The organism is Sphingomonas trueperi, assembly GCF_011927635.1.
Classification (GTDB): Bacteria; Pseudomonadota; Alphaproteobacteria; order Sphingomonadales; family Sphingomonadaceae; genus Sphingomonas; species Sphingomonas trueperi.
This window is the reverse complement of the sequence record NZ_JAATJB010000004.1, coordinates 111,463-223,920: the sequence shown is the minus strand read 5'-3', so window position 1 is coordinate 223,920 and position 112,458 is coordinate 111,463. Positions and strand designations below refer to the sequence as shown.

Here is a 112,458-nt window from a genome sequence, read left to right as displayed (position 1 = left end):
GGTGGAGGGCGCGCTCGACACCAGCCAGGACATCAACCCCTCCAAGCAGATCGAGCAGGCCGAACTCCGCCTCTACCAGGTTGCCGAGCAGGGCGATTCGGAAGCCGGCGTGAAGTCCTTCACCCGCGCCGCGACGCTCGCGGTCAAGCAGGCCGAGAAGGCGATGAACTCGGGCGGCGGCATCTCGGGCATCACCACGGGCCTCAGCGACCTCAACGCCTCGACCGGCGGTTTCAACCGATCGGACCTGCTGATCCTCGCCGGCCGCCCGGGCATGGGCAAGACCTCGCTCGCGACCAACATCGCGTTCAATGCCGCCAAGCGCTGGATGGACGATCTCGACGCGGGCATCGCCGAGGAGAAGTCGATCGGCGCGCCGGTGGCGTTCTTCAGCCTCGAAATGTCGGCCGACCAGCTGGCGATGCGTATCCTGTCCGAGCAGGCCGAGGTCGTCTCGGAAAAGCTGCGTACCGGCCAGCTGAGCAATGCCGAGTTCCAGAAGTTCGCGCGCGCCGCGGGCGATCTGGAGCGGCTGCCGCTCTATATCGACGACACGCCCGGCCTCACCATCGCGGCGCTGCGCACCCGCGCGCGGCGGCTCAAGCGCCAGCACAAGATCGGCATGGTGATCGTCGACTATCTCCAGCTGCTCACCGGATCGGCCAAGGCCTCGGGCGATGGGCGCGTGCAGGAAATCTCGGAGATCTCGCGCGGCCTCAAGACGCTGGCCAAGGAACTGCATGTGCCGGTGCTGGCGCTCTCCCAGCTGAGCCGCGCGGTGGAAAGCCGCGAGGACAAGCGCCCGCAGCTCTCCGACCTTCGCGAATCCGGCTCGATCGAGCAGGACGCCGATATCGTGCTGTTCGTGTATCGCGACGAATATTATCACGACTTCAAGGCGCCGACGAAGATCCCCGACGGCACCGAGACCGCCGAGGAGCGCATGGCCTATGAGGAATGGCAGGCGCGCCAGCTGGAAGTGGCGAACAAGGCGACGGTGATCATCGCCAAGCAGCGCCATGGTGCCACGGGCTCGGTGCATATGCGCTTCGACCGGCAGTTCACCAAGTTCAGCGATCTGGCGCCGGAGGGGTATTGAGGGGAGGGGCAGGCGGCTGAGCCTCCTGCCTAGCCCTTCCCCTTCAGGGGATGGGTTGGAGTGGGGGACATCGCTTGCGATGGGCAGCTTTTCCGCACTTTAAACCGGTTCAGTCTGGTGGCGACTCGATAAAATCTGGCGGTAGTTGTCGAAGGAACTCTGTAACACTCTCCTTTATTCTGTCATGAATTTTCCACAAATCGGCTAATAGCCTTTCTGTGTTGAGGTGCTCGAGAATCTCTTTGATTTGGGGCTTATAGTGAAAATTTGACTGTCGAACTGATCTAAGTTCTGACATAAGCATCTTGGCGAAGCTTATGTAGTCTTCATCTCCGAATTTAATCCTTACAATTCCTTCGCACGTTACCCAGAGTCCGGACAACCAAAAGGTGTAGTAAGCCCAGAAGCGGTCTCATTCGTTTGTAACTGCTTCAGTGAAGCCGCCGTTCTCTCGAATTAGATCTTCAAGGTGAACACGCATGATGTTGCACCGGAAGAAATAGCGGCAAATTTCAACGCCATTCCTCAACTCTTTGAAGCTGGGCCTCTCATTCATCCCGCTTCGATAGCACGATTTCCACATATCGGAAGAGATGCGGACGACGTTGCAGGAAGAGCCCCCGATGCCGCCTTAAGGAATATCGGCGCGAGATCTCTTTGGCTGAAGCACCGCGGGAAGCTTATGCAGCTGCGACCTCTTAGTTAAACACTCGTCCCCACAACCCGCCCGATCCCAGCGGTCAGCGCCATCGCCAGCGCGCCCCAGAACACCACACGCACCACCGGCTTGCGCGGCCTGGCCCCGCCGGTGATCGCGCCCAGCGCGCCGAGCAGGGCAAGGAACAGGATCGAACCCGCCGCTTCCCCCATCGCCATCCAGCGCATCGGCAGCAGCGCGGCGAGCAGTAGTGGCAGCGCCGCACCCGCCGTAAAAGTTGCCGCCGAGGTGAGCGCGGCGACCACCGGCCGCGCGGTCGTCATCTCGGTGATGTGGAGCTCGTCACGGGCATGCGCCTCCAGCGCGTCGTGCGCCATCATCTGCTCGGCCACCGTGCGCGCGGTGCCGGCATCGACGCCGCGGCCGACATAGATGGCGGTCAGCTCGGCCAGCTCGGCCTCGGGCGTGGTGGCGAGTTCCTGCCGCTCGCGGGCGAGGTCGGCGCGTTCGGTATCGGCCTGCGAGCTGACCGAGACATACTCCCCCGCCGCCATCGACATCGCGCCCGCCACCAGCCCCGCCACGCCCGCGACCAGCAGCGCGGGCCGCCCGGCCCCCGAGGCGGCGACGCCCAGGATCAGGCTGGCGGTGGAGACGATGCCGTCATTCGCCCCCAGCACGGCGGCGCGCAGCCAGCCGATCCGGGATACGAGATGCTGTTCGCGGTGCGGGCGCATGAAGTTCCTCCGATGGTGGTGGCGCGAGAATGGCCGGGGGTGTGCCGTACGGCAATGGGGGCGTCGCCATGGCTGCGGGCAGGGCGATCGGATCCGCCTTCGTGCGCGTCGCGGCGGTTGCGCTCGTCGGGCCAACCCCGCTAAGGTTCGCGCTCCGTTCCCCTTTCGCCGAGCCGCATGTCGCACGCCCTGCACCTCTACACGATCCCGCCGCACCGGGCCTTTGCCGATGCGCTGGCGATCGGGCTGATCCGCCGCTTCGGCAGCGATCCGCTGCGGCTGGCGCGCGGCGTGGTGCTGCTGCCCAACAACCGCGCCAAGCGGGCGATGCAGGACGCGTTCGTGCGCGAGAGCGGCGGCGGGCTGCTGCTCCCCCGGCTGGTCGCGATCGGCGATCCCGAGCTCGACGAAGCGGTGTTCGAGACGGTCGACGATGCCGAACCGGTGCCGCCCGCGGTCGATCCGCTCCAGCGGCGGATGATCCTCGCGCGGCTGCTCCAGGGGCATGACGCCCGCCTGGACGCCGCCGAGGCGGTGCGGCTGGCCGGCGACCTCGGCACCACGCTCGACCAGCTGCTGGTCGAGGAAGTCTCGCCCCGGCGGCTGCGCGACCTGCAACTGGGGCCCGAGCTTTCGGCGCATTGGGAGCGCTCGCTCGCGCTGTTCGAGATCGTGCTGACCCGCTGGCCCGAGGAGCTGTCGGCACTGGGCCGCGTCGACCTGCCCGAGCGGCGGCGGCGGCTGCTCGATCGCGTCTCGGCGCGGTGGAAGGCGGCGGCGCCGTCGGGCTTCGTCTGCGCCGCGGGGATCACCACAGCGGCGCCCGCGATCGCGCGGCTGTTGCGGGTGGTCGCCGGGCTGCCCGAGGGGATGGTGGTCCTGCCTGCGCTCGCCACCGCGATGGGCGACGACGAGTGGGAGTCGCTAGGGCCGCACAGGCCGGACCCCGGTACCGGGCGCCGCCGCCGCGCGCTCGAGACGCACCCGCAATTCCATCTCAAGCTGCTGCTCGACCGGATGGGCGTGGCGCGCGGCGAGTTCCAGCAATGGCGCGTCGCCAGCGAGCTCGACGCGCCGCCCGCGCGCAGCAAGGCGATCGCCTCGGCGATGCAGCCGCCCGAGCTCACCCATCGCTGGACCGACCTGCCCGCCGGCGAGCGGCGGCTGGACGGCGTCCGCGCGCTCGAGCTCGCGACCCCCGCCGAGGAGGCCCAGGTGATCGCGCTGGCACTGCGCGAGGCGCTGGAGACGCCGGCGCGTACCGCTGCGCTGGTCACCCCCGATCGCGCGCTGGCGCGGCGGGTGGCGGCGCATTGCGCGCGCTGGGGTATCGCGGTCGACGATTCCGCCGGCCAGCCGCTGTCGCTCACCCCGCCGGGCACGCTGTTGCTGGCGCTGGCCGATGCGGCGGCGCAGGCCTTCGCGCCGATGCCGCTGCTGACCTTGCTCAAGCACCCGCTGGTGCAGCCGAGCGACCGTGCCGCCTGGCTGGATGGCGCGCGAGCGCTCGACCTCGCGCTGCGCGGCCCGCGCCCGGCGCCGGGGCTGGCGGGCATCGACGCGCACCTCGCCGAGCAGGGCGGGCGGGAAGGGGCGCTGCGCCGCACCGCCGCGCGCTGGTGGGAGACGGCGCGGCCGCTGCTCGCGCCGTTGGAGGCAGTGTTCGCCGGCGGCGCGCAGCCGCTCGCCGGGCTGGTCGCCGCACTGCGCGAGGCCGCGCAGGCCCTGGGCGGTGACATGCTGTGGAGCCGCGAGGATGGCCGCGCCGCCGCGCTGCTGCTGGACGATCTGGAGCGCGAGGCCGCGCACGGGCCGGCGCTGGCCGAGCCCGACAGCCTCGCGCCGATGCTCCGGACGCTGATGGACGAGGTCGCGGTGCGGCCGCCGCAGGGCGGGCATCCGCGGCTCGCCATTCTCGGCCTGATCGAGGCGCGGCTGCACAGCGCCGACCTGATGATCCTGGGCGGGCTCAACGAAGGCGTCTGGCCGGGACTGCCCGCGCCAGACCCCTGGCTGGCGCCGCGCATCCGCGCCGAGCTGGGGCTGCCCGGGCTGGAGCGGCGGATCGGCGTATCGGCGCACGATCTCGCGATCGGGCTGGGCGCGCGACAAGTACTGCTCACCCGCGCCCGTCGCGATGCGAGTGCGCCGACCATCGCCTCGCGCTTCTGGTTGCGGCTGGAGGCGCTGTCGGGCGGGCTGGAGCGGGCAGGGGACCTCGCCGCGTGGATGGCGGCGATCGACGCACCGGGGGCGTTCGCGCCGGTCGCGCGGCCGGAGCCGTCGCCGCCGGCAAAGGACCGGCCCAAGGTCATCTCGGTCACCGAAGTCGATCGCCTCAAGGCGGACCCTTACGCCTTCTACGCGCGACGGATGCTGCGGCTGATGCCGCTCGATCCGGTCGATGCCGATCCCAGCGCGGCGTGGCGGGGAACGGCGGTACACGATGTGCTGCAGCGCTGGTTCGAGGAGGATGACTGCCGCCCGGACCTGCTTCGCGCCCGCGCCGAGGCGATGCTCGCCGACACGCGCACCCACCCGCTGATCCGTGCGCTGTGGCAGCCGCGGCTGATCGAGGCGATCGACTGGATCGCCGGCGAGCTGGTCGAGCAGGGCCTGAAGGGGCGCACGGTGCTGGCAGTCGAGCGGGATGGCTCGATCGACTTCGCGGGCGTGACGCTGCGCGGCAAGTTCGACCGGGTCGACCGGCTGGAGGGCGGCGCGCTCGCGATCGTCGACTACAAGACCGGCCAGCCGCCGAGCACGCGCGCGGTAAAGGCCGGGTTCAGCCTGCAGCTCGGGCTGCTGGGGCTGATCGCCGAGCGGGGCGGGTTCGAAGGCATTGAGGGCGCCGCTCGGGCGTTTGAATATTGGTCGCTGGCGCGCAACCCGAGGAGCGGCGGATTCGGCTATGTCGACTCGCCGGTCGATCCGAAGAAGCGCGAGCCGGTGCCGGCAGAGGATTTCGTCAGCATCGCCGCCGAGCATTTCGCGACGGCCGCGGGCGAGTGGCTGACCGGGGAGCGCCCGTTCACCGCCAAGCTGGTGCCGGAATATGCGCCCTATGCGGAATATGACCAGCTGATGCGCCGGGATGAATGGTATGGGCGTGAGTAACGGTATCCCCAATTCCTCCCCGGTGCGGGGAGGGGGACTGCGCGCCGCAGGCGCGTGGTGGAGGGGCCGCGCCGACAGGCGCGGGGACGGGCTCGGATCGAGGGTACACCGCCGCGTGCGCGGCGGCCGCCCCACCATTTGCTGCGCAAATGGTCCCCCTCCCCGTACCGGGGAGGAATTTGTGGTGTCCCAGCGATGAGCCGCAGTCCCGCCAAGCTCCACCCGCTGAAGGGCAACCAGAAGCGCGCCAGCGATCCGACGCGGCATATCTGGCTGTCGGCCTCGGCCGGCACCGGCAAGACCCAGGTGCTCGCCGCGCGGGTGTGGCGGCTGCTGCTCGCGGGCACCGATCCCTCGGCGATCCTGTGCCTTACCTTCACCAAGGCCGGTGCGGCCGAGATGTCCGAGCGGATCACCGGTCGGCTCGCCTATTGGGTGCGCGCCAAGGACGAGGAGCTTACCGCCGATCTTGCCGCGCTGGGCGAGAGCATCGGCCCCGAAAGCCGTGCCGCCGCCCGCACGCTGTTCGCCAAGGTGCTCGATGCGCCCGGCGGCGGCATCCGCATCCAGACGATCCACAGCTTCTGCCAGTCGCTGCTGTCCGCCTTCCCGATCGAGGCGGGGCTGGTGCCCGGCTTCCGCCCGCTGGAAGCGCGCGAGGAGGCGGTGCTGGCGCGCGAAACGCTTGCCGAGATGCTGGTCGAGGCGCGGCGGGAGGGTCGCGAGGGCGTGATCGACGCAATCGGCGCGCTCAGCCTGCGGCTCGGGGAGGGCGGGGCGGAAGGCTTCCTCCAGGAATGCGCGCGCGCGGGCGAGGCACTGGAAGGGCTGCCCAGCGGCATCCAGCCCTGGCTGCGCCGGGCCTTCGATCTGCCTGCGGGGGACATTGCGGAATCGCTCGCAACGAGCTGCTGCGACGACGGGTTCGATGTGCGAACGCTACGCGCTATCGCATCGGCGAACGCCGCCTGGGGCACCGCGCGCGGGCTGGAGCGGGCTGACGTGATCGCCGCCTGGCTGGCGCGTTCGCCGGAGGAGCGTGCGGAAACGCTGGCCGATCTTCACCTCGTCTGGGCCACCGCCAAGGGCGATCCGCGCAGCTTCGCCAAGGGGCAGGCGCCGCAGGACCCGGACTATGCCGAGGCGGCGATGCGGCTCCATGGCCGCTGCGGCGAACTGCTCGCGATGCGGGTGCGCGCCGCCTATGTCGATCTGCTCGCCCGGGGGCTGGAGGCGGGACGCGCGTATGCCCGCGCCTATACCGCTGCCAAGCGCCGGCTCGGCGCGGTCGACTTCGACGATCTGATCGGCCGCACCATCGCGTTGCTCCGCCAGGAGGGCATGGGCGAATGGGTGCGCTTCAAGCTCGACCAGGTCACCGAGCATGTGCTGATCGACGAGGCGCAGGACACCAATCCGCGGCAATGGGCGATCGTCTCGGCGATGGCCGACGAGTTCTTCGCGGGCGAGGGCGCGCGCGGCGACCGGCTGCGCACGCTGTTCACCGTGGGCGATTACAAGCAGGCGATCTTCGGCTTCCAGGGCACCGACCCGATCTTCTTCCAGGCGGCGTTCGAGCGGTTCAAGCGACTGGCCAACTTCCGTCCGGATTACGAGGTGGAAGCACGGGAGCTGGAATCGCTCTCGCTGACTCACAGCTTCCGCTCGACCCGTCCGGTGCTCGAGTTCGTCGATACCGCGTTGGGCCTGCTGCCCGAGCCGGGCATGGGCCCCATGAGCGACAGCGAGCCGCATGCGAGTGAAGTGCCCGGTCCCGGCACGGTGACCCTGTGGCCGCCGGTGATCGGGGGCGGCAGCGAGGCCGACGAAGAAGAGTGGATCGGCGACGCCACCCGCGCGCTCGCCGCCCGCATCGCCCGGCAGATCAAGGGATGGGTGGGCAATCTGCCGCTTTCCGCCAAGGGGCGGATGCTTGCCCCCGGCGACGTGATGGTGCTGGTCAAGCGGCGCGGCGAGCTCGCCTCGCTGATCGTCGCGCGGCTCTACGCCGAGGGGGTGCCGGTGGCGGGCGTCGATCGGCTGCGCTTGAACGCCCCGCTGGCGGTGCAGGATCTGCTCGCCGCGATCCGCTTCGCACTCCAGCCCGAGGACGATCTGTCGCTGGCGGCGCTGCTCGTCTCCCCGCTGATCGGCTGGACCCAGGAAGAGCTGATGGCGGCGGCGGTGCGCGAGCGGGGCGGGCTCTGGCGGCACCTGCGCGAACGCCAGTCGGCCGAGAAGCTGGCGCCGCTCTACGATCTGCTGCGCCGCGCCGACCTCGCCACGCCCTATCGCTTCCTGGAGGAGATTCTGTCCGGGCCGATGCAGGGGCGGCGCAAGCTGCTGCTGCGGCTCGGCGAGGAGGCGCGCGATCCGATCGAGGAACTGCTCAACGCCGCGCTCACCTTCGAGACGCGGGCGACGCCATCGCTCCAGCGCTTCCTCGACTGGTTCGATCGCGGCGATGTCGAGATCGTCCGCGATGCGGCGCAGCCGCAGCCGGCGGTGCGGGTGATGACCGCGCATGGTTCGAAGGGCCTCCAGGCGCCCCTGGTGATCCTGGCAGACGCGACCGTGGACCCGACGCGCAGCCCGCGCGGCGTGCTCAAATGGGCGCCCGAGGAAGATCAGGACGCCTTCCCGATCTTTCGTCCCCGCAGTGCTGAACGCGACGGCATCCTGGCCGAGGCCTTGGAGAAGGCCGATGCGCGCGAGCTGCAGGAACATTGGCGGTTGTTCTACGTCGCCGCGACGCGCGCCGAGGAGCGACTGGTGATCGCCGGAGCGCTCGGTCCCCAGGCCAAGGGCGAACCGCCCAAGGCAAGCTGGTATGCCGCCAGCGTCGCCGCGCTCGATGCGCTGGGCGTGCCGATGGACGAAGCCGGGGTGCGGGAGTTCCACGGCGTGGTCCCGCAGGCGCCCGTGCGGCCGGTCGCAGCGCCGGCGGTCATGACAGTTGCGCCCGCGCCGGTCCTGCCCGACTGGCTCCACACGCGTGCGCCGGAGGAAGCCCGGCCGCCGCGGCCGCTGGCGCCGTCGTCGCTGGGCGAAGACCGCGTGGCCGATCCGCCGCCGGGTCCCGCGATGCGTGCGGCCGCGGAGCGCGGGCGGCTGCTCCACGCGCTGTTCGAGCGGCTGCCCGGCGTCGCTCCGGAGGCGCGGCGGTCGGCGGCCGATCGCTGGCTGGCGGGGGCAGGGGGGCTCGCCGATGCGGCCGAGCGTGCCGCGCTGATCGATGCGGCCCTGGCGGTCACCGAAGATCCGCGCTTCGCCGAGCTGTTCGGGCCCGATGCGCTGGGCGAGGCGCCGATCGCCGCGGTCGTGGCGGACGGCGTGGTCGTCTCGGGCACGGTCGACCGGCTGGTGGTGACGCCCGAGCGGGTACGGGTGGTCGACTTCAAGACCGGTCGCCGTGCGCCGGCGTCGCTCGCCGACGTGCCGCCCTATCACCTCCGCCAGATGGCGGCCTATGTCGCGGCGCTGCGGGTGATCTTCCCCGAGCGCGCCGTGGAGGCGGCTTTGCTCTATTCCGCCGGTCCGGTGCTCTATGCATTGCCCGAGGCCCTTCTCGACGAGCACAAGCCGGGCTACGCGGGGTAGGAGCAAAGCTTGGGGCTCTGCGCTTGAGCAACGGGCCCGGCGACCATAGATAGCCGACCAACACGAAGTTCAGGAGATACCGACATGGCCACTGTGGCGACGACCGACGCCAATTTCGAAACCGACGTGCTGCAGGCGGACAAGCCCGTCCTCGTCGATTTCTGGGCCGAATGGTGCGGCCCGTGCCGCATGATCGCCCCGGCGCTCGAAGAACTCGCCGAGGAGCTGGCGGACCAGGTGCAGATCGTGAAGATCAACATCGACGACAATCCCGATGCACCGACCAAGTACGGCGTGCGCGGCATCCCGACGATGATCCTGTTCAAGAACGGCCAGCAGGCCGCCACCCAGGTCGGCGCGCTGCCGAAGAGTGCGATCAAGCAGTGGATCGAACGCGAGATCTGATCGCGTCACGCGTTCTCCCCTCCCGTCCGCGAGAGGGGAGGAGCGTTTTTCAGCCGAACAGCAATTCGGTAGCGCGGCGGCCCAGTTCGGGTGTCGAGGCCGCGATCAGCCCCACACCCTTGCCGTCGCCGCGATAGGGCGTACCGTTCCAATGGGCGACATAGCCGCCCGCCTCCCCGAGGAAGACGACCCCGGGGGCATGATCCCAGATCAGCGTGCGCCGGAACACCGCGACGTCGTTCTGCCCCAGCGCCAACCGGGGGTAGTTCTCCGCCGCGCAGCGCGGCATCGCCCAAAGCTCGAAATCCTGCTCGAACCGGCGCATCCGCTCGGCATGCTCGGCCTCGGACTGGGCGACCTTCGACACCGCGGCATGAGGGCGCGGGCCGTCGCTCTGTCGGGCTTGGACCTGCGTGCCATTGACGAACGCGCCGCCGCCCAGCGCCGCATGACACATCCGTTCGGCGACCGGATCGTAGATCCAGCCCGCCTGAATGACGCCCGCTTCGATCAGCGCGATCATGATGCCGAAGGGCGGCTCGCCCGCGGCGAAATTGCCGGTGCCGTCGATCGGATCGATGACCCAGGCGCGCGCCGCCATCGCCTGGTCGACGAGCGCCGGGTTCGCGGCACAGGCTTCCTCGCCGATGATCACTGCATCGGGGGCGATCGCGGCCAAGCCCTCGGTCAGCCGCTCTTCGGCCTCGCGATCGGCGATGGTGACCAGTTCGCCCGGCGTTTTCTCCAGCACCTCGTGCGCGGCGAGGTTGCGGAAGCGCGGGAGGACGACCGTCTCGGCGACGCGGCGGATCAGCGCGGAGACCGCGTCATGATGGGGATGCAAGCGGCTCAGCTCCGGTAATCGGCGTTGATCGAGATATAGCCATGGGTGAGGTCGCAGGTCCAAACCGTGGCGCGGCCCTCACCGAGACCCAGATCGACGCCGATTTCGATTTCCTGGCCCTTGAGATGCGCGGCGACCGGCGCCTCGTCATAGCCGTCTACCGCCAGACCGTCGCGGGCCACCTGGGTGGTGCCGAAGCGGATGGCGAGCTTGTCGCGCTCGGCGGGCTCACCGGCCTTGCCCACCGCCATCACCACGCGGCCCCAATTGGCGTCCTCGCCGGCGATCGCGGTCTTGACCAGCGGCGAGTTGGCGATCGACATGGCGATGCGGTGCGCGCTGCGGTCGCTCTCGGCGCCCTCGACGGTGATTTCGATCAGCTTCTGCGCGCCTTCGCCGTCGCGGACGACGAGCAGGGCGAGCTGGCGGCAGAGATCGGCGAGCGCGGCGCGGAAGGCGTCGGCGCCGGCATCCTCGTCGCTGGTCAGCGGCGCATTGCCGGCCTTGCCGGTCGCGAAGGCGAGCACGGTGTCGCTGGTGGAAGTGTCGCCGTCCACGGTGATGCACGAGAAGGTCGCGCCATTGGCCTCGCTGAGCGCGCGCTGGAGGAACACCGGGTCCACCGCCGCATCGGTAAAGATGAAGCCGAGCATCGTCGCCATGTCCGGCGCGATCATGCCCGACCCCTTGATGATGCCGGCGAGCGTCACCGTGCGACCGTCGACCACCGCGGTGGTCACCGCGCCCTTGGCGAAGGTGTCGGTGGTCATGATCGTCGCGGCGGCGTCTTCCCAGGCGCAGGGTTCGGCCGTGTAGGCGGCATCGAGCCCGGCCTCGGCCTTCTCGATCGGCAGCGGCACGCCGATCACGCCGGTCGAGGAGACGAACACGTCGGAGGGATCGCAGCCGAGATGCTGGGCGGTGCGGGCGGCGATCGCCTCCACCGCCGCGCGGCCGCGATTGCCGGTAAAGGCGTTCGAGTTACCGGCATTCACCACCAGCGCACGCGCCTTGCCGAGAACCAGCGCCTTGCGGCACCACTCCACCTCGGGGGAGGGGCATTTGCTGCTGGTCAGCACGCCGGCGACGCTGGTGCCTTCGTCGAGGGTGACGAAGGTGAGATCGCAGCGGTCCCAGTTCTTGTACCGCGCGCGGGCAACGCGCAGGCTGACGCCGGGGATCGCGGGCAGAGCGGGGAAGGGCTGCGCGAGCGGGGAGGTGCTGGTGGACATGAAACCGCCTGTGATTAGGATGCGCGCGTGCTTCGTGCATGGGGGGAGAAAGATCAATGTTTTTGGTGATGGCGCTGCTGGCGGTGCAGGCGCAGGATAGTGCGAAGGGCCCGAAGCCGCCGACACCGTTGACGAACCCCAGCAGTTGGATAACCGACGATGATTATCCACCGTCTGCTAAACGGCAGCGGCATGAAGGCACCGTTGAGTTCCGGCTTAAGGTCGGTCCGGGCGGCGTCCCCATCGATTGCACGGTTACGCAATCTTCGAGTTTTGATGAATTGGACGAGCGGGCTTGTAGCCTGCTCGTCCGCCGCGCACGATTCTGGCCCGCACGCGATGCTGCAGGCAATGCGATGGCTTTCACTTACACGAACCGCTTCACGTGGCGCTTGGGCAGTGCGCCGCCCCATCGCAACGGTGTCGGTGGCGGCGTAGGCGCGGGAGCACCGATTCCGCCTGCCGAATTGCAGCTGACGGTGGCGAGGCTGCCATCCGACTATCGGCAGCCGGTGATAGCGGCGGTGTCGTTCGAGGCCAACCAGCGCGTGGTCGATTGTCGCATCCTGGAATCAAGCGGAAACAGTGCGATCGATCGTGCGGCATGCGGGCAATTGCTGTCGCTCGCCACGGCGCCATCGTCAAAAAGTGGCGCATTGGCCGCCAAGACTGCGGAGTACATCGTCTCATTCCGCACCGAAGCGCCGGCCAAGCCCTAGCTTTTGATTAGACGAACCGTGCGACGATCCCTATGTGTCGTGCGTTGCCGCCCGTCGGTTGCGACATCACCACCGTGTACCACAGGGTTTCGCTTGGAACTGCTGCTGCTTCTCACTGCGCTTTTCGCGAGCCTGACCGGCGTGTCGGGCGAGCGTGGCCTGCGTCCGATCCAGGGCGTGGCCGTGGTGCGCGTGGCCGAAGCGGCGCAGGCGGCGGTTGCCCCGTCGCGCCACATCGTCGCGGCTGCGGCGGCGCTCCCCGCGCTGGTGCGGGTCGTCACGATCCCGGTGTTCCATCTGGCCGCCACGCCGCGGCCTGCGCTTCGCCTCGCCTTCGAGCAGCGGCGCGAATAGCCTTTCCGGCCCGCGCGTCCGGGCCTTCTTCCTTTCGTCGCCGCGCGTCTGCGCGGTGCGCCCCGTGATGGCTCTGCCGCGTCCGGCAGCCGTCGCGCATCCCATCCAAACAGGTCAGGAATTCGCATGTTCGGCGGTATTGCCAAGTCGCTTTTCGGTTCGTCCAACGATCGCTACGTCAAGTCGCTCAACCCGATCGTCCAGAAGATCGCCAGCTTCGAGCCCGCGCTCCAGGCGATGAACGACGACACGCTGGCCCAGCAGACGATTCGGTTCCGCGAGCAGCTGGCCAATGGCGCCAAGCTCGACGACCTGCTGCCCGAGGCCTTCGCCACGGTACGCGAGGCGGCGCGGCGCGTGATCGGCCAGCGCCACTATGACGTGCAGATGATCGGCGGCATCGTGCTCCACCGCGGCGAGATCGCCGAGATGCGCACCGGCGAGGGCAAGACGCTGGTGGCGACGCTCGCCACCTATCTCAACGCGCTGCCGGGCGACGGCGTCCACGTCATCACCGTCAACGACTATCTCGCCCGCCGCGACGCGGAGTGGATGGCGCAGGTGTACGGCTTCCTCGGCCTCACCACCGGCGTGATCGTGCCCAACCTGACCGACCAGCAGCGCCGCGACGCCTATGCCGCGGACATCACCTACGGCACGAACAACGAGTTCGGCTTCGACTATCTGCGCGACAACATGAAATATGATCGCACGAGCATGGTGCAGCGTCCGTTCGCCTATGCGATCGTCGACGAGGTCGACTCGATCCTGATCGACGAGGCGCGCACCCCGCTGATCATCTCCGGCCCGACCGACGACCGCTCCGAGCTCTACATGAAGGTCGATGCGGTGGTGAAGCAGCTCGATCCCTCGACCTATGAGAAGGACGAGAAGCAGCGCACGATCGTGCTCACCGAGGAAGGCACCGAGACGGTCGAGCGGCTGCTCGAGGATGCCGGTGTGCTGGTCGGCGCCAATCTCTACGACTTCGAGAACACCCAGGTGGTGCACCACCTGAACCAGGCGCTGCGCGCGAACGTGATGTTCAAGCGCGACACCGATTACATCGTCAAGGACGGCAAGATCGTCATCATCGACGAGTTCACCGGTCGCATGATGGACGGCCGGCGCTGGTCGGACGGCCTGCACCAGGCGGTGGAAGCCAAGGAAGGCGTCAACATCGAGCCCGAGAACCAGACGCTCGCCTCGATCACCTTCCAGAACTATTTCCGCATGTACCCGAAGCTGGGCGGCATGACCGGCACCGCGTCCACCGAAGCGGCCGAGTTCTATGACATCTACAAGATGAACGTCGTCACCATCCCGACCAACCTGCCGGTGCAGCGCGTCGACGAGGAGGACGTGTTCTACAAGTCGACCGAGGACAAGTTCGCCGGGATAGCCAAGACGATCAAGCAGCATGCCGAGCGCGGCCAGCCGGTGCTGGTCGGCACCGTCTCGATCGAGAAGTCGGAGCTGCTGTCCGAATTCCTCCACCGCGAGGGCGTGAAGCACGAGGTGCTCAACGCGCGCTTTCACGAGAGCGAGGCGCATATCGTCGCCCAGGCGGGCCGTCTCGGCATGGTGACCGTCTCGACCAACATGGCCGGCCGCGGCACCGACATCCAACTGGGCGGCAATGTCGAGTTCCGCGTCGCCGACGAGCTGCGCGACATGCCCGAGGGCCCCGAGCGCGACGCCGCGATCGAGCGGATCAAGGCCGAAGTCGCCGCCGAGAAAGAGCAGGTCAAGGCCGCCGGCGGGCTGTTCGTGCTCGGCACCGAGCGCCACGAAAGCCGCCGCATCGACAACCAGCTGCGCGGCCGCTCGGGCCGCCAGGGCGATCCGGGCCTCAGCCGCTTCTACCTCAGCCTGGACGACGACCTGCTGCGCATCTTCGGCTCGAACACCCTGTTCTCGCGGATGATGCGCTCCAGCCTGGAGGACGGCGAGGCGATGCCGCCGTCGCGCTGGCTGAGCAAGGCGATCGAGACCGCGCAGCGCAAGGTCGAGGCGCGCAACTATGACGTGCGCAAGCAGGTCGTCGAGTATGACGACGTGATGAACGATCAGCGCAAGGTGATCTACGAGCAGCGCGCCGACATCATGGATGCCGACACGGTCGGCCAGGTCGTCGAGGACATGCGCCACGAGACGGTCAATGCGATCGTCGGCGAGGCCTGCCCGCCGAACAGCTATCCCGAGCAGTGGAACGTCGCCGGGCTGAAGGAGCGCCTTGCCGACACGCTCAACCTCGACCTGCCGATCGACGACTGGGTGAAGGACGAGGAAGCGATCGATCCGGAGATGCTGGAGGAGCGCATCCGCGCGGCCGCAGACGCCGCGATCGCCGAGAAGGCGTCGGATCTCGAGCCGGAGACCTGGACCTCGATCGAGAAGTCGATCCTGCTTCAGAATCTCGACCATCACTGGAAGGAGCATCTCGCGATGCTCGACGCGTTGCGCCAGGTCGTCCACCTGCGCGCCTATGCGCAGAAGACGCCGATCAACGAATACAAGCACGAGGCGTTCTCGATGTTCCAGCGGATGCTCGACACGATCCGCGAGGACGTGACGCGCACCATGGCCTTCGCCCAGTTCCGCATGGCGCCCCCGCCCGAACTGCCCGAGCTGCCGGCGTTCCTGACCACCCACATCGATCCGCTGACCGGCATGGACAACACCAATGACTGGGACGGCGGCTCGGCCGGGCTGGTCACCACCCGCCTGCCACCGCTCGGCATCCCGCAGCCGGCGGGCGACGACTATGGCACCGATCCGTCGCAGTGGGAGGGCGTGGTCAGCCGCAACGCGCCGTGCCCGTGCGGTTCGGGGCTGAAGTACAAGCACTGCCACGGCCAGGTGGCGTAACGCTGCTGGTCCCCCTCGCGCTTGCGGGAGGGGGCGGGGGAAGAAGGCGCCACCGCCGCGGGCGTCATCCCGGCGAAAGCCGGGATCCAGTCGCCTCGCGGCGCCAGCTAGCGCCGAGCCGGAGACCCCACGAGCCGGAGACCCCAATGGATCCCGGCTTCCGCCGGGATGACGGCTGAGGGGGCTGCCCCCCCCATACACCAAAAGAAAAGGGCGGCGCCGGTGGTCCCGGCGCCGCCTTTTCTGTTTCTCCGCTGCCCGCGATCAGCGGGTCTGCGGCATCTGAATCTTCGGGCCCAGCCGTTCCTTCACCTCGCGCGCATCGAAGGCGCGGATGTTGTCGGCGGGCTTGGGGCCCTTGCCCATCACGATCTCGGCCATCGCCTCGTAGCGGTCGACGGTGCGGATATCGACGCTCCGGTCAAAGAAGGGATCGCCCCAGAAGGGATCCCAGCTGCGCCAGCCCCAACGTGGGCTGTAATAGCGCCAGTACGGGTTCCAATAGCCCCAGGGACCACCAAAGCCCGCACCGCCGACACCCGGCGTCGCATAGGTCTGCGTCTTCTTTTCCGTGTCGCGGTTGGCGAGCAGGAAATAGTCATAGCCGTTCTGCAGCGTCAGCTCGGCCGCGCGGTAAAGCAGATAGCGCTCCACCGTCTCGCGCGAGGTCAGGCTGTTGCCGGAAAAGCTCACCCGAAACCGATTGTCCTCGATCTGCTCGTCCGAATAGCCGTTGCGCACCGAGCCGCTCGCCGAAGCGGGCTGGTACGGCGTGGCGGTCATGCACGATGCGAGCGAGAGGCTGCCCGCGACCATCAGGCCGAGTGCTGCCAGCCGCCGGCCCTTCTGTGATGAAATTGGCATTGTTCCTCCGACACTTCCAAACAGTAAACGTCGCCGAATGCCCCTCGAACGCGCGAGCCGGCGAAACTCTCCCGCGCGTTCACGCGATGAGGCGTGGCATGCGCGCGATTGACGGTTGCTGAACGGCGGCTGTCAAGCCAGCCGATCGGGTACCTCGCGCGCATCGGCATCGAGGCTGGTCTGCGGCGCCATCGCTTCCCAAGGGAAGACGAACCAGTCCTTCTGCACCGCGCGGTCGATCGTCTCGGCGCCATATTCCACTCGCTGTGACGAACGGACATTGTCGAGCAGCACGGCGAAGCGCACCTGCTCGGCAACCGCCCCCTCGGCCGCGAGCGCCGCGCGCAACGCGCCGATGGTCTTGCCGCTGTCGTTGATGTCCTCGACGAACAGCAGCCGCTCGCCGTCGCGGGTTCGCTTGGCGAGCACCGCGACGAGCTCCTCGGCGAACTGGGCGATGCCGGTCGAATAGTCGATCGAGACGAGCGGCAGCGCGATGCGGTGCGACAGATACACTGCAGGCGTCAGCCCCCCGCGGCCGACGCCGACCAGCAGGGTGGGGGACCAGTCCGCCACTGCGCCCGCAATCGTGTGGACGCCGGCGACGAGCTGGTCATGGGTGAAATGGGTGAAGACGATGTCGCCCATCACGCCGCCTCCGCCACCCAGGCGTCGATCGCCGCAAGGTGCGTCGCCACGGCCTCGTCGGGCAGGAACGAGCCCAGGAAGCTGTTGCGCGCAAGCGTGGCCAGCTGCTGCTTGGTGAGGCCGCGGCCATAAGCGACGGCGCGATAATTCTCGCCGACATAGCCGCCGAAATAGGCGGGGTCGTCCGAGTTCACCGTGGCGCGCAGGCCGAGTTCGAGCATCCGGTCGATCGGATGCGCGTCGATCGTCTCGACGTTGCACAGCTTGACGTTGGACAGCGGGCAGACGGTGAGCGTCATGCCCGACCGCGCCAGCCGGGTGACCAGCGCGGGGTCGTCGAGGCTGCGATTGCCATGGTCGAGCCGGTCGACCTGCAGCAGGTCGAGCGCTTCATGGACATAGGCCGCCGGGCCTTCCTCGCCGGCATGGGCGACGCGCTTGAGGCCCTTTTCGGCGGCGGCGGCGAACACGCGGGCGAACTTCGACGGCGGATGGCCGAGCTCGGACGAATCCAGCCCCACGCCGGCGATGCGATCGAGCCAGGGCTCGGCCTCGGCCAGCGTCTTGAAGGCGTCTTCCTCGTCGAGATGGCGCAGGAAGCAGAGGATCAGCTGCGAGGTGATGCCGAAGCGCGTCTCGGCTTCGGCCATGCCCGCAAGCAGCCCCTTGACCACCGTGGCCATCGCGATGCCGCGATGCGTGTGGGTCTGCGGATCGAAGAAGATCTCGGCATGGCGGACGCCGTCGGCGGCGGAGCGCTCGAAATAGGCGAGCGCGAGGTCGCGGAAATCGGCCTCGGTGCGCAGCACGTCGGCGCCGGCATAATAGATGTCGAGAAAGTCCTGGAGGTTCGAGAACCGATAGGCGGCGCGCACCGCCTCGACGCTGTCATAGGGGATCGCCACGCCGTTGCGCCGGGCAAATTCGAACATCTGCTCGGGCTCGAGACTGCCTTCGATGTGGAGATGGAGTTCGGCCTTGGGCAGGCCGGCGATGAAAGCGTCCAAATTTTCCATCGCCCCAGCATCGCAGCGGCACCGGCGAGTCGCAAGCGCAACGCCCGGGAAGGGAGTTGCGTTTGGTGCACTTGCCCGCGCGGTCGCTATTTCGAGGTGCCCGTCGCGGTCGTTCGGGATTTCGCGACCGCAGCATCGAAGGGCGCGACGTTCAACCGCGTGATCCGGATTTGCCATCCTCGCGTGCGGCTAGATTGCCGGAAAACGCGCCTTTCGTGGGAGGTCCGCTCGATGCGCGCGACGAAAGCAACGCTTCGCCGCAGCGCGGTAGCGGGAGCCGCGACACCGCCCCCCGATGGCCATATCGAGTGGGATCCGAAGGCGGCGGACCCGAATCGCTTCGACCTTCTCGTCTCATCACGGAGGACCCCATGCTCCTGCTCATCGCTGCCGCCATCACCGTTGCGACACCCGCCCAATTGCAGTCGGCGGTGAAGACGGCGCGAGGGGGCGACGTCATCCTGTTGCAGCCCGGGCATTATGGCGTGGTGACGCTGAATGGCGCCCACTATGCTTCCTCGGTCAGGATTCGCAGCGCCAACCCCAGCCATCGAGCGTTCTTCAGCCGCCTGACGATCAACAATGCGCGAAACCTGACGCTGTCGGGGCTCGAGGTTTCCTACGCAGCCGCGCGCGGCGAGGGGAATATGCAGGCGATGATTCGCGTCAACAATGGATTCAACATCACGCTGGACGATCTCTACGTACATGGCGTGATCGACGGGAAGGTCGTCAACGACGTCAACGGCGTGGTGGCGCAGAACGTCGAGGGATTTCGCGTCACCAACTCGCGGTTCCGCGAGATCAATGCGGGCATCAAGACAGGACGTAGCGGCAACGTCCTGATCCAGAACAACGATATCGGCTTCATCGGCTCGGATGCGATCGAGATTCCCGGATCGAACGGCGTCTCGATCATTGCGAATACGCTTCACGATTTCCGCACCAATCCAACGATCCACCCCGACGGCGTGCAGTGCTGGACGACGCGCGAGACGTCCGGCTGCAAGAATGTCCGGATCCTGCGGAACCAGATCATCGGCAGCCCGGGCCACGAGCCGCAGGGCGTGTTCTTCGGGGACGAGGACCGCGTTCGCGGCTATGAGAATATCGAGATCAGCAACAACCGGTTCTACATGACCATGTGGCACGCGATCGCCCTGTACAGCGCCCCCAGGAATGTCGTCATTCGGTACAATCAGGTGATCGCCGGGCCGAACTTCACGCCCTGGATCCGGGTAGAGGCGCCAGCCACCGTCCAAGGCAATGTCGCGCCCGCCTATTACATCAACAGCGAGCAGCCTGCGCTGCCGCCGGGGAATCAGATCGGCGGCCTCTTCAAGAAGTGAACGGAAGTATCGGCGCGGCGCGGATCGCGGCGCTCGATCGGTCTTGAACAAGGGGGCGCAGGCAGCGGATCGGCGCTACTCGGTTTCCCGATTCCTTTCACGATGTCCCGCTGACGTTTTCGTCCCGCTGATGCTGCGTCGACAGTTCAAATAGTGCCGCCGGCACGTCCAGCGACTCCGCATTGTCCAATTTCGAACGCCCTCTACGCCGGTCGGAGCCGGATGCGTTGATGCCGAGACAATGGCTGAACGACGCATCGGGAGCGGCGAATGCCGTCCCGATGCGCGGTGTTCAGCGGCCTGGTATCAGAAGTTGAAGTTCGCGCCGGCGCTGAAGCTGCGGCCGACCAGCCCTGCATAATGCCAGGCGTTCAGGTAGTTCGGGTTGCTGGCATAGGCACCTGCCGCCAACGGCGCGCGGGCGTTGGTGAAGTTCTGCACGTTGAGGAAGAAGCGGAACTGGTCATTCACCTGTACCGCGGCATTGAGATCCGCGTAGATGAACGGGCGGATGTAGCACTGGTAGTTCTTGTCGCCACCCTGCACGATCGGCGCCTTGTTGTTGGCGCAGGACAGGTCGATCGTCCCGTTGACCGCCTTGATGGTGTCGGCAGCCACCTGCTTGATGCGACCCACATAATAGGTCGTCGCAGTGAGCGAAAACTTGCCGAACTCGACCGCGTTCTGCCAGTTGCCGCGGATGCGCGGGGTACCGCCGCCCGACGAGAGGTTGTACGGCCCGAGCGTACCCGCATATTTCTGCATCACGCCCTCGGGAGTGACGAGATCGAGGCGAAGCACCCGGGTGGCGTCGATGCGGCTGATCAGGCGGACGCTGTCCGCGAGCCGCAGGTCGACGGTAGCCTGCATGTCGATACCCGAGCTCACCTGATAGTTGGCGTTCACGTAGGGCACGTCGAGCACCAGCAGCCGGGGCAGGGCGGTCGGGTTTACCGGGTCGACGCCGTCGACGACGTTGCACTTGTAGCCCTGTCCGACCGCTGCGACGGCGGCGCAGCCGGCGGCGGCAGTGGTCTGGGCGTAATAGGCGTCGATTGCCTTCGCCTGCAGCGGCCCGCTGACGATGAGGTTCGACTTGCGGATATTGTAATAGTCGACCGTCATGTTGAGCCAGCGCGTCGGCTTGAGCATCGTGCCGACCGTGACGCTGCGCGAGACTTCCGGCAGGATGTCCGGATTGCCCGTGGAGGCTGCGCCAATGCTGTAGCTGCCCGAATAGGCAGCATTGTTCGGGTGCGCGGCGACGAAGCTCGCCGGCGGCGCGAAGGTCGTGAAGCCGGCGTAGCTGCTGGCGGGGTTATATTCCGCGAAGGTCGGTGCGCGGAAACCCTGCGAGTAGGTTGCGCGGAACGAGACCTGCTCGATCGGGCTGAACTTCGCGCCCACCTTGGGCGAGAAGTGGCTATAGCCCTGCGAATAATGGTCGTAGCGGCCCGACACGTTGAGATCGAAGGTCCGCGTGAACGGCGCGTCGATTTCGAAGAAGCCTGCCGTCACCGTCTGCCGGCCCTGTGCCGAAGAGGTGTTCAGCCCGTAATAGGCCAAGTCCGCATTTTGGTTGCGGTTCATCAGCGTCTCGCGACGGATCTGGAAGCCGCCGCCCACGTTGAGATCGCCGCCGGCCAGCGGCAGCAGCGACTTGAGCAGCGAGCCACCGATCGTCGCCACCGTCGAATAGGACGGCGTAGTGCGATCCGGCGAGACCTGGTTGCGCACGGCCGCCGTGTTCTGTTCCGGATTGACGAAGTTGTAGGCGCCGGTGTTGATCGCGTTCAGCAGCCCCTGAATGTTGATGAAGCCGCGCTGGGTGACGCTGAAGTTGTCCCGCGCATACACACCGTTCAGGCGGAACTTGAACCCGTTGCCCAAGTCGCCCGAGATGCCGGCCGAGGTGCGGAACACATCGACATAGCGGAAGCTGCCGGCAGGGATGTCGCCGAACAGGTAATAGACGCGCGCGGCACCATCGGCAGGGTTGCCGGCATAGGCGGCGGCATAGGGGTTGTTCGGATTCAGCTTGCGATCCGCCGCGCTGGCGCAGTTGACGCCCGACGCACAGATATAGACCGGCAGCACGATACCCGGATTGCTCGATGCGACTGCCGGGGAGCCGCCGAAGGGCTGGATCGCGCGGATGTTCGAGGGCGCGCCGGTGATCGTGACTTCGGAATGCGAGTAGCTGCCGGTGGCGAACGCTTCCCAGTTATCCGCGAGCCGCACGCTGAGGCGGCCGGTGGTCGAATAGCGCTGCTGCTTCGGCTGGATGATCGAATATTCGTCCGCCAGGTTGTGCGCGCAGCCGGTGCCGCTTGCTTCCTTGGTGTTCACCGTGAAGGTGCCGAAGGGGCAGGCGTTGGGGTTGAGCAGCTGGTACCGGGTGGTGGGATCGCCGACCTGGCCGGACAGCGGATTGTTGAGGTCGGTCTGCGAGACGCGGGTCACGACCGCCTGTGGGTTCGACGTCGTCAGCGAGTCGTCGTTGCGGTTGCGGTCGGTCAGGCCGCTCGGCCGCAGGTCGTTGGTGTTGAACGGATAGCCGCGCGAGTGGTTGGTGATGAACCCGTCATAGGTGTATTCACCGTTGATGTAGAAGTTCCAGCCCTTCTCGCGATAGTCGCCCACGCCGGCGGTCAGCGTCGCACGATAGCGCGAGCCGTCGCCCTTTTCGGTGGTGCCGGCCTGCACCGAGCCTTCGAGGCCCTTGAACTGCTTCTTGCTGATCAGGTTGACCACGCCGCCGATGGCGTCGGCGCCATAGGTGGAGGAGGCGCCGTCCTTCAGCACTTCGATGCGGTCGACGACGCTGAACGGGATCGAATTCAGGTCGACATAGGAATTGTGACCGTCGTCGTTGAGCGGGAAGTTCGCCGAGCGGAGACCGTCGATCAGCACTACGGTCGACGAAACGCCGAGACCGCGCAGCGACACCGCGGCACCGCCGGCCGAGAAGCCGTTCTTGAAGCCGGTCGAGATCGAGCCGGCGCTGTCGGCCGAGACCGAGCGGATCGCATCCTGCGCCGTCGTGATGTTCGCGCGCTGCAGCGTCGCCGCGCTCAGCACGGTTACCGGCGAGATCGAGCTGGCGTTCGAATCGCGGAACAGCGTGCCGGTGACGACGATGGGCGCCTGATCGGCCGGTGCGGCCTGATCCTGCGCATCGGGCGTGGCGGGGTCTTGCGTCGCTTCAACCGCGCTGGCGGCAGCGTCTGCCACCTGCACGGGCGCCGCAGTCTGCGCGTGTGCGGGTGCGGCGATCGCGGTCAGCAGCGCGGCGGTCGAAATGCCATACCGCAGGTTCAGAAGACGCGCGGAATCCATCAAAATCATTGAAGCTCTTCCCTCTTAGCGCAGCGACGACTTTTCGTCGTTTCGAGGCAGGCCGGGCCTGATGCTGCGGGGCGCGCGCTATCATCGGCGAAGTTAAGGAGGGTTTAAAAATATCGCTTGTGTAGCGGGTGTTTATCGAAGGTTCTGCTGGTAATTTTTCTTCCCACTTCGGCGCCGGATTCGCCTCGTCGGTGGCGAAAGATAAAAAGTAAATGAACGCTATAGTGGCGTGAAATGGGGCTGTCCGCAGGTGTAAGCACGGAATAGTTGTGCTTGGTTGGTTGCTATGATTGGTATTGCTTTGGATCGTTGTGCCGCCTGGCTGATTCTTGGGCTTCTCTGAGGGCGTATTTCCTGCAGGAGCGGTTCTCGCATGGCTGCGCTCAGGTGGGACCGTTCTTTCCTCGCAAGGTGCAAGGAGGTGCATGTATGGGCGCAGCGGCCCACGGCGTCGCCATGGCCCGTTAGCACCCGGCTAACGATATCTGCACATTGTCGATTAGGTCGCGCGGTTTAGCGTGCGAGAAACCATAAGTCTTCGGGAGGCGTGGTGATGTGTCAGGGGAGAGGCGCTCTTGCGGGGCGCCCGAATCGGATAGGCTAGGGGGTTCGCGATGGCGGCGCTGAGGACGGTGCCCGCGGCCGAGGTGCGGCTGGGGATGTTCATCCACGGTTTCGAGGGCTCGTGGTGGGAGCATCCCTTCTGGCGAACGCGCTTCCTGCTCACCGAGACGGAGGACCTGCAGAAGCTTCGTGCGTTCCGTGGCGGTGTGATCATCGATGTCGCGCGGTCGCAGGCGACGGCGTCGGATGGCGATACGCCGGCCATAGCGGTTCGCGACGGAAACGAAGCCGATGCGCCCGCGACGTGGTCCGCGGCCCGCGCGAAGCGACCGCTGCCAGAATCTCCTGCCGCCCGTTTCTCTGCCGATCAGGCAGAGGCCGCTGCGCTGGTCGCGGGGGCGCTCGATACCGTGCGCGGCACGTTCGATGACGTTCGGCTGGGACGGGCGGTCGCGCATGAGAAGGTCGCCGCGCTGGTCGACGACATCGCCGGCCAGCTCGATCGCAACGCCTCGGCGCTGCTTCGGGTGCTCCAGCTCAAGAGCAAGCACCAATATACCTATCTTCATTCGGTCGCTGTCTGCACGCTGATGGTCAACCTGGCGCGGCATCTCGCGATGGACGAGGAGGCCGTGCGCACGCTCGGGCTTGCCGGGCTGCTCCACGATGTCGGCAAGGTGGCGATCCCCGATGCGGTGCTCGACAAGCCCGGCCGCCTGTCGGCGGAGGAATTCGCGCTGGTACGCACCCATCCCGAGGAGGGCGTGGCGCTGCTGCGAGAAGACGGCGCCATGCCGGCGCTGGCGGTGGAGGTGTGCCTCCACCATCACGAGCGCTGGGACGGCAATGGCTATCCGCACGGGCTGAAGGCCGACGACATCAGCCTGCCGGCGCGGATGGGGGCGATCTGCGACGTCTATGACGCGCTGACGTCGCACCGCGCCTACAAGCGCGCATGGCTCCCAGCGCAGGCACTCGGCGCGATGTGGAGCTGGGACGGGCATTTCGATCGCGAATTGCTGTTCCAGTTCATGCGCAGCATCAACCTCTATCCGCCTGGCATGCTGGTACGGCTGGCCTCGGATCGGCTGGCCCTGGTGCTTGAAAACGGGGAGCGGGCGACACGAACGCGGCTGCTCGTCTTCCACTCCTTCGCCGAGGGGGCGGCGTTGCCTCCACGGACGTTGGTGCTGAGCGCGGGAACGGCCGACGACAAGGTCGTGGGATTCGTTCGGCCCGAAGAGGCGCCCAGCGCGATTCCGGCGCTGGACTTGTATCCGCCGGTCGCTGTAACAAATTAGGCATAATACCGGAACGGCGCGCGATTCCGGATCGTCTATAAGCAAGAACAGGAAGAGGGTCGCTTGAACGGAGTCGCAGTATAATGCGTGCATTGCATGAATTGCCGCCGGAACAGGTCGAAGGCCGGGGTGTCGATCCCGCCGCATCGGGCAGCCTGTTGATCATGGCCATGGGCAGCGTGCTGTTCTGGGCGAGCGTCGCGGTGTGGATCCTTCGCTGAGCGGCAGCAACTTCGCCTTGGTGCCGTGACAGCTTTTCCGCTGCGGCACGGCGTTGCAGATATGTCGCGCGACGCCATGTTGCTTCCGACGATGCCCTGTCTCTAGAAGCGGCGTCGAAGATTCGTCGGAAAGCAGAGCATGACCGCCACCCATTCTACCCGCATGTTGATCCTGGGCTCGGGCCCCGCCGGCCTTTCGGCTGCCATCTATGGCGCGCGCGCCGGCCTCGCCCCCATCGTCGTCCAGGGCATCCAGCCCGGTGGTCAGCTGATGACCACCACCGATGTCGAGAATTATCCCGGCTTTCGCGAAGTCATCCAGGGTCCTTGGCTGATGCAGGAGATGCAAGCCCAGGCCGAGCATGTCGGCGCCCAGATGATGTGGGACACGATCGTCGAGATCGACGTCAGCCAGCGCCCGTTCCGCCTCGTCGGCGACGGCGGCACCGTCTACACCGGCGACACGCTGGTGATCGCCACCGGTGCCCAGGCGCGCTGGCTCGGCCTCGATTCGGAAGAACTGCTCAAGGGCAAGGGCGTCAGTGCCTGCGCGACCTGCGACGGCTTCTTCTTCCGCGGCAAGAAGGTGGCGGTGATCGGTGGCGGCAACACCGCGGTCGAGGAAGCGCTCTACCTCACCAACCACAGCCATGACGTGACGCTGATCCACCGCCGCGATTCGCTGCGTGCCGAGAAGATCCTCCAGCAGCGCCTGTTCGCCAACGAGCGGATCACCATGGCGTGGAACAAGGAAGTCGTCCGCTTCATCGGCGGCGGCCAGCCCGAGGGCCTGGTCGCCATCGAGCTGAAGGACACCGTCACCGGGGAGCTGTCGATGCTCGAAGTCGACGGCGGCTTCGTCGCGATCGGCCACCACCCGGCAACCGAGCTGTTCCGCGGCCATATCGCGCTCGATGACGACGGTTATATCCAGGTCGAGAAGGGCACGACCAATACCAGCGTGCCCGGCGTGTTCGCCTGCGGCGACGTGATGGACAAGCATTACCGCCAGGCGATCACCGCTGCGGGCACCGGCTGCATGGCCGCGCTCGACGCCGAGCGCTTCCTGGCGGCGGCCGATTTCGAGACGGTTGCCCAGGCGGCCGAGTAACGAAGGGTCAGGGCGCTCGCTGCTCGGCGAGCGCCTCGATCACCCGCTCGTAGAGCCAGGCCTTGTCGGCGGTGCCGGCAAAGACATGGCTGGCGGTATCGAACTGCTTGCGGCGGACGCGGGTGCCGGCGGCGGCGTAGGCCGGCTTGTGCAGGAACTCGGCAAAGTCCGAAGCGATCTTGTCGCGGGTGGCGAGCAGCACGGTCATCGGCACTTCCGCCTCGGTGAATGCCGCGGCGAGCTCGCTGCCGAGGCTGCGATGCATGCCTGGACGCCGGACCGCGACGCGTCCGATCATCTGGCGCATCCAGCCTCGACCTGGCTCGGCTGCATCCTTCTCTTCGGGCGGGGGAGGCGGCCCGACAACCAGGGGATTGGCGAGCAGCAGCGCGTCGATCCGCGCCTGCGCGTGGAACAGCGCGAGCGCTGTCGCACCGTCGCCATTGCCGAACGCGACGACGCGGCGCAGCTTCGCCTCGCGCCGGAAGATGCCCGCGGCAGCGGCGATGTCCGCGGCGCTCTCCAGAAAGCCCCGGTTGGTCCCAGCCGAATCGCCGACGCCGCGGCGATCGAAGCGAAACACCGGATAGCCGGCCGCCGCGATGCGGTGGGCGAGCTGCGACATGCTGCGATGCGGGCCGCTGCGGATCTCGTTGCCACTCGACACGATCAGCAGGCCGGTAGCGCCCGAGGCGCTGTCGAGCGTACCGACCAGCATGTCGCCCAGGCAGGGAAAGCCGATCAGGCTTCGCACATGCGCACCCAGGCGGCGAGATCATCGGCGAGCAGCGTGGCGAGAACGAGGTCGTTGTCGGGTGTAGGCTCGCGCCACAGCGCGCGGCCGGGGACGAGGCGATCGGCCGGGCGGGTGTCGCCTTCCAGCCGCAGCGTGCGCGCCGGCTCGACATGGCAGTCGGGCAGCTCGTCCAGAAACGTATCGGGCAGGCGGTGCCCGCCATAGCCGGGCGCGTCGCCGGTGCGGTGGATGCGGCGCAGTGCGCGCAGCAGCGCGTCGCCGGGCTGTGGCGCGAAGTGCCAGCGGCGACGGATCACCACGCTGCCATCCAGCAGCGCGCCGCTGCGCAGCGCCATCGAATAGGCGCGCCCCCCGGCGGTGCGGGCCGCTGCGGCGAAGCCCGCGCGCAGATCGGAAATCGCGATACGCTCGCTCGGGATCAGGCTTTCGCCGGTGCCGGGAAGCTCGGGCAGGACGCCTGCGATGCCGTGGTTCTCGGCGAGCGACCGCAGGATCGTCGCGGCGAAGCCGCGCATGCGGTTCGCCTCCTCGAACAGCGGCAATGCCGCGATGACGACAGGGCCGCTGCCGGGACCGAAGCGCACCATCGCTTCGCGGCCGCCTGCCCAGTCATAGGGTTCGATCACCCCAATACCTTTTGTGCGGCAAAGCGGGTGAGCGTGCCGAAGCTCTCCAGCATCTCGCCGTCGACCTCGTCGTCCTCGATCAGGATGCCCAGCCGGTCCTCGATCTCGGTCAGCACACCGGCGACGGCGAGCGAATCCAGCTCGGGCAGGGCGCCGAACAGCGGCGTGGTCTCGTCGAACGCGGCGACGCGTTCGTCGCTCAACCCGAGCACGTCGCGCAGCACGCCGCGGACGGTGGTTTCGATGTCGAGCATGGCTTCAGGCCGCAATGGGGTTCCCCTGCAAGAAATTTGCGCTTCCGTAAGGCTTGGCGGCGGCGCTGCCAAGACTATGGGTGGTGCATGATCGCGCTCGATCCTGCCCCGCATCTTATAGACGCGCTGCCGCTGCGTGGCGCGCCGGACGCCGTTGCTTTGGAAGACAAGGCCGGCACGCTGACCTATGCCGAACTCGAGGCGGCGGTGGGCGGCATCGCGCATGCGCTCGCCACGCACGGCCTGCCCGCCGGCGAGCGGGTGGCGAGCTGGCTGCCCAAGACGCGCGCGGCGTGCCTCTTGCCGCTTGCCGGACCCCGCGCCGGGCTGGTCCATGTGCCGATCAACCCGGCGCTCAAGCGCGCGCAGGTCGCGCATATCCTGGCGGACAGCGGCGCGCGGTTGCTGATAACGCAGCAGGCGCGGCTGGCCGCGCTGGCGCCGGGGGACGTGCCCGCCGACTGCCGGATCGTCATCGAGGAGGATCTGGTCGGCACCGATCGGCTGCCGCCCACGAGCGGCCATCCCGATGCGCTGGCGGCGATCCTCTACACCTCGGGCTCGACCGGGCGGCCCAAGGGGGTGATGCTCAGCCATGCCAATCTCTGGCTCGGGGCGATCAGCGTCGCGCAGTATCTCAAGATCGCGCCCGGGGATCGCGTGCTGGGCGTGCTGCCGCTGAGCTTCGACTATGGCCAGAACCAGCTTTTCTCGACCTGGGCGGCAGGCGCGCGGGTGGTGCCGCTCGACTATCTGACGGCGCGTGACGTGGTGAAGGCGGTGGCGCGCTTCGGCATCACCACCCTGGCAGGCGTGCCGCCGCTGTGGGTGCAACTGCTCGAGGGCGAATGGCCGGGGGAGACCGCGGCATCGCTCCGACGGCTGACCAACTCGGGCGGGGCGCTCACGCGGCCGCTGGTGCAGGGGCTGCGCAGCCGCTTTCCCGCCGCCGACCTATACGCGATGTATGGCCTCACCGAGGCATTTCGTTCTACCTATCTCGATCCGTCGCTGGTCGACACGCACCCGGAATCGATCGGCCGCGCCATTCCCTTCGCCGAAATCCTGATCGTCGATGCCGAGGGGCGTCGCGCGCAGCAGGGCGAGCTCGTCCATGCCGGGCCGCTGGTGGCCAAGGGCTATTGGCGCGATCCGGAGCGCACGGCGCTGCGCTTCCGTCCGGCGCCGAGCTTCGCCGAGCACCAGGGTGTGGCGGTATGGTCCGGCGACACCGTGGCCGAGGATGCCGACGGGCTGCTCCGCTTCGTCGGCCGCGACGACGAGATGATCAAATCCTCCGGCAACCGCATCAGCCCGACCGAGATCGAGGAGGCGGTGGTCGCCGGCGGCGAGACCAGCGAGGCGGTGGCGTTCGGGGTTCCCGATCCGCGGCTCGGCCAGGCGATCCTGGTCGTCGCGCGCGGCGACGGCAGCCGCGAAGAGGATCTGCGCGCGCGGTTGCGGCGGGAGCTTCCCAGCTTCCAGCAACCGGCGCGCTATGTCTGGCGGGAAAGCCTGCCGCGCAACGCCAATGGCAAGCTCGATCGGTCCGGGCTGAAGACGGAGATCCTATGAACGCCAAGCCCACCGGGCCCATCCCCGCCGACTATGCCGGGCAGCCGATGCTGCAGGTGGCCGGCCGCAGCGCCGGCGACTGGGCGGCGGCAGGCACGCCGCTCTATCTGTACGATGCCAGCGCGGTGCAGGCGCGGATTGCCCGCTTCCGCGCCGCGATGCCGGAGCGGATCGCGCTGCACTATGCGATCAAGGCCAATCCCTTGCCCTCGCTGATCGCCGCCATTGCGCCCCAAGTCGATGGGATCGACGTCGCCTCGGCGGGGGAGATGGACAAGGCGCTGGCGCCGATGGACGCCGCGGCGGTCAGCTTCGCCGGGCCCGGCAAGCGCGACGCGGAGCTGGACGCGGCGATCCGGGCGGGGGTGACGCTCAACCTGGAGTCCGAAGGCGAGGCAGAACGCGCGCTGGCGATCGGCGAGCGGCTGGGCACCACGCCGCGGCTGGCGGTGCGGGTGAACCCGGATTTCGAGCTGCGCGGCTCCGGCATGAAGATGGGCGGCCGCGCCTCGCCCTTCGGGATCGACGCCGCACGCGTGCCCGCGCTCGTCCGGCGGCTGATCGCGGCGGGCGCGGCCTGGCGCGGCTTCCATATCTATGCCGGCTCGCAGGCGCTTTCGGCCGAGGCGGTGATCGAGACGCAGGCCGCAACCATCGGCCTTGCCGCGCGGCTGGCGGACGAAGCGGGCGCGCTGCCGCCGCTGGTCAATCTCGGCGGCGGCTTCGGCATCCCCTATTTTCCCGGCGACCTGCCGCTCGACGTCGAGGCGGTCGGCGCGGCGCTGGCGGGCGAGCTGGACCGGCTCGATACCCAGTACGCGATCGAGCTCGGCCGCTGGCTGGTCGGCGAAGCGGGAATCTATCTGGCGCGGGTGATCGACCGGAAGGAGAGCCAGGGGGAGACTTTCGTCGTCGTCGACGGCGGTCTCCACCACCATCTCGCTGCGACCGGCAATTTCGGCACGGTCGTGCGGCGCAACTATCCGGTGGCCGTCGCCCACCGGATGCAGGACGCGCCCGAGGAAGTGGTGACCGTGGTCGGCCCGCTCTGCACCCCGCTCGACCGGCTGGCGGACCGCGTCGCGCTGCCCCGCACGCAAGTGGGCGACCTGATCGCGATCTTCGCATCGGGGGCCTATGGCGCCAGCGCCAGCCCGCAGGGGTTCCTCGGCCACCCGCCGGTCCGCGAGGTTTTGGCAGGAGTCTGACGCCTAACGCTAAATTTACGCGTCCTGCGCCATAGGTCGCCGTCCGGCACGGGCGCGCGACACGCCGCCTCGCTGCCGCTTGGAGGCACGGCAATGGCGGTTTCGTTCGGGAGGAAGGCGGCGGCGACGCTGGCGCTGATGGCGCAGCTATCGGCGTGCGGCGGCGGTGGACCGCGCCCCGAGCTGCCCGCCGCAGGCTTCGTCGGCGGCAAGGAAGCACCCAGCGACGAATATGTCATCGGCCCGCTCGACCAGCTCAGCATCTTCGTCTGGCGCAATCCCGAGATCTCGACCAAGGTCCAGGTGCGCCCCGACGGCCGCATCACCACGCCGCTGATCAACGACATGCCGGCGGTGGGCAAGACTCCCGCGATGCTTGCCGACGACCTGAAGCTCGCGCTCAGCGAATATATCAAGGACCCGATCGTCTCGGTGATCGTCGAGAATTTCTCGGGGACGTTCAGCCAGCAGATCCGCGTGGTCGGCGCGACCGAGAAGCCGGCGTCGCTGCCCTATCGCGCCAACATGTCGATCCTCGACGCGATGATCGCGGTGGGCGGCCTCAACGAATTCGCCGCGGGCAACCGCGCCCGGCTGGTGCGCTACGACCCGCAGACCGGCAAGAAGCGCGAGTTCAAGCTGCGCCTCGCCGACCTGCTCAAGAACGGCGACACCTCGGCCAATGTCCGGCTGGCGCCGGGCGACGTGATCATCATCCCGCAGAGCATGTTCTGATGGGGAGCCTGTTCGACGAGCTCCGCAGCGCGCTCCACGCGGTGTGGATGCGGCGTACGCTCGCGCTGGCGACTGCCTGGATGGTCTGCGTGGTCGGCTGGGTGGCGGTGTCGCGCATCCCGGACAGCTATGAATCCAAGGCGCGGGTGCTCGTCGAGCTGCGCCAGGTGCTGCCCAGCGACGGCGGCGTAGCGGCGGCGGGCCAGCAGCAGGACATCGACCGCATCCGCCAGACGCTGACCAGCTCGGTGAACCTGGAAAAGGTCGTCCGCGGCACCGATCTGGCGAAGACGGTCACCAAGCCGGCCGATCTGGCCGCGCGCATCGCCGGACTGCAAAAGGCGATCAAGCTCACCGCGCAGCAGGACAATCTGTTCGAGATCGCGGTAACCGGCGCCGATCCGGCCATCTGCCGCCAGGTGGTGGAGAAGCTGATCGCGCTGTTCCGCGACAACAAGCTCGCCGACAGCCGCGACGAGAGCAGCCAGTCGCTCGCCTTTCTCGACCAGCAGCTTGCCGAGCGCCAGCAGGGGCTGCAGGCGGCGGAGACCAAGCGCGCGGAGTTCCAGACGCGCTTCCTCGGCAGCTTGCCGGGCACCGGGTCGCTCGACGACCGCATCGGCGCGGCGCAGCAGCAGCTCCAGCAGATCGAGAGCGACCTGGCGGCGGCGCAGAGCGGCCTCAGCGCGGTCAACGCGCAGATGGCGGGCACACCGGCGAGTGTCGCAGGCCAGGGCGGCGGCCCGGTGGGAACGGGGCCGGCGCGCGCGCGTCTCGCGGATCTGCAGGCCCAGCTTTCCGATGCCCGGGCGCGCGGCTTCACCGAGGCACATCCCGACGTCGTCGCGCTCAAGCGCCAGATCGCCGGTGCGCAGGCCGCTGCGGCGCGCGAGCCCTCGGGTGGCAGCGGCGGCGGGAGCTTCGCCAACCCGCTCTATCTCAGCCTTCGCTCGATGCAGGCGGACAAGGCCGCACAGGTCGCAGCCCTCAGCCAGCGCCGCGCGCAGATCCAAGGCGATCTCGCAGCCCTCAGCGCCAAGCTGAGCCAGGCACCCCAAGCCGCCTCCGAGCAGGGCCAGATCGACCGCGACTATCAGGTACTCAAGGACCAGTACGCCAAGCTGCTCGCCGATCGCGAACAGCTGCGGATCAGCAGCCAGGCGCAGAGCCAGACCGACGCAGTGAAGTTCAGCGTGATCGACCCGCCGACCCAGCCGCGCGCGCCCCGTTCGCCCAATCGGCCGATGCTGCTCACTGCGGTGCTCGTTGCGGGCCTTGGTGCAGGCATGGCGGCGGCGTTCCTGCTGTCCAAGCTGCGGACGACCTTCGATACCGCCACCCGGCTGGAACGCGCGAGCGGCATGCCGGTGATCGGCTCGATCGGCGAAGTGATCACGCCCCGCCAGCGTGCGCGTCGCCGCAAGCAGCTCCAGCACTTCCTCGGGGGCGTCGCAGGGCTGGGTGTCGCCTATGCCGCGATCCTGCTGGTCGGCATGCTCCACCACGCTGCCGGGGCCTGAGCGATGAATGAACACACCCCAAAGCGGCTCACCGGCTCGCTGATCCAGCGCGCGATCGCGATGATGCCGGGGCTTCCGACGGAGGAGGCACCTGCCAGGCAGCCCGCGGCGCCCCCCGCCCAGGATCGCCCGATGGTGCCGATCGACCGCGCCCGGCTTGCCGCCGCCGGCATGCTGGTGCCCGGCGGGCCGATTACGCCGCTCGCCGAGGAGTTCCGCATGGTGAAGCGGCAGCTGCTGCTCACCGCGCGGGGCGTCGCCGGCGTCGATGCCGATCGCGCCCGGATGATCCTGGTCTGCTCGGCCCAGCCCGACGAGGGCAAGACCTTCTGCGCGATCAATCTCGCGCTCTCGATGGCGGCCGAGAAGGACGTCGAGATCCTGCTGGTCGACGCCGATTTCGCCAAGCCCGACGTCTCGAAGCGGCTCGGCATGGGCGAGGGGCCGGGGCTGCTCGACGCGCTCGACGGCCGTGTCGACGTCGAGGCCTGCATCGTCGATACCGACGTGCCGCAGCTCGCGATCCTGCCCGCGGGCACCCGCAGCGTCAGCGATACCGAATTGCTGGCGAGCGACGGCGCGCGGGCGATGCTCGATCGGCTGGCCGCGGCCAATCCGCGCCGCATCGTGATCTTCGATTCGCCGCCGGCGCTCGCCGCCTCGCCCGCCTCGGTGCTGGCGCTGCATGTCGGGCAGACGATGATGGTGGTTCGCGCCGATCGCACCAGCGAGGAGGACCTGCGCGCCGCCGTCGCCGCGCTCGACGGGTGCGAGCATATCCAGCTCGTGCTCAACGCGGTGTCGTTCCAGCCTTCGGGCCGGCGCTTCGGCAGCTATTACGCGCAGGCGGGCCGGTGATCCGTGGCGCGATCGTGCTGGCCGTCTGCGCCGCCGCGATCGTGCCCGCGGCCGCCCAGCGCCGCGCGACCCTCACGCCCTATATCGAGGTGAGCCGGGTCGCCACCGCCGAGCTCAACGGCGGCGAGACGCTGACCTATTCGCAGCTCGGCGCGGGGCTGGACGGCAGCATCCGCACCCGCCGGGTGCAGGTGCAGGTGAGCTACCAATATCAGCACCGCTTCACCGAGAAGGGCAGCCTGCAGTCGGGCGACAGCCATAACGGCCTCGCCCAGGCGCGCATCACCGCCGCCCGCGGGCTGACGCTGGAGGCCGGTGCCGTCGCCACCCGCACCCGCACCGATGCGCGCGGCGACGCGCTGACCGGCAATGCGGCCACTGCGCGCAACCTCAGCCAGCTCTATTCGGGCTATGCCGGGCCCAAGCTCGACACCCATGCCGGGCCGCTGTTCGTGCAGGGCGCCTATCGCTTCGGCTTCACCAAGGTGGACGACGGCGTCGCAACCGGCGTCGCATCGACGCTGCCGCAGGTCGATCGCTTCGACCATTCCACCTCGCATGCCGTGAATGCCAGCGTGGGCGCCAAGCCCGGCGCGGTGCTGCCGATCGGGCTCAGCGTCACCGGCGGGCTGGTGCGCGAGAATGCCAGCCAGCTCGATCAGCGCTTTGCCAGCAACTCGGGGCGCGGCGATGCGATCGCGCCGATCAGCCGCACGGTCGCGCTGGTCAGCGGGGCGGGCTATGAGCAGATCACCGTGCGCCAGCGTGATCCGCTGCTTGGGCAGAGTGGCCAGCCGGTGGTTGACGGGGCGGGGCGCTATGTCACCGATCCGGCATCGCCCGTGCGGCTCGCCTACGATTTCGAGGGCATGTTCTGGGACGGCGGCGTGCTCTGGCGGCCCAGCCGGAGGACCGCGCTCGAGGTGCGGATCGGCCGCCGCTACGGGGCGATGCGCTATACCGGCAGCTTCACCTTCCAGCGGAATAGCGGCAGCGGCATCCAGGTGGCGGTGTACGACACGGTCGAGACCTATGGCCAGCAGGTCGGCGGCAGCCTCGCCGCGCTGCCGGTGGGCTTCGTCACCACCGCGGATCCTTTCGGGGCCCAGGCGGGCGCCTGCATCTACGGCACCAGCGGGGCGGCGGCGGGCGGGTGCATCGCGGGGGCCTTCTCCTCGGCGGCGACGGCTGCCTATCGCGGCCGCGGAATGACCGCCAATGCGGTTTGGCGCCGGGGCACGACACGGCTGGGTGTCGGCGGCGGCTTCGCCCGGCGCGACTTCCTCACTCCGGTTGCCGCGACCGCAACCGGCGGCAGCTGGGACGAGAGCTTCTACGCCCAGGCCTTCGCCGCGCTCGCCGCCGGGCGCGACGGGACGATCGGGCTCAACCTGCTCGCCAGCTATTATGACGGCGACATCCCCGGCAGCACCGCCGTGTTCGGCTGGGGCGCCAACACCGCCTACACCCGCCGCCTCGGCCGCCTGAGCCTCACCGCGACCGCAGGCCTCTACGGATCGATGCGCGACGGCCCCGATCAGGCATCGGCACAGGCGCTGATCGGAGCGCGCTATGGTTTTTGAGAGACTGCACGCATGATGGACGATCATTACGGGCTGCGCGGCCGGCCGTTCCAGCTGACCCCCGATCCGCGCTTCTGGTTCGATACCGCCACCCACGGCAAGGCGATGGCCTATCTCGGCTATGGCCTCAGCCAGGGCGAAGGCTTCGTCGTCATCACCGGCGATCCGGGGGCGGGCAAGACGACGCTGCTCGGCCACCTGCTCGCCGAACTGGACGGCGAACGGCTCAACGTGATCAAGATCGTCTCCACCCATCTGCGCGCCGACGACATGTTGCGGCTGGTCGCGCAGGGGTTGGGGCTGCCGGGGGATGACCTCTCCAAGGCGGCGCTGCTGCTGGCGATCGAGCGTGGCCTGCACGAGGTCGCCCGCGCCGGACGGCGCACGTTGCTGGTGGTGGACGAGGCGCAGGCGCTGCCGGGCGAGAGCCTGGACGAGCTGCGCATGCTCTCCAACTTCCAGGCGGGCGGCTATCCGCTGCTCCAGATCTTCCTGCTGGGCCAGCCCGAGTTTCGGCTGGTGCTGCAGCAGCCCGCCTTCGAGCAGCTCCGCCAGCGGGTGATCGCGATGCATCACCTCGCGCCGATGGAGGTGGAGGAGGTTGAGGCCTATTTGATGCATCGGCTGATGCTGGTCGGCTGGAGCGGCCGCCCGCGCTTCACCGCCGATGCGCTGGCGGCGATGCACCGCTGGTCGGGCGGCATCCCGCGCCGCCTCAACCAGCTGGCGAGCCGCGTGCTGCTCTACGGCGCCGTCGAGCAGATCGAGAATTTCGGCGCGCCCGATGTCGCGGCGGTGATCGAGGATATCGAGCAGGAGGATGTGATCGAGCCGGCGCCCGAGCCGGTGCCCGAACCGGCGCCGGTGCGCGCCGGCCGCGTCGCCGAACTGCGCGCGGTGCCGGAGGGCTCGGCCGAAACTCGGGCGCTCGAGCGCCGCGTCGCCGAGCTGGAGGCGCAGGTCGCCTCGCAGTCGGATGCGCTGCGCCGGGTGCTCTCGCTGCTGGTCGACTGGGTGGAGAAGGACGATGGTCGCAGCGGCATCGACCTCGACGCGCTGCGCGGCAGTGCTGCCTGAGCGATGGGCGTGCGCAACGGCCTGTCGGTCGATGTCGAGGACTGGTTCCAGGTCGGCGCCTTCGAGACCACGATCGCGCGTGGCGATTGGGACGGACTGGAGCGACGTGTCGAGGCCAATACCGATTGCGTGCTGGCGCTGTTCGCGGAAGCGGGGGTGCAGGGCACCTTCTTCACGCTCGGCTGGGTGGCGGAGCGTCATCCCAGGCTGATCCGCCGCATCGCCGAGGCGGGGCACGAGGTCGCCAGCCATGGCTGGGACCATGCCCGCGTCTTCACGCTGACGCCCGACCAGTTCCGCGCCGATCTCGCCCGCGCGCGCGCCGCGCTGGAGGATGCCGCGGGCGTCGCGGTGAACGGCTATCGCGCGCCGAGCTTTTCGATCGACCGCCGCACGCCTTGGGCGCATGCGGTGCTCGCCGAGGCGGGCTATTGCTACTCTTCGAGCATCGCGCCGATCGCGCATGATCATTATGGCTGGCCCGATGCGCCGCGCACGCCGTTCCGCCCGCTGCCCGATGCGCGGCTGATCGAGCTGCCGATCACGATCGCGCGGGTGCTGGGGCGCGAGGTGACCGCGGGCGGCGGGTTCTTCCGGCTGCTGCCGCAGGGGGTTGCCGATCGTGCGATCCGCGGCGCCAATGCACGCGGTGAGGCGGCGATGTTCTACTTCCATCCCTGGGAGATCGACCCCGGCCAGCCGCGGGTGCGTGCCGCACCGTTCAAGTCGCGATTGCGCCATTATGCCCGGCTGGGCGCGATGGAGGGCAAGCTGCGGACGCTGCTGGCGCGCCACGACTGGGGCCGGGTGGATGCGATCGCGGCACAGGCGGCGGAGCGGCTGGCGTGACCCTGTCCGTCCGCACCGCCGACCTGCACGATGCGAGCGAGCGCGGGCGTCTTGCCGCCTGGGTCGATGCGCAGGCGGATGCCACGCCCTTCCATCTGCCCGAATGGAGCATGGCGGTGGCGAAGGGTTGTCGTCAGCGCAGCCACTATCTGGTGGCGGAGGGCGGTGGCGGGCGGATCGTTGGGGTACTGCCGCTGACGGCGATCGCCTCGCCGTTGTTCGGCCGGGCGCTGGTCTCGACCGGCTTCGGCGTCGGCGGCGGCATTCTTGCCGAGCAGGGCTATGCCGTCGCCGCGCTGGGACAGGCCGCCTGGAGCCTCGCCACACGTTTGCGCTGCCCCAGCCTTGACCTGCGCGGCGGACCCTGTCCGGGCGAAGACTGGGTACGGGACGATATGACCTATCTCAGCTTCGTCCGCCGGCTCGCGGCCGATGACGAGGCCGAACTGCTCGCGGTGCCGCGCAAGCAGCGCGCCGAACTGCGCAAGGCGCTCGCTGCGGATCTGACGGTGGAGGTGGGTGCCGATCGTGCCGCCCGCCGCACGCATTACCGCGTCTATGCGGAAAGTGTCCGCAACCTCGGCACGCCGGTCTTCCCCACCGCGCTGTTCGCCGCGGTGCTGGAGGCGTTCGGGGCGGAGGCGGACATCCTCACCGTCCGCCACCAGCGTCTCGCGGTGGCCAGCGTGCTCAGCCTCTATTGGCGCGGTACCGTCTACCCCTATTGGGGCGGCGGGACCGAAGCGGCGCGCGGGCTGCGCGCCAACGACCGGATGTATTTCGCACTGATGGCGCATGCCCGTGAGCGCGGCTGTGCGCGCTTCGATTTCGGGCGCTCCAAGGCCGGCACCGGGGCGGCGGCGTTCAAGAAGAACTGGGGCTTCACGCCCGAGCCGTTAGTCTATTTCTCCCGCCACGCCGAGGGCGCGGCACCGCGCAGCATCAACCCGCTCGATCCGAAGTACCGGCTGCAGATCGCCGCGTGGAAGCGGCTGCCGCTCTGGGCGGCCAACCGCATCGGCCCGCTGCTCTCGCGCGGTCTCGGCTGATGGGCGACATCCTGTTCCTCGCCCACCGCATGCCCTTTCCGCCGGATCGCGGCGACAAGATCCGCGCCTATCACCTGCTGCGCCATCTCGCCCGGAACCATCGCCTTCATCTGGTCGCCTTCGCCGATGACCCCGACGACCTGAGGCACCAGGACGGCCTTGCGGCCTATGCCGCGACGCGCACGATCGTCTGGCGGGACGCGCCGACCGTCTGGACGGGGGCGCGGGCGCTGCTGCAGCGGCGGCCGGTGTCGCTCGTCGCCTTTGCCGATCCGGCGGCGCGCCGCGCCGTGGATGCGCTGCTGGCGGCGGAGCCGATCGAGACGATCTTCCTCTTTTCCAGCCAGATGGCGCAATATCTGCCGCCGGCACCCCGGCAGCGGGTGATCATGGACTTCGTCGACATGGATTCGGCCAAGTTCGCCGCCTATGCCGAGGGCGGGCGTGGACCGATGGCCTGGGTCCACCGGCGTGAGGCGTCGCTGCTGCTCGCCCATGAGCGCCGCGTCGCCGGGGCGGCCGATGCCAGCCTGTTCGTCAGCGAGGCCGAGGCGGCGCTGTTCCGGGCGCGCACGAACGCCTCCCACGTATATGCGATCGAGAACGGCATCGACACGGTCTTCTACGATCCCGCCAGCCGTTTCGAACCGACTGGCGGGGCGGGGCCGCTGCTCGTTTTCACCGGCCAGATGGATTACCGGCCGAATGTCGAGGCGGTCACCTGGTTCGCCGACAAGGTGTTCCCACGCGTCCGATTGGCCCATTCGGCGGCGCGCTTTGCGATCGTGGGCCGTGCGCCGACGCAGGCCGTCCAGGCGTTGGCGGAGCGGCCCGGCATACTCGTGACCGGCACCGTGCCGGACGTTCGCGATTGGCTTGCCGCCGCAGCGTTGGTGGTCGCGCCGCTGCAGCTGGCGCGGGGCATTCAGAACAAGGTGCTCGAAGGCATGGCGATGGCGCGCGCCGTCGTCGCCTCGCCGGCTGCCGCCGAGGGGATCGATCATGCCGGAACGCTCTGCGTCGCCGAGGGCGCAGACGCATTCGGCGACGCCGTGCTGCGCTTGCTGGACGCCCCCGATACCGCCACGGCACTCGGCGCCGCCGCCCGTGCGCGGGTGATTGCCCGCTACAGCTGGGACGCGCGGCTGGCACCGCTCGACGCGCTGCTCGAGGCTCCTGCACGCCAGCGCCACCAGCGGGGTGGCGTGCGCGGCGATCGCTTGGTACCGGGCCGCTACGATGCGGATCATGAACGGCGACGATAGGGGACGGATGGACGACCGCGAGGGCATGCGCTGATGTGCGGCATCGCCGGCCTCTTCTATCCCTGCCTTCCCAAGCCGATCGATCCCGCCCGCATCGTCGCGATGAGCGACGCCCAGGCGCATCGCGGCCCCGACGGTTCGGGGGTGTGGTGCGTGGCGGGCGTGGGGCTCGGCCATCGCCGGCTGGCGGTCATCGACCTCGAAGGCGGCGTGCAGCCGATGGCGCTGCCAGACCAGAGCCTTGCCGTCACCTTCAACGGCGAGATCTACAATTTCCGCGAGGTCCGCGCCGAGCTGGAGGCGCTGGGCGCCCGCTTCGCCACCGACAGCGATACCGAGGTGCTGCTCCACGGCTGGCGCGCCTGGGGGCCTGACCTGCTTGCTCGGATGAACGGCATGTTCGCCTTCGCGCTCTACGACGCGACCAGCCAGAGCCTGTTCCTCGCCCGCGACCGCTTTGGGGTGAAGCCACTCCATTATGCCGAGCTGGCCGATGGCGCGATCGCCTTTGCCTCGGAGCTGAAGGGCCTGCTTGCCCACCCGCTGCTCCGCCGCGCCGCCGATTTCCGCGCGGTCGAGGATTATCTGGCGCTGGGCTATGTCCCCGACGACGCCTGCATCGTCGCGGGCGTGCAGAAGCTGCCGGCGGGGCATTTCCTGCTGCTCCAGCGCGGCCGCTCAGCACCGCAGCCGGTGCGCTGGTGGGACATCGACTTCACCCGCCGTGCCGCCGGCCGCACGCGAGAGCTCAAGGCCGAGCTGATCGAGCGGATGCGCACCGCCGTGCGCTCGCGAATGATTGCCGACGTGCCCTTGGGCGCGTTCCTCTCGGGCGGCGTCGACAGCTCGGCGGTGGTCGCGCTGATGGCCGAGCGCAGCAAGGCGGCGGTGAAGACGTGCACGATCGGCTTCGACGAGGCCGGGCTGGACGAAACCGCGCATGCCGCGAAGGTCGCCCAGCGCTTCGCCACCAGCCATCGCGCCCGCACGGTCGGGCATGAGGATTACGGCCTGATCGATACGCTGGTTGCCGCCTTCGACGAGCCCTTTGCCGATGCATCGGCGCTGCCCACCTACCGCGTCTGCCAGCTGGCGCGCGAGAGCGTGACCGTCGCGCTTTCGGGCGACGGGGCCGACGAGGCGCTGGCCGGATACCGCCGCCACCGCTTCTTCGCCGCCGAGGAGCGGGTCCGCGGCCTGCTGCCGTCGGACGTTCGGGCGCGGGTGTTCGGCCAGCTCGGCGCGCTCTATCCCAAGGCGGACTGGGCACCGCGGCCATTTCGCGCGAAGACGACGCTGCTCGCTCTCGCCGAGGGTGGGGCGGAGGCCTATGCCAGGGCGGTCGGCGTCACCACGCCGGCGTTGCGCGACCAGCTCTACAGCGACACGGCACGGGCGGCGCTCGACGGCTATCGCGCCGAGGCGCGCTATGTCGAGACGATGCGGCAGGCGCCCGCGCGCGACGCGATCGATCGCGCCCAATATGCCGATATCCGCCACTGGCTGCCCGGCGACATTCTCACCAAGGTAGACCGCACCAGCATGGCGGTGGGGCTGGAGGCGCGCGAGCCGCTGCTCGACCACCGGCTGGTCGAGTTCGAGGCGAGCCTGCCGCCGTCGCTCCGCATCCGCGGGGGGCAAGGCAAGTGGTTGATGAAGAAGGCGCTGGAGCCCTGGCTGCCGCGCGAGATTCTCTATCGCCCCAAGATGGGCTTCGTCACCCCGATCAGCGCCTGGTTCCGCCATGCGCTGGCCGACGAGGCGGCGGCGCTCGCCCGCGCGCCGCTGCTCCTCCAGAGCGGCTGGTTCGAGCCGCGCACGATCGCGCGGCTCGCCGAAGACCACCGGGCCGGCCGCGCGGAGCATGGCCGCACGCTGTGGCAGCTGGTCATGTTGGAGCGCAGCCTGGCGCGGCTGTTTGGCTGAATTACTCGACCGCGGCCAGCGCTGTTTCCACCGCGCCGGCATAGCTGCTGCCGAACAGCCGCAGATGCACGAGCAACGGCCATAGCCGGTAGATCGGCTGCCGTTCCTGCCATCCGGGCGCCAGCGCGAGCGCATCGAAGAAGCGGGCGGGCGGCGCGTCGAACAGGGTGAGCATGGCGGCATCGACTTCGCGGTCGCCATGATAGCAGGCGGGATCGATCAGCGCGGTCACCCGGCCGCCGGAGGTCAGCACATTGCCGCCCCACAGGTCGCCGTGCAGCAGCGACGGCGCGGGGTGCATCGGTAGCAGGTTCGGGAGGCGATCGGCCAGCCGATCGAGTCGACGCGCGAGGGGCGCGGGGACGTGCGACAGATGCGTCCGCAGCCGCCGCTCGGCCCAAAAACTCGGCCAGTCGCTCGTCGCGCCGTTGGGAATGGCGACGCGACCGAAAGCGTAATCCGCCAGCCAGCCATAGGCGCGGCCCGGTGCCGCATGCAGGGTTTGCAACACCGTGAGGAGGTTGTCCCAGCTGGTGCCGAGATGGCCGTCGTTCGGCATTTCCGCGATCAGCAGCAGGTCTTCGCCTACCGCAAGCACCGCCGGGGCGGGCGCCCCGGTCGCGGCGATGGCTGCCAGCATGTCCGCTTCTTCCGAAACCAGCGGCCCCTGCTTGGCAATCGCGCTGCCGCCATTGGCCAGCCGTAGCCGATGCACCGCGGAGAGGTCGCCGCCGGAAAGCGCGGCCGCGCCCGAGACCGGCACCCTGAGAAGGTCGGCGGCGCGGTCGGCGAGGCTGGTCTGCATGTCCGCGTCTGCGCTCCAAAGGGACCGATCTGCGCCATCGCGACCGAGGCTCCGGCCTAGGCTATAGGGGCGCCGCCGTCGAGTCGGGCGGCCGTTCCCCTTCCAGGATGCACGTCATGGTTTCTGTGTTCCCCAAGTCGGCCGCCGCCGCGGCTGCGCTGTTCTTCCTGCTCCCGGTCGCAGCGCAGGCGCAGGACACGGGCGACCCGCAGGCCTTTGCGGTGCACGGCCAGGCGACGATGGTGGTGCAGGGCGTGGGCGGCTTCGACGATCCCTATCGCGGGCCGAACAGCCTGACGCCCGAGCAGGTGCGCGAGACGATCGACGTGACGCTCTATGCCGGGGTGCGGCCCTGGGCGGGCGGCGAACTGTGGGTGAACCCGGAGATCGACCAGGGCTTCGGCCTCTCGAACACGCTGGGCGTGGCGGGCTTTCCCAGCGCCGAGGCCTACAAGGTCGGCAAGGACGAGCCCTATCTGCGGCTCCAGCGGCTGTTCTTCCGCCAGACGATCGGGCTGGACGGCGAGGCGAGCGCGGTGGCGCCGGCGATGAACGTGCTGGGCGGCACCCAGGCGGCGAACCGGCTAGTGCTGACGCTCGGCAAGTTCGGTATCGGCGACGTGTTCGATACCAACCGCTATGCGCATGATCCGCGGAGCGACTTCCTCAACTGGTCGGCGGTGGATACCGGCAGCTTCGACTATGCCGCCGATGCCTGGGGCTATTCGACCGGCGTGGCGACGGAATGGTATCAGGGCGCATGGACACTGCGTGCCGGACTGTTCAACCTCTCGAAGGTGCCCAATGGCGAGACGCTGGAGCGCGACTTCCGACAATATCAGGTCGATATCGAGGTCGAGCATCGCCACCTGCTCGGCGGCCAGCCCGGCGCGATCCGCATCACCGCCTTCCGCAATCGCGGGCGCTTCGGGCGGTTCGACGATGCGCTGGCGCTTGGCGCGGCGCAGGGGCAGGCGGCGGACACCTCGCTCGTCCGCCAGCGCACCACCCGCATGGGCGCGGACGTGAACGTCGAGCAGGCGGTGACCTCGACGCTGGGGCTGTTCGCGCGCGCAGGGTTCGCCGACGGCGCGATCGAGCCCTATGACTTCACCGACATTGATCGCACCGCGCAGCTCGGCACATCGCTGAACGGCGCGGGCTGGGGGCGCACGAACGACCGCATCGGGCTGGTCGGCATCGTCAACGGCATCTCGCGCGACCATCAGCGCTATCTCGATGCTGGTGGGCTGGGCGTGCTGGTCGGCGACGGCAAGCTGCCGCACCCGGGCAGCGAGGCCATCGCCGAGGCCTATTATGACTGGCAGCCGCGCAAGGGATTCGACGTGACGTTCGATTATCAGTTCGTCGCCAATCCCGGTTACAATCGCGATCGCGGCCCGGCGAACGTGCTGGCGCTGCGGCTGCACGGCGGGTTCTGAGGCGAGATCGAACACGTTGCACAAATAAGAACCTATCGCTGCTCCCAAATCGTCACCCCGGCGAAAGCCGGGGTCCATTGCGGTCTCGCTATCGGCGCTTGCTGAGACGGAGGGCTGAATGGATCCCGGCTTCCGCCGGGATGACTGGATGAGGCAGGATCAAACCGCGCCAACACCTCCGGTATTAGAACACCGGCTGGTTGGCGTCGTCGTCGCTGGTCGGCGTGTGGATGCCGCACTCGGTCTTGTCCCAGCCGCGCCAGCGGCCGGCGCGGGGGTCTTCGCCGGGCTTGACCTTGCTGGTGCACGGCGCGCAGCCGATCGAGGGGTAGCCTTGTGCTACCAGCGGATGCACCGGCAGGTCGTGCGCGGTGAAATAGGTGTCGAGATCGGCCTTGGTCCAGTCCGCCAGCGGATTGATCTTGAGCCGGTCGCCGTCGAGCTCGAAGCGCGGCAGGGCGGTGCGGGTGCTCGCCTGGAACGCCTTGCGTCCGGTGATCGTCGCGTCGAAGCCGGCCAGGCCGGCCTCGAGCGGCAGCACCTTGCGGATTTCGCAGCAGCCGTCCGGATCATAGGACCAGCGAAGCTCGGTGCCGTCGCGCTTGGCCAGCAGCTCGGGGTCGGGGCGGAGGTTGCGGAAGTCGGTCAGGCCGAGCCGCTCGACCAGCAGGTCGCGATAGGCGAGCGTCTCCGGGAAATGCTTGCCGGTATCGAGGAACAGCACCGGCACCGAGCGATCGACGCTGGCGACGAGATGCAGCAGCGCTGCCGACTCCGCGCCGAACGAGGAGACGATCGCCGTCTCGCCGGTCAGCTTCTCGGAAAGCACCGTACGCAGCATCTCCAGCGTGGGCACGCCGAGGAGGCGCGTGTTGAGCCGCACCGCATCCGCCTCGGTGAAGCGGGGCGTCACGTCGATCCGGTCGATCTGGCGCGCGGGTTCAGCCATGGCGCAGTTTCCACACCGGCACGATGGTGTCCGCCGCCGCCTGGTAGCGGACGTCGTAGCGGTCGAGCGCGGCTTCCAGCGTGGCCTCGTCGATCGGCGCATCGGGTGCGAAGCTGTCGAAGCCGCAGCGGCGCATCAGCGGGATCTGGTCGACCAGCACGTCGCCCTGCGCGCGCAGCTCGCCCTTGTACCCTGCCTCGCGCAGAATCCGCGCGGTGGAATAGCCGCGGCCGTCGCGAAAGCTGGGGAAGCTCACCTCGACCAGCGCGATGCGATCGAGATGGGGGAGGAGCGCGCGGGCATCCTCGCCGGACTCGATCCGGACGGCGGTAGCGTTGGACTGGCCGAAGAAGCTGTCGAGCGTGACGGCCGGCTCGTCATGCGCCTCGTCGTCGCGGTAGCGCAGGAACTCAACCATAAATGGCCTCCTTGAACGGTGCCATGCCGATGCGGCGATAGGTGTCGACGAAGCGTTCGCCGGGCGTGCGTTCGCGGACATAGAGGTCCGTCGCACGCTCGATCGCGTCGACCACGCCGTCCTCGCTAAAGCCGGGGCCGGTAATGTCGGCCAGGCTGACATCTTCCGCACCCGAGCCGCCGAGCAGCAGCTGGTAGTTCTCGGTGCCTTTCCGGTCGACGCCGAGGATGCCGATATGGCCGGCATGGTGGTGGCCGCAGGCGTTGATGCAGCCCGAGATCTTGAGCTTCAGCTCGCCGAGATCGCGCTGGCGCGCCGGTTCGGCGAAGCGTTCGCTGATCTTCTGCGCGAGCGGGATCGAGCGGGCATTGGCGAGGCTGCAATAATCGAGCCCCGGGCAGGCGATGATGTCGCTGATCAGGTCGAGATTGGCCTCGGCCAGCCCCGCTTCCCGCAGCGCCTGCCAGACAGTATAGAGGTCCGCCTTACGAACGTGCGGCAGCACGATATTCTGGGCATGGGTGACCCGCAGCTCGTCGAAACTGTATCGTTCGGCGAGATCGGCCATGACGTCGATCTGGTCGGCCGAGGCGTCGCCAGGGATGCCGCCGATCGGCTTGAGGCTGATCGTGACGACGGCATAGCCCGGCGCCTGGTGCGCGTGGACGTTTTGGTCGAGCCAGACGGCGAAATCCGGGTCGCTCCGATCCACGGTGTCGGGAGCATCGGCTTCGAACGCCGGCGGCGCGAAATGCGCGGCGATGCGGTCGAACTCGGCCTGGGGCGGATCGATGCCAAGAGCCTTCACCGCCTGGAACTCCTCCTCCACCTGGCGTGCATATTCCTCGGCCCCCAGCGCATGGATGAGAATCTTGATCCGTGCCTTGTAGATATTGTCGCGCCGACCATGGCGATTGTAGACGCGCAGGCACGCCTCCAGATAGCTGACGAAGTCGGCGAAGGGTACGAACTCCTTGATCAGCGAGGCGATCATCGGGGTGCGTCCCATGCCGCCACCGGCATAGATGCGCGCGCCGAGTTCGCCCGCGTCGTTGCGGACGATCTGGATGCCGATGTCGTGCAGCCGCATCGCCGCGCGATCGGTATCGCTGGCGATCACCGCGATCTTGAACTTGCGCGGCAGGTAGCTGAACTCCGGATGGAACGTGCTCCACTGGCGGAGCAGCTCGGCCCAGGGGCGCGGATCGGTGATCTCGTCGGCGGCGGCGCCGGCAAACTGGTCCGAGCTGATGTTGCGGATGCAGTTGCCGCTGGTCTGGATGGCATGCATCTCCACCGTCGCCAGCTCGGCGAGGATGTCGGGCGCGTCCTCCAGCTTGATCCAGTTGTACTGGAGGTTCTGGCGGGTGGTGAAGTGCCCATAGCCGCGGTCGTACTTGCGGGCGATGTGCGCGAGCAGGTGCATCTGGCGGCTGTTCAGCGTGCCATAGGGCACAGCCACGCGCAGCATATAGGCGTGCAGCTGGAGGTAGAGCCCGTTCATCAGCCGGAGCGGCTTGAACTGGTCCTCGGTCATGTGGCCGGCGAGGCGGCGCTGGACCTGGTCGCGGAATTCCTCGACGCGCGCGGCGACGATTCCGGCGTCATATTCGTCATACTTGTACATGGTTCAGATCACCCAGCTGCCGGCCTGCGGGTCGGCGGGCTTGAGGGTCAGGTCCGGGCGCACGGTGGGGCCGAGCGCGCGGATGCGGTCCTTGATGTGGGCGGGGCGGGGGCCTTCGGGGGTCGCCTCCGCATCGATCACATAGGGCACGTTGACCCGGCGCGCGGCCTCCTCGGTCGCGGCGAGCACGTCGCCCTTGTCGCCCACGTCGACGGCTTCGGCGAGGTGGCGCGACCAGCTTTCGCCGGTCCACCAGACCACGTCGCCGGTCGAAAGATCGTTGCCCGTCAGCAGCTTCATGCCTGGTCTTCCCCCAGAGTCTCGGCAGTGCGCGCCCAGCGGGCGAGCTTGTCCTCGGCGTCGGCGAGCAATGTCACCTCGCCGACGACGATGATCGCGGGGCTCTGCACATTCTCGCGCTCGACCATCGGGCCGAGATCGGCGAGCAGGGTGCGGATCGCGCGGTGGCCCTCCAGCGTGGCACGCTCCAGCACCGCGACCGGCATGTCGGGCGCAACGCCGTCGGCCATCAGCTTGTCGGCGATCGCCGAGGCGGTGGCGACGCCCATATAGATCACCAGCGTGCGGCCCTTGCCGGCGAGGCCCGACCAGTTCTGGTCGGTCAGCCCCTTGCACTGGCCGGCGACGAAGCTGACCGCGCTCGACCAGTCGCGATGGGTGAGCGGCAGCATTGCCTCGGCGGCGGCACCAAGTGCTGCGGAGACGCCGGGGATCACTTCCACCGGCAGCCCGGCTTCGCACACGGCCTCCACTTCCTCGCCGCCACGGCCGAAGATGAACGGGTCGCCGCCCTTGAGCCGGACGACGACCGCGCCGGTCTTCACATGCGCGACGATCAGCGCGTTGATCGATTCCTGTGGAAGCGTGTGCTTCGAGCGGCGCTTGGCGACCGAGATGCGGTGTGCCTGGGGGGCGAGATCGAGCACGCGATCGTCGACCAGCCCGTCATGGACGAGCACGTCGCAGATCTTCAGCGCCTCGACGGCACGAACGGTGAGCAGGCCGGGGTCGCCGGGACCCGCGCCGACGAGGATCACGCGGCCGCGGGAGTTGGGGTCGAGAAGCGTTGCCATGGTGCCGCACATGGCCCGGTGGCCGCTGCGGGGCAATGGAGGATCGGTTTGGGGCGGCTAAGGGATTCTTTGCCGCCCGCGTCTCAGCCTTCCGCGCGCCAGTCGCCGGACTTGCCGCCGGTCTTGGTCAGCAGGCGGATGTCGCCGAGCACCATGCCCTTATCCAGCGCCTTGGCCATGTCGTAGAGCGTGAGCAGTGTCACCGAGACGGCGGTGAGCGCTTCCATCTCCACGCCCGTCTTGCCCTCGGTCGCGGCGGTTGCGGTGGCGGTTACGCCGGTCTCGTCGAGATCGAGGTCGATCGCGACGCGGGTGAGGGGCAGGGGGTGGCAGAGCGGGATCAGCTCGGAGGTCTTCTTCGCCGCCATGATGCCGGCGATGCGCGCGGTGGCGAGCACGTCGCCCTTCTTCACACTGCCGTCGCGGATCGCCGCGGCGGCCTCCGCCGACATGGTGATGCGGCCGCGCGCCACCGCCTCGCGCGCGGTGACCGCCTTGCCGCCGACATCGACCATGTGCGCCGCGCCGCTTTCGTCGAGATGGGTGAGCCCGCTCATCCGACCAGCGCCCGCGTCGCCGCCTCGACATCGGCCTGCCGCATAAGCGACTCGCCGATCAGGAAGCAGCGTATGTCGTGCTCGGCCATCGCGTCGAGATCGGCGCGATTGTTGAGGCCGGACTCCGCTACGAAGGTGCAGTCCTTGGGGGCATGGCGGACGAGGTCGTACGTCTTCTGTACATCGACCTCGAAGGTCTTGAGATTGCGGTTGTTCACCCCGATCAGCCGCGACTTGAGCTTGAGCGCGCGCTCGAGTTCGGCGGCGTCGTGGACCTCGACCAGCGCGTCCATGCCCTGCGCGATCGCCGCCGCCTCGATCTCGGCCATCTGGCCGTCGTCGAGCGCGGAGACGATGATCAGGATCGCATCGGCGCCGATCGCGCGCGACTCCTCGACTTGCCAGGGGTCGATCAGGAAGTCCTTGCGGATGACCGGCAGATCGCAGGCGGCGCGGGCGGCGATCAGATAGTCCTCGTGCCCCTGGAAATAGTCGTGGTCGGTGAGCACCGACAGGCACGCGGCGCCGCCAGCGGCATAGGCGCGAGCATGGGCGGGCGGATCGAAATCGGCGCGGATCAGGCCCTTGGAGGGGCTGGCCTTCTTGATCTCGGCGATCAGGCCATAGCCCCCCGCCGCTGCGCGCGCATCGAGCGCCGCCTTGAAGCCGCGTGGTGCGGTGGGCGCGGGCCAAGCGCGGGGGCTTGCCTTGCGGGCGGCGACTTCGGTGCGCTTGGTGGCGATGATCGTGTCGAGAATGGTTCTCATGCGAAGGCGATCCAGCAGTCGAGCAGCGCGTTGGCAAGCCCGTTGTCGAGCATCTCGGCGGCTTCCTCCACCCCGTCCCGAAGGTCATCGGCGCGACCCGCGACCATCAGTGCGGCGGCCGCGTTGAGCAGCACCGCGTCGCGATAGGCGCCGTGCTCGCCCTGCAGCAGACGGCGCAGGGCGAGGGCGTTGTATTCGGGATCGCCGCCGCGAATGGCGGAAAGCGGACGGCGGGGCAGGCCGGCGTCCTCGGGGGTGATCCGCGTGGGCAGCTTGGCGCGGCCGACATTGACGACGACGCTCGCCGCTTCGGTGGACAGTTCGTCCAGCGCATCCTCGCCGGAGACGATTGCCGCCGCCTCGACGCCGAGCTGCTCCAGCGCCTCGGCATAGACCGGCGCATAATCGGGCCGGGCGATGCCGATCAGCTGGTGCCGGACATGCGCGGGGTTCGCCAGCGGACCCATCAAATTGAAGATCGTCCGCCGCCCGATCCGTCGCCGGATCGGCGCGATGCGGCCCAGCGACGGGTGGTGGTGCTGGGCGAACAGGAAGGCGATGCCGATTTCGTTCAGGCTTTCCTCAGCGCGCGCCGCGGCGCGGTCGAGGTTCAACCCCAGCGCCTCCAGCGTATCCGCGGCACCCGCCTTGGACGAGGCGGCGCGGTTGCCGTGCTTGGCCACCGGCACCCCGGCTGCAGCCACGACCAGGCTGACGGCGGTGGAGACGTTGAGCGTGTGGTGCCCGTCGCCGCCGGTGCCGCATACGTCGATCGCCCCCTCGGGCGCCGTCACGGGGATCAGCCGGTTGCGCAGCGCACGCGCGGCCTCGGCGATCTCGATGCTGGTCTCGCCGCGCACGGAAAGCGCGATGAGGAAGGCCTCGATCTCCACCTCGGGCGCGGTGCCGTCGAGAATGTCGGCGAACGCCTGCGCCGCGGTTTCGCGGGCAAGCGGGGAGGACGGATCGGGAAGCAGGCTCAGGCTGGTCACGCCGCCTCTATTCCGGGGCGCGGCCAGCCTGTCGAGCAAATCCTGCTTGGGGGGCTTAGTTGCTCTTCTTAGGCTTGGTGTAGGGCACGAACTCGCCGAGAGAGACGAAGCCCCGGGGAAAGAAGGAATTGCGGTCGATCAGCCGCACCGTGTCGATGCTGCACAGCTGCGACCCGAAGGTGTTGGTCACCAGAATCGAGTTGTCGTCCAGCTGATCGGCACCGCCGCGCGGCTGGTTGACATAGAGCGTGTTGCCGACGGTGTAGACGATCGCCTTGCCGTCGATGATCTGGCTGGCGCCGGTACGGACCAGGCTGATGCAGTCCACCGGCTTGCCCGCGACTCGGCCGGCGAGCAGCTTGGCGAGCTGCTGTTCCGGCGTATCGCGGTGGCGGGCGTTGGCGACAGGTGCCGCAAGCAGCGCGGCACCGGCGAGCAGGGAGGCGAGGATCGGTTTCATGGCAATTCTCCTAGCGCATCTGCGATGAACCGAGGCTGAAGCAGGTCAGGCGGTGGCAGTCGCCTCGATGCCGGCCAGCCGCAGGAAATTCGCGAGCATCGCGTGGCCGTGCTCGGTAGCGATGCTTTCGGGATGGAATTGCACGCTGTGGATCGGCAGCGACGCGTGCCGAAAGCCCATCACCGATCCGTCCTCGGCGGTGGCGTTGACCACCAGGCTGTCGGGAATGTCGGTGACGATCAGCGAGTGATAGCGCGTGGCTGTGAAGGGCGAGGGCAGATCGGTGAACAGCCCGGTGCCGTCATGGGTGACCGGCGATGTCTTGCCGTGCATCAGCCCGCCGCGCACCACCTTGCCGCCGAAATGCTGGCCGATCGACTGGTGCCCCAGGCAGACGCCGAGCAGCGGCTTGCCGAGATCGGCGCAGGCGGCGACCAGATCGAGGCTGATCCCGGCTTCGTTCGGCGTGCACGGGCCGGGGGAAATCAGGAAGCCCTGCGCGTTGCTGGCGATCGCCTCGTTGGGGGTCAGCGCGTCGTTGCGCACCACCTGCACCTCCACCCCCAATTCCATCAGATAATGGACGAGGTTCCAGGTGAAGCTATCGTAATTGTCGAGCACGAGGATCATGGGCGCAGACCTAGGCGCTCCCGCGCGCTTACACAATCCGGCCTTGCGGGTGCCACAGTGCGGCGGCACCGCTGGCGGGGCAGGGACGTTGTGTCGCCTTCCAGGAGTATCCTCATGCTTGCCCGTTTGATGCTTGCCACCGCCCTGCTCGCCGCACCGGCGTATGCCCAGACCCAGGACCAGACGGCGCAGGACGGCCCGCCCAAGCGGGTGCGCAGCATCCTGCTCTATGGGGAGGAGAGCTGTCCCAAGCCGGCCAACCCCGACGAGATCGTCGTCTGTTCGAATGCGGGCGACTCGCCCTATCGCATCCCCAAGCGCTTCCGCGACCAGCCCAAGGAAGATGCACCCTCGACCAGCTGGTCCCGTCGCATGGAAGTGGTGGAAGAAGTCAACCGCGCGGGACTTCCCAACAGCTGCTCTGCCATCGGCACCGGCGGCCAGACGGGCTGCAGCCGCCAGGCGCTGCAGCAATGGTATCAGGAGAAGCTCGACCGCGAAGTGAAGGGCTCGCGCGTGCCCTGATCGGGCGCCCTGATTGCTCTTCACAGGCCGTCATCCCGGCGAACGCCGGGATCCATTGATGCCTCCGTTTCGGCTCCTGCTGCAGCCGAGAGGCGACTGGATCCCGGCTTCCGCCGGGATGACGATTGTGGTGATTAGCCGCGGAGGTCAGGCGGGGTCCGGCCTATTGGCCGAAGCCCGCCTCGCCGGCCCGCGCGATCGCCTCGCGCGCGGCGGCGAACAATGCCCCGGACTTGGCCTCGCATTCGCGCTGCTCATAGGCCGGATCGGAGTCGGCGACGATGCCGGCGCCCGCCTGCACGTGCATCACTCCGTCCTTCACCAGCGCGGTGCGGAGCACGATGCACGAATCCATCGAGCCGTCGGGCGAGAAATAGCCGACGCCGCCCGCATAGGGCCCACGCGTCTCCGCCTCCAGCTCGGCGATGATCTCGCAGGCGCGCACCTTCGGAGCGCCGCTCACGGTTCCCGCCGGGAAGCCGGCGAACAGCGCGTCGATCGCATCGGCGTCCTTGCGTAGCCTGCCCACCACGTTCGACACGATGTGCATCACATGGCTGTAGAACTCGACCGTATAGCTGTCCGTCACCTTGACCGTGCCGGGCGCAGCGGCGCGGCCGACATCGTTGCGGCCGAGATCGAGCAGCATCAGATGCTCGGCGCGCTCCTTCGGATCGGCGAGCAGCGAGGCGCGGTTGGCCTCGTCCTCGGCGGCGGTGCGGCCGCGCGGGCGGGTGCCGGCGATCGGGCGGATGGTGATTTCGCCGTCGCGGGCGCGGACCAGGATTTCCGGGCTCGACCCGGTGAGCGCGAAGCCCGGCAGGTCGAGATGGTAGAGGAAGGGCGAGGGGTTGATCCGCCGCAGCGCGCGGTAGAGCTCGAACGGCGGCAGCGGGAAGGGTGCGGTGAAGCGCTGGGCCAGCACCACCTGGAAGATGTCGCCTGCCGCGATATACTCCTTCGCCGCGGCGACCATTGCGCCATAGCGGCCTTCCGGCAGCACCGGGGTCGGCACGATCGGCAGCGGGTGGGCGCGAACGGGTGCCGGCAGTGGCGCGCTGGCGAGCTGCGCGGCGACGGCATCGATGCGCTCGGCTGCGACTGCCGGATCGGCGCCGGGCCAGACGGGCGCGACGAAGAACAGCGTGTCCGCCAGCCGATCGAAGACCAGCAGCACCGTCGGGCGCACGAAGATCATGTCCGGCACGCCGACCGGGCTCTGCGGCGGGCGGGGAAGCTTCTCGACCAGCCCGACCGTTTCGTAGCTGAAATAACCGACGAGGCAGGCGAGCGCGCGCGGCAGCTCGGCCGGCACGTCCATCCGGCAATCGGCGACCAGCGTGCGCAGGGCGGTGAGCGGGTCGTCCGACAGCGGATCGAACCCGTTGCGGTCGGTGAGCCAGTGCCGGTTGATCTCGGCCGTGGTGCCGGTCGCGCGGAACACCAGGTCGGGCGCGAGCCCGATCAGGCTGTGCCGGCCGCGGACCGACCCGCCCTCGACCGACTCCAGCAGGAAGTCGCCCCGACCCGGCTCGATCAGCTTGAGCGCGGCCGCGACCGGTGTCTCGGTATCGGCGACCTGTCGGCGCCAGACCAAGGCGGGCCGGCCGGCGGCGAGCGCGGCACGGGCGGCGTCGATGCCCTGGATCACTGGCCGCCGTTGCGCTGCAGATCGGCGCGGAGGCGGGCGATCGCGGCTTCGTTGCGGCGGACCTTGAGCGCGCTCACCAGAGAGGCGGCGAACTGGCTCTCATATTCCTGCGCGCCCACCTGGCCCAGCGCCTGGGTGATCGACTGCAGCATCTGCGGGCCCTGCGGGTCGCCCGCGATGGACCCCGGCTGGATCGTGTCGACATAGACGACGTAATAGCCGGCGCGGTTCGGCGCCTCGACGAGACGCGCGGTCTTGGCCGGCATGTCGAACGCCATCTGAATGAAATTCTCCTTGCCGCGCAGCTCGCTGCGCTTGAAGTCGAACGGCTTGGGCGGGGCACCCTTGGTCGCACCAGCCTCTGCGAGCGCCTGCGCCATCGGCACGCCCTTCTGCAGCTTGGGCAGCATCGCGGTGGCGGCCGTGCGCGCCTTGGCGAGTGCCTGGTCGAGCAGATAGTCGGCCTTCACCTTGTCGGTGATCTGGGCGAGCGGCCGCGGTGCGGCGGGCACGATCTTGTCGAGCGAGACCAGCGCGAAACCGCCGTCCGGGCCGACGGGCACCACCTGCGGCTCGTCGCCGGCCTGCTCGAAGCCGAAGCCGGCCTTCATCGCCGCCGTGACGGTCGCGTCGGGCTGGTAGGCGGCATTGTCGGGATCGGTGGCGTTGGCGATCAGCGCGGGGCTGCGCACCGTGGTCAGCTTGGCCTTGGCGACGGCTTCGTCGAAGGTCGCGCCGTCACCCACGGCATCCTCGATCGCCTGACGCGAATCGGCGAGCAGCGCGGCGAGCTTGCGCTTGGCGACTTCCTCGGTGAGCTCGGCGCGGACCTGGTCGAGCGTGCGTGCGGCGATCTTCTCGACCTTGCTCACGCGGTAGACGAACCAGGCGCCGCCGAGCTGGACGGGGCCCTGCAGCGCGCTCGCCGGAGCGGCGAAGGCGGCGTCGGCGAAGGGTGCCGAGACCTGCTTGGCGAGGCCGGCCTTGTCGCCGGCGTCGATGGTGCGGGCCTCGAGACCAGCGGCCTTGGCGGCACCGGCGAGGTCACCGCCCTTGGCAGCGGCCGCAACCTTGGCGGCAACCGACTGGCTGATCGCCTGCACTAGCTCGACGCCGCGCTTCTCGCTGGCGGCGTACTTGGCGGAATCCTTCTTGTAGGCGGCGGCGATCTCGGCCTCGGTCGGCGTCGCCTGGCCCTTCAGCGCATCGGGCTGGGCAAGCGCATAGCGGACGATGCGGCGCTCGGGCACCTGATAGCGGCTGCGGTTCTGCGCGTAATAGCCGGCGAGCGTGGTGGCGTCGGGCGCGGGGCCCGGGTCCATCGCCAGCGACTGAACGAAGCCGACGATACCGGTGCGGCGCTCGAGCAGCGTCGCGACATAAGGGGTCACCACGCCGGCGGGGGCAGGGGCGCGCAGCGCGACCGGGCCGACCAGCCAGGCAGCGTAGCGCTGCGTGGTCATGCCTTCGCGGAACACCGCCGGGGTGAGCCGGTTCTGCGCGAGCAACTGCTCGAAGGTCTGCTGGCTGAACTTGCCGTCCATGCCGGCGAACTGCGGGTTGTTGGCGATGTCGGTATCGATCAGCTTCTTGCCGACGGCCATGCCGTTCTGGTTTGCAAATGCTTCCATCGCGGCGGTGTTGACGGCATCGTTCAGCGCGGCCTCGAACCCGCCCTGCGCCAGCACCTGTGCCATCGTGATGTTCTGCCCCTGCGCCTGCGCGTTGCGGACATAGCGCTCCAGTCGATCGCGAACCTGCTGCTCGGTCACCTTCTCGCCGGCCACCGTCGCCAGCGCGCCGCTGCTGCCGGTGATCCCCTGGCGCATGCCGGTGACGTCACTTGCCGCAAAGGCGATCGCGAGCAGGCCCAGGAAGATGAAGACGATGATCAGGCCGTAGCGCGACTTGGTGAAGTTCCGGAAGGCGTTGAGCATGGAGAGCCGTTCGTTCGAGGAATTTGGGCCCGCTTTAGGGCCGGTGTCGCGCGCCTTCAAGCTTGTGCCGCGCGGCGCAATCGGTATCGACTGTGCCGAAACATTCGGGGAGTGATGGATGCGCCGCAAGCTGGTCGCCGGAAACTGGAAGATGCACGGCATGCGGCCGCATCTGCGCGAGATCGACGCGATCGCCGCCGCTGCACGGGCACACCCCCAGGTCGATGCGCTGCTCTGCGTGCCGTACACGCTGATCGCGGCCGCCGCGGACATCGCCCCGGACTTCACGATCGGTGCGCAGGACGTGCACGAAAGCGATCAGGGCGCCCATACCGGCGACATCTCCGCACCGATGCTGGTGGAGGCGGGCGCCAAGGTGGTGATCGTCGGCCATTCCGAGCGCCGCGCCGATCATGCCGAGACCAGCCACCACACCTGGGCCAAGGCAGCCGCTGCGCGTCGCCATGGGCTGAACGTGATCCTCTGCTGCGGCGAGACCGAAGCGGAGCACGATGCAGGCCGCGCCGAGCGCATCGTCCAGTCGCAGATCGAAAAGTCGCTGCCCGACGGCGCCGCACCCGATTGGCTGACCATCGCCTATGAGCCGCGCTGGGCGATCGGCACCGGCAAGACGCCGACGCTGGACGAGATCGCGACGATGCATGCGATCCTGCGCGCCAAGCTGCGCGGGATGATCGGGCCTTCGGCCAACGAGATGCGGATCCTCTATGGCGGCTCGGTGAGCGGCGCCAACGCGGCATCGATCCTGGCGGTCGACGATGTGGATGGCGCGCTGGTCGGCGGGGCGAGCCTGACCGCCGCCAAGTTCGTGCCGATCATCGAAGCGGCGGCGCAAATAGCGACAGGGGATTAACCTGTTGTCGGGGGTCTGGCGCTACAAGGCCTCCATGCTGCCGCGGATTCACCTCGTACGATCGGGAAGGACCAAGCTCGACCGGGCGATCCTGACCGAGCAATATCGAGTGCTCGGCCAGCAGATCCCGCTGATGTACACGCTCGTCTTTCTCGACGCGGTGTTCCTTGGCTTCGCCTCCTACGGATCGGTATCGACTCGCCTCAGCATCCTCGCGCCGATCCTGCTGGGGATCGCCGCCGCAACGCGCAGCCTGTTGTGGGTTGCCCGACGTGGCGACGCCATTCCCAGCCTCCGCAAGATCCGCCGCTATCTGATCGGTACCGTCATAGCGGGGGCGTTGCTCAGCCTCGCTTTTGGCGGGTGGGCGCTGCTGCTCTTCTTCGAGGCGGACCTTGCGCGACGCACCTGCATCGCGCTCTACATCTTCATCGGGGCAATCACCTGCTGCTACTGCCTGCAGACCTTCCCGGTCGCGGCTTGGCTCGTGATGGGCTTCGGCGCCTCGCCGGTCATCCTGTGCCTGATCGCCTCGGGCGACCGGTTCCTGATCGGGTTGGGGATCAACATCATCCTCGTCTCGGCGGTAGTGCTGCGGATGTTCGGCGCCACCCATGCCGGCTTCGTCGACGTGCTTGCCTCACGGGCCGAGATGGCCGCCGGACAGCGCCGCGCGCGACTGGCCGAACAGCGCGCGCACCAGCTCGCCTATCACGATCCGCTCACCGGCCTCCCCAATCGCCGCGCACTGGCCGAGTATCTTCGCAGCGCCGAGCCGCATCGCTTCGGGCTGATGCTGGTCGATCTCGACCGCTTCAAGTCGATCAACGACGTGCATGGCCATCCGATCGGCGACCAACTGCTCCGTGCCGTCGCCGGCCGGCTGAGCTGGGTGGTGGGGGAGGGCGGCCGCAGCTACCGACTGGGCGGCGACGAGTTCGCGATCACCCTTCCATACGACGGCGACGACCTCGACCGGGTGCGGAGCGTCGCCCACGCCATCGTGCGCGAGGTGGCACGCCCTTTCCTGATCGACGAGCGCATGCACCATATCGGCGCCAGCGTCGGTATCGCGCTCTATCCCGACGACGCTTCCGACGCGGACACGCTGATGCGGCGCGCCGATGTCGCACTCTATCAGGCCAAGGAAGCCGGCCGCGGCTGCTACTGCGCCTTTGCCAGCCAGATGGACGCCGAGATCCGACGCCGCTCGACGATCGAGGCGGAAATGCGCGACGGGCTCACCCAGGGGCTGTTCTACCCGCGTTACCAGCCGATCATCGATCTGCGCACCGGCCATGTCACCGGCTTCGAGCTGCTCGCCCGCTGGCGCCGCGAGGATGCCGAGATCGGGCCCGACCAGTTCATCCCGATCGCCGAGGAATGCGGGCTGCTCAATACGCTGATGCTCGACCTGCTCGATCGCGCCTGTTCGGAGACGCGCGACTGGACAGTGCCCGCCAGCATCGCGATCAACATCTCGCCGGGCCAGCTGCGCGACGACTGGTTGAGCCACAAGATCCTGTCGGTGCTCGCCCGCACCGGCTTCCCGCCGCAGCGACTGACCGTCGAGATCACCGAGAATGCGCTGATCGTCGATGCCGAGAAGGCGCACCACGCGATCGAGTCGCTCAAGAACCAGGGCGTGCAGCTGGCGCTCGACGATTTCGGCACCGGCTATGCCTCGATCCAGCATCTCCGCATGCTGCCGTTCGACAAGATCAAGATCGATCGTTCCTTCGTCGATTCGCTGAATGAGAGCACCGAGAAGCTGCGGATCGTTCGCGCCATCCTCGGCCTGGCCGGCACGCTGGAGCTGCCGGTGGTGGCCGAGGGCATCGAGACGCTGGAGACGGCCGAAATGCTGCGGTCACTCGGCTGCGCGCAGGGGCAGGGCTATCTGTTCGGTCGCCCGATGGACAAGGAAGAAGTCGAGCGCTGGCTCGCCGACGGCGTGATGCCGCCGGCGGCCGAAGCGCTTATCCGCCGTAGCGGTCCTTGAGCACCTTCCAGGTGGCGCGCAGGCTGACCGCCTCGGCGCCCTTGGGGCGGCCCGGCTTGGGGCTGCCGTTCCAGCAGAAGATGTCGAAATGGGCCCATTGGGCCTTGGCCGGCACGAATTCCTTGAGGAACAGCGCTGCGGTGATCGCGCCGCCGAACGGACCCTCGGCCGCGTTGACCATGTCCGCCACGTCCGACTTCAGCAGATCCTTGTACGGATCGTAGAGCGGCATCCGCCAGATCGGGTCGCTCTCTTCCTCGCCAGCCGCCAGGATCTCGGCCGCCAGTGTGTCGTCATTGGCGAACAGTGCCTGCAGGTCCGCGCCCAGCGCCACGCGCGCGGCTCCGGTCAGCGTCGCGAAGTCGAACACCAGCTCGGGATCCTTCTCCTCGGCCTTGGTGAGCGCGTCGCCCAGGATCAGCCGGCCTTCGGCGTCGGTATTGCTGTTCTCGACGGTGATGCCCTTGCGCGAAATCATCACATCGCCCGGGCGCGTCGCCTCGCCCGAGATCGAGTTCTCGACCGCCGGGACCAGCAGGTGCAGCCGCACCGGCAGCTTGTTCTGCATCACCAGCTCGCCGAGCGCGAAGGCATGGGCAGCACCACCCATGTCCTTCTTCATCAGCCGCATGCCGCTGGCCGGCTTGATGTCGAGCCCGCCGCTGTCGAAGCAGACGCCCTTGCCGATGATCGCGATGCGCGGATGCTCGGGATTGCCCCATTCGAGCTCGATCAGCCGCGGCTCGCGGCCCTTGCCGGCGGCCTGGCCGACGGCGTGCAGCATGCCATAGCCCTGCTGGAGCTCGTCGCCCTTCACCACCGAGAAGGTAGCACCATAGGCCTTGGCGAGTTCGGCACCGGCCTCTTCGAGATCGGCCGGGCTCATGTCGTTGGCGCCGGTGTTGATCCGGTCGCGCAGCTTGAAGGTAACGGCGGCCATGCGCACCGCTTCCTCCATCTTCACCGGATCGGTGGTGAGCAGCACGCGCGGGCCCTGTGCCTTGGGATCGGCCTTCCTGTAGCGATCGAACTTGTACTGGGCGACGAGCCAGCCATAGATCGCCTTGCCGGGCTCGATCCCCTCGACGCGGTAGCTGCCCTCGGGCAGCGTCTCGGCCAGCTTGGCGAGGCACCAGGGCGACAGCTTCTCGACATTGGCGACCACCGAGACGACCGACCAGTCCTCGGGCGAGTCGCCGGGCAGGATCGCGCTCGCATAGCCCACCGGGGCCAGCTTCTGCGCGGCGGCGGCGGCACGATGGCGCGGCGGCTGCGCGGCGAGCCAGGCGTCATAGCCCTTGGCGTCGATCAGGTGGATGGTGCGAGCGGCCTGGCCGCGGTCGGGCTGAACGAGCGTGTTGAGATCCGTCATGCGCCTGATCTAGGACGCCGCGCGCCCCGCGCCTAGCCCGGACCCCCCTGGTTTTTTGGCCAGGGGCGCCGGATCACTTCGCGGGGGGCAGCAGCGTCTTCCACCGCGCGTCGAGCCTGGCCTGGGCATGGTCGCGCTTCACCTTCGCCACCAGCGAGATGCCGCGCAGCGTGACGCTGTGCCCGCCGAGGAACTTGCCCGAGATGGTATAGCCGACATCGTACAGCGCCACATCCTCGTGGGGGTCGCCATCGGCAAGGTACTGGGTGACGATCACCACCGGCAGCCGCTCGTCGCCGCGGCTGTTGTCGGCCAGCCCGGCGGCCTCGCGTGCCTTGACCAGCGCATGCTCGAACCAGCCGCCTTCGATGCGCGGTTCGCCGGTGGTGGCGGCGGGCGAGACGGCCAGCGCGGACGGGAACAGGATGGTCTGGCTCTGCACGGATTGCTCGGCAGCGGCAGGCTTCAGCGCCAGCGTCTGCTTGCCGCCATCGGCTGCGACCAGCACCAGCTTCGCCACCTTGGCGGAGGCGCGCTGCTCGGTCGCCGCCTTCTCGGCCTTGGTCTCGCGGCGATCGCTCCAGTTGTTCCAGAGCGTGAGGCCGGAGATCAGCACCGCGGCGACCCCCAGCACCTCGCCCAGCGTGATCCAGCGCTTACGCACCTTGGCGGCTTCGGCGCGGTCCTTGGCGCGGTTCTCGGAGTCGTCTTTCATCGCGGCATCACCAGGAACTGCTCGAACTTGCCGTCGGCACCAGGCTCGGCATAGGTCACCGCGACGAGCATCCGATCCTTGTAGCGGATCCGGTAGTTGCGGTTGACGAAGCCGCCGCGCAGCCGCGGCTTGCCGATCGGCTCGAACGCGAGCGGCTCGCCGAGCGGGGCGAGGCTGGCGCGATAGTCGCCGAGCACCGTCGCATCGAAGAAGTAATTGGCATCCTCGGTCATCAGGCTGCGATCGGGGGCGCTGGCGCGGAGCTGGTCGAACAGCTTCCGGGCGAGCGCATCGCGCTGCTGATCCAGGGTGAGCGCAGCGGCGGGCTTGGCGACGGGCAGCAGCAGATCGGTGATGCCCTGGGCGATGACGTCGTTCGCGCCGCCGAAATCGGCACTGACCAGCGAGACCACGGCGAAGCGCGCCTCAGGGATCACGACGTTGCTCGACAGGAAGCCGACCGCCTCGCCGCCGTGCGAGACTTCCTTCTTGCCGCCATGCTCGCCCAGCGACACGCCCAGGCCGTACCGCGTCGGCGTGCCGTCGGCGAGCTTCACCTCGGTTTCCTGCATCGCCCAATCCTCGGGCGTGAGCAGCTTTCGATCGATCCGGGCGATGTCCCATTTGGCGAGGTCGGCGGCGCTCATCGCCAGCTCGCCCGCCGCCCAGAGCCATCCGTCCGCCGCCGGCTTGGCGGGGCGCACGGGACCGAGGGCATAGCGATGGGTGCCCTGCGGGAAGCCCTTGCCGACCGCCTTGTCCTGATCGATCGCCTGCATGCCCAGCGGCTTGAAGATCTTCGCCTGGAGATAGTCGAGCAGCTTCTTGCCCGACGCCTTCTCGATGATCATGCCCGCGACGACATAGCCGGTGTTCGAATATTGCCATGCGGTGCCGGGAGTGAAATCCAGCGGCTTCTTGGCCCAGCGATCGACGATCTGCTGCGGCGTCACCGCCGTCTCCATCGCCTTGAAGCTATAGTCCTGCGGCCAGTAATCCTGCAGGCCAGCGGTGTGGCTGAGCAGCTGGCGGATGGTGATCTTGTCGGCGTCGGTGACGTCCGGCACCCATTTCGACACCTTGTCGTCGAGGCTGAGCTTGCCTTCGTTCTCAAGTAGCAGGATCGCCGCGGCGGTGAACTGCTTGGAGACGGATGCGATCTGGTACTTGGCGTTTACGTCCGGCCCCTTGGCGATGCCGGGGCCTTGGTCCCCATAGGCCTTGGTGAAGACGATCTTGCCGTCGCGCACGATCGCGATCGAGGCCGATGGCACGCCGCTGCTCCTGAGCGCATCCGCGACGATGGTGTCGACCTTGGCGCTCTGCTCGGGCGTGAGCTGCTGCGCGGCGGCGGGGGTGGCGATCAGCAGGGTGGCGGCAACAGCGGAACGGAACATCGGGCCTCCGGGAGATGGTCCCGGAGGCTTAGCGCTGCCGGCGCACCCTGCCAACGACGATCAGCCCATCGGGACGCCGTAGAGGTCGTGCTCGTCGGCGTCCTCGATCAGGACCTTCACGATGTCGCCTTGCCCCAGATGCCCCGCGTCGCGCAGGAAGACTTCGCCGTCGATCTCCGGCGCGTCGGCCTGGCTGCGGCCGGTGGCGCCGCCGTCCTCGTCGACCGCGTCGATGATCACCTCCAGCTGGCGGCCGATCTTGGCCTGGAGCTTGGCGGCGCTGATCGCAGCGGTCTTCTCCATGATCCGGGCGTAGCGCTCTTCCTTGACGTCCTCGGGCACCGCGCCGGGGAGGTCATTGGCGGAGGCGCCTTCGACCGGCTCGAAGCGGAACGCGCCGACGCGGTCGAGCTGGGCCTCGTCCAGCCAGTCGAGCAGATACTGGAAGTCTTCCTCGGTCTCGCCGGGGAAGCCGACGACGAAGGTCGAGCGGATGGTGATGTCCGGGGCGATCTCGCGCCAGCCGCGAAGCCGCTCGAGCACCTTGGCTTCGTTGGCCGGGCGCTTCATCGCGCGCAGCACGTTCGGTGCCGCATGCTGGAACGGGATGTCGAGATAGGGGAGCACCAGCCCCTCCGCCATCAGCGGGATCACCTGGTCGACATGGGGGTAGGGATAGACATAGTGCAGCCGCACCCAGGGTGCGATCTGGCCGAGCTCGCGGGCGAGGTCGGTCATGTGCGGCACCACCTCGCGGCCCTTCCAGGCGCGCGGCTCCTTGCGGATGTCGATCCCGTAGGCCGAGGTGTCCTGGCTGATGACCAGCAGTTCCTTGGTGCCGGCCGCAACGAGCTTCTCGGCCTCGCGCAGGATCGCGTCGGGGCGGCGGCTGACCAGGTCGCCGCGCAGCGACGGGATGATGCAGAAGCTGCAGCGATGGTTGCAGCCTTCCGAGATCTTCAGATAGCTGTAGTGGCGCGGGGTGAGCTTGAGCCCGCTGTCCGGCACCAGGTTGACGAAGGGCGAGGGCGGCATCGGCGCTGCGTCATGCACCGCGCCGACCACTTCCTCATATTGATGCGCGCCGGTGACCGCGAGCACATTGGGGAAGCGGGCGCGGATCACCTCGGCTTCCTTGCCCATGCAGCCGGTGACGATCACGCGACCGTTCTCGGCGATCGCCTCGCCGATTGCCTCGAGCGATTCTTCCTTGGCGCTGTCGAGGAAGCCGCAGGTATTCACCAGCACGACGTCCGCGCCGGCATAGTCCGGCGACAGCGCATAGCCATCCGAACGGAGCTTCGTGAGGATACGCTCGGAGTCGACCAGATTCTTGGGACAGCCGAGCGACACCATGCCCACCTTGGGGGCTTCGGGGAGTCGCGTTGCCATGATCGTTGGCGCACATAGGGCTTTTCGCGGAAATTGCCAGCCATCGGGCGTTTACGGATGGCCGAACCGGCCCGCCATGATACGGGCAGGCCAGCTAACACCGGGAGATTTCGTCATGACCGCGACCAACGCCGAGCCTGTCCAGCTGCCGACCCGCTCCGGGCTCGTCATCGACGTGCGCACCGTACGTCCCGACGACGAGGCGCTGCTCAAGGACTTTTTCGACCATGTCTCGAACGAGGATCGCCGCTTCCGCTTCTTCACCGCCAGCCCGCAGCTCCAGCCGCACCAGGCCAAGGCGCTGATCGAGGTCGATCACCACAAGACCGAGAGCTACCTTGCGTTCACCCCCGAAGGCCAGCTGGTCGGCTCGGGCATGCTCGCCTGCGACGACACGCTGGAGACCGCCGAGGTCGCGATCTCGATCCGCGCCGATCGCAAGGGGCAGGGCGTGGGCTGGAGCCTGCTCAACTATATCACCGCCGAGGCCAAGGCGCGCGGGGTGAAGCGGCTCCAGTCGATCGAGAGCCGCGAGAATCACCTGGCGATCGAGCTGGAGCGCGAGATGGGCTTCGTCGCCCGCGAGGTCGAGGGCGATCCCAGCGTGGTGCTGCTCGAAACGGTGTTCTGATCGAGGGTGCCCCGGCGGCAGCCGGGGCACCGCTTCGCCTCAACGGAACGGCGGTTCGTTGAAGGCGCGCAGCTTTCGGCTATGGAGCTTGGCGCCCTCGCGGCGCAGTTCCTCGCAGGCTTCGATGCCGATCTTGAGATGCTCGGCGATCGCGCGCTCGTAGAAGCGGTTGGCCTGGCCGGGCAGCTTGAGCTCGCCGTGGAGCGGCTTGTCCGAGACGCAAAGCAGCGTCCCATAGGGCACGCGGAAGCGATAGCCCTGCGCGGCCAGCGTCGCCGACTCCATGTCGACCCCCACCGCGCGGCTCAGCGAGAAGCGCAGCGCCGATTGCGAATAGCGCAGCTCCCAGTTGCGGTCGTCGGTGGTGACGATCGTGCCGGTGCGTAAGCGCTGCTTGAGCTCGTCGCCCGACTGGCCCGAGACCGTCTCCGCCGCGCGCGCCAGCGCCTGCTGGACTTCGGCGATGGCGGGGATCGGGATCTCCGGCGGCAGCACGTCGTCCATGATATGGTCGTCGCGCAGATAGGCATGGGCGAGGACGTAGTCGCCGATCCGCTGGCTCGGGCGCAGGCCGCCGCAATGGCCGATCATCAGCCACGCCTCGGGGCGGATGACCGCGAGGTGATCGGTGATCGTCTTCGCGTTGGACGGGCCGACGCCGATATTGACCAGCGTGATCCCCGTGCCGCCCTCGGCCATCAGGTGATAGGCGGGCATCTGGTGCCGCCGCCATGCGCCGTCGCTTACCAGTCGGTCGGCGTCCGCCGCATCCTCGATCACGATCCCGCCCGCACCCGACACGCCGGTGAAGCGGCTGTCCGGCCCCAGCTGCGCGCACGCCCAGCGGACGAACTCGTCGACATAGCGGTGATAGTTGGTGAACAGGATATATTGCTGGAAATGCTCCACCGGCGTGCCGGTGTAATGCTTGAGCCGCGCCAGCGAGAAATCGGTGCGCAGCGCATCGAACAGCGCCAGCGGCCGCGTCTCGTCCTGGCTCACCCAGATGCCGTCGGCGATCTCGTCGCCGATATGCGACAGCTCGGTCGCCGGGAAATGGCGGCCCAGCTCGGTCGCCGAGACGTCGTCCAGGCTCAGGATCGTGTTGGGATCCAGCACATAGGGGAAGGGAATTTCCTGCCGCCCGGTGACCGCATGCACCTCGACGTCATAATCCTCGATCAGGAAGGTCAGCTGCTCGGTCAGATATTCGGCGAACATCGCCGGGCGCGTCACCGAGATGCGGTAATCGCCCGCCTCGACCAGCCGGCCGAACGAGCGGCGCGGGATCGGCTTGTTGACGCCGCCGCGATAGGTGACGCGCAGTTCGGGATAGGCGAAGCTGCCGTCGGTCCGCGTCTCGGGATCGGGCGTGGTGCCGTCGGTGATGTAGCGGTTGAGCGCCTGCTGCAGTCGTTCGACCGAGGCGCGATAGAGCCGATCGAGGTCGGCGACGATATCGGAGGCTTGAGTCATCTTCCATCGCTAAGCGCGGAAGATGACGCTGGCAAGTCGGCGACGCGCACGGCGTTCGCCGGCTTACGTCGGAAGGATGGTGGAGGCGCGACGGCACCCCCACCACGTCAAGGCTACTTCCCCGCGGCGATCGCCGCGCTCACTTCGCCCGCCTTGGCGTCGCGGAAGCGGGCGCAGGTGCGGATCGTCTCGATCGCGCGATCCAGGTTGAGCGTGCTGCCCTTGGTCGTCGGCCGCAGCTTGGCGTCGACCGCATCGGCCTGCGCGTTCGAGCACAGCCCGCCGAACATCTGCGCGGCCCGGCCGGAGAACACCCCGCCGCCGCCGCCATTCTTCACGAACTCGTCGAAATGCGCGATCATGAAGTCGCTGGCGAGGTCGCGAGTATAGGGCGAGCGGAGGAAGCCGGCGACGGTGAACAGCCGCTGGCGGGCATCGACGCGCGGATCCTGGAAGTCGTTCAGGAACCAGCGCGCGATGTCCGGATTGTTCGACGCCGTCACGCCCTGGCCGAGGGCCTGGAACAGCGCCGGCTTGCCGACGCTCTGGGCGAGCAGCGTCTGCGCGAAGGGCACGCCGCGCTCGTTGAGCGCGATGCCCGCCGCAACCCCGCGCCAGGCCGGGTCGAGTGCCTTGTCGTCACCGCCCACGAACGCATCGAACGCGGTCGTCAGCTTGGCGCGGAGCGCCGCGTCGTGCCCGGTGACCGCGACCAGGCCCACCAGATCCTTGCGCAACTCTCGCTGGTCGGCCTCTTCCTTGGCATAGGCGTCCGTCGTCGGATCGAAGCCGATCTTGGTCAGCATCGGGCCGTACAGGTCGACGAACAGCTTGCGATAGGCCGGCAGCGCCTGGGCGGTGATCAGCCCGCGCTTCTCGAGGTCGCGCAGGCGATGCGCATTGTCGAAGACGATCTTGGTCGAGGCATTAGTGGCGGTGGCCCGGGTGAGCGCGATCGGCCGGGCGATCGGGCTGCGGCCGGCATAGAAGCTCGCCCATACGCTGTCGTCCACGGCGAGCAGCTCGGCCGCGGGCAGGGTGGGGGCGGCGGCGATCAGCGCGTCCCAATCGGCGGGATCGAGCTCGAAGCGATAATAGCCCCAGCCGCCGGCATTGGGCACCAGCGCGCCGCTGCCCTTGGCGGAGACGGCCATGCTCGGCTTGTCGAGCAGCGTGCAGTTCTTGGTCTCGCCCTGGCGCACGCACAGCGGCACGATCCACTGCTCGGCGGGCAGGTTGGCGCCGAAGAAGCCGTAGCGCGACTGGGTGGCGGTGAGCGCGTCGCCCTCGCGATGCAGCGTCACCAGCGGCACGCCCTGCTGGTCGACGAAGCTCTTGAGCGAGGCGAGCACGCGCGGATCATGCGCGGCATCGGCGAGCGAGGTGAAGAACTGGTCGGTGCTGGCGTTGCCATAGGCGTGGCGCTGCATGTGCAGCCGAACGCCCTCGCGGAAGGCTTCGTCGCCCATATAGGCGGCGATCATCGCGACGACCTGGCCGCCCTTGCCATAGGTGATCTGGTCGAATGCCGCGTCGATGTCGCCGTCGTTCGGGATCGGCTGGTGGATCGGGCGACCGGCGGCGAGCGCGTCGAGGTCCATCGCGTCGAAGCCTTCCTCGATCGCGTTGAGCTCGATCTGGAGGCCCGGGCGCCACTCATTGCCGATGCGATAGCCCATCCAGTTCGCGAAGCTCTCGTTCAGCCAGATATCGTCCCACCATGCCGGGGTGACGAGATCGCCGAACCATTGGTGCGCCAACTCGTGCGCGACGACCATGCCGAACGCCTGCTTGCGCTCGCTCGAGGCCTTCTCGTCGAGGAAAAGGATGCCGTCGCCATAGATGTCGGCGCCGGCATTCTCCATCGCGCCCGGCATGATCGGCGAACCGATCTGGTCGAGCTTGGGGAAGGGGAAGGCCTGGCCGAAATACTTCTCGAGCAGCGAGACGATCTTGCCCGATTCGTCGCGCGCGAAGGCCATCTGGCCGGCATTGGGCTTGGTGCCGACCACGCCTAGCGGCATCGGCGTGCTGCGCTGCGGCGTCGGCGGGATCATCGTGGCGGCGGTGGCGAAGGGCCCGGTGACGAGTGCGATGAGATAGGTCGGCAGCGGCTTGGTGGGGGCGAACTGGTGGCGGACCAGCGCGCCCGCCTTGCGGCTGCTCGCCTCGGGTGCGTTGCTGACCGCGGTGAAGCCGGGCTTGGTGGTGATCGAGACGGTGAACGGCGTCTTGTAGCCGGGCTGGTCGAAGGACGGGAAGGCAGCGCGCGCCTCGATCGATTCGAACTGGGTCCAGCTGTACCAGGCGTCGTCGACCTTCACATGGTAGAGCCCTTGCGTGCCGGTGCCGAACGCGGCGTCATAATCGAACACCAGGGTCACACGGCCGGCGGGCAGCGTCTTGCCGAAGTCGAGCTGGGCGAGACCCGTGGCGCTCTTCTGGGTGAAGGTGGCGGTCACCGACTTGCCGCCGCTCCGCGCGATCGTCTTGGCGACGTGGAGGTCGCGCCCGTGCATCCAGATCGTCCGCGCCGGCGCCTTCAGGTCGATGTCGATCTCGGTATGGCCGTTGAAGCGATCCTTCTCGGGCAGGATGGTGAAATCGAGCCGATAGGCGATCGGCGTGGCCGCATCGGGCAGCTTGCCGGTGGGTTGGGCGGGCGTCTGGGCGAGGGCGGCGACGGGCAGCAACAAGGCGGAGGAAGCGAAGAGAAGCGCGCGCATCAAGGTTCCTTGGTCGAAGAAGCCAACTGCTTAGGTCTGCTGCTGCATTGCCGCAATAGCACAGCGGTACGCCGGAACGGCTTGCCCTGTCTCCGCTCCGGACTATGGTACCGCTATCAACGCGTTAACGGAGACGGTGTATGGCGAAGATGCTGCGCTGGGTCGCGGTGGGGCTGCTTGCGGCGGCGACGGCGCAGGCCGCGCCGGGCGATCGCTGGACGACGGCCTGGTGGACCTCGCAGCTGGCGCTCGATGCGCAAAATGGCTTGCCCGCCGCCGATCTCACCGATGCGACGCTGCGCCAGATCGTTCGGCTGCAGGGACCCGCGACGCGGCTGCGCGTGCGCTTCACCAACCGCTTCGGCAGCGCGCCGCTGACCATCGACGGCGCGACGATCGCCCGTGCGGTGGATGTTGCGAGCCCGAGGATCGAGGCCGCCACGCTGCGCCCGCTCCGCTTCGGCGGCGCGACGGCGGTGACGATTCCGGCGGGTGCCGATTACTGGAGCGACCCGGTGGACCTCAAGGGTGCGGGCGGCACCGATCTTGCCATCTCGCTCTACGTCGCCAATCCGCCCGCGCAGCAGACCGGGCATCCGGGCTCGCGCGCGACCTCCTATCTCGTCCATGGCAACCACAGCGCCGATCCCGATCTGACGGGCGCCAAGACGGTCGACCACTGGTTCCAGATCGCCGGCATCGAGGCGGTGGCGCCCAAGGCGCGCGCGGTCGTCGCGTTCGGGGATTCGATCACCGACGGGTACGGCGTGAAGCCCAACACCAACGCGCGCTGGACCGATGCGCTCCAGCGCCGGCTGCGGTCGGCACCGGGGATGGGCGAGGTCGCGGTGCTCAACGCCGGGATCGGCGGCAACCGGCTGCTCAACGACGGGCTGGGCCCGAACGCGCTGGCGCGGTTCGACCATGACGTGATCGGCCAGCCCGGCGTCACCCACCTGATCGTGCTGGAGGGCGTCAACGACCTCGGCACGCTGACCCGCGAGACGCCGGTGCCGGCAGCGGCGCACGCGGCGTTGGTGGCGCGGATGATCGACGCCTATCGCCAGATCGTCGCGCGCGCGCATGCCCGCGGCATCAGGGCGATCGGCGCGACGATCATGCCCTATGCGGGCTCGGGCTATTACCATCCCGATGCGCAGAACGAGGCCGATCGCCAGGCGGTCAACCGCTGGATCCGCACGCCGGGCAATTTCGACGCGGTGATCGACTTCGACGCGGCGATGCGCGATCCGGCCGACCCCAAGCGGCTGCGCAAGGACTATGACAGCGGCGACGGGCTGCACCCCTCGATCGCGGGCTATGCGGCGATGGCGCAGGCGGTGCCGCTGGCGCTGCTGCGCTAGAACAGCTCTCCCTGCGGTCCGGCGGGCGGGCGGAACAAATCGGTGCGGAGCCGCATTCGTTCGCCGTCCAGCCCGTAGCGTTTGACCGCGCGGGTAAAGCGGGTGCGGAGCAGCTCCGCCCAGGGACCCTGGCCGCGCATGCGGGTGAAGAAGCCGGGATCATTGTCCTTGCCGCCGCGGATCGACTGGATCGTCGCCATCACCTTGCCCGCGCGATCGGGGAAATGCGCGTCGAGCCAGGCGCGGAACAGCGGGGCGACCTCCCAGGGCAGCCGCACCGGCAGGAAGAAGGCACCGCGCGCGCCTGCTTCCGCTGCGCGCTCGAAGATATGCTCCATCTCGTGATCGGTGACGTGCGGGATCACCGGCGACATCGAGACGAACACCGGCACGCCGGCATCGGTGAGCGTTCGGATTGCGGCCAAGCGGCGCTCGGGATGCGGCGCGCGGGGCTCCACCGTCATCGCGATCTTGGGGTCGAGCGAGGTTACCGACAGCATCACCGCTGCCAGCCCCTGCGCCGCCATGGGGGCGAGCAGGTCGAGGTCCTTCACCACCCGGTTCGACTTGGTGGTGATCGTCACCGGGTGGCGGCATTCGGCGAGCAGTTCGAGGCAGCTGCGGGTGATCCGCCAGGTCGATTCGATCGGCTGATAGGGATCGGTATTGGTGCCGAAGGCGATCGGCTTGCAGATATAGCCGCGCTTGCCGAGTTCGGCACGGAGCAGGTCCGGTGCGGTCGGCTTCACGAACAGCCGGCTTTCGAAATCGAGCCCGGGCGAGAGGTCGAGATAGGCGTGGCTCGGGCGGGCGAAGCAGTAGATGCAGCCATGCTCGCAGCCGCGATAGGGGTTCACCGACTGCTCGAAGCTGATGTCGGGCGACTGGTTGCGGCTGATGATCGTGCGCGAGGTCTCCACCGTCACCGTGGTGCGCAGCGGCGGCGGGGCGCCGTCAATCACCGCCTGCGCGTCGCGCCAGTCGCCGTCCGCCTCGCGGGCGAGGAGATTGAAGCGCGCGCTCGCGTCGTTGAACGTGGCGCCGCGGACGGGGCGACTCTTTGCCATTGCGCGATGCTAAGCTGAGCGATAGAACGAAGCAAGAACAATGAGGGGGTTGGCGATGGCGCGACTGAATTATCTCGAACTGCCCGCGGGCGACGTGGGCGCGCTCAAGGGCTTCTACGGCGCGGTGTTCGACTGGCAGTTCACCGACTTCGGACCGAGCTATGCTGCGACGATGAGCGGGGATACCGATGTCGGGATCGACGGCGATGCGCAGGGGCGGACGCAGTTGCTGCCGGTCATCGCGGTGGAGGATCTGGAGGCGACGCTGGCGGCGGTGGAAGCCGGGGGCGGCGTCGTGACGGTGCCGATCTTCTCGTTCCCCGGCGGGCGGCGGTTCCATTTCCGCGACCCGCAGGGGCATGAGCTGGCGGCGTGGGTGATGGAGGATTGAAGCGCGCTGTGATTTCGGTGCCCCTGCTTTCGCAGGGGCACTGCACCGTGGAGCCTTTCGTAAGCGTCTACCGCTCCTGCAGCCGGCCCATCAGCTCGACGAAGTTGCAGGGCTTGTGGCGGATGTCGAGCTGGCTGGCGAGGATGCCGTCCCAAGCGTCGGTGACCGCGCCGGTCGAGCCCGGCAGCGCGAAGATATAGGTACCGCGCGCGACTCCGGCGGTGGCGCGCGACTGGATCGTCGAGGTGCCGATCTTGGCGTAGCTCAGCCAGCGGAACAGCTCGCCGAAGCCGGGGATTTCCTTGTCCCACACCCGGGCAAGCGCCTCGGGCGTCACGTCGCGGCCGGTCACCCCGGTGCCGCCGGTGGCGAGGATCACCTCGACGCCGGGTGCCGCGATCCACGCCTCGAACTGCGCCGTGATCGCGTCGACATCGTCGCGTAGGATCGCCCGATCGCTGAGCAGATGCCCCGCCTCGGTCAGCCGCTCGACCAGCCGGTCGCCCGAGCGATCCTCGGCCAGCGTGCGGGTGTCGGAGACGGTGAGGACGGCGATGCGGACGGGGCGGAAGGCGATGCTTTCGTCAATTGCCACGCGTGACCTCGCTTGGCAGCTTGGCGGCGCTGATCGTCACCGCGGCACCCGTGGCCGGCAGCTGGAACTGCTGCTGGATCGGCGCGGGTTCCACCGGCTGCGGCGCCGGGAAGGTCAGCGCCGGCGCGCGCTGGGTCTTGAGCTTGACCGCCTTGGCCCCGGCCATGCCCGGGAAGCGCGGCCACATGCCGCCGGCCAGCGCGATGCGGCTCGGCGAGGGCTTGCCGTCGTGCAGCTCGTACATCCAGTAGTTGCGCAGCACCGTCACGACATAGCCGCGCGTTTCCCAGTACGGGATGCTCTCGATGTAGAGCAGCGGATCGCCGCCGTCGCGCGAGGCCTGGTTCCAGGCGTCGACCGGGCTGGGGCCGGCATTATAGGCCGCGATCACCTTGGGCAGCAGGCCCTGGGTCTGCGGCATGTCGCGCAGCTGTTCGAGATAGGACTGGCCGATCTCCATGTTGACCGACGGCTTGGTCAGGTCACTCGCGGCATAGGTGATGCCGCGACGACGGCCCACGTCGATCGCCGCGCCCGTCTTCACCTGCATGAGCCCCATCGCGCCGGCGGCGCTGCGGACCTCGGCGTTGAAGCGCGATTCCTGGAGCGTGTGGGCGAAGACCAGCGCGCGATCGACGCGCCAGCCGCCATCGGGCGACCAGTTCGGCACAGGATAGCGCGCCTCGACGATCGGCTTGGCGCCGGCCGGGCCGTTATGCGCGAGCCACAGCTCGGTCTGCGGCAGGCTCAGCTGCGCCGCGAGGCGGGTGAGTGCGCCGTGATCGTCGGGCGTGCAGAACTTGGCCTGGTGGCGGAGCACCTGGTCTGCCAGCGTCGTCTCGCCGATCTCGCTCAGCGCGGCGGCGACGCGGACGTTCGGACGCCGTTCGAGCGCGGTCCAGTCCTTGCTGACGAAGCGATCGCCCTCCAGCCGCTTCTCCTCGAGGCCGAGGCTGGAGCGGGCAAGCAGGCCGTAGAAGGTCTCGCCATATTGGCTGGCGGCGCGCAGCTTGGCGGCGACCCGATCGGGACGGCCGCATGCCATTTCGGCGCGCGAGCCCCAGAACAGGCCCGCGGCGCGCAGCTCGGTGTCGCCGGCGCGGGTGGCAACGCGCTCGAAGGCGGCGGTGGCGCCGGCGCAATCCTGCTGGCGCCAGGCGGCGAGGCCATCGGCCCAGTCGGCCTGCGCGGCCCATTCGCCCAGGCCCTGCTCGGCCTTGGCAGCCATGCGGCGGGCATTGGCATCGTCACCGGCGACATAATAGATCCAGGCGACCTTCTGCTGCCACTCGGTCAGCGCCTCGGGCGTCAGGTCATTGGCGAAGCGCGCGACCACCGCCTCGGCGGCGGGGCCGTTGTCGGTCTTCACATAGGGCGCCATCAGGATCGCGACTTCGGTCGCGGCATTGTCGCTGCGGACCGAGCGGGCGCGCCTGCGGATCGGCGCGCCGTCGAACCAGATCAGCCGCTGGGCGACCGGCAGCGTCGGCAGGTCGCTGACGCCGCGGATCTTGGCGAGGCGGACGAGCTGTTCGGCCTGGGGCAGTTCGGGCGCTTCGGTGATCAGCGCGACCAGTTGGTCGGCCTCGACGCGGGGCGAGCCCTTGGCGGTGTAGAGCTGGGCGCGGGCGATCGCGTGGAGCGGGCCCGGCTTCATCGAATCGAGCTTGATCTGCGCATCCGCCCAGCGGCCGGCGCGGATGGCATCGAACACGAAGCGGTAATCGGCGCGCTGGTCGGCATCGAGCTGCGGCGGAATGCCGTCGCCCTTGCGTTTGGCGGTGGCGGGCGGTGGGGAGTCCTCGTCGATGACCGCGGGGCTGGTGTCGTCGGACCATGCGGCAAGGGCCGGCGTGGCGATCGGCGCCGTCATCAGCGTGGCGGCAAGCAGGATGCGCAAGGTCAAAGGCTCGGTCCCCGGCTCAGCAGCAACAGATGTTTCCAGGTTTCGCTCTTGGCGGCCGGGCGCTCGATCAGCGAACGCGGATGGTAGGTCGCCACCACCTGGGTATTGGCTTCGTAGCGGTTAACGTCGTGCGAACGAAGTTCCGGCGGCCAGGCATCCGCCCCGAGAACCGCACGGGTCGCCGCATGGCCGAGCAGGAGGAGCTTCGTCGGGCGGACGAACGACAGGAACTGGGTCGCGAGCTCTACCAGCTTCGGCGCGACGTCAGCAGGCACCTGGCCGGTGGCGGGACGCGCGAAACACAACGGCACCAGCTGCACCGAGTCGCGGGACAGGCCCACCGCGGCCAGCATCCGGTCGAGCAGGGCACCCGCCGGGCCGCTCCACAGCATATGGCTGTCCTCGGGCTCGGGCATGTCGACAAAAATCGTCCAGGCCGGGTTTTCGACGATTGCGGGGGCGATCAGCGGGCTGTGCCACCCGGCCTCGGGGGTTGCTTCGCCGGTCCGCCAGGCGAGGAATTCGGGCAATGTCTGCGGAGGCGCGGGCGTCGGCGCCGCTACGGCAGGCTCGGGCTGCGGCTCGGCGCAGAGCGGCGCCGGCTTGGCGAACCAGTCGCGCACTTCGTCTTCCACGAGCACGTCGACCCCGGCGGAATCCCACCATTCGAGCGCGCTTGCGAGCGACTTGTGCCAGCTATTGTCTGGTTCTGCCCCCATACCCATTCTTTGAATCCCAGTTGACGGCGGGGTCAATCTGGCTTCATCGCCGGATAGACGGAACGTTGCGGGCGCGCGACGACAGGTGCCCGAACGGGCGTGTTAGTACGAAGGACCTAGGGGAACAAGGATGAGCGAACGGGAGTCGATGCCCTATGACGTCGTGATCGTCGGCGCGGGGCCTGCCGGTCTTTCCGCGGCGATCCGGCTCAAGCAGCTGGCGAACGAGGCCGGTGCCGAGCTCTCGGTGTGCGTGCTGGAGAAGGGCTCCGAGGTCGGCGCGCACATCCTGTCGGGTGCGGTGGTCGATCCCAAGTCGCTCGACGAGCTCCTGCCTAGCTGGCGCGACGATGGCTGCCCGCTGGCGCGCACGCCGGTGACCGAGAACCATCACTGGGTGCTGAGCGAGAAGGGCAAGTCCGCCTATCCGGAATTCCTCACGCCGCCCTATCTGCACAACAAGGGCACCTATACCGGCAGCCTCGGCAATCTCTGCCGCTGGATGGCGGAGAAGGCCGGTGAGCTGGGCGTGGAGATCTTCCCCGGCTTCGCCGCCGCCGAAGTGCTGTACAACGAGGACGGCAGCGTGAAGGGCGTCGCCACTGGCGACATGGGCGTCGCCAGGGACGGCAGCCACAAGCCGGACTACCAACCGGGACTTGAGATCCACGCGAAGTACACCTTCCTCTCCGAAGGCTGCCGCGGGCATCTCTCGAAGCAGATGATCCGCCAGTTCGAGCTCGACGCCGAGAGCCAGCCGCAGGTGTACGGCATCGGCATCAAGGAACTTTGGGACATCGATCCCGCCAAGCATATGCCGGGGCGGGTGATCCACACCCAGGGCTGGCCGCTAACCGACGGCAGCAATGGCGGCGGGTTCATCTATCACCAGGCCGACGGTCAGGTCGCGATCGGCTTCGTCGTGTGGCTGGGCTACAAGAACCCCTGGCTGTCGCCCTTCCAGGAAATGCAGCGCTGGAAGACGCATCCGGAGATTGCGGAACTGCTGAAGGGGGCCAAGCGCGTCTCCTATGGCGCACGCGCGATCTCCGACGGCGGCTGGCAGTCGGTGCCGAAGCTGGTCGCGCCCGGTCTGGCGCTGATCGGCGACAGTGCCGGTTTCCTCAACGTGCCGCGGATCAAGGGCACGCACACCGCGATGAAGAGCGGGATGATGGCGGCCGAAGCGGCGTTCGCGGCGATCCAGGGGGGGCGGGCGAGCGATGAGCTCACCGCCTATCCGGAAGCCTATGAGGCGAGCTGGGTCTACAAGGAGCTGCGCGGCGTCCGCAACGTGGCGCCGCTGGTCAAGAAGTTCGGCGATACCTGGGGCACGCTGCTCGCAGGCGCCGCGATGTGGAGCGAGCATCTCGGCCTGCGCTGGCCGCTGACGATGAAGCACAAGCCCGACCATGAGGGCCTGCTCCGCGCCGACCAGGCGCCCAAGATCGACTATCCCAAGCCCGACGGCGTGCTGACCTTCGATCGGCTCTCCTCGGTGTTCGTCTCGAACACCAACCATGAGGAGGACCAGCCGGTCCATCTGACGCTGAAGGACAAGGATATTCCGATCGGCTACAATCTGCCGATGTACGCCGAGCCTGCGCAGCGTTATTGTCCGGCCGGTGTGTATGAGGTCGTAGGGGAAGGCGATGATCTGCGGTTCCAGATCAACGCGCAGAATTGCGTGCACTGCAAGACCTGCGACATCAAGGATCCCACCCAAAACATTAACTGGGTGGTGCCAGAAGGTGGCGGTGGCCCCAATTATCCGAACATGTAGCCTTGGTCTCGCGCTGCTGCTGGCGGGACCCGCAGCGGCGCAGACCGCGGACCTGACCGACTATGTCCGCGCCCGCGCCGCCGATGCGGCGGGCGCGGCGGGGATCGCGGCGCAAGGCTATGGCCGGGCGCTGGCGGCGACCCCCGGCGATCCGGTGATCGCGCTGCGCGCCTATCGCCAGGCGCTGATGGTCGGCGACATGGCGCTCGCGACCCGCGCCGCGGCGGTGATGGAGAAGGCGGGCGTCGCCCCGCCCGACACGGCGCTGGTCGACATGGCGGTGGCGCTCGCCGCCGGCAACCAGCCCGGCGCCGCCGATGCGGTCAAGCGGCTCAAGGGCACCCCGTTCGATTTCCTGATGCCGATCTTCACCGCCTGGCTCGCCCAGGCGCGCGGGCTGGACGGTGTCGCGGTGATCGAAAGCCTCGACCTTGGCGCACTCGGTCGCCGCTATGCCGCGCCGCAGCGCACGTTGATGCTGCTGGCGCAGGGCAAGGATACAACCGTCGCGCTGGACGCGATGGCAACGCTGGTCGGCGACGGCGATGCCGACACCCGTATCGACCTGGCGACCGTGCGCGGGCGCGAGGGCGGGCGGTTCCTGCTTGACGGCGGCGGTCCGGAGCTGGAGGCGGTCGCGCGGTCGCTCGGCGCGCCGCAGCCGGTGACGATCATCTACGGCCTTTCGCGCATGTTCCGCGCGATGGCGAGCGATCTGGGCGGCGACCGGATGGCGACGCTGACCATCGTGCTCGCTCGCTGCGCGTTGATCCTCGACCCCGGCGAGACCCGAGCGCGGATCGTGCTTGCCGATGCGATCAACGGTGCAGGGGCACCGGACCTCGCGCTGCAGACTCTGGCGGCGATCCCCAAGGACAGTCCCTTCGCCCGCCGCGCCGCCGGCGTCCGCGTCGCCGTGCTGCGCGATGCCGGTCGTGCCGATGCCGCGCTCGCCGATGCCAAGGCACTCGCCGAGGACCGCGGCGCGACCCCGCTGGAGGTAGAGCGCTACGCCCAGCTGCTCACCGATACCGGTCGCCACGAGGCGGCGGCGCGGGTCTATGCCGAGGCGTTGCGGCGCGGCGGAGAGGGCAGCGCCGACCTCCATCTCGATTACGGGCTGGCGCTGGAACAGGCGGGCCGCTGGGACCAGGCGCTTCCGGAACTCCGCAAAGCCGCCGAACTCGCGCCCAACCGCGCCGAGATGCTGCGGACGCTGGGCGTCGGGCTGATCGCCCATGGCGGCGACGGTGTCGAAGCGCTGCGGCTGCTCGAACGCGCGCGCAAGATCGCGCCGGAGGATGCCGAAGTCGCCGACGCGCTCGGCTGGGCCTATGTCCGCCAGGGTGAGGTCGCGCGCGGCGCGGCGTTGCTCGAAGCCGCGACGCGCAGCGATCCGGCGGGCAGTGCTGCCAACGAACATCTGGGCGACGCCTATTGGCGGCTGGGGCGGCAGTTCGAGGCGCGCTATGCCTGGCGGGCCGCAGCCATCCATGCCGCACCCGCCGATGCCGAGCGGATCGCGCGCAAGCTGCGAGAGGGGCTGACGGCCGCCTCCTGATCGCGCTAGGGGCGGCGACGATGCACGACCTCCGCACCGTCACCGAGCCCGCGCGCGCCAAGCTCAACCTCGCGCTCCACGTCCGCCATCGCCGCCCCGACGGCTATCACGAGTTGGAAACGCTGTTCGCCTTCGTCGACCATGGCGATCTTGTGCGGGTGACGCCGGCGGAGACCGACAGCTTCACGCTGGCCGGGCCGTTCGCGGCAGTGCTGGCAGGCGAGGGGGACAATCTCGTCACCCGCGCCGCCACGCGGTTCCGCGAGGCGTTCGGCGGCGGCGCGCATGCGATCGAACTGGAGAAGCACCTGCCGGTCGCCTCGGGCATCGGCGGCGGCTCGGCGGACGCGGCGGCGACGCTCCGTGCGCTGGCTGCACTCCACGGGGTGGATCTGGCGGACCCGAAGCTGTTCGCGATTGCAGATGCGCTCGGCTCCGACGTGCCCGCCTGCCTGCTCGGCCGCACCGCGCTTGGCAGGGGGCGGGGCGAGCGGTTGGCGCCGCTGGAGGGCTTGGCCGGCACGCCGACGCTGCTGGTCAACCCGGGCGTGGGCGTCTCGACGGCGGCGGTGTTCAAGGCGTGGGATGGCGAGGACCGCGGCCCGATCGGCGCAGGGGACCTGCTGGCGGTCGCGCAGGTTGGGCGCAACGACCTCGAGCCTCCGGCGCGCGCCATTGCGCCTGCCATCGACGCCGTGCTGGCAGCGCTCGCTGCGCAGCCGGGGGTGCTGCTCGCCCGCATGTCGGGCTCGGGCGCGACCTGCTTCGCGCTGTTCGAGACCGAGGCCGCGCGGGATGCTGCGGCCGCAACCCTGCGGCGACCCGAATGGTGGCTCGCCGCGACCCGACTTTGCTGAGCCGGTAAGCGAATCTTTACTGTTTTGCGACAGGGTTTTGCGCGGCGGATCTGGCGCGTTCGCGAACGTCTGCCCTTGGCCCGCGGGTGCGCTTCCCTTTGGGAAGTCCCCCCGCGCGCCATCGCGTGACTTGGGCGCGTGGATCGGGCAGAGCCTCCGCATGATCGAAGTTCGTTGGATTGGGCCGATCGCCACGATCGCGCTCGCACGCGGATCGGCGCGCAATGCGGTGCCGATCGCCGGCTGGGAGCACCTTGCCGCCGCCGCCACCGGCCTGGACGCCGCCCGCGCGGTGATCCTTCGCTCGGACATGCCCGGCATCTTCTCGGCCGGTGCCGACATCGGCGAGTTTCCCCAGCTGCAAACCGATCCCGACGCGCGCACCCGCTTCCGCCTCGCCATGCGTGCCGGAATCGATGCACTGGCCGCGCTGCCGATGCCGGTCCTCGTGGCGATCGACGGCGGCTGCTTCGGCGCGGCGGTGGCACTGGTCCTCGCCGCTGACGTGCGGCTTGCCGGAGACGGGGCACAATTCGCGGTACCCCCCGCGCGCCTCGGGCTCGGCTATCCGCGCGAGGATGTCGTGCGACTGGCGGCGCAGGTGGGGCAGGGGCGGGCGGCCGAGCTGCTCTTCACCGGCGAAGCGATTGACGCCGATGCGGCGGCGCGGATCGGCCTGGTCGAGCGCCGCGCCCCCGATGCTGGCGCCGCGGCCCTCGATTTGGCGCAGCGCATCGCGGAGAACGCACCCGCTGCCGTCCGCCAGCTCAAGCGGGCCCTGCGCAACCCTGCCGACTCCCACCTCGACGCCGCCTTCGAGGCCGCATTTGGCGGCGCCGAGCTCGCCGAGGGACTGGCCGCGTTCCACGCCCGCCGACGCCCGGTGTTCGCATGAGCGTCGCGGAGATCCTTCCCGGCAGTGCGCAGGACGTGCTGCTGCTGTGCGACCATGCCTCGAACGCGGTGCCGCCCGATATCGATCTCGGCATCGATCCCGCGCTGCTCAATCTGCATATCGGCATCGACATCGGCGCCGCAGATGTAACGCGCGCGCTCGCCGCCAGGCTCGATGCCCCGGCGATCCTCGCCACCGTATCGCGGCTGGTGATCGACCTCCACCGCGAGCCGGACCATATCGGCCTGATCCCCCATCGCAGCGATGGCCATGCCATCCCCGGCAACGAGGCAGCCGACCGTGCCGCACGCATCGCGCGCTTCCATGCGCCGTATCACCGCGTGCTGCGCGACCGGGTCCGCCGCCAGCGACCTAGCCTGATCCTGTCGATCCACAGTTTCACGCCGTGCCTCGAACATGGCGGTACGCCGCGGCCCTGGGAGATCGGGATTCTCTACAACCGCGACACCCGCGCCGCCGGTCCGGCGGTCGAGTGGCTGCGCGCGCAGGGCCTGGTGACCGGCGACAACGAACCCTATTCCGGCCGCCTGCTCAACGCGACGCTCAACCGCCATGCCGAGGCGCAGGGCATCCCCTCGATCGCGATCGAGATCCGCAACGACCTGATCCGCGACACAGCTGGCGTGCAGGCGTGGGCAGCGCGGCTCCAGCAACTTGCGCTTTTTCTGCGCAACACTCTTGCGTCAAAGGGTGTTACCGCGACATAGGCTTGCGCGCCATGACCAACCGATTCGACAAGTCCAAGCTCCCCAGCCGCCACGTCTCCGTGGGGCCCGAGCGCGCGCCGCACCGCAGCTATTACTATGCCATGGGGATTCACGAAGAGGATATCGCCAAGCCGTTCGTCGCCGTGGCGAGCGCCGGCAACGACAGTGCGCCGTGCAATACCACCCTCGATTTCCAGGCCGACGCCGCCCGCCAGGGCGTGATCGCCAATGGCGGCATGCCGCGCCGGTTCAACACCATCACGGTGACCGATGGCATCGCCATGGGCCATCAGGGGATGAAGTCCTCGCTCGTCAGCCGCGAAGTGATCGCCGACTCGGTGGAACTCAGCGTGCGCGGTCATTGCTATGACGCCCTGGTTGCCTTCGCAGGCTGCGACAAGTCGCTGCCCGGCATGATGATGGCGATGCTCCGCCTCAACATCCCGTCGATCTTCGTCTATGGCGGCTCGATCCTGCCGGGCCGGTTCGAGGACCGCGACGTCACCGTGGTCGACGTGTTCGAGGCGGTGGGCAAGTTCGCCGCCGGCAACTGCCCGCTCAAGGACCTGACCGCGCTCGAGAAGGTCGCCTGCCCCGGCCACGGTGCCTGCGGCGGGCAGTTCACCGCCAACACCATGGCGTGCGTCGGCGAGGCGATGGGGTTGTCGTTGCCGAACAGCAACATGGTGCCCGCTCCGTACAAGAGCCGTGAAGAGATCGCGATCGCTGCCGGCGCGCAGGTGATGAACCTGCTGGAGATGAACCTGCGCCCGCGCGACATTGCGACGCGCGCGGCGTTCATCAACGCCGCACGCGTCGTGGCGGCGACCGGCGGCTCGACCAACGCCGCGCTGCACCTGCCGGCAATGGCCAACGAAGCGGGCATCGACTTCGATCTGCACGACGTTGCCGAAGCTTTTAAATCAACGCCTTACATTGCAGACCTGAAGCCGGGTGGGAAGTATGTTGCGAAGGACATGCACGCGGCGGGCGGTGTCTACATGCTGATGAAGACGATGCTGGCGAACAGCCTGCTCGACGGCAGCTGCAGGACGGTGACGGGCAAGACGCTGGGCGAGAATATCGACCAGGTCACCTGGAACCCCGACCAGAAGGTGATCTACGACGTGAAGACGCCGATCACCCCGACGGGCGGCGTCGTCGGCCTGCGCGGCACCCTCGCGCCCGAAGGGGCGATCGTGAAGGTGGCGGGCATGCATCGGCTCCAGTTCACCGGTCCGGCGCGGGTGTTCGATTGCGAGGAGGATGCCTTCCAGGCGGTCGAGAATCGCCTGATCAACGAGGGCGAGGTCATCATCATCCGCTATGAGGGCCCCAAGGGCGGCCCGGGCATGCGCGAGATGCTGTCGACCACTGCGGCGCTCTACGGCCTCGGCATGGGCGAGAAGGTGGCGCTGATCACCGATGGCCGCTTCTCGGGCGGTACGCGCGGCTTCTGCATCGGCCATGTCGGCCCGGAGGCGGCGGAGGGCGGCCCGATTGCACTGGTCGAGGATGGCGACACGATCCGCATCGACGCGGAAGCCGGTACGATCGACCTCGACGTCGCCGAGGACGTGCTCGCCGAGCGCCGGGCGCGCTGGCAGCCGCGGGTCAACGACTATCAATCGGGCGCGCTCTACCGCTATGCGCAGAATGTCGGCCCGGCCTATCAGGGGGCGGTGACGCACCCCGGAGCCAAGGCCGAGCGCCATGTCTACGCGGATATCTAGTCTCGCGCTGATGCTGCTTGTGGCGGGCTGCGGTGCCGATCCGGCATCGCAGCCCGCTGCGCAAGCGGGGGAGACGGTCGCGTGCGGGCCGGTCGGCGAGACCCTGCTGCCGGTTTGCACGCTGGAGCGCGGCGCGGATGGGTTGCTGGTCCTCCACCATCCGGACGGCGGCTTTCGGCGGCTGCGGATGGAAGGCAACGCGATCACGGCGGCGGATGGCGCCGAGCTTGCAGCGACCCGCCATGTCGGCGGTGCCACCGAGGTGGCGATCGGCGGGATGCGCTATCGTCTTGCGGGCAAGGGCGCTACAGCGGGGCAATGATCCCGCCCGGCGCCCCGATCCTCACTGCCGACGCGATGCGTACCGCCGAGGAGGCGGTCTTCGCGCGCGGCGTTTCCCAGGACGAACTGATGGAGCGCGCCGGCGCCGCGGTTGCGCGCGAGGCGGTGCGCTTCGCGATGGGGCGGTCGGTGCTGGTGCTCGCAGGCCCCGGCAACAACGGCGGCGATGCCTATGTCGTCGCTCGACATTTGCGCGAAGCAGGGCTCGATGTGCTGGTCGCCGCCTCGGGCGCACCCAAGCAGGGCGCTGCCGAACGGATGCACGCCCGTTGGAAGGGGCCAACGACCTCGCTCTATGGCGCGCCGGTGCGGCCGGTGGTGATCGACGGGCTGTTCGGAATCGGTGTCACGCGCTCGCTGGAGCGCAGCATCGCCGCCGTGCTCTCCGAACTGGTGCGCGGGGCCGAGTTCACGCTGGCGATCGATCTGCCCTCGGGGATGGATACCGATAGCGGCGACGAGCTCGGCGCCCCGCGCGGCGTGAACGCCACGGTCGCGCTCGGCGCGCTCAAGCCGGCGCATGTGCTTGGCGACGGGCTCTCGCGCTGCGGCCATGTCTTGCTTGCCGATATCGGAATCCCGGTTGAAAGTGCCTGGCGCAGCGTTGCCCGGCCGCAGATGGAGACGCCGGGTCCGCGGACCCACAAGTACAGCCGTGGGCTGGTCGCGGTGGTCGAAGGTGCGATGCCCGGCGCGGGCCGGTTGGCCGCGCGCGCGGCCATGGCAAGCGGCGCGGGCTATGTGATGCTTGCTGGGCCCGACCCCGCGGGGCCTGCACCTGACGCGCTGGTCCGCCGGACGATCGACGACGCCGATGATCTTGCCGATTTCCTGGCCGGCGACCGGATCGATGCCGTCGTGCTGGGCCCCGGGCTCGGCCGTGATCGTCGGGCCGAGGCGTTCTTGCGGGCAGGTCTCGCCGTCGACAAGCCGCTGGTGCTGGATGGAGACGCGCTGAGCCTGCTCGGGACCAGCGCGGCCGCCACGCTCGCCGCGCGCGAGGCGCCGGTGTGGATCACCCCGCATGGCGGCGAGTTCGACCGGATGTTCGCCGGCACGGGCAGCAAGATTGATCGCACGCTGCAGGCGGCGGCCAGCGGCGCGACGGTCGTTCACAAGGGGGGCGACACGGTGATCGCCGGGCCCGATGGCCGCGTTCGCGTGCTCGCGGGCGCCTCGCCCTGGCTGTCGACTGCGGGGACCGGCGACGTCCTCGCCGGCTTGCTGGGCGCGCAGATCGGGCAGGGCGGCAGCGGGGTCGATCCGGCCGCGGCCGCGGTGTGGCTGCACGGCCGTGCGGCGCAGCTTGCAGGTCCCGCCTTTTTCGCCGATCAGCTCGTCGCTCAACTGCCGGAAGCGTGTTCGGAATGTCTGTGAGCGAAGTGGAAGTGGTGCGGGTCGCGGCGCGGGGCGATGGGGTGACCAGCGACGGACGGCATTTCCCGCTCACCGCGCCCGGCGACTGGGTCGGCGAGGATGGCGCCGTCCGCCCTGGCCCGCACCACCAGACGCCGCCCTGCCGCCATTTCCCGGGCTGCGGCGGTTGCCAGCTCCAGCATCTCGACGATGAAATGTGGAGCCACTTCCTCGCCGAGCGCGTACGGACCGCGCTCGCAGCGCAGGGGCTGGAAACCGAGATCCGCACGCCCTTGCTCTCGCCGCCGCGCACGCGCCGTCGGGCGACGCTGCATGCCGAGCGGCGCGGCAAGCAGGTGCGGATCGGCTTTACCGAGGCGGGCAGCCACAAGCTGATCGATCTCGCCGAATGCCATGTTCTTGCCCCCGAGCTGTTCGCGCTGCTGGCACCGCTGCGCCGGTTGTTCGCGACGCTGCTGCCCGATGCGCGGCGGGTGAACGTGCATCTCGCGCTGAGCGACCAAGGGCGCGACGTGCTGGTCGAGGGTATCGATCCCGAAGGTCTGGCGGCGGCCGAGGCGATCACCGCCTTTGCCCAAACCGAGAAGCTGGCCCGCTTCGCCATCGACGAGGGCTTCGGCCCCACCGCGCGTTGGGAGCCGGTGCCGGTAACGATCACGCTGGGCGGGATCGCAGTGCCGCTGCCGAGCGGCAGCTTTCTCCAGGCCACGCCTGAGGGTGAAGCGGCACTGGTGGCGGCCGTACGCGAGATCGCGGGCGGGGCGGGAGCCGTTGCGGACCTGTTCGCCGGGCTGGGCACCTTCACCTTCGCACTGAACCAGGCGAGGGTCTATGCGGGCGAGGCGGCGCGCGACGCGATCCTGTCGCTCAAAGCGGCGGGCGGTGCCGCGGGGCGACAGGTGTTCGGCGACCATCGTGACCTGTTCCGGCGGCCGCTGGCGACTGCGGAACTGGATCGGTTCGACGCCGTGGTGCTCGATCCGCCGCGCGCGGGTGCGCGCGAGCAGGTGGGCGAACTGGCCGGCTCCAAGGCGCCGATTCTGGCCTATGTTTCCTGCAATCCCAGTACCTTCGCACGCGATGCGGAGGTCTTGTGCAAGGGCGGCTATCGCCTCGAATGGGTGCAGCCGGTGGGCCAGTTCCGCTGGTCAACCCATGTCGAACTCGCAGCGAAGTTCACACGCTAGGATATTCGGCCCAAAGGAAAAACAGGCCATCGGGCGGCGCATTCAAGCCCAATGTTGTTCGGTCGCGCGCCACCAGCGCCTCGCGGACGTCTTCCGGCGCCCATTTGCCTTGGCCAACCAAGGACAGGCAACCGACCATCGAGCGGACCTGGTGGTGCAGGAAGGAGCGTGCCGAGGCGAACATGCTGATCCGGTCGCCGGTCTCGACGACCTCTAGCCTGTCGAGCGTGCGCACCGGGCTCTCCGCCTGGCAGTGCGCCGAGCGGAAGGTGGTGAAGTCGTGGCGGCCCACCAGATAGGCCGCGGCTGCCTGCATTGCCCCAACATCCAGCGGCCCGGAGAGACGCCAGGCGAGACCCTTCTCCCAGGTCAGCGGGGCGCGGCGCGTTACGATGCGATATTCATAATGGCGACTAAGACATGAGAAACGCGCATGCCATTCCTCAGAGACTTCCTCGCAGGCGAGGATCGCGACCGGATGCGGGCGAATGCGGGCATTGAGCGCTTCCATCAGCCGGAAGGGGGCGATCGGCTTGGCGATGTCGACATGCGCGCGCATGCCGAGGCCGTGCACGCCCGCATCGGTACGGCCGGCGGCATGGACCACCACGTCCTCCCCCGTCACCGCATAGGCCGCGTCCTCGATCGCCTGCTGGACGCTGGGGCCATGATCCTGCCGCTGCCAGCCCATGAACGGCCGGCCATCGAACTCCACCGTCAGGGCGAAGCGCGTCAAAGCTGCGTCCCCGCCGAGATGGGGAAGCCGCGCAGCAGTTCGGGCACCGTCATCACGCCGCGGCCGGCGCGCTGGATCGAAGTCGGCTGGATCGCGCCTGCGCCGCAATGGATCAGCAGGTTCTCTCCGACGGTGCCTGCCGGTCCGCTAGCGTCGACCAGATCGGCGGAATGGATACGGAAGCGCTCCTCACCCAGCTCGAAGAAGGCCCCAGGGGCCGGATTGAACGCCCGCACGGCCCGCTCGACTTCCACGGCGCTGCGAGTGAAGTCCAGCCGGGCCTCGGCCTTGTCGATTTTGGACGCGTAGGTGATGCCCTCTTCGGGCTGCGATACGGCAGGATAGGCGTCGAAATCGGCGAGCACCTCTACCATCAGCCGCGCGCCCGTTGCGCTCAACTCGGCGCGTAGCTCGCCCGCCGTCTTGCGGTCGATCGGCGTGCGCCCCTCCAGCCGTACCGGACCGGTATCGAGCCCGGCCTCCATCTGCATGATGCCGACGCCGGTCTCGGCATCCCCCGCGAGGATCGCCCGCTCGATCGGCGCCGCACCGCGCCAGCGCGGTAGCAGCGAGCCATGGACGTTGAGGCATCCCAGCCGCGGCGCCGCCAGCACCGCTTTGGGCAGGATCAGGCCATAGGCGGCAACCACCGCCACATCCGCCTCGAGCGCCGACAGCGCTGCCTGCTCCTCCGCCCCCTTGAGGCTCAGCGGCGTCCGCACTTCGATCCCCAGCACCTCGGCGCGGGCATGGACCGGGGAGGGGGTCAGCACCTTGCCGCGCCGGCCGCCGGGGCGGGGCGGCTGGCTATAGGCGGCGGCGATGTCGTGCCCGGCTTCGACCAGGGCATCGAGCACCGGCACGGCGAAATCGGGGGTTCCCATGAAGAGGATGCGCATGCCTTCCCCTCAACCGCTTGGCAGGCGCGCATGCAAGCCCCTATGTGAAGCGCCATGGCCTCTCCCGAAATCGAAGCGCTGACCCAGGCCCTGTCGCGGCTGCCCGGTTTCGGGCCGCGATCGGCGCGGCGGGCGGTGCTGCACCTGCTCAAGAAGCGCGAGACGATGCTCGACCCGCTGCTCGCGGCGCTGAGTGCGGTCAGCCAGAAGCTTACGACCTGCCACGTCTGCGGTAATGTCGACACGCATGACCCCTGCGCGATCTGCGCCGACCCGCGCCGCGACGACCGTTCGCTGTGCGTGGTCGAGGAGGTCGCCGACCTCTGGGCGCTCGACCGCGCGCGGCTGTTCCCCGGCCGCTTCCATGTGCTGGGCGGCAAGCTCTCCGCGCTCGACGGGGTGCGGCCCGAAGACCTGCGCATCGACGCGCTGGTCCGTCGGGTGGGGGCGGGCGGCATCGACGAGGTCGTCCTCGCGATGAACGCCACGCTCGAGGGCCAGACCACCGCGCATTACGTCTCCGAGCGGCTGGAATCCTTCCCGGTGCGCGTCACCCAACTCGCCCATGGCCTGCCGGTGGGCGGCGAGCTCGACTATCTCGACGAGGGGACGCTCGCCCAGGCACTCCGCGCGCGGCGGCCGGTTGCTTGACGCTTTGGGGCCGCGCTCCTAAATTTGGGCGATGGCCATCCTTCCCATCGTCGAAGTACCCGATCCGCGTTTGCGTCTCGTCTCCACTCCCGTAGAGGCGGTCGACGACGACATCCGCACGCTGATCGGCGACATGTTCGACACGATGTACGATGCGCCGGGCATCGGCCTCGCCGCGATCCAGGTGGGCGTGCCCAAGCGGCTGATCGTGATGGACCTGCAGGAGGAAGAGGACGAGGAGGGCAAGCCGATCCGGCACCCGCGCGTCTTCATCAACCCCGAGATCCACGAGCCCGCCGAGGAGCTTTCGGTCTATACCGAGGGCTGCCTGTCGGTCCCCGACCAGTTCGCCGATGTCGAGCGCCCCGCGCGCTGCCGGGTGACCTGGCTCGACGAGAAGGGCGTGGCCCATGACGAACTGTTCGAGGGCCTGCTCGCCACCTGCATCCAGCACGAGATGGACCATCTGGAGGGCATCGTGTTCCTCGACCATCTCTCGCGGCTCAAGCGCGACATGCTGCTGAAGAAGCTCAACAAGGCGCGCAAGGCCGCCTGAGGGCTGCCATTCCCCCCGCAACTGCCGTGTCATCCCGACGAAAGCCGGAATCCATTCGCCGCGCCGCCTGGGCTGAAGCCGCGACGGTGACCCCAATGGATTCCGGCTTTCGCCGGAATGACGGTGGGTGGATGACGGGTGTACGCCACTTATCCACCGGAGCCGCCCCAACCCGCGCCCAACCGACCGCTGCCACCCTTGCAGCCCCGCCCCCGGACAGGTAAGTTCGCGTCCTGTTCCCCGGGAGGCGTGTGTTGGATCCGTTTGTTGTTGCCTTTGTGATGGTTGCCCTGGTCGTGGGCGTGGTGGTCGGTTGGCTGATCGGCGCGCGCGGCACGAGCGAGGCGCGGGCCGAAAGCGCCCGGCGCGAGGCCGATTTCAAGGCCGCGATCACCGATCTCGCCATGGCCGAGGAACGCGTGGCGCAGCTCCCCCGGCTGCGCGAGGAAACCGCGATGCTCCGCAACGAGCGCGACGCCGCCCGCATCGAGCTCGCCGAGCTCAAGGCCAAGGCCGGCTCGTTCGAGGAGCGGCTCGCCGAATTCGTCAACGCCCGCGAGCTGATGGCCGGCCAGTTCCGCGAACTCGCCTCGACCATGCTCGGCGAGACGCAGCGCGCCTTTCTCGAACGCGCCGAGGCGCGCTTTCACCAGGCGGGCGAGAAGAACGAGGAGCGGCTGCGCACGCTGCTCCAGCCGATCGACACCACGCTCAAGCGCTATGAGGAAGGGCTGCTGCGCGTCGAGAAGGATCGCAGTGACAGCTATGGCCAGCTGCGCGAGGCGATCAGCGCCGTCCATGCCAGCCTGGGCGAAACCCGCGCGGAAACCTCGAAGCTGGTCAATGCCCTGCGCGCCGCGCCCAAGACGCGCGGCCGCTGGGGCGAGCAGCAGTTCCGCAACCTGATCGAGATCGCCGGGCTTTCCGGCCATGTCGATTTCGCCGCCGAGGTCTCGGTTACCACCGAGGACGGCATGCTGCGACCCGACTTCATCATCCGCCTGCCGGGCGACCAGCAGCTGATCGTCGACGTGAAATGCGTGCTCGACGGCTATCTCCAGGCGGCAGAGGCGACCAGCGCCGAGGAGCGCGCGGCGGCGCTGAAGGCCCATGCCAAGGCGATGAGCACCCATGCCGATGCGCTGTCGCGCAAGGCCTATTGGGCGCAGTTCGAAAAGGCGCCCGATTTCGTGATCATGTACATCCCCGGCGACAATTTCCTGTCGAGCGCGCTGGAAGTGGACATGGAGCTGTGGGAGCGCGCCGCGCGCAACCGAGTGATCATCGCCGGCCCCTCGGCCTTCCTGCCGCTCGCCCGCACCGTGGCGGCGATGTGGCGCCAGCAGAAGCTGACCGAGGATGCCCGCGAAGTCGGCAAGCTGGGCAAGGAACTGTACGAGCGGCTGGCGACGGCGGCGAGCCATCTCAAGCGCGTCGGCGGCGGGCTGAACAGCGCGGTGGAGAATTACAACAAGTTCGTCGCGAGCTTCGAAGGCCGGGTGATGGTTTCCGCGCGGCGCTTCCAGGCGCTCAACGTGGATACCGGCAACAGCGCGCTGGACGCGATCGACACGGTCGACGTGATCGCGCGGGCACCGACGGCGGAACTGCCGGCGCCTGAGGGGGGTGAGGTCGAGGAAGCGGCTGCGGCGGAGTGACCTCGGCTTCCATTTCTGATTTCATTTCGTTTGCAGACTAGTTTCTAGGGGGGGGATTATGGAGCCGTTGGACGTCTTACGCCAAGCTACATTTGGTAGACGGACGGCTGAGGAAGAAGCTGAGCAGCTGCGGCGGTATTTTGTTGAAACCGAGCAGTGGAGTCAGGTCTTCAACGGCGAGGTTGATGTTGTTTATGGTCCGAAAGGAAGCGGAAAGAGCGCGATCTACAATCTGATCACGCAGAGTGCGGACGACCTCTTTGATCGCCACATATTGCTTGTTCCCGGAGAGAATCCACAGGGAACCCCGGCGTTCAAAGACATTGTCGATGATCCGCCATACGACGAATTCCAGTTCGTCAATGTCTGGAAGCTATATGCGCTCACACTATGCGCCCATGCTATTCGTGATTACGGCATCCAAGGAAAACAGGTCGATAGCCTCTTCGAAAAACTTGAAGAGGCCGAGCTAATTCCAGCGAAATGGTCCCTCGGCCGGGTTTTGAAATATGCTTTGGACTATGTTCGATCGCTGACGAGGCCCGAGGCAATCGAGACGGAGATGGCTCTCGATCCAATGTCTGGAATGCCCGCTGGCGTTAAAGGAAAAATTGTGTTTCGTGAGCCCAGCGCCTCTCAGGAAAGGCGCGGGGTTGTGTCAATTGATGAGCTTTACGAGCTAACGAATGAGACGCTGGAGGAAGCAGGATACTCGCTTTGGATCGTGCTGGACCGCCTAGACGTTGCGTTCGCGAACAAGGTCGGCCTCGAAGCTTCTGCACTTCGTGCGCTCTTTAAATTCTATCTAGACACCAAGCGTTTCAAAAATATTTCTACGAAAATATTTCTGCGAACCGACATTTGGGGCGAGATCACTAAAGAGGGATTTAGAGAGGCTAGTCATATTGAGAGGGCTCTGAATATAAACTGGAGCCAAGAGGATCTCATGAACTTGGTAGTCAAGAGGATGGTGGCAAATGAATCTATTTGCAACCATTATCAATTTGACTCCAAGAGCATTTTGGCTGATTTTGACTCTCAGGAAAAGTTTCTGAGTATGATCTTTCCTGATCAAGTTGAAACTGGACCGAACAAGCCGAAGACGTTCGGTTGGATTTTGGGCCGAACGAAGGACGCTCTTTCGTCAACGGCACCTAGGGAGTTAATTCACTTCCTGAGTGAGTTGAGGGATGTACAAATTAATAGACTCGAGCGCGGTGAGAAACAGCTGGCTCATGGTAGGCTTTTCGAGCAAATATCGTTCAAAGACGCGCTTCCTGAAGTTTCTAAAACCAGGCTGGAGCAAACGATATTTGCTGAATATCCGGCGCTTAGGCGATAGATCGAGGCGTTGAAGGAGCAGAAGGCAACTCAGCCGCTGTCTAATCTGAAGACTCTCTGGAGTATTGAAGACGCGGCGGCAATGGACATTGCAAGTCAATTAGAAACGATCGGTTTTTTCGAGCGGCTAAGTGGCTCTCCTGCTACGTGGCGAGTGCCTTTTCTGTATAGGCCCGCACTGTCTCTAATCCAGGGTAGCGCTGAGGTTGCCAATGACGAATGAAATTTAGAACTGTGATTCGAGATCGGCTTAGGAGGCTCCCGCCCGCACCAGCACCAGCGTCTTCCCATCGCGCCCGGTCAGCAGCAGCCGGCCGCGATGGCTCTGGCGGACCGCCAGGCGCTGGTCGAGCAGGGCGAGGAGCGCCTTTTCCTGCCGCATCAGCGCCGCCGAGCAGGCGCGGCGGGTGGTGATCACGCCGCCGGTGGTGAGGTAGCCGCGCTCCACCCGGTAGTTGCCGCCCAGCGCGTTGCAGCCGGTATAGCCGCTGATCCGCAGGCCCTCCAGCTTCAGCCGGGCGCGGCTGCCGGGCACGGTCGCGTGCCCGTCGACGCCGGTGATGCGCCAGTCGCCCAGGAGGAGCTGTTCCTCGGGAGAGAGCGGAGGGGCCTCGGCGCGGGGCTGCTCGCGGGGCGGGGTGGGCTCGGCAAGCTGTGCGGCGGCGGGGAGCGCGGCGCCGAGGCCGCACGCCAGCGTGAGGGGCGCGGCGGCGCGGCGCGCCCGCTCAAGCATTCCGGAACTGGTTGCGTACTTCATAGGCCATCACCGCCGTTGCCACTGCCGCATTGAGGCTGTCTGCCTTGCCGAGCATGGGGATCTTTACCAGAAGATCGCAGGCGGCTTCCATATGCGGCGGCATGCCCTGCGCCTCGTTGCCGGTGAGCAGGAAGGTCGGCGCGGCGTAGCGCGGGGCCTGATAGTCGTGGGTGGTATCGAGGCTGAGGCCGACGAGCTGGCCGGGGCCGGCGCGCAGCCAGGGCTCGAATTCCTCCCAGCGGGCGCGGGCGACGGGCACGGTGAACAGCGCGCCCATGCTGGCGCGCACCGCCTCGACCGAGAAGGGGTCGACGCAGTCGTCGATCAGGATCAGCCCGCCGGCGCCCACCGCGTCGCCGGTGCGCAGGATGGTGCCGAGATTGCCGGGATCGCGTAAGCGCTCGGCGACCAGCCAGATCGGCGCGGTTCTGCGGTCGATCTCGGCGAGGTCGAGCGCGAACTCGGGGTAGACGCCGACGACCGCGCCCGGATTGTCCTTGCCGGAGAGCTTCGACAGGATGTCGGCATTGGTCTCGATCGCCTCGCCGCCCCGGGCCTCGGTGGCGGTGACGAGGGCCGTGACCAGCGGGTGGCGGGCGGTCTCGGCGGTGTAGAACAGGTATTCGGGGATGCGGCCGGCCTCGCGCGCCTCGGTCAGGATGCGCAGGCCCTCGGCGAGGAACAGCCCCTCTTCGCGGCGGTGGCGCTTGTCGCGCAGGTTGCGGATGCGCTTGATGAGGGGGTTGGAATAGGCAGTGATTTCGCGTGGCATCCCGGCGCTATAGGGCGGGATGGGGGCGGGGGCTAGTTGGGGTGCGGCGCGCGCTGGGCAGGGGCTAGTCGTAATTGAAGATACGCCGTCATCCCCGCGAAGGCGGGGATCCATTCGCCTGTGCGTTCGGGAAAGGAACCGCGGCGTCAGCGCCAATGGATCCCCGCCTTCGCGGGGATGACGGTGGTTTTGCGTCTGGTCGAGATAGCCAGACCAGCGGCTGCTATTCCTCGTTGAACCGCGCCTCGACCAGCGCGACCAGCGCCTGCACCGCGCCTTCGGCGCCGTCGCCTTCGGCCCAGATCGTGATCGTGTCGCCCTTGGCGGCGCCGAGCATCATCAGGTCGAGGATCGAGGTGCCCGCGGCGCTGTTGCCGTCCTTCTCGACGGTCAGCTCGCAGGGCTGGGTGCTGGCGAGGGTGACGAAGGCCATGCTGGCGCGGGCGTGGAGGCCGCGGCGGTTCTCGATGAGCACCTCGCGCGACACCCGGCTCATTGCGGCGGCCCCAGCATTTCCGACGCGACCGTCACATATTTGCGGCCGGCGTCGCGCGCGGCGAGCACCGCGTCGGTGACGGACATGGTCTTGCGGGCGCTGCCGAGGCGGATCAGCATCGGCAGGCTGATGCCGGCGATCACCTCGACCTTGCCCGCCTTCATCAGCGAGATGGCGAGGTTGGAGGGGGTGCCGCCGAACAGGTCGCTCAGCACGATCACGCCTTCGCCCGAATCGACCGCGCCGATGGCGGCGGCGATGTCGGCCCGGCGGCCCTCCATGTCGTCCTCGGGGCCGATGCAGATCGCGGCGACCTGCTCCTGCTTCCCCACCACATGTTCCATCGCGACGACGAACTCCTCGGCGAGTCGTCCGTGCGTCACGAGCACCAACCCGATCATTCTATTCTCCGCCCCTAGCCATGGACACCGGCGCCCCCTCCAGGGAGTCCTGTGGCGCGGTCTGCAAATCTCTGTGTGTCACCGTGGGCGAAAATCCTTCGGCGCGCAACCGGGCGGCCATCCGCTCGGCGACATGGACCGAGCGATGCCGTCCGCCGGTGCAGCCGAACGCGATCGTCACATAGGCCTTCCCCTCCGCCTGGTAGCGGGGGAGCAGCAGTAGCAGCAGCGACTCGATCTGCGCCATGGCCGCATCATAGGCGGGGTCGGCGGCGACATAGGCGGAGACGTCGGCGTCGAGTCCCGTGCCGGGACGAAGCTGGGCATCCCAGTGCGGATTGCGCAGGAAGCGCATGTCGAGGACGAGGTCGGCGTCGCGGGGGAGGCCGCGCGAGAAGCCGAAGGACGTGACGCTGAAGGTGGTCTTGCCGCCGTCCGCCGAGAAGATCTGGCGGATCGCCTGCGACAGCTGGTTCGCCTTCATGTCGGTGGTGTCGAGCAGCCGATTGGCCCAGCGGCGCAGGGGGCCGAGCAGCTCGCGCTCGCGGGCGATGCCGTCCTCGGCGGGGCGGTCCTGCGCGAGCGGGTGGCGGCGGCGGGTCTCGGAGAAGCGGCGGATCAGCTCGGCGCCGGTGCATTCGAGGAAGAGGGTGCCGACGTCGAGGCCCTGGTCCTCGCGCAGCTTCTTGATGCGCTGGACGATGCTCTCGGCATCGAAGCCGCGCGTCTGGGTGCCGATGCCGAGCGCCAGCGGGCGCTCGTCGTCGCCGCCGTCCGCGCCGGGCGCGGTATCGAGCAGCCGGTTGAGGAGGAGGAGGGGGAGGTTGTCGACCACCTCCCAGCCGAGATCCTCGAGCGTGCGCAGCACGGTCGACTTGCCGGCACCCGACATGCCGGTGACGAGCAGGATATGTTTGGGGCGACGCCGTTGCATGTTGTTCTCGCTTCGCGCGGTCGGATCGACGGGCCTGTTCATGCGCGGGCCGCCAGCGGCAGCCGAACGACGAAGCGTGCGCCCTGCGATCGATCCTCCCGCGATTCCACAATGATGCTCCCCTGATGGCCTTCGACGATGGTGCGGGCAATGGCAAGCCCGAGCCCCGAATGCTGGCCGAACGCCTCGCTGGAGGGGCGGACCGAATGGAAGCGGCGGAAGATCGCCTCGCGGGCTTCTTCGGGCACACCGGGGCCTTCGTCCTCGACCCAGACGGCGAGCGTGTCGTCTTCCTCCTGCGCGGAGATGGCGATCAGGCCGCCGGGCGGCGAGAAGGACAAGGCGTTCTCGATCAGGTTTTCGAATACCCGCTCGAGCCGCGTCGGATCACCCATCACCTCCATCGAGACGCCATAGGGGCGATCGAAGCGGATCCGGATGTCCTCGGGCACGCCGCGGGTCTCGCGCTGGCCGATCAGCGCGGCGATGAGGTCGCCCAGGTCGAACGGCTCGAAGGTGGTGCGGCTGAGCTGGGCGTCGATCCGCGAGGCTTCGGAGATGTCGGTGATCAGCCGGTCGAGCCGGTGGACGTCGTCGCGGACGATGTCGAGCAGCTGGTCGCGCAGCGCGGGGTCCTTGACGTTCGACAACCCTTCCACGGCGGAGCGCAGCGAGGCGAGGGGGTTCTTCAGCTCGTGGGTGACGTCGGCGGCGAAGGTTTCGGTCGCGTCGATGCGGGCGCGCAGCGCCCCGCTCATGTCCGAGAGGGCGCGGGCGAGCATGCCGATCTCGTCGCGGCGTTCGGGCAGGCGGGGGACCACCACTTCGCGCGCACGGCCGAGACGGACGCGGATCGCCGCCAGCGCCAGCCGACGCAGCGGGCGGACGATGGTGCGGGCGAGGAACAGCGACAGCAGCACCGAGACCAGCGAGACGATGCCGAGCACCACGCCCAGCCGGTAGCGCTCCAGCCGCACCGTCTGGGTGATGTCGCGCGCGTTGAACGCAGTCATCACCACGCCGAGGCCGGTGATCGGCGCGGCGGCGGTGATCACCGGAGTACGATCGGGGGCGCGCCATACCGACGCCGCCGCAGCGTGGGTTTCCAGCGCCGTCTTCACGTCGGGCCAGTCGAGCCCGGCATCGCGCGGTCGCTCCCGGTACAGCGGCGCGCGATCGGCACCGGCAACCTTGTCGATTACCGCGTCGAGGAACCGCGCGATGGTCTGGCCCACCGGATCCTTGTCCGGATCGCGCAGCACCAGGTTGTGCAGGCCCAGCTCGCGGCTGTCGCTGAGCAGCTTGCCCTGCGGATCGTAGAGGCGGATGCGCGTGCCCATGTCGCGGGCGAGGCTCAGCACCAGCAGGTCGCGGCGCTTGTCGGTGGCGGAGGCCAGCGCCTGGGCGATCAGTCGCACCTCGCGGCTGGTCTGCTCGACGCGGCTGTCGACGATGCGGCTGCGATAGCTGTCGAGATAGAAGAAGCCGCCGCACAGCAGCGCCAGCGCGAAGATGTTGACCGCCAGGATTCGCGGCGTGAGGCTGACCCGGCCCGACCATCGCAGCGCCAGGTCGCGCTCATCATTCATCCGAGAAGCGATAGCCCGCGCCATAGAGCGTCTCGATCGCGTCGAACGCCGGGTCTACCTGGCGGAACTTGCGGCGGACGCGCTTGATGTGGCTGTCGATCGTGCGGTCGTCGACATAGATGTCGTCCTGATAGGCGGCATCCATCAGCTGGTTGCGCGTCTTGACGATGCCCGGGCGCTGGGCGAGCGTCTCCAGGATCAGGAATTCGGTGACGGTCAGCGTGACGTTGACGCCGCCCCAGGTCACCTTGTGCCGCGCCGGATCCATGCTGAGGCGGCCGCGCTCCAGTGCTTCGGCGGGCTCGGCGGGCGCCGCGCCTTCCGCCACTGGCTGGGCCGGCTCGGTACGGCGCAGGATCGCGCGGATGCGGGCGATCAGCAGGCGCTGCGAGAAGGGCTTGGCGATATAATCGTCCGCGCCCATCGCCAGGCCCAGTGCCTCGTCGAGCTCGTCGTCCTTGCTGGTGAGGAAGATCACCGGGATCTGGCTCTTCTCGCGCAGCCGGCGGAGCAGCTCGAGCCCGTCCATCTTGGGCATCTTGATGTCGAGCACCGCCAGCTCGGGCGGGTTCTCGATCAGCGCCTTCAGCGCGCTTTCGCCGTCCGAATAGACGCGGGTCAGGAAACCCTCGGTCTGGAGCGCGATCGACACCGAGGTGAGGATGTTGCGGTCGTCATCGACCAGCGCGATCGTGGCGGTCATCCGGCTACCCGGGGCTGGCGCAAAATCAGCATCGACACCCGTTAGACCAAAGTTTCTTCCGCCTCAACCGACCGACAACGCTTACCCAGATTGACCCCCTCGGCAGGGGCATGTCAGGAGGCGACTCGAAATAAAGTTGCGCGGCAAAACAATCATCTGCTTTGTCATATAAATAGCGCGACAATGGTTGAGGAGGGTGGTTTGAACATGCGTCAGTCGCGCCATGGTCTTGGCGAGCAGGGGATTGCCACCTCGGCAGTGCTCCACTGGAACCTGATTACCGCGCCGCTGGTCGAGCACGCGATCCAACGCGGCGAAGGCAGCCTTGCCGCCGAAGGTCCGCTGGTGGTTGCTACGGGAAGACATACCGGGCGCTCGGCCAGGGACAAGTTCATCGTCCGCGACGCCGAGACCGAGACCAGCGTGTGGTGGGGCAAGACCAACCAGGCGATGACGCCCGCGCATTTTGCCGCGCTCAAGGCGGACTTCCTCGCCGAACTGGGCAAGCGCGACGAACTGTTCGTGCAGGACCTCTATGGCGGCTCGCAGCCCGAGCATCGCGTGCAGGTGCGGGTAATCAACGAGCTTGCCTGGCACAATCTGTTCATCCGCACGATGCTGGTGCGCCCTGAGCCGGAGGCGCTGGCGGACTTCATCCCCGAATATACGATCATCGACCTGCCGAGCTTCCGCGCCGATCCCGCGCGCCACGGTACCCGCAGCGAGACGGTGATCGCGGTGAACTTCACCGATAGGCTGATCCTGATCGGCGGCACCGCCTATGCCGGCGAGATGAAGAAGAGCGTGTTCGGCCTGCTCAACTATCTGCTGCCGGAGCAGGGCATCATGCCGATGCACTGCTCGGCCAACATCGGACCGGAGGGCGACACCGCGATCTTCTTCGGCCTCTCGGGCACCGGCAAGACGACGCTTTCGGCCGATGCCAGCCGCACGCTGATCGGCGACGACGAGCATGGCTGGTCGGACACCGCGGTCTTCAACTTCGAGGGCGGCTGCTACGCCAAGATGATCCGCCTCTCGCCCGAGGCCGAGCCCGAGATCTTCGCCACCACCAGGCGCTTCGGCACGGTGCTGGAAAATGTGGTGATGGATCCGGTGACGCGCACGCTCGACCTCGACGACGCGACCCTCGCCGAGAACAGCCGCGGTTCCTATCCGATCGACTTCATTCCCAATGCCTCGGCCGACAATCTCGGGCCGGTGCCGAAGAACATGATCTTCCTCACCGCCGATGCGTACGGCGTGCTCCCGCCGATCGCGCGGCTGACGCCCGAGCAGGCGATGTACCATTTCCTCTCGGGCTATACCGCGCGGGTGGCGGGTACCGAGATCGGGGTGACCGAGCCCGAGGCGACCTTCTCCACCTGCTTCGGCGCGCCGTTCATGCCGCGGCACCCCTCGGTCTATGGCAATTTGCTCAAGAAGCGGATCGCGGAGGGCAATGTCGCCTGCTGGCTGGTCAATACCGGCTGGACCGGCGGCAAGTACGGCGTGGGCCACCGCATGCCGATCAAGGCGACGCGGGCGCTGCTCAACGCCGCGCTCGACGGCAGCCTCAACGCGGCCGCGTTCCGCGTCGATCCGTATTTCGGCTTCGAGGTACCGGTGGCGGTGCCGGGGGTGGACGCGGCGATCCTCGACCCGCGCGAAACCTGGCCCGACAAAGCCGACTATGACGCGACCGCCGAGCGGCTGGTCGACCAGTTCATGGAGAATTTCGCGCAGTTCGAGGACCATGTCGAAGCCGGCGTCCGCGCGGCTGCACCAAAAGCAAAGGCACTCGCCTGAGCGATGCCGCCAACCTTCCGCCGCGGTGCTTCCCCAGCGCCGCAGCGATCGTCCGAATCGGGGAGGGGTTGCTTGCCTGCACGCTCCCGCGCGACGATTGGACGCATGAGGCGCATCTCGCGGCGTGCTGCTATCTGCTGAGCGCGCGGCCAGATGTCGATGTGGATACCGAGATCGGCGGGATCATCCGGCGCTTCAACGAAAGTGTCGGGGGCATCAACGACGATCATGGCGGCTATCACGAGACGATCACGCGCGCCTATGTCGCCGGGGTCCGGCTGTATCTGGCCGAGGTGCCCGAAGCCGATCTACTGGCACGGGTGAACGGGCTGCTGGCATCACCAATGGGGAGACGCGACTGGCCGCTGCGGTTCTACAGCCGGGAGCGGCTGTTCTCGGTGCCGGCGCGGCGCGGCTTCGTGGAGCCGGACCTGGCACCGCTGCGGTAAAGGGTAGACTTAAATATCAGCAAAAACCACCGTCATCCCCGCGAAGGCGGGGATCCATTCGCCTGTGCGTTGCAGCAGGAGCCGAAACACCGGCGCCAATGGATCCCCGCCTTCGCGGGGATGACGAGGATTGTGCTGTTGGCGAGCGCGAACTCCTGCGAGAGTGCGCGTCGCGGCCCTGTTCAGGCCTTGCCGGCCTCGACATCCGGATCGAGCAGGCGGTGGAGGTGCACCACCACATAGCGCATCTCGGCATCATCGACAGTGCGCTGCGCCGCGGCGCGCCACGCCTTTTCGGCGCTCGCATAATCGGGGAAGATACCGACCACGTCGAGCTTCGAGGGATCGATGAAATCGAGGGTCGTCGGGTCGGCAACGCGGCCGCCGAAGACCAGGTGAAGCTTGCTCATTGCGCCTCCTGGGGGGTGGGGGAATGCTGCAGCCCTTACCGGCACTGCAGCATTGCACTCAACCCCCTTATAGGCGGCTTAGCGCTTGGCGGTCGCGTCCTTGGCGGCGTCGATGACCGTGCCGAACAGCGCCGAGACGCGTTCCTTGGTGGCGTCGCTGTTCGGGATCAGCGACTCGATCTGCTCGCGGCCGCTGTCCTTGGCGGCCTGGACCGCGGCGGCGGCGCCGTCGGCAAGCTTGCGGCCCAGCGGCTCGAGGGCCGCCCTCTCGCGCTCGAAGCGCGGCAGCAGCATGCCGATCACCACGCCCACCGCGACGCCGCCGGCGAGCAGCAGCGCGGGGTTTTCGGTGAGGCGTGATCCGGTTTCGATTTCGGTGCTCATGGCGTCATCCTTCTGTATTGCTGTCTTTGGGTTCCGAACCCTTTGTGGGCCCGTCGGTTTCGTGTTTGCCCTTGCGGAAAATGTCGACGATCCAGCCGCGCGCCAGCACCAGGCCGATGCCGCTCGTCACCGCCGCGGCGAGCCACGGCCGTTCGCGGACCGCCTCGGTGCCTTCGCGCGCGATGGTCGTCACGCTCTGCCTGGCGTTCTCCATCGCTTCCTGCGCGATGTTGCGCGGCTTGAGCCGTTCCTGGATCGTGCCGACCGTCGTCATCAGCTTGTCGCGCGCCGCGCGGGCACGCGCCCGGGCGGCATCGGGATCGCGGGGTAAAGTCATGCCTGCGCTCCCAACGCCTTGCGGATGCCGCGCGCCGCCGCCCAGCCGAGCAGGGCCGCAATCACGAGGCTGATGCCGACGACGATCAACGTCGCCCAGCCGGGTCCGACCAAGGTCGCCAGCGTCAGGATCGCGCCGACGATCAGCCCGATCGCCGCCGCCAGGGCGAGCGCGAGGGCGAGGACGGCGGCGATTGCCGCGCCCTTGACCTCGGCCACCTTGGCTTGGGCGACCGCCTTGACATAGTCGACCTCGGCGCGGGCATAATCCTTGGCGTCTTCGGTGAGCTGGCCGATCAGCTCACCGATGCCGGCGTCTTCCATTCGGGGGGCGTCCATGCCCTGTGCTGCCCGTCCTTAGCTCTGGGTGGTGCCGGGCGATGCCGACGGACCGCTGCCAAAGCCGGCAGGCTCGACCTTGAGATCCTCGGTCGACGGCGTGTTGCCCGTCGGGGCGGCCGTGGTATCGGTGTCCGTCGGGGTCGTGCCCGAGGCCTCGATGCCCGACTTGATCACGCGCGCCAGCACGAAGCCGAGCGCCGCTGCGGTGCCCACCGCGATCGCCGGGCTCTTCTTGACGAACTCGGTCGCCTCGTCGAGCAGCTCGTTGACGTCCTTGCCGCGCAGCGAGTCCGCGAAGCCCGCGATGCCGTCCGCCGCAGTGCGGGCGTACTGGCCGTACTGCGAGCCGAGCTTGGCGTCGACATCGCCCGCAGCCGTCCGCATCATTTCGGCGACTTCGTCGAGCGCGCTGGTCGCGCGGTCCTTGCCGGTGCCGGCGAAGCCCAGGATGTGCTCCTTGGCCTGATCGGCATATTTGGCGGCTTCCTCGCGAATCGTGTCGGTGGCGTTGCGCGTGAAGCTGCTGCCTTCGGCGCCGCTGCCGCCCTCGGTGCCGCCGCTTGCCGCGCCGGTCTCACCCATGTTGCCTGCGAGCGGATCGCCCGCAATGTTGGCCGTTTCGTCTGCCATGATTAAAAACCCTCCATGTCGCGTCGAAACAACAACGGCCCCGTTTGCGAGTTCCCTTGCGAACCGCTAGAGGCACCGCGCGCCTCAATCCTGACATGGTACGGAGACCATCACGTGACCGCAATCATCGACGTCCACGCCCGCCAGATTCTCGACAGCCGTGGCAATCCCACGGTGGAAGTGGATGTCCTGCTGGACGATGGCAGCTTCGGCCGCGCCGCCGTGCCCTCGGGCGCCTCCACCGGTGCCCATGAGGCCGTGGAAAAGCGCGACGGCGACAAGTCCCGCTGGCTCGGCAAGGGCGTCGAGGGCGCCGTCGATGCGGTGAACGGTGAGATTGCCGAGGCGGTTCTCGGCCTCGACGCCGAAGACCAGGCCGATCTCGACCGCACCATGATCGAGCTCGACGGCACCGCCAACAAGGGCCGCCTGGGCGCCAACGCGATCCTCGGCGTCAGCCTCGCCGCCGCCAAGGCCGCGGCCGATGCGCGCGGGCTGCCGCTCTATCGCTATGTCGGCGGCGTCAACGCGCACGTCCTGCCGGTGCCGATGATGAACATCATCAACGGCGGCGAGCATGCCGACAATCCGATCGACTTCCAGGAATTCATGATCGTGCCGGTCGGCGCCGAGAACATCGTCGAGGCGGTGCGCTGCGGTTCGGAAATCTTCCACACGCTCAAGAAGAAGCTGCACGAGAAGGGCCTGGCGACCGGCGTGGGCGACGAGGGCGGCTTCGCGCCGAACATCGCCTCGACCACCGAAGCGCTCGACTTCATCATGACCAGCATCGAAGCCGCCGGCTACAAGCCCGGCGACGACGTAATGCTCGCGCTCGACTGCGCCGCCACCGAATATTTCAAGGACGGCGCCTACAAGATGGTGGGCGAGGGCAAGACGCTCAGCTCGATCGAGAATGCCGAGTTCCTGGCGAAGCTCGCCGCCGACTATCCGATCTTCTCGATCGAGGACGGCATGGCCGAGGATGATTGGGAAGGCTGGAAGGCGCTGACCGAGCTGCTCGGCGGCAAGGTCCAGCTGGTCGGCGACGACCTGTTCGTGACCAACCCGCAGCGCCTGCAGCGCGGCATCGAGGGCGGCTATGCCAACTCGCTGCTGGTGAAGGTCAACCAGATCGGCACGCTGACCGAGACTCTGGAAGCCGTCAGCCTCGCCCAGCGCTCGTCCTACACCGCGGTCATGTCGCACCGTTCGGGCGAGACCGAGGACGCGACGATCGCCGATCTCGCGGTCGCCACCAACTGCGGCCAGATCAAGACCGGCAGCCTTGCGCGCTCGGACCGGCTCGCCAAGTACAACCAGCTGATCCGCATCGAGGAAGAGCTGGGCGACGCGGCGGTCTATGCCGGCCGTTCGGTGCTTCGCCGCGCCTGAACCTAGGTAGGAACCGCAATCTTGCTAAGGGCCGATCGATCAGCGAAAAACACGGGTATGAAGCGCGCTTCGCCCATGTCCACGCTGCTGCGCCGCGCGGGGCTCCCCGCCGCGGCGCTGATCGCCATCGGCTTCTTCGCCTATAACGCGGTTCTGGGGCCTAACGGGATCGTCGCCGCCAAGGAAGTGCAGCACGAGCTTGCCGCCAAGCAGCGCGAATATGCGGTGCTCGACAAGAAACGTGCCGAGCTCAAGAATCGAGTCGACCTGCTCGATCCGAAGCACGGCGCCGATCCCGACATGGTCGACGAGCTTGCCCGCAAGCAGCTCAACGTCGTCCGCCCCGACGAAGTGATCATCCCGCTCGACAAGAAGTGATCGCCGTAGCGGCACCTGTTGCCAGGCACGGCTTCGCGTCTTAGTGCGGATGAACGTGGGCCGAACCCGCGCGTTGGTTGCAAGCTTTGCACGAACGCGCGTATAGGCACCCGCCTTTCCCCTCCCCGGATGAGGAATATCTGATCGTGGCCAAAGCACCGGCACGCAACGCACCGACCCCACCCGCCGTACCGAATCGCGAGCGGCCCAGCGAACCGGAACGGTTCAAGGCCTCGAAGGAACAGCTGCTCGAATTCTATCGCCAGATGCTGCTGATCCGCCGCTTCGAAGAGAAGGCGGGCCAGCTCTATGGCCTCGGCTTCATCGGCGGCTTCTGCCACCTCTACATCGGCCAGGAGGCCGTTGCGGTGGGCCTGCAGTCGGCGCTGGACGGCGAGAAGGATTCGGTGATCACCGGCTATCGCGACCATGGCCACATGCTCGCCTACGGCATCGACCCCAAGGTGATCATGGCCGAGCTGACCGGCCGCGGCGCGGGTATCTCGCGCGGCAAGGGCGGCTCGATGCACATGTTCTCGACCGAGAAGAAGTTCTACGGCGGCCACGGCATCGTCGGCGCGCAGGTCTCGCTCGGCACGGGCCTCGCCTTCGCGCACAAGTATAACGAGGATGGCGGCGTCGCCATGGCCTATTTCGGCGACGGCGCCGCGAACCAGGGCCAGGTGTACGAATCGTTCAACATGGCTGAGCTGTGGAAGCTCCCGATCATCTACGTGATCGAGAACAACCAGTACGCCATGGGCACCAGCGTCAACCGCTCCTCGGCCGAAGACCAGCTGTACAAGCGCGGCGAGAGCTTCCGCATCCCCGGCATCCAGGTGGACGGCATGGACGTGCTCGCCTGCCGCGGTGCGGCCGAGGAAGCGCTCGCCTGGGTGCGCGCCGGCAAGGGCCCGATCATCCTCGAGATGAAGACCTATCGCTATCGCGGCCACTCGATGTCCGATCCGGCCAAGTATCGCAGCCGCGAGGAAGTCCAGTCGGTCCGTGACAAGTCGGACCCGATCGAGGCGGTGAAGCGCGAGCTCGAGACGATGGGCGTCACCGAAGAGCAGCTGAAGCCGCTCGAGGCCGAGATCCGCAAGATCGTGAACGAATCGGCGGACTTCGCCGAACAGACGCCGGAGCCCGATCCGGCCGAACTCTATACCGACGTGCTGGTGGAGACCTACTGAGATGGCGATCGAACTCAAGATGCCGGCACTCTCGCCGACCATGGAAGAGGGCACGCTCGCCAAGTGGCTCGTCAAGGAAGGCGATGTCGTGAAGTCCGGCGACATCCTCGCCGAGATCGAGACCGACAAGGCGACGATGGAATTCGAAGCCGTCGACGAAGGCATGATCGCCAAGATCCTGGTCGCCGAGGGCACGGATAACGTGAAGGTCGGCACCGTGATCGCGATGATCGCGGGCGAGGGCGAGGATGCCTCTTCGGCGGCCGCAGCCCCGACCCCGGCCAGCCAGCAGACCGAGCCGACCCCGGAACCGGCTGCCGACAAGGCACCCGAAACCGGCACCGCGCAGCTGACCGCTGCCGTCGAGAAGACCCGTCCGGCCGATCCCGCCGTGCCCGCCGGCACCGAGATGGTGAAGACCACCGTCCGCGAAGCACTGCGCGACGCGATGGCGGAGGAAATGCGCGCCGATCCGCGCATCTTCGTGATGGGCGAGGAAGTCGCCGAGTATCAGGGCGCCTACAAGGTGACCCAGGGCCTGCTCGACGAATTCGGCCCCAAGCGCGTCATCGACACGCCGATCACCGAGTACGGCTTCGCCGGCGTCGGCACCGGTGCGGCGATGGGCGGCCTGAAGCCGATCATCGAGTTCATGACGTTCAACTTCGCCATGCAGGCGATCGACCACATCATCAACTCGGCGGCGAAGACCAACTACATGTCCGGCGGCCAGATGCGCTGCCCGATCGTGTTCCGCGGTCCGAACGGCTCGGCGAGCCGCGTCGGCGCGCAGCACAGCCAGAACTATGCGCCCTGGTATGCCAGCGTTCCCGGCCTGATCGTGATCGCGCCCTATGACTCGGCCGATGCCAAGGGCCTGCTCAAGGCGGCGATCCGCAGCCAGGATCCGGTCGTGTTCCTCGAGAACGAGCTGATGTACGGCCGCAGCTTCGACGTGCCGAAGCTCGACGATTACGTCCTGCCGATCGGCAAGGCGCGGATCGTGCGCGAGGGCAAGGACGTCACGCTGGTCAGCTACTCGATCGGCGTGGGCGTGGCGCTGGAAGCTGCCGAGAAGCTGGCGGCCGAGGGCGTCGACGCCGAGGTGATCGACCTGCGCACGCTGCGTCCGCTCGACAAGCAGACCGTGCTGGAAAGCCTGAAGAAGACCAACCGCATCGTGGTGGTCGAGGAAGGCTGGCCGGTCTGCTCGATCGCGTCGGAAATTGCCGCGTTCGTGATGGAAGAGGGCTTCGACGATCTCGACGCGCCGGTGCTGCGCGTGACCAACGAGGACGTGCCGCTGCCCTACGCGGCGAACCTCGAGAAGCTCGCGATGGTGACTGCCGACAAGGCCGTCGCGGTCGTCAAGAAGGTCACCTATCGCTGATCTTCTGCGCTCGAGCAGAAAACAGGCCCGTCCGACAGTCCGTCGGGCGGGCCTTTTTCGTCAGGCGCCGTAGCGATCGCAGGTCGAGCGGTTCGCGGTCGGCGCGGGGTTGTAGACCTGGCCATAGTCGCGATTGTCGCGGACGACGAACGAGGCGACGTAGCGCATCGTCTTGGTGCTCGTGAACCAGCCTTTGCCGACCAGCGGCGTGTAGAGATAGTTGATCTCGACGAACATCACCCCGGAGTCCGTCGGCGCGCTCACCTGCGCGCCGTTCTCGCCCATGCCGTTGGAGGCGAGCGTGCCCGGGTGCTGGCTGCTGTTGTCGCCCGAGCTGGCGGTGTTGACGCCCGCGTCCGGGTCATAGGTGACGCCGTCGGCCTTCACCGTCTTGCCATAGTGCGAGTCGTAGGCGGGGCCGCTCTTCGCGCCGATGCAGCGCTGCCAGTGGATGCGCTGGGTACCGCCGCTGTTCTCCAGGCTGGACAGCGTGATACGGCCATTGGCGGTGAGATTGAGCGGGGTACCCTGCTGCTTGGCGGCGAGCAGCACGTCGTTGAGGTCGACCTCGCGCAATTGGGTGAAGCCGGTCCCCTTGAACTCGCCGACGCGGCTGGCATTGTCGGCCAGCGCCAGCGCGATCTGGCTGAGGCGCTGGTTGGTGATCGCATAGTTGGTCAGCTCGATTGCCCAGAGCCCGGCGGTCAGCACGATCGGCAGCCCGAGCGCGAATTCGAGCAGCGCGGCGCCCGAGCGGTCGGCGATCAGCCGGCGGAGCAGCAGGCACACGCTCAGGAGCACGAGATCTTCTGCGGCATCGGAATCGACTGGGTGCCGTAGGGCTGGTTCTTGAAGCGGGTCGCTGCGGTGAGCACCACCTGGTTGCCCAGCCCGATCATCCGCGCGACGGGGAAGAGCCGCGTATAGGTCGCCGTCACCTTGTAGATGGTGACATCGCTGGCGCCGCCCTGGCCCGCGCGGCCCGGATCCATGTCCCACTGGCCGTTGCCGTTGATGTCGGTGAAGCACTCGCCGAAATCATATTTGTTGTTGCCGTTGCCGTCGACGAAGTCCTCGGGCTTGATCACCGAGAAGCTCGAATAGAACAGTCGGCTGGGGGTGACGGTCGCCTTGCCGGCGACCTGGCGGACGGCCGCGATCACCCGGTTGTCGATGGTGGTGGTATTGGCCGCTTCGATGGTGGAATCGCGCGCCGCCTTCTGCACCGCGCCTTCCAGCACCGCCTGGACATAGGCCTGATAGCACAGGTCCATCAGCCCCATCAGCAGCCCGAGCAGCACCGGCAGCAGGATGGCGAATTCGACCAGCGTCGCGCCGCGCTCGTCGGAGGCGAGGGGGCGGGTCATTTGCTGACCCGCAGCATCGCGACGCGCTTGGCGATCGTCTGGAAGGCGGCGTTGAGCGCCGTGTTGTCGGCGGCGTAGAAGGCCTGCCCGGGCGTGGCGCATTGGCTGAGCTGGGTGGTCAGCGTCTGCCCGAAGCCGACGACGAAGATCGAGATGTTGCGCGCCTTGGCGGCGGCGCAGGCGGCGAGGAAGCGGGCATAATGGTTGTTGAGCTGGGTGCTGCTCGAGCAACTCGATTGATAGCCGACATTGGTGACGCGCTGGTCGTAATTCTCGATGCCATACATGCCGTACAGGCACATGTTGGGCGCCATGTCGCCGTCGGTCATGAACACGATGTAGCGCTTGGGCGGATTGCGACCGGGCCAGGCGCTGGTGTCGGCGGCGAACAGGCCCGTCGGCGAGAGCAGCCGCGTGCCCCAGATCATGCCGGTATCGTGATAGGTGCCGCCCTGCGGCACGAAATCGGGCGCATTGACGTAGTTGCTGACGTCGGTCCGCGTCATCACCTTCAGCCGCTGCACCGGCTTTCCACAGGACACCCAGCCATACGCAATGTTCTGATAGGCATTCAGGGGGGTATAATAGTCGAGCGTCCCGGTGCTGGTGCCATCCCCATAGGGATTGGTGCTGTTGCCCGAATAGGTGAGGCTGGAATAGCCGCCGCGATAATAGACGACATCCGGCCACATCGGCCGCCATCGTGTTGCATCGCTGGAAGGAACGAGGTCCGGGTCCAGGTCTGCCGGCAGGTTGGAATAGTCGAAACTGCTCGACGCGGTGGTGCTCCGCTCTTCGAGACACCCCTGCCAACGCGAGGTCGCGCCACTGATCTTAGAGGGATCGGTTATCGTGGTGCCGAGCTTGTACTGGCTAGTGTCGTAGGTGACCTTCTGGTAGCGCCAGTTCGGCTTTACAGGCTGGGCGGTTACCGTGCAGGTACCATAACTGATGTTGCCGTTGGTGTTCGCGCTCCAGCTCACGCTGGTCACCGTGGCGCTGCCTGCCGCGGTGTAACCTGACGCAGGATTGCGGTTGGCGTAGGCGTTGCACTGGCTTTGCGTCTTGTTCGAATAGGTGCTGGTGGTGGCAGTACCGTTGTTCGCATCACCGGCGAGCGTCCTGCTGTTATAGGTCCAGCTGTCTACGAGATAGCTTGGCGACAGCGCCGTGACCGCATAGCCGGCGTTAACCGTCGACGTATAGGTGACGAAGCCGTAGCGCAGATGCGTTGCCGGATCGACCGCGGCGGCTAGGGTGTCGTAGAAGTTCAGCACGGCCTGGCGCAAACCCGAGATCTTCGATCCGGGCTTTTCCGTCACGGCGTAGCCGGTCGTGCCGTCCGGCGCCGGGCGCACATAGCTGTACACCGGCTGGCTGCATCCGGCGGTGCCGTCGGCGGTCGTGCACGCCATCGAGCCCGTCGTATCCAGCACGAACATGATGTCGGTATCCGCGACATCGTAGCGCGCCTCGCAGGTAACCGTCAGTGCCTGGTCCCGGAAGCCCATCATGCCGGTGAGCGTCATCGGTACGGTCGCGGTGGCGGTGCCGGCGACCTGGTTCTCGCTGGTCTTGGACGGGGTGAACGTCACCGCCTTGGTGCCGAACAGCCCGATCTTGAAGTTGTTGGAGAAGAAGGCGTTGGCCTGCGTGGTCGCTGCGCTGTCCAGCGTCGTCGAACTGCTCGACACCATGAACCGCCGCCCGGCCAGCGCACCGGCATCGCACGCCTGCTGGAGCCGGTTCTTGACCATGTAGAGCCGCGCGGTGTCGACCGCCGAGCCGGCGATGAACAGCAAGGGGATCAGCGCGATCGCCATCATCGCCAGCGTGTTGCCGGCGACATTACGGCGCAGGCGCGCGAGCAGCCCGACCCTGGGGATCGTCCCGGAGAGGCACCGCTGAAACCGCTCGAGAACCGTTCTGCGCATGGCGATCGATCGAAACCCCTGGGCGCGGGAGCCTTCGCTCTTCCGTCGCCGATCCTCCCGCCATAGAGGGAAGGGGTGAACGCTTCGCTAAACATGCCCCCCGAAGACCCTGAACGGGTGCTGATCCTGTCCTATGCGCCCGTCACCGGGCGCCCCGCGCTCGCCGCGTTGCTGGCGCTGGACGAGGCGCTGGCGCAGCTGCTGCGCACCACCAGCCAGCCCGCGGTCGGCCAGCTGCGGCTCGCCTGGTGGCGCGAGGCGCTGGCCAAGCTCGACACCGCGCCGCCGCCCGCCGAGCCGGTGCTGCGCGGGCTCGCCGCCGAGCTGCTTCCCCGCGGCGTCACCGGCGCGTCGCTGGTGCCGATCGTCCATGGCTGGGAAGTGCTGGTCGAGGAAGAGGCGCTCGATGGCCTGGCGCTCGCCCGCTACGGGGCGGGGCGGGGGAGCCTGTTCGTCGCGGCCGGCACCGCGCTCGGCGCCGCGGGCGATCCGCTGGCGCAGGGAGGCGAGGGCTGGGCGCTGGCCGATCTCGCCCGCCATCTCGGCGACGGCGTGGAGGCCGATGCCGCTCGCAGCCTCGCCGCGCCGAAGCTCGCCGAAGCGCTGGGCCAGCGCTGGAGCCGCAATGCCCGCGCGCTCGGCGCCATGGCGCACCGCGCGCGGATGGACCTCGATCTGCCCGTCGATGCCCCGCTGCCGATCGGCGCGCCCAAGCGAGTCGCGCGGCTGCTCTGGCATCGGCTCAGCGGCCGCTAGGTCTTGGCTGCATCCCCTTGAAGGTGTAGGCTGCACCTTCCTCGGGGGAGGCTTGGCATGTGGCGATATGCGGTGGGCGCCGGTGCGGCGCTGTTGCTGGCGTTCGGAGGGTTTCTGCTGTTCCAGCACGCGCCGGGGCGGGGGCCGCTCGCAGCGGTGCTGCAGCCAGCGCCGGCCGCTGCGGGCACGACCACCCCGCTCCCTGATGTCGCGCCCGAGGCCGATGCCAAGACCCGCGAGCAGAAGCGCTTCGATCGCTATGACAAGGACCGCAACGATGCGGTCACCCGCGACGAGTATTTCGCGAACCGGCACAAGGCGTTCGCCAGGCTCGACGTCAATGGCGACGGCAGGCTGAGCTTCGAGGAATGGTCGGTCAAGGCGATCGCCAAGTTCACCGGTGCGGACGCCGACAAGTCGGGCGCGCTCACCCGCGTCGAGTTCGCGACCACCGCCCCGACGCGAAAGCCGGCAAGCGCCCGCTGCGCCTGTGGCAAGCCCGCGCCGGCACCAAGCCCCGCCGCCAAGAACGGCGAGGAGGAGAACTAGCGGCTCAGCCGACCCGCTCGAAATGGCCGCGCTCGAACCCGCCGGCCATCAGCGCGACGATTCGCTCGGCGACGACTTCGGGCACCTTCACCGTCGCCGGGTCCTCGCCCGGGAAGGCGCGCGCGCGCATCTTGGTGCGGGTGGCGCCGGGATCGACGATGCCGACCCGGACCTGGCTGACATTCTCCAGCTCGTGCCCATAGCTGAGCAGCAGATTCTCGAACGCCGCCTTGGAGGCGCCATAGACGCCCCAATAGGCGCGCGGGGTGCGCGCGACGCTGGAGGTGACGCCCAGCACCCGCGCACCCGGCGCCTTGCGCAGCATCGGGTCGAACGCCGCCAGCATCGCGCCCTGCGCGCTGACGTTGAGCGCCAGCACCTTGGTGAATTCGGCAAAGTCGATCGCGTTCACCGCGCTCAGCGTGCCAAGCATGCCGGCGTTGAGCACCAGCATGTCGAGCGTCGGCCAGCGCTCGCCGATCGCACCGGCCAGCCGGCCGATCGCGGCATGCTCGGCAAGGTCGAGCGGCGCGATCGTCGCGCTGCCGCCGGCCTGGAAGATTGCGTCCTCCACTTCCTCCAGCCCGCCCGCGGTACGGGCGGTGAGGATGACATGCGCGCCCGCTTTGCCCAGCGCGATCGCGGTCGCTGCGCCGATGCCGCGGCTGGCGCCGGTGACGAGGGCGGTCTGTCCCGCCAGCGGACCGTCGCGCACCGGCTCAGCCGACCTTCTCGGCGAGCAGCGCCAGCTGGTCCGGTGGCGGGGCCAGCTCGTCCTGGTCGGTCAGCGTCGTCGGATAGTCGCCGGTGAAGCAGGCGTCGCAATATTTGGGATGGATGTCGGCGCGGCGGGCCTCGCCCAGCGCCTTGTACAGGCCGTCGATCGAGACGAAGGCGAGGCTGTCGGCATGGATGAAGTCGGTCATCCCGCCCACGTCCATCTTGGCGGCGAGCAGCTTGGCGCGCTCGGGCGTGTCGACGCCGTAGAAGCAGCTATGGCGGGTCGGCGGCGAGGCGATGCGCATGTGCACTTCTTTCGCGCCGGCATCGTGCATCATCTGGACGATCTTGAGGCTGGTGGTGCCGCGCACGATCGAATCGTCGATCAGCACGATGCGCTTGCCCGCGATCAGCTCGCGATTGGCGTTGTGCTTCAGCTTGACGCCGAGGTGGCGGACCTTGTCGCCCGGCTGGATGAAGGTGCGGCCGACATAGTGCGAGCGGATGATGCCCAGCTCGAACGGAATGCCCGACTGCTGGGCATAGCCGATCGCCGCCGGCACGCCCGAATCGGGCACCGGCACGACGAGATCGGCCTCGACCGGCGATTCGATCGCCAGCTGCGCGCCGATCGCCTTGCGCACCGAATAGACCGAGCGATTGTCGCTGATCGAATCGGGGCGCGAGAAATAGACATATTCGAAGATGCACGGCCGCGGCGCCTGGGGCGCGAAGGGCTTGTGGCTGGTCATCTCGCCATTGGCCTTGACGATTACCAGTTCGCCCGGCTCGACGTCGCGGACATATTGCGCGTCGCACACGTCGAGCGCGACGGTCTCGGAGGCGAAGACCACCGAATCGCCCTGGCGGCCCATCACCAGCGGGCGGATGCCGAGCGGATCGCGGCAGGCGATCATGCCCTCGGGCGTCATGACGATCAACGAATAGGCGCCCTCGACCTGCTTGAGCGCATCGATGAACCGGTCGATCAGCGTGCGGTACTGCGAGGTGGCGACGAGGTGGATGATCACCTCGGTATCCGAGGTCGACTGGAAGATCGCGCCGCGCCGGACGAGATCGCGCCGCAGCCGCATCGCGTTCGAGATGTTGCCGTTGTGCGCCACCGCGAAGCCGCCGCTGGCCAGCTCGGCATAAAGCGGCTGGACGTTGCGGATCGCCGAGCCGCCGGTCGTCGCGTAGCGGACATGGCCGCAGGCGGTGGTGCCGGGGAGCGACCGGATCACGTCGTCGCGATCGAAATTGCCCGCGACATGGCCCATCGCGCGGTGCGTATGGAACTGATGGCCGTCCCAGCTGGTTATCCCGGCCGCCTCCTGGCCGCGGTGCTGGAGCGCATGCAGCCCCAGCGCGACCATCGCGGCCGCGCCTTCGCTGTTGGAAACGCCGAATACGCCGCACTCTTCGCGCAGCTTGTCGTCATCGAACGGGTGTGTGGTAAGCATTGGCCCTCGGGGGGGAACGGGGACGATGGGCGGGCATATAAGCGCTTCCTCCCGCTTTGTCTCCGGTCTGTAACAGGGAAAAGGACCGTTTACCCTTTTTGCAGGTTAACCCCCTGAGAAAGGAGAGCGATCATGGCCAAGAACCACGGTTCGCAGATCAAGAACGACGACCTCTACGAGAAGCTGCGCGACGAGGGCGCTTCGAAGGAGAAAGCAGCGCGCATCGCCAATGCGCAGGCGAACGGCAGCCTCGATTCGGGTGGCGGCAAGCTGGAGGACCGCAGCAAGGCCGAATTGTACGACGAAGCCAGGGAGATCGGCATCGAGGGGCGATCGAAGATGGACAAGGACGACCTCGTCAAGGCGATCCGCAAGCACTGAACCTTACTCGCACTGGTGGGCGTCGGTCATCAGCCGGAACAGCGCGCTGCGAGCCATCCTCGCCGCAGCTACAGGGGCACGGTGCAAGTAGGTGGCGTAATAGGCGGAGAGGTCGCGTTCGACGCCGTCCAGATCCGCCTTGGTCACGCCCTTGCGCGCGGGCAGCGGCGTGGCTTTGCCCGGATCGACCAGCCCCAGCCGCGCTGCATCCACGTCGCGGTTGAAGCTGCTGTATGCCATGTAGCGGATGGTGCCCTCGCAGTCGGGCCAGCCGCGGAACAGCTTGGTCTGGAGCGCGCCGAGCGACGGCAGCGGCGGCAGGGTGTCACTGCAGTCGTTGCGCAAGACGAAGTTGTCCATCGTCGATCCGAATATCGGGCCGGTCGCGTCGAGCAGCTTCGGGTGCCGGACGATCGCGGCGCAGGGCAGGGCGCGCGGCGCGCCCGTGATCTTCGGCTCGTCGAGATAGGGGCCGAGCACGTTGAGGAAGGCGGCGAAATGGCGATCCGAGCTGAACAGGTCGTCGATCGTCTTCACCGTCACGCCGTCGGTGCCGGGCTCGCGCAGGACCGAATTGCCGAACGATTGGTCCGGCTTGGTCTGGAGTCCGGTGAGATAGGGCTTGAGCAACGCGGCGATGCGGGTGCGGCGCTGTGCGCGTTCGGGCGCGGACCAGTTGGCGTCGACCGGTGCTTCCGACCAGAGCTGCACTGCCTCGAGGATCGGCGCGAAGGCCGGGTCGCCGCGGCGGAGTACGGCGAGCGCGATGGCGGGCGCCTTGGGAAGTGCCGC

104 protein-coding genes (2 of these 104 cut by a window edge) are annotated in these 112,458 nt (G+C 68.1%); 51 read left to right on the top strand and 53 right to left on the bottom strand.

Annotated elements, in window-relative coordinates:
• Nucleotides 1-1,099, top strand: partial view of a replicative DNA helicase gene (locus GGR89_RS08845; protein WP_125977113.1) — the 3' portion only. The gene continues 398 nt to the left of window position 1, outside the view; the window shows 1,099 of its 1,497 coding nt (coding positions 399-1,497); its start codon lies off the left edge, out of view; the stop codon is at nt 1,097-1,099.
• A 702-nt stretch (nt 1,100-1,801) separates the two neighbouring features.
• Here GGR89_RS08845 and GGR89_RS08840 read toward each other — a convergent pair.
• Nucleotides 1,802-2,494 (bottom strand): VIT1/CCC1 transporter family protein, encoded by a 693-nt coding sequence (locus GGR89_RS08840; protein ID WP_125977112.1) that lies wholly within the window; start codon nt 2,492-2,494, stop codon nt 1,802-1,804.
• A gap of 177 nt (nt 2,495-2,671) precedes the next feature.
• On the opposite strand from GGR89_RS08840, the gene addB reads away from it, so the two are divergent.
• From addB to trxA, 3 genes are all read left to right on the top strand, one after another.
• Nucleotides 2,672-5,611 carry a double-strand break repair protein AddB gene (addB, locus tag GGR89_RS08835; protein WP_167712873.1) on the top strand — a complete coding sequence of 980 codons (2,940 nt, stop codon included), beginning with the start codon at nt 2,672-2,674 and terminating at the stop codon, nt 5,609-5,611.
• A gap of 195 nt (nt 5,612-5,806) precedes the next feature.
• Nucleotides 5,807-9,211, top strand: coding sequence for a double-strand break repair helicase AddA (addA, locus tag GGR89_RS08830; RefSeq protein WP_125976096.1), 3,405 nt, complete (start codon nt 5,807-5,809; stop codon nt 9,209-9,211).
• 84 nt (nt 9,212-9,295) lie between these two features.
• Nucleotides 9,296-9,616, top strand: a complete 321-nt coding sequence (gene trxA, locus GGR89_RS08825; RefSeq protein ID WP_125976098.1) for a thioredoxin — start codon at nt 9,296-9,298, stop codon at nt 9,614-9,616.
• A 49-nt stretch (nt 9,617-9,665) separates the two neighbouring features.
• Here trxA and GGR89_RS08820 read toward each other — a convergent pair whose 3' ends face one another.
• On the bottom strand, nt 9,666-10,460 hold the full coding sequence (locus GGR89_RS08820; RefSeq protein WP_125976101.1) for an inositol monophosphatase family protein: 795 nt from the start codon (nt 10,458-10,460) through the stop codon (nt 9,666-9,668).
• A gap of 5 nt (nt 10,461-10,465) precedes the next feature.
• The gene (gene argJ, locus GGR89_RS08815) at nt 10,466-11,692 is read right to left on the bottom strand and encodes a bifunctional glutamate N-acetyltransferase/amino-acid acetyltransferase ArgJ (RefSeq protein WP_125976102.1); all 1,227 of its coding nucleotides are present in this window, start codon (nt 11,690-11,692) and stop codon (nt 10,466-10,468) included.
• Nucleotides 11,693-11,748: 56 nt separating this feature from the next.
• Here argJ and GGR89_RS08810 point away from each other — a divergent pair, with 56 nt between their 5' ends.
• The 3 genes from GGR89_RS08810 to secA all read left to right on the top strand — a co-directional run bounded on the left by GGR89_RS08810 (nt 11,749) and on the right by secA (nt 15,636).
• Nucleotides 11,749-12,411, top strand: coding sequence for an energy transducer TonB (locus tag GGR89_RS08810; protein ID WP_164542662.1), 663 nt, complete (start codon nt 11,749-11,751; stop codon nt 12,409-12,411).
• 93 nt (nt 12,412-12,504) lie between these two features.
• A complete protein-coding gene (locus GGR89_RS08805; RefSeq protein WP_125976106.1) occupies nt 12,505-12,765 on the top strand; it encodes a hypothetical protein in 261 nt (86 codons plus the stop codon).
• Nucleotides 12,766-12,891: 126 nt separating this feature from the next.
• Nucleotides 12,892-15,636, top strand: coding sequence for a preprotein translocase subunit SecA (gene secA / locus GGR89_RS08800; protein WP_125976108.1), 2,745 nt, complete (start codon nt 12,892-12,894; stop codon nt 15,634-15,636).
• A gap of 264 nt (nt 15,637-15,900) precedes the next feature.
• Here secA and GGR89_RS08795 read toward each other — a convergent pair whose 3' ends face one another.
• The 3 genes from GGR89_RS08795 to GGR89_RS08785 form a co-directional block, all read right to left on the bottom strand.
• Nucleotides 15,901-16,500 carry a CC0125/CC1285 family lipoprotein gene (locus tag GGR89_RS08795; RefSeq protein WP_125976110.1) on the bottom strand — a complete coding sequence of 200 codons (600 nt, stop codon included), beginning with the start codon at nt 16,498-16,500 and terminating at the stop codon, nt 15,901-15,903.
• A gap of 132 nt (nt 16,501-16,632) precedes the next feature.
• Nucleotides 16,633-17,148, bottom strand: a complete 516-nt coding sequence (locus GGR89_RS08790) for a phosphoribosyltransferase (RefSeq protein WP_125976112.1) — start codon at nt 17,146-17,148, stop codon at nt 16,633-16,635.
• Nucleotides 17,148-18,164, bottom strand: a complete 1,017-nt coding sequence (locus tag GGR89_RS08785; RefSeq protein WP_125976114.1) for an adenosine deaminase — start codon at nt 18,162-18,164, stop codon at nt 17,148-17,150. The genes GGR89_RS08790 and GGR89_RS08785 overlap by 1 nt, the downstream gene beginning before the upstream one ends.
• 65 nt (nt 18,165-18,229) lie before the next feature.
• On the opposite strand from GGR89_RS08785, the gene GGR89_RS08780 reads away from it, so the two are divergent.
• Nucleotides 18,230-19,513: a right-handed parallel beta-helix repeat-containing protein gene (locus tag GGR89_RS08780; protein ID WP_125976116.1), complete on the top strand. Its 1,284-nt coding sequence runs from the start codon at nt 18,230-18,232 to the stop codon at nt 19,511-19,513.
• 306 nt (nt 19,514-19,819) lie between these two features.
• Here the strand turns inward: GGR89_RS08780 and GGR89_RS08775 are convergent, their stop codons facing one another.
• A complete protein-coding gene (locus GGR89_RS08775; RefSeq protein WP_125976221.1) occupies nt 19,820-22,852 on the bottom strand; it encodes a TonB-dependent receptor domain-containing protein in 3,033 nt (1,010 codons plus the stop codon).
• Nucleotides 22,853-23,475: 623 nt separating this feature from the next.
• Between GGR89_RS08775 and GGR89_RS08770 the strand changes: the two genes are divergently transcribed.
• The 3 genes from GGR89_RS08770 to trxB all read left to right on the top strand — a co-directional run bounded on the left by GGR89_RS08770 (nt 23,476) and on the right by trxB (nt 26,058).
• Nucleotides 23,476-24,726 carry an HD-GYP domain-containing protein gene (locus tag GGR89_RS08770; protein WP_125976118.1) on the top strand — a complete coding sequence of 417 codons (1,251 nt, stop codon included), beginning with the start codon at nt 23,476-23,478 and terminating at the stop codon, nt 24,724-24,726.
• 83 nt (nt 24,727-24,809) lie between these two features.
• Entirely contained in the window at nt 24,810-24,947 is a 138-nt protein-coding gene (locus tag GGR89_RS08765) for a hypothetical protein (protein WP_164521722.1), read from the top strand.
• Between the two features lie 139 nt (nt 24,948-25,086).
• On the top strand, nt 25,087-26,058 hold the full coding sequence (trxB, locus tag GGR89_RS08760) for a thioredoxin-disulfide reductase (protein ID WP_125976120.1): 972 nt from the start codon (nt 25,087-25,089) through the stop codon (nt 26,056-26,058).
• Between the two features lie 7 nt (nt 26,059-26,065).
• On the opposite strand, the gene GGR89_RS08755 is transcribed toward trxB, so the two are convergent.
• Genes GGR89_RS08755 through GGR89_RS08745 form a run of 3 tightly spaced genes read right to left on the bottom strand, consistent with a single transcriptional unit; the run spans nt 26,066 to nt 27,695 of the window.
• Nucleotides 26,066-26,812, bottom strand: coding sequence for an alpha/beta fold hydrolase (locus GGR89_RS08755; protein ID WP_164521723.1), 747 nt, complete (start codon nt 26,810-26,812; stop codon nt 26,066-26,068).
• Nucleotides 26,800-27,441 carry a hypothetical protein gene (locus GGR89_RS08750; protein WP_125976122.1) on the bottom strand — a complete coding sequence of 214 codons (642 nt, stop codon included), beginning with the start codon at nt 27,439-27,441 and terminating at the stop codon, nt 26,800-26,802. Before GGR89_RS08750 ends, GGR89_RS08755 begins: the two co-directional genes overlap by 13 nt.
• Nucleotides 27,438-27,695, bottom strand: a complete 258-nt coding sequence (locus GGR89_RS08745) for an acyl carrier protein (protein WP_093295256.1) — start codon at nt 27,693-27,695, stop codon at nt 27,438-27,440. The genes GGR89_RS08750 and GGR89_RS08745 overlap by 4 nt, the downstream gene beginning before the upstream one ends.
• A gap of 87 nt (nt 27,696-27,782) precedes the next feature.
• On the opposite strand from GGR89_RS08745, the gene GGR89_RS08740 reads away from it, so the two are divergent.
• The 11 genes from GGR89_RS08740 to GGR89_RS08690 all read left to right on the top strand — a co-directional run bounded on the left by GGR89_RS08740 (nt 27,783) and on the right by GGR89_RS08690 (nt 41,340).
• Complete coding sequence (locus GGR89_RS08740; protein WP_206434295.1) at nt 27,783-29,270, top strand: acyl-CoA ligase (AMP-forming), exosortase A system-associated; 1,488 nt, start codon at nt 27,783-27,785, stop codon at nt 29,268-29,270.
• On the top strand, nt 29,267-30,478 hold the full coding sequence (locus tag GGR89_RS08735) for a pyridoxal-dependent decarboxylase, exosortase A system-associated (protein ID WP_126001113.1): 1,212 nt from the start codon (nt 29,267-29,269) through the stop codon (nt 30,476-30,478). The genes GGR89_RS08740 and GGR89_RS08735 overlap by 4 nt, the downstream gene beginning before the upstream one ends.
• A gap of 138 nt (nt 30,479-30,616) precedes the next feature.
• On the top strand, nt 30,617-31,213 hold the full coding sequence (locus GGR89_RS08730; protein WP_125976227.1) for an XrtA/PEP-CTERM system exopolysaccharide export protein: 597 nt from the start codon (nt 30,617-30,619) through the stop codon (nt 31,211-31,213).
• Nucleotides 31,213-32,733, top strand: a complete 1,521-nt coding sequence (locus GGR89_RS08725) for an XrtA system polysaccharide chain length determinant (protein WP_125976126.1) — start codon at nt 31,213-31,215, stop codon at nt 32,731-32,733. Before GGR89_RS08730 ends, GGR89_RS08725 begins: the two co-directional genes overlap by 1 nt.
• 3 nt (nt 32,734-32,736) lie before the next feature.
• Nucleotides 32,737-33,591: an AAA family ATPase gene (locus GGR89_RS08720; protein ID WP_125976128.1), complete on the top strand. Its 855-nt coding sequence runs from the start codon at nt 32,737-32,739 to the stop codon at nt 33,589-33,591.
• Nucleotides 33,588-35,174, top strand: coding sequence for a hypothetical protein (locus GGR89_RS08715; RefSeq protein ID WP_125976130.1), 1,587 nt, complete (start codon nt 33,588-33,590; stop codon nt 35,172-35,174). Before GGR89_RS08720 ends, GGR89_RS08715 begins: the two co-directional genes overlap by 4 nt.
• A 12-nt stretch (nt 35,175-35,186) precedes the next feature.
• A complete protein-coding gene (locus GGR89_RS08710) occupies nt 35,187-36,251 on the top strand; it encodes an AAA family ATPase (RefSeq protein WP_125976132.1) in 1,065 nt (354 codons plus the stop codon).
• 3 nt (nt 36,252-36,254) lie between these two features.
• The gene (locus GGR89_RS08705) at nt 36,255-37,100 is read left to right on the top strand and encodes an XrtA system polysaccharide deacetylase (protein WP_125976134.1); all 846 of its coding nucleotides are present in this window, start codon (nt 36,255-36,257) and stop codon (nt 37,098-37,100) included.
• Nucleotides 37,097-38,149, top strand: a complete 1,053-nt coding sequence (locus tag GGR89_RS08700; RefSeq protein ID WP_125976136.1) for a FemAB family XrtA/PEP-CTERM system-associated protein — start codon at nt 37,097-37,099, stop codon at nt 38,147-38,149. Before GGR89_RS08705 ends, GGR89_RS08700 begins: the two co-directional genes overlap by 4 nt.
• Complete coding sequence (locus tag GGR89_RS08695) at nt 38,149-39,414, top strand: TIGR03087 family PEP-CTERM/XrtA system glycosyltransferase (RefSeq protein WP_125976138.1); 1,266 nt, start codon at nt 38,149-38,151, stop codon at nt 39,412-39,414. Before GGR89_RS08700 ends, GGR89_RS08695 begins: the two co-directional genes overlap by 1 nt.
• 33 nt (nt 39,415-39,447) lie before the next feature.
• Nucleotides 39,448-41,340: an XrtA/PEP-CTERM system amidotransferase gene (locus tag GGR89_RS08690; protein WP_125976140.1), complete on the top strand. Its 1,893-nt coding sequence runs from the start codon at nt 39,448-39,450 to the stop codon at nt 41,338-41,340.
• Nucleotide 41,341: 1 nt separating this feature from the next.
• Here the strand turns inward: GGR89_RS08690 and GGR89_RS08685 are convergent, their stop codons facing one another.
• Nucleotides 41,342-42,145, bottom strand: coding sequence for a fructosamine kinase family protein (locus GGR89_RS08685; RefSeq protein WP_125976142.1), 804 nt, complete (start codon nt 42,143-42,145; stop codon nt 41,342-41,344).
• A gap of 116 nt (nt 42,146-42,261) precedes the next feature.
• Here GGR89_RS08685 and GGR89_RS08680 point away from each other — a divergent pair, with 116 nt between their 5' ends.
• Nucleotides 42,262-43,587 (top strand): carbohydrate porin, encoded by a 1,326-nt coding sequence (locus tag GGR89_RS08680; RefSeq protein ID WP_125976144.1) that lies wholly within the window; start codon nt 42,262-42,264, stop codon nt 43,585-43,587.
• A gap of 184 nt (nt 43,588-43,771) precedes the next feature.
• On the opposite strand, the gene GGR89_RS08675 is transcribed toward GGR89_RS08680, so the two are convergent.
• The 10 genes from GGR89_RS08675 to GGR89_RS08630 form a co-directional block, all read right to left on the bottom strand.
• Nucleotides 43,772-44,536 carry a phosphoadenylyl-sulfate reductase gene (locus GGR89_RS08675; RefSeq protein WP_125976146.1) on the bottom strand — a complete coding sequence of 255 codons (765 nt, stop codon included), beginning with the start codon at nt 44,534-44,536 and terminating at the stop codon, nt 43,772-43,774.
• Nucleotides 44,529-44,954 (bottom strand): DUF934 domain-containing protein, encoded by a 426-nt coding sequence (locus GGR89_RS08670; protein WP_125976148.1) that lies wholly within the window; start codon nt 44,952-44,954, stop codon nt 44,529-44,531. Before GGR89_RS08670 ends, GGR89_RS08675 begins: the two co-directional genes overlap by 8 nt.
• Nucleotides 44,947-46,581 (bottom strand): nitrite/sulfite reductase, encoded by a 1,635-nt coding sequence (locus tag GGR89_RS08665; protein WP_125976150.1) that lies wholly within the window; start codon nt 46,579-46,581, stop codon nt 44,947-44,949. The genes GGR89_RS08670 and GGR89_RS08665 overlap by 8 nt, the downstream gene beginning before the upstream one ends.
• A gap of 3 nt (nt 46,582-46,584) precedes the next feature.
• Nucleotides 46,585-46,881, bottom strand: coding sequence for a DUF2849 domain-containing protein (locus GGR89_RS08660; protein WP_125976152.1), 297 nt, complete (start codon nt 46,879-46,881; stop codon nt 46,585-46,587).
• A complete protein-coding gene (gene cobA, locus GGR89_RS08655) occupies nt 46,878-47,675 on the bottom strand; it encodes a uroporphyrinogen-III C-methyltransferase (RefSeq protein WP_125976154.1) in 798 nt (265 codons plus the stop codon). Before cobA ends, GGR89_RS08660 begins: the two co-directional genes overlap by 4 nt.
• Nucleotides 47,676-47,758: 83 nt before the next feature.
• Nucleotides 47,759-48,232 carry a cyclic pyranopterin monophosphate synthase MoaC gene (moaC, locus tag GGR89_RS08650; protein WP_125976156.1) on the bottom strand — a complete coding sequence of 158 codons (474 nt, stop codon included), beginning with the start codon at nt 48,230-48,232 and terminating at the stop codon, nt 47,759-47,761.
• Nucleotides 48,229-48,999, bottom strand: a complete 771-nt coding sequence (trpC, locus tag GGR89_RS08645) for an indole-3-glycerol phosphate synthase TrpC (protein WP_125976158.1) — start codon at nt 48,997-48,999, stop codon at nt 48,229-48,231. Before trpC ends, moaC begins: the two co-directional genes overlap by 4 nt.
• Nucleotides 48,996-49,991: an anthranilate phosphoribosyltransferase gene (trpD, locus tag GGR89_RS08640; protein WP_125976160.1), complete on the bottom strand. Its 996-nt coding sequence runs from the start codon at nt 49,989-49,991 to the stop codon at nt 48,996-48,998. Before trpD ends, trpC begins: the two co-directional genes overlap by 4 nt.
• 55 nt (nt 49,992-50,046) lie before the next feature.
• A complete protein-coding gene (locus tag GGR89_RS08635) occupies nt 50,047-50,451 on the bottom strand; it encodes a hypothetical protein (protein ID WP_125976161.1) in 405 nt (134 codons plus the stop codon).
• Between the two features lie 45 nt (nt 50,452-50,496).
• The gene (locus GGR89_RS08630; RefSeq protein WP_125976163.1) at nt 50,497-51,081 is read right to left on the bottom strand and encodes an anthranilate synthase component II; all 585 of its coding nucleotides are present in this window, start codon (nt 51,079-51,081) and stop codon (nt 50,497-50,499) included.
• Nucleotides 51,082-51,210: 129 nt separating this feature from the next.
• Here GGR89_RS08630 and GGR89_RS08625 point away from each other — a divergent pair, with 129 nt between their 5' ends.
• Nucleotides 51,211-51,606: a hypothetical protein gene (locus GGR89_RS08625; RefSeq protein ID WP_125976229.1), complete on the top strand. Its 396-nt coding sequence runs from the start codon at nt 51,211-51,213 to the stop codon at nt 51,604-51,606.
• A 163-nt stretch (nt 51,607-51,769) separates the two neighbouring features.
• Here the strand turns inward: GGR89_RS08625 and GGR89_RS08620 are convergent, their stop codons facing one another.
• Both GGR89_RS08620 and GGR89_RS08615 read right to left on the bottom strand, forming a co-directional pair.
• Complete coding sequence (locus tag GGR89_RS08620; RefSeq protein WP_125976165.1) at nt 51,770-53,257, bottom strand: anthranilate synthase component I family protein; 1,488 nt, start codon at nt 53,255-53,257, stop codon at nt 51,770-51,772.
• Nucleotides 53,254-55,194 carry a peptidylprolyl isomerase gene (locus GGR89_RS08615; protein ID WP_125976167.1) on the bottom strand — a complete coding sequence of 647 codons (1,941 nt, stop codon included), beginning with the start codon at nt 55,192-55,194 and terminating at the stop codon, nt 53,254-53,256. The genes GGR89_RS08620 and GGR89_RS08615 overlap by 4 nt, the downstream gene beginning before the upstream one ends.
• A 118-nt stretch (nt 55,195-55,312) precedes the next feature.
• On the opposite strand from GGR89_RS08615, the gene tpiA reads away from it, so the two are divergent.
• Nucleotides 55,313-56,068 carry a triose-phosphate isomerase gene (gene tpiA / locus GGR89_RS08610; RefSeq protein WP_125976169.1) on the top strand — a complete coding sequence of 252 codons (756 nt, stop codon included), beginning with the start codon at nt 55,313-55,315 and terminating at the stop codon, nt 56,066-56,068.
• A gap of 4 nt (nt 56,069-56,072) precedes the next feature.
• Nucleotides 56,073-58,070: a putative bifunctional diguanylate cyclase/phosphodiesterase gene (locus tag GGR89_RS08605; protein ID WP_241217960.1), complete on the top strand. Its 1,998-nt coding sequence runs from the start codon at nt 56,073-56,075 to the stop codon at nt 58,068-58,070.
• On the opposite strand, the gene GGR89_RS08600 is transcribed toward GGR89_RS08605, so the two are convergent.
• From GGR89_RS08600 to rimO, 4 genes are all read right to left on the bottom strand, one after another.
• Nucleotides 58,048-59,442, bottom strand: a complete 1,395-nt coding sequence (locus GGR89_RS08600) for a leucyl aminopeptidase family protein (protein ID WP_125976171.1) — start codon at nt 59,440-59,442, stop codon at nt 58,048-58,050. The genes GGR89_RS08605 and GGR89_RS08600 overlap by 23 nt on opposite strands.
• 73 nt (nt 59,443-59,515) lie before the next feature.
• A complete protein-coding gene (locus tag GGR89_RS08595) occupies nt 59,516-60,157 on the bottom strand; it encodes a hypothetical protein (protein WP_125976173.1) in 642 nt (213 codons plus the stop codon).
• A complete protein-coding gene (locus GGR89_RS08590; protein ID WP_125976175.1) occupies nt 60,154-61,554 on the bottom strand; it encodes a serine hydrolase domain-containing protein in 1,401 nt (466 codons plus the stop codon). The genes GGR89_RS08595 and GGR89_RS08590 overlap by 4 nt, the downstream gene beginning before the upstream one ends.
• Nucleotides 61,555-61,614: 60 nt before the next feature.
• On the bottom strand, nt 61,615-62,946 hold the full coding sequence (gene rimO, locus GGR89_RS08585; RefSeq protein ID WP_125976177.1) for a 30S ribosomal protein S12 methylthiotransferase RimO: 1,332 nt from the start codon (nt 62,944-62,946) through the stop codon (nt 61,615-61,617).
• 115 nt (nt 62,947-63,061) lie between these two features.
• Between rimO and GGR89_RS08580 the strand changes: the two genes are divergently transcribed.
• Nucleotides 63,062-63,577 (top strand): GNAT family N-acetyltransferase, encoded by a 516-nt coding sequence (locus tag GGR89_RS08580; RefSeq protein ID WP_125976179.1) that lies wholly within the window; start codon nt 63,062-63,064, stop codon nt 63,575-63,577.
• Nucleotides 63,578-63,616: 39 nt separating this feature from the next.
• On the opposite strand, the gene GGR89_RS08575 is transcribed toward GGR89_RS08580, so the two are convergent.
• Nucleotides 63,617-65,053: an AMP nucleosidase gene (locus tag GGR89_RS08575; protein ID WP_125976181.1), complete on the bottom strand. Its 1,437-nt coding sequence runs from the start codon at nt 65,051-65,053 to the stop codon at nt 63,617-63,619.
• Nucleotides 65,054-65,166: 113 nt separating this feature from the next.
• Nucleotides 65,167-67,779 carry a M1 family metallopeptidase gene (locus GGR89_RS08570; RefSeq protein ID WP_167712871.1) on the bottom strand — a complete coding sequence of 871 codons (2,613 nt, stop codon included), beginning with the start codon at nt 67,777-67,779 and terminating at the stop codon, nt 65,167-65,169.
• Between the two features lie 140 nt (nt 67,780-67,919).
• Here GGR89_RS08570 and GGR89_RS08565 point away from each other — a divergent pair, with 140 nt between their 5' ends.
• Nucleotides 67,920-69,143: an SGNH/GDSL hydrolase family protein gene (locus GGR89_RS08565; RefSeq protein WP_125976185.1), complete on the top strand. Its 1,224-nt coding sequence runs from the start codon at nt 67,920-67,922 to the stop codon at nt 69,141-69,143.
• Here the strand turns inward: GGR89_RS08565 and GGR89_RS08560 are convergent.
• A complete protein-coding gene (locus GGR89_RS08560) occupies nt 69,140-70,210 on the bottom strand; it encodes a PA0069 family radical SAM protein (RefSeq protein WP_125976187.1) in 1,071 nt (356 codons plus the stop codon). The two genes, GGR89_RS08565 and GGR89_RS08560, sit on opposite strands and share 4 nt — an antisense overlap.
• Before the next feature lie 55 nt (nt 70,211-70,265).
• Here GGR89_RS08560 and GGR89_RS08555 point away from each other — a divergent pair, with 55 nt between their 5' ends.
• Complete coding sequence (locus GGR89_RS08555; protein ID WP_125976189.1) at nt 70,266-70,601, top strand: VOC family protein; 336 nt, start codon at nt 70,266-70,268, stop codon at nt 70,599-70,601.
• 67 nt (nt 70,602-70,668) lie between these two features.
• On the opposite strand, the gene moaB is transcribed toward GGR89_RS08555, so the two are convergent.
• From moaB to GGR89_RS08540, 3 genes are read right to left on the bottom strand one after another with little or no spacing between them, the layout of a single operon-like run.
• Nucleotides 70,669-71,196: a molybdenum cofactor biosynthesis protein B gene (moaB, locus tag GGR89_RS08550; protein ID WP_125976191.1), complete on the bottom strand. Its 528-nt coding sequence runs from the start codon at nt 71,194-71,196 to the stop codon at nt 70,669-70,671.
• Nucleotides 71,186-73,102, bottom strand: a complete 1,917-nt coding sequence (locus tag GGR89_RS08545; RefSeq protein ID WP_125976193.1) for a lytic transglycosylase domain-containing protein — start codon at nt 73,100-73,102, stop codon at nt 71,186-71,188. Before GGR89_RS08545 ends, moaB begins: the two co-directional genes overlap by 11 nt.
• Entirely contained in the window at nt 73,099-73,821 is a 723-nt protein-coding gene (locus tag GGR89_RS08540) for a uracil-DNA glycosylase family protein (RefSeq protein ID WP_125976195.1), read from the bottom strand. Before GGR89_RS08540 ends, GGR89_RS08545 begins: the two co-directional genes overlap by 4 nt.
• Before the next feature lie 130 nt (nt 73,822-73,951).
• Between GGR89_RS08540 and GGR89_RS08535 the strand changes: the two genes are divergently transcribed.
• The 9 genes from GGR89_RS08535 (at nt 73,952) to GGR89_RS08495 (ending at nt 84,284) form a co-directional block, all read left to right on the top strand.
• A complete protein-coding gene (locus GGR89_RS08535) occupies nt 73,952-75,604 on the top strand; it encodes an electron transfer flavoprotein-ubiquinone oxidoreductase (RefSeq protein ID WP_125976197.1) in 1,653 nt (550 codons plus the stop codon).
• The gene (locus tag GGR89_RS08530) at nt 75,579-77,165 is read left to right on the top strand and encodes a tetratricopeptide repeat protein (RefSeq protein ID WP_241213592.1); all 1,587 of its coding nucleotides are present in this window, start codon (nt 75,579-75,581) and stop codon (nt 77,163-77,165) included. Before GGR89_RS08535 ends, GGR89_RS08530 begins: the two co-directional genes overlap by 26 nt.
• 20 nt (nt 77,166-77,185) lie before the next feature.
• A complete protein-coding gene (locus GGR89_RS08525) occupies nt 77,186-78,022 on the top strand; it encodes a 4-(cytidine 5'-diphospho)-2-C-methyl-D-erythritol kinase (RefSeq protein ID WP_125976199.1) in 837 nt (278 codons plus the stop codon).
• Nucleotides 78,023-78,182: 160 nt separating this feature from the next.
• Nucleotides 78,183-78,917, top strand: coding sequence for an enoyl-CoA hydratase/isomerase family protein (locus GGR89_RS08520; RefSeq protein WP_125976201.1), 735 nt, complete (start codon nt 78,183-78,185; stop codon nt 78,915-78,917).
• On the top strand, nt 78,914-79,645 hold the full coding sequence (locus tag GGR89_RS08515; RefSeq protein ID WP_125976203.1) for an N-formylglutamate amidohydrolase: 732 nt from the start codon (nt 78,914-78,916) through the stop codon (nt 79,643-79,645). The genes GGR89_RS08520 and GGR89_RS08515 overlap by 4 nt, the downstream gene beginning before the upstream one ends.
• A gap of 11 nt (nt 79,646-79,656) precedes the next feature.
• Entirely contained in the window at nt 79,657-81,378 is a 1,722-nt protein-coding gene (gene ilvD, locus GGR89_RS08510; RefSeq protein WP_125976206.1) for a dihydroxy-acid dehydratase, read from the top strand.
• Complete coding sequence (locus tag GGR89_RS08505) at nt 81,359-81,700, top strand: hypothetical protein (RefSeq protein WP_241213591.1); 342 nt, start codon at nt 81,359-81,361, stop codon at nt 81,698-81,700. Before ilvD ends, GGR89_RS08505 begins: the two co-directional genes overlap by 20 nt.
• The gene (locus tag GGR89_RS08500; protein WP_125976208.1) at nt 81,697-83,097 is read left to right on the top strand and encodes an NAD(P)H-hydrate dehydratase; all 1,401 of its coding nucleotides are present in this window, start codon (nt 81,697-81,699) and stop codon (nt 83,095-83,097) included. Before GGR89_RS08505 ends, GGR89_RS08500 begins: the two co-directional genes overlap by 4 nt.
• Nucleotides 83,094-84,284 (top strand): class I SAM-dependent RNA methyltransferase, encoded by a 1,191-nt coding sequence (locus tag GGR89_RS08495; protein ID WP_206434297.1) that lies wholly within the window; start codon nt 83,094-83,096, stop codon nt 84,282-84,284. Before GGR89_RS08500 ends, GGR89_RS08495 begins: the two co-directional genes overlap by 4 nt.
• Here the strand turns inward: GGR89_RS08495 and truA are convergent.
• On the bottom strand, nt 84,274-85,020 hold the full coding sequence (gene truA / locus GGR89_RS08490; protein WP_125976210.1) for a tRNA pseudouridine(38-40) synthase TruA: 747 nt from the start codon (nt 85,018-85,020) through the stop codon (nt 84,274-84,276). The two genes, GGR89_RS08495 and truA, sit on opposite strands and share 11 nt — an antisense overlap.
• Nucleotides 85,017-85,919 carry a methionyl-tRNA formyltransferase gene (gene fmt / locus GGR89_RS08485; protein WP_125976212.1) on the bottom strand — a complete coding sequence of 301 codons (903 nt, stop codon included), beginning with the start codon at nt 85,917-85,919 and terminating at the stop codon, nt 85,017-85,019. The genes truA and fmt overlap by 4 nt, the downstream gene beginning before the upstream one ends.
• A gap of 54 nt (nt 85,920-85,973) precedes the next feature.
• On the opposite strand from fmt, the gene recR reads away from it, so the two are divergent.
• The 4 genes from recR to GGR89_RS08465 all read left to right on the top strand — a co-directional run bounded on the left by recR (nt 85,974) and on the right by GGR89_RS08465 (nt 90,126).
• Nucleotides 85,974-86,570 (top strand): recombination mediator RecR, encoded by a 597-nt coding sequence (recR, locus tag GGR89_RS08480; protein ID WP_125976214.1) that lies wholly within the window; start codon nt 85,974-85,976, stop codon nt 86,568-86,570.
• Nucleotides 86,571-86,601: 31 nt separating this feature from the next.
• Nucleotides 86,602-87,126: a peptide deformylase gene (gene def / locus GGR89_RS08475; protein WP_125976215.1), complete on the top strand. Its 525-nt coding sequence runs from the start codon at nt 86,602-86,604 to the stop codon at nt 87,124-87,126.
• Nucleotides 87,127-87,380: 254 nt separating this feature from the next.
• Entirely contained in the window at nt 87,381-88,784 is a 1,404-nt protein-coding gene (locus tag GGR89_RS08470; protein ID WP_206434296.1) for a DNA recombination protein RmuC, read from the top strand.
• Between the two features lie 58 nt (nt 88,785-88,842).
• Nucleotides 88,843-90,126, top strand: a complete 1,284-nt coding sequence (locus tag GGR89_RS08465) for a P-loop ATPase, Sll1717 family (RefSeq protein WP_167712869.1) — start codon at nt 88,843-88,845, stop codon at nt 90,124-90,126.
• 249 nt (nt 90,127-90,375) lie between these two features.
• On the opposite strand, the gene GGR89_RS08460 is transcribed toward GGR89_RS08465, so the two are convergent.
• The 7 genes from GGR89_RS08460 to GGR89_RS08430 all read right to left on the bottom strand — a co-directional run bounded on the left by GGR89_RS08460 (nt 90,376) and on the right by GGR89_RS08430 (nt 95,777).
• The gene (locus GGR89_RS08460) at nt 90,376-90,858 is read right to left on the bottom strand and encodes an META domain-containing protein (protein ID WP_245201613.1); all 483 of its coding nucleotides are present in this window, start codon (nt 90,856-90,858) and stop codon (nt 90,376-90,378) included.
• Entirely contained in the window at nt 90,851-91,654 is an 804-nt protein-coding gene (locus tag GGR89_RS08455) for a TrmH family RNA methyltransferase (RefSeq protein ID WP_125978428.1), read from the bottom strand. Before GGR89_RS08455 ends, GGR89_RS08460 begins: the two co-directional genes overlap by 8 nt.
• Nucleotides 91,655-91,877: 223 nt before the next feature.
• Nucleotides 91,878-92,150 (bottom strand): HPr family phosphocarrier protein, encoded by a 273-nt coding sequence (locus tag GGR89_RS08450; protein WP_125977107.1) that lies wholly within the window; start codon nt 92,148-92,150, stop codon nt 91,878-91,880.
• Nucleotides 92,147-92,551 carry a PTS sugar transporter subunit IIA gene (locus tag GGR89_RS08445; RefSeq protein WP_010544989.1) on the bottom strand — a complete coding sequence of 135 codons (405 nt, stop codon included), beginning with the start codon at nt 92,549-92,551 and terminating at the stop codon, nt 92,147-92,149. Before GGR89_RS08445 ends, GGR89_RS08450 begins: the two co-directional genes overlap by 4 nt.
• 1 nt (nt 92,552) lies before the next feature.
• Nucleotides 92,553-93,485, bottom strand: a complete 933-nt coding sequence (gene rapZ, locus GGR89_RS08440) for an RNase adapter RapZ (RefSeq protein ID WP_125977111.1) — start codon at nt 93,483-93,485, stop codon at nt 92,553-92,555.
• A 38-nt stretch (nt 93,486-93,523) separates the two neighbouring features.
• Nucleotides 93,524-95,098 (bottom strand): sensor histidine kinase, encoded by a 1,575-nt coding sequence (locus GGR89_RS08435; RefSeq protein WP_125977106.1) that lies wholly within the window; start codon nt 95,096-95,098, stop codon nt 93,524-93,526.
• Entirely contained in the window at nt 95,067-95,777 is a 711-nt protein-coding gene (locus GGR89_RS08430; RefSeq protein WP_125977105.1) for a response regulator transcription factor, read from the bottom strand. The genes GGR89_RS08435 and GGR89_RS08430 overlap by 32 nt, the downstream gene beginning before the upstream one ends.
• Nucleotides 95,778-95,984: 207 nt before the next feature.
• On the opposite strand from GGR89_RS08430, the gene GGR89_RS08425 reads away from it, so the two are divergent.
• Both GGR89_RS08425 and GGR89_RS08420 read left to right on the top strand, forming a co-directional pair.
• A complete protein-coding gene (locus GGR89_RS08425) occupies nt 95,985-97,586 on the top strand; it encodes a phosphoenolpyruvate carboxykinase (RefSeq protein ID WP_125977104.1) in 1,602 nt (533 codons plus the stop codon).
• Between the two features lie 68 nt (nt 97,587-97,654).
• Entirely contained in the window at nt 97,655-98,035 is a 381-nt protein-coding gene (locus GGR89_RS08420) for a hypothetical protein (protein WP_241218037.1), read from the top strand.
• 182 nt (nt 98,036-98,217) lie between these two features.
• Here the strand turns inward: GGR89_RS08420 and GGR89_RS08415 are convergent, their stop codons facing one another.
• From GGR89_RS08415 to GGR89_RS08395, 5 genes are all read right to left on the bottom strand, one after another.
• A complete protein-coding gene (locus GGR89_RS08415) occupies nt 98,218-98,445 on the bottom strand; it encodes a DUF4170 domain-containing protein (RefSeq protein ID WP_125977102.1) in 228 nt (75 codons plus the stop codon).
• 78 nt (nt 98,446-98,523) lie between these two features.
• Entirely contained in the window at nt 98,524-98,829 is a 306-nt protein-coding gene (locus tag GGR89_RS08410; protein ID WP_125977101.1) for a hypothetical protein, read from the bottom strand.
• Between the two features lie 4 nt (nt 98,830-98,833).
• The gene (locus GGR89_RS08405; RefSeq protein WP_125977100.1) at nt 98,834-99,166 is read right to left on the bottom strand and encodes a DUF3618 domain-containing protein; all 333 of its coding nucleotides are present in this window, start codon (nt 99,164-99,166) and stop codon (nt 98,834-98,836) included.
• On the bottom strand, nt 99,163-99,504 hold the full coding sequence (locus GGR89_RS08400) for a phage holin family protein (protein ID WP_125977099.1): 342 nt from the start codon (nt 99,502-99,504) through the stop codon (nt 99,163-99,165). The genes GGR89_RS08405 and GGR89_RS08400 overlap by 4 nt, the downstream gene beginning before the upstream one ends.
• 18 nt (nt 99,505-99,522) lie before the next feature.
• Nucleotides 99,523-100,137 (bottom strand): hypothetical protein, encoded by a 615-nt coding sequence (locus tag GGR89_RS08395; RefSeq protein WP_125977098.1) that lies wholly within the window; start codon nt 100,135-100,137, stop codon nt 99,523-99,525.
• A 114-nt stretch (nt 100,138-100,251) separates the two neighbouring features.
• On the opposite strand from GGR89_RS08395, the gene eno reads away from it, so the two are divergent.
• From eno to GGR89_RS08375, 4 genes are all read left to right on the top strand, one after another.
• Nucleotides 100,252-101,532, top strand: coding sequence for a phosphopyruvate hydratase (eno, locus tag GGR89_RS08390; protein WP_125977097.1), 1,281 nt, complete (start codon nt 100,252-100,254; stop codon nt 101,530-101,532).
• A 57-nt stretch (nt 101,533-101,589) separates the two neighbouring features.
• Entirely contained in the window at nt 101,590-101,910 is a 321-nt protein-coding gene (locus GGR89_RS08385; protein WP_084583452.1) for an FtsB family cell division protein, read from the top strand.
• A 146-nt stretch (nt 101,911-102,056) separates the two neighbouring features.
• The gene (gene pdhA / locus GGR89_RS08380; protein WP_019367919.1) at nt 102,057-103,106 is read left to right on the top strand and encodes a pyruvate dehydrogenase (acetyl-transferring) E1 component subunit alpha; all 1,050 of its coding nucleotides are present in this window, start codon (nt 102,057-102,059) and stop codon (nt 103,104-103,106) included.
• 1 nt (nt 103,107) lies between these two features.
• Nucleotides 103,108-104,496, top strand: a complete 1,389-nt coding sequence (locus tag GGR89_RS08375) for a pyruvate dehydrogenase complex E1 component subunit beta (protein WP_125977096.1) — start codon at nt 103,108-103,110, stop codon at nt 104,494-104,496.
• 60 nt (nt 104,497-104,556) lie between these two features.
• Here GGR89_RS08375 and GGR89_RS08370 read toward each other — a convergent pair whose 3' ends face one another.
• Genes GGR89_RS08370 through GGR89_RS08360 form a run of 3 tightly spaced genes read right to left on the bottom strand, consistent with a single transcriptional unit; the run spans nt 104,557 to nt 107,797 of the window.
• Entirely contained in the window at nt 104,557-105,297 is a 741-nt protein-coding gene (locus GGR89_RS08370; protein WP_241218036.1) for a pilus assembly protein, read from the bottom strand.
• Nucleotides 105,288-105,863 carry a TadE/TadG family type IV pilus assembly protein gene (locus GGR89_RS08365; RefSeq protein ID WP_125977095.1) on the bottom strand — a complete coding sequence of 192 codons (576 nt, stop codon included), beginning with the start codon at nt 105,861-105,863 and terminating at the stop codon, nt 105,288-105,290. Before GGR89_RS08365 ends, GGR89_RS08370 begins: the two co-directional genes overlap by 10 nt.
• Complete coding sequence (locus tag GGR89_RS08360; RefSeq protein WP_125977094.1) at nt 105,860-107,797, bottom strand: TadE/TadG family type IV pilus assembly protein; 1,938 nt, start codon at nt 107,795-107,797, stop codon at nt 105,860-105,862. The genes GGR89_RS08365 and GGR89_RS08360 overlap by 4 nt, the downstream gene beginning before the upstream one ends.
• Before the next feature lie 75 nt (nt 107,798-107,872).
• Between GGR89_RS08360 and GGR89_RS08355 the strand changes: the two genes are divergently transcribed.
• Both GGR89_RS08355 and GGR89_RS08350 read left to right on the top strand, forming a co-directional pair.
• Nucleotides 107,873-108,553 (top strand): squalene/phytoene synthase family protein, encoded by a 681-nt coding sequence (locus tag GGR89_RS08355; RefSeq protein ID WP_241218035.1) that lies wholly within the window; start codon nt 107,873-107,875, stop codon nt 108,551-108,553.
• A gap of 57 nt (nt 108,554-108,610) precedes the next feature.
• On the top strand, nt 108,611-109,102 hold the full coding sequence (locus tag GGR89_RS08350; protein ID WP_125977093.1) for an EF-hand domain-containing protein: 492 nt from the start codon (nt 108,611-108,613) through the stop codon (nt 109,100-109,102).
• A 4-nt stretch (nt 109,103-109,106) separates the two neighbouring features.
• On the opposite strand, the gene GGR89_RS08345 is transcribed toward GGR89_RS08350, so the two are convergent.
• Entirely contained in the window at nt 109,107-109,817 is a 711-nt protein-coding gene (locus tag GGR89_RS08345; RefSeq protein ID WP_125977092.1) for an SDR family NAD(P)-dependent oxidoreductase, read from the bottom strand.
• Between the two features lie 4 nt (nt 109,818-109,821).
• Entirely contained in the window at nt 109,822-111,285 is a 1,464-nt protein-coding gene (gene purF / locus GGR89_RS08340) for an amidophosphoribosyltransferase (protein ID WP_125977091.1), read from the bottom strand.
• A 132-nt stretch (nt 111,286-111,417) separates the two neighbouring features.
• Between purF and GGR89_RS08335 the strand changes: the two genes are divergently transcribed.
• Nucleotides 111,418-111,666 (top strand): DUF7218 family protein, encoded by a 249-nt coding sequence (locus GGR89_RS08335; RefSeq protein WP_125977090.1) that lies wholly within the window; start codon nt 111,418-111,420, stop codon nt 111,664-111,666.
• Nucleotides 111,667-111,669: 3 nt separating this feature from the next.
• Here GGR89_RS08335 and GGR89_RS08330 read toward each other — a convergent pair whose 3' ends face one another.
• Nucleotides 111,670-112,458, bottom strand: the 3' portion of a protein-coding gene (locus tag GGR89_RS08330; RefSeq protein WP_125977089.1) for a lysozyme inhibitor LprI family protein. It continues 312 nt past the right edge of the window; the window shows 789 of its 1,101 coding nt (coding positions 313-1,101); its start codon lies beyond the right edge, outside the window; the stop codon is at nt 111,670-111,672.

What these genes read in the sequence shown, in the direction of transcription:
- GGR89_RS08635 (WP_125976161.1), bottom strand. Translation starts at nt 50,451, where the DNA reads ATGAAACCGATCCTCGCCTCCCTGCTCGCCGGTGCCGCGCTGCTTGCG.
- GGR89_RS08785 (WP_125976114.1), bottom strand. Translation starts at nt 18,164, where the DNA reads ATGGAAAATTTGGACGCTTTCATCGCCGGCCTGCCCAAGGCCGAACTC.
- GGR89_RS08565 (WP_125976185.1), top strand. Translation starts at nt 67,920, where the DNA reads ATGGCGAAGATGCTGCGCTGGGTCGCGGTGGGGCTGCTTGCGGCGGCG.
- GGR89_RS08840 (WP_125977112.1), bottom strand. Translation starts at nt 2,494, where the DNA reads ATGCGCCCGCACCGCGAACAGCATCTCGTATCCCGGATCGGCTGGCTG.
- addB (WP_167712873.1), top strand. Translation starts at nt 2,672, where the DNA reads ATGTCGCACGCCCTGCACCTCTACACGATCCCGCCGCACCGGGCCTTT.
- GGR89_RS08375 (WP_125977096.1), top strand. Translation starts at nt 103,108, where the DNA reads ATGGCGATCGAACTCAAGATGCCGGCACTCTCGCCGACCATGGAAGAG.
- recR (WP_125976214.1), top strand. Translation starts at nt 85,974, where the DNA reads ATGGCCTCTCCCGAAATCGAAGCGCTGACCCAGGCCCTGTCGCGGCTG.
- trpC (WP_125976158.1), bottom strand. Translation starts at nt 48,999, where the DNA reads ATGAGAACCATTCTCGACACGATCATCGCCACCAAGCGCACCGAAGTC.
- GGR89_RS08685 (WP_125976142.1), bottom strand. Translation starts at nt 42,145, where the DNA reads ATGCAGACCAGCCTCGCCGACCGCGCCGCCGACCTTCTCAGGGTGCCG.
- GGR89_RS08775 (WP_125976221.1), bottom strand. Translation starts at nt 22,852, where the DNA reads ATGGATTCCGCGCGTCTTCTGAACCTGCGGTATGGCATTTCGACCGCC.
- GGR89_RS08400 (WP_125977099.1), bottom strand. Translation starts at nt 99,504, where the DNA reads ATGGACGCCCCCCGAATGGAAGACGCCGGCATCGGTGAGCTGATCGGC.
- trxB (WP_125976120.1), top strand. Translation starts at nt 25,087, where the DNA reads ATGACCGCCACCCATTCTACCCGCATGTTGATCCTGGGCTCGGGCCCC.
- GGR89_RS08455 (WP_125978428.1), bottom strand. Translation starts at nt 91,654, where the DNA reads ATGCCACGCGAAATCACTGCCTATTCCAACCCCCTCATCAAGCGCATC.
- GGR89_RS08625 (WP_125976229.1), top strand. Translation starts at nt 51,211, where the DNA reads ATGCTTGCCACCGCCCTGCTCGCCGCACCGGCGTATGCCCAGACCCAG.
- GGR89_RS08660 (WP_125976152.1), bottom strand. Translation starts at nt 46,881, where the DNA reads ATGAAGCTGCTGACGGGCAACGATCTTTCGACCGGCGACGTGGTCTGG.
- GGR89_RS08615 (WP_125976167.1), bottom strand. Translation starts at nt 55,194, where the DNA reads ATGCTCAACGCCTTCCGGAACTTCACCAAGTCGCGCTACGGCCTGATC.
- ilvD (WP_125976206.1), top strand. Translation starts at nt 79,657, where the DNA reads ATGACCAACCGATTCGACAAGTCCAAGCTCCCCAGCCGCCACGTCTCC.
- GGR89_RS08525 (WP_125976199.1), top strand. Translation starts at nt 77,186, where the DNA reads ATGCACGACCTCCGCACCGTCACCGAGCCCGCGCGCGCCAAGCTCAAC.
- GGR89_RS08745 (WP_093295256.1), bottom strand. Translation starts at nt 27,695, where the DNA reads ATGCTCGACATCGAAACCACCGTCCGCGGCGTGCTGCGCGACGTGCTC.
- GGR89_RS08735 (WP_126001113.1), top strand. Translation starts at nt 29,267, where the DNA reads ATGAACGCCAAGCCCACCGGGCCCATCCCCGCCGACTATGCCGGGCAG.
- secA (WP_125976108.1), top strand. Translation starts at nt 12,892, where the DNA reads ATGTTCGGCGGTATTGCCAAGTCGCTTTTCGGTTCGTCCAACGATCGC.
- def (WP_125976215.1), top strand. Translation starts at nt 86,602, where the DNA reads ATGGCCATCCTTCCCATCGTCGAAGTACCCGATCCGCGTTTGCGTCTC.
- GGR89_RS08575 (WP_125976181.1), bottom strand. Translation starts at nt 65,053, where the DNA reads ATGACTCAAGCCTCCGATATCGTCGCCGACCTCGATCGGCTCTATCGC.
- GGR89_RS08560 (WP_125976187.1), bottom strand. Translation starts at nt 70,210, where the DNA reads ATGGCAAAGAGTCGCCCCGTCCGCGGCGCCACGTTCAACGACGCGAGC.
- trxA (WP_125976098.1), top strand. Translation starts at nt 9,296, where the DNA reads ATGGCCACTGTGGCGACGACCGACGCCAATTTCGAAACCGACGTGCTG.
- tpiA (WP_125976169.1), top strand. Translation starts at nt 55,313, where the DNA reads ATGCGCCGCAAGCTGGTCGCCGGAAACTGGAAGATGCACGGCATGCGG.
- GGR89_RS08665 (WP_125976150.1), bottom strand. Translation starts at nt 46,581, where the DNA reads ATGTACAAGTATGACGAATATGACGCCGGAATCGTCGCCGCGCGCGTC.
- GGR89_RS08570 (WP_167712871.1), bottom strand. Translation starts at nt 67,779, where the DNA reads ATGCGCGCGCTTCTCTTCGCTTCCTCCGCCTTGTTGCTGCCCGTCGCC.
- GGR89_RS08690 (WP_125976140.1), top strand. Translation starts at nt 39,448, where the DNA reads ATGTGCGGCATCGCCGGCCTCTTCTATCCCTGCCTTCCCAAGCCGATC.
- GGR89_RS08465 (WP_167712869.1), top strand. Translation starts at nt 88,843, where the DNA reads ATGGAGCCGTTGGACGTCTTACGCCAAGCTACATTTGGTAGACGGACG.
- GGR89_RS08695 (WP_125976138.1), top strand. Translation starts at nt 38,149, where the DNA reads ATGGGCGACATCCTGTTCCTCGCCCACCGCATGCCCTTTCCGCCGGAT.
- GGR89_RS08580 (WP_125976179.1), top strand. Translation starts at nt 63,062, where the DNA reads ATGACCGCGACCAACGCCGAGCCTGTCCAGCTGCCGACCCGCTCCGGG.
- GGR89_RS08705 (WP_125976134.1), top strand. Translation starts at nt 36,255, where the DNA reads ATGGGCGTGCGCAACGGCCTGTCGGTCGATGTCGAGGACTGGTTCCAG.
- GGR89_RS08430 (WP_125977105.1), bottom strand. Translation starts at nt 95,777, where the DNA reads ATGACCGCCACGATCGCGCTGGTCGATGACGACCGCAACATCCTCACC.
- GGR89_RS08675 (WP_125976146.1), bottom strand. Translation starts at nt 44,536, where the DNA reads ATGGCTGAACCCGCGCGCCAGATCGACCGGATCGACGTGACGCCCCGC.
- GGR89_RS08505 (WP_241213591.1), top strand. Translation starts at nt 81,359, where the DNA reads ATGTCTACGCGGATATCTAGTCTCGCGCTGATGCTGCTTGTGGCGGGC.
- argJ (WP_125976102.1), bottom strand. Translation starts at nt 11,692, where the DNA reads ATGTCCACCAGCACCTCCCCGCTCGCGCAGCCCTTCCCCGCTCTGCCC.
- GGR89_RS08460 (WP_245201613.1), bottom strand. Translation starts at nt 90,858, where the DNA reads ATGCTTGAGCGGGCGCGCCGCGCCGCCGCGCCCCTCACGCTGGCGTGC.
- rapZ (WP_125977111.1), bottom strand. Translation starts at nt 93,485, where the DNA reads ATGCAACGGCGTCGCCCCAAACATATCCTGCTCGTCACCGGCATGTCG.
- GGR89_RS08765 (WP_164521722.1), top strand. Translation starts at nt 24,810, where the DNA reads ATGCGTGCATTGCATGAATTGCCGCCGGAACAGGTCGAAGGCCGGGGT.
- GGR89_RS08670 (WP_125976148.1), bottom strand. Translation starts at nt 44,954, where the DNA reads ATGGTTGAGTTCCTGCGCTACCGCGACGACGAGGCGCATGACGAGCCG.
- rimO (WP_125976177.1), bottom strand. Translation starts at nt 62,946, where the DNA reads ATGGCAACGCGACTCCCCGAAGCCCCCAAGGTGGGCATGGTGTCGCTC.
- GGR89_RS08395 (WP_125977098.1), bottom strand. Translation starts at nt 100,137, where the DNA reads ATGGCAGACGAAACGGCCAACATTGCGGGCGATCCGCTCGCAGGCAAC.
- addA (WP_125976096.1), top strand. Translation starts at nt 5,807, where the DNA reads ATGAGCCGCAGTCCCGCCAAGCTCCACCCGCTGAAGGGCAACCAGAAG.
- GGR89_RS08630 (WP_125976163.1), bottom strand. Translation starts at nt 51,081, where the DNA reads ATGATCCTCGTGCTCGACAATTACGATAGCTTCACCTGGAACCTCGTC.
- GGR89_RS08680 (WP_125976144.1), top strand. Translation starts at nt 42,262, where the DNA reads ATGGTTTCTGTGTTCCCCAAGTCGGCCGCCGCCGCGGCTGCGCTGTTC.
- GGR89_RS08435 (WP_125977106.1), bottom strand. Translation starts at nt 95,098, where the DNA reads ATGGCGCGGGCTATCGCTTCTCGGATGAATGATGAGCGCGACCTGGCG.
- moaC (WP_125976156.1), bottom strand. Translation starts at nt 48,232, where the DNA reads ATGAGCGGGCTCACCCATCTCGACGAAAGCGGCGCGGCGCACATGGTC.
- GGR89_RS08515 (WP_125976203.1), top strand. Translation starts at nt 78,914, where the DNA reads ATGAGCGTCGCGGAGATCCTTCCCGGCAGTGCGCAGGACGTGCTGCTG.
- purF (WP_125977091.1), bottom strand. Translation starts at nt 111,285, where the DNA reads ATGCTTACCACACACCCGTTCGATGACGACAAGCTGCGCGAAGAGTGC.
- GGR89_RS08415 (WP_125977102.1), bottom strand. Translation starts at nt 98,445, where the DNA reads ATGAGCAAGCTTCACCTGGTCTTCGGCGGCCGCGTTGCCGACCCGACG.
- GGR89_RS08555 (WP_125976189.1), top strand. Translation starts at nt 70,266, where the DNA reads ATGGCGCGACTGAATTATCTCGAACTGCCCGCGGGCGACGTGGGCGCG.
- GGR89_RS08360 (WP_125977094.1), bottom strand. Translation starts at nt 107,797, where the DNA reads ATGCGCAGAACGGTTCTCGAGCGGTTTCAGCGGTGCCTCTCCGGGACG.
- cobA (WP_125976154.1), bottom strand. Translation starts at nt 47,675, where the DNA reads ATGGCAACGCTTCTCGACCCCAACTCCCGCGGCCGCGTGATCCTCGTC.
- GGR89_RS08810 (WP_164542662.1), top strand. Translation starts at nt 11,749, where the DNA reads ATGTTTTTGGTGATGGCGCTGCTGGCGGTGCAGGCGCAGGATAGTGCG.
- GGR89_RS08790 (WP_125976112.1), bottom strand. Translation starts at nt 17,148, where the DNA reads ATGGGCGACATCGTCTTCACCCATTTCACCCATGACCAGCTCGTCGCC.
- GGR89_RS08720 (WP_125976128.1), top strand. Translation starts at nt 32,737, where the DNA reads ATGAATGAACACACCCCAAAGCGGCTCACCGGCTCGCTGATCCAGCGC.
- GGR89_RS08335 (WP_125977090.1), top strand. Translation starts at nt 111,418, where the DNA reads ATGGCCAAGAACCACGGTTCGCAGATCAAGAACGACGACCTCTACGAG.
- GGR89_RS08795 (WP_125976110.1), bottom strand. Translation starts at nt 16,500, where the DNA reads ATGCCAATTTCATCACAGAAGGGCCGGCGGCTGGCAGCACTCGGCCTG.
- GGR89_RS08405 (WP_125977100.1), bottom strand. Translation starts at nt 99,166, where the DNA reads ATGACTTTACCCCGCGATCCCGATGCCGCCCGGGCGCGTGCCCGCGCG.
- GGR89_RS08540 (WP_125976195.1), bottom strand. Translation starts at nt 73,821, where the DNA reads ATGGGGGCAGAACCAGACAATAGCTGGCACAAGTCGCTCGCAAGCGCG.
- GGR89_RS08590 (WP_125976175.1), bottom strand. Translation starts at nt 61,554, where the DNA reads ATGTTCCGTTCCGCTGTTGCCGCCACCCTGCTGATCGCCACCCCCGCC.
- GGR89_RS08410 (WP_125977101.1), bottom strand. Translation starts at nt 98,829, where the DNA reads ATGAGCACCGAAATCGAAACCGGATCACGCCTCACCGAAAACCCCGCG.
- GGR89_RS08385 (WP_084583452.1), top strand. Translation starts at nt 101,590, where the DNA reads ATGAAGCGCGCTTCGCCCATGTCCACGCTGCTGCGCCGCGCGGGGCTC.
- GGR89_RS08600 (WP_125976171.1), bottom strand. Translation starts at nt 59,442, where the DNA reads ATGACGGATCTCAACACGCTCGTTCAGCCCGACCGCGGCCAGGCCGCT.
- GGR89_RS08730 (WP_125976227.1), top strand. Translation starts at nt 30,617, where the DNA reads ATGGCGCAGCTATCGGCGTGCGGCGGCGGTGGACCGCGCCCCGAGCTG.
- GGR89_RS08725 (WP_125976126.1), top strand. Translation starts at nt 31,213, where the DNA reads ATGGGGAGCCTGTTCGACGAGCTCCGCAGCGCGCTCCACGCGGTGTGG.
- GGR89_RS08710 (WP_125976132.1), top strand. Translation starts at nt 35,187, where the DNA reads ATGATGGACGATCATTACGGGCTGCGCGGCCGGCCGTTCCAGCTGACC.
- GGR89_RS08350 (WP_125977093.1), top strand. Translation starts at nt 108,611, where the DNA reads ATGTGGCGATATGCGGTGGGCGCCGGTGCGGCGCTGTTGCTGGCGTTC.
- GGR89_RS08770 (WP_125976118.1), top strand. Translation starts at nt 23,476, where the DNA reads ATGGCGGCGCTGAGGACGGTGCCCGCGGCCGAGGTGCGGCTGGGGATG.
- GGR89_RS08445 (WP_010544989.1), bottom strand. Translation starts at nt 92,551, where the DNA reads ATGATCGGGTTGGTGCTCGTGACGCACGGACGACTCGCCGAGGAGTTC.
- GGR89_RS08500 (WP_125976208.1), top strand. Translation starts at nt 81,697, where the DNA reads ATGATCCCGCCCGGCGCCCCGATCCTCACTGCCGACGCGATGCGTACC.
- GGR89_RS08425 (WP_125977104.1), top strand. Translation starts at nt 95,985, where the DNA reads ATGCGTCAGTCGCGCCATGGTCTTGGCGAGCAGGGGATTGCCACCTCG.
- GGR89_RS08535 (WP_125976197.1), top strand. Translation starts at nt 73,952, where the DNA reads ATGAGCGAACGGGAGTCGATGCCCTATGACGTCGTGATCGTCGGCGCG.
- GGR89_RS08595 (WP_125976173.1), bottom strand. Translation starts at nt 60,157, where the DNA reads ATGAAAGACGACTCCGAGAACCGCGCCAAGGACCGCGCCGAAGCCGCC.
- fmt (WP_125976212.1), bottom strand. Translation starts at nt 85,919, where the DNA reads ATGCGCATCCTCTTCATGGGAACCCCCGATTTCGCCGTGCCGGTGCTC.
- GGR89_RS08365 (WP_125977095.1), bottom strand. Translation starts at nt 105,863, where the DNA reads ATGACCCGCCCCCTCGCCTCCGACGAGCGCGGCGCGACGCTGGTCGAA.
- GGR89_RS08450 (WP_125977107.1), bottom strand. Translation starts at nt 92,150, where the DNA reads ATGAGCCGGGTGTCGCGCGAGGTGCTCATCGAGAACCGCCGCGGCCTC.
- GGR89_RS08740 (WP_206434295.1), top strand. Translation starts at nt 27,783, where the DNA reads ATGATCGCGCTCGATCCTGCCCCGCATCTTATAGACGCGCTGCCGCTG.
- GGR89_RS08520 (WP_125976201.1), top strand. Translation starts at nt 78,183, where the DNA reads ATGATCGAAGTTCGTTGGATTGGGCCGATCGCCACGATCGCGCTCGCA.